The sequence below is a fragment of the Streptococcus sanguinis genome (genome assembly GCF_008329445.1).
Classification (GTDB): domain Bacteria; phylum Bacillota; class Bacilli; order Lactobacillales; family Streptococcaceae; genus Streptococcus; species Streptococcus sanguinis_O.
This window is the reverse complement of sequence record NZ_VIBR01000001.1, coordinates 748499-863841: the sequence shown is the minus strand read 5'-3', so window position 1 is coordinate 863841 and position 115343 is coordinate 748499. Positions and strand designations below refer to the sequence as shown.

The following is a 115343-nucleotide window of genomic DNA, read 5'->3' as shown; positions in this document are numbered from 1 at the left end:
TTGATATTTATAGTAAATATATTTTTAATAGGTATGCTTATAATACTACTTTTGCCATATTCATTATATGGCTATTATCGCCGTAAGTATTCGGAAGAATATCGTCAATTTGAGGAAAAAACACTAGAAGAATGGTATGGAAAAAAATATTTAAAGAAATATGGAGGGAATTTATATGTTTGATAAAAATATGTTGCCGCTGGGAAGTGTTGTAATTTTGGAGGAAGGGATGCAAAAATTAATTATTATAGGTCGAGGTGTCATTTATGATGATCCCGAATTAGGTGAAGAAAGATTTGCAGCTATATATCAATTCCGATGGTCTGCTTGCTGTTCTATATAGTAAAAAGTTATCAGGAGATACTTATCTCAATATTGACTATGTATGTGAGGGCAGCTTCGTTAGACAAAATGTTTCCATTGCTTTCTCTAAAGTTTCGGATTTTGTTGTTCAAGCTTTTATTAATCGGTCTAAAAAAATAGGATATGATGAAACTGCTAGTGAAATATATCGCTCTATTGGAGGGGGAGAGCCCCCGCGTAAGAGTTTAGTGTAAAAAGAGGAGATTTTGGACTATCTGAAGAATTACGATATTGATCAGGCTTGGTTGGCAGAAAAATCTGACCAAATTCTCTACACTTATTTTCTAGATATCTGGTTTAAAGAGGGAAGTCAGCGCTTTTCTAAAGAAAATATGGGGAATTTGAAAGTAAAGTACTCTGAAACCATAGAGAGAGTGTGAATAGGCTATTCTAAACCAGACAGAATTTAATAAGTATTTTACACTAAAAGAACGTTATACGCCTTTTTGATTCAAATTTGAATTATCAGAGGCGATGTAAGCTAAGCCTTGTAGGATTTTAATGAGCAAAATGGTATTTGTAGAAGTATTAGAGAGGGAGCAGAATTGACAAAGAAAACATCGATTGCGATATATACACTAAAAGGAATTGGTCTGATTAGTATTTTCAGCTTAATGATTGTCGTAAGTCTTTTTAACCTCTTTTTAGATGGGAATTTGTTGGCAAATTTTTTATATTTCTTAGGGTCAGTTGTTTTATTAATTACAGTAGGATGGATGGCTTTTGTTTTTATGGGGAGAATAGAGCTTGATGACCAAGACTTGCTTGTTTTCCGAAATTTCAAATGCTATCGCTTTCCTCTTTCTTTGGTTACATTTTACTTCGGTAAGAACAGACACCTTTATCGCGGTAGTTATGAATGGCCCTTATTTATTGTAGGGGAAGCATTGACCCCAAATGGCAGCGGTCAAAAAGTAACACTGAAGTTGATTGGAAGTAAGTGGAAGAACCGTCAATTCCAGCATTTTATTCAAGAACATCTTGAAGGGAAAATACCCCCTTTGCCTAAGGAAGATTCTTGGAAGCTGAATACTTTTGGTCAGTTAGAGATCATTGAAGATGAGGTGCATGAAGAACCAAAGTCAGCATTGGCAGTTACTAGGAAGCTGACTGATTTTATCGAATTTGGAGCAGATCAAGGAAATGTCAAGAGGACTGTGTTTTATGATATTAAGCGAAATGAGCTTTTTGTAGGGAAAAGTGTGCCTTTTCCAATGATTTTTCTACCAAGTGCTGGTTTTTCTTATGGCCTGTATGTATTAACGGAGAATTTGACTGTACAAGGTTTGTTCCCTTTACTTTTTTCCTTCATTTTCATGCTTTTACTGGCTCTTTACCAGTTTAAAAATAGAAGGGAAAAATCAGTAGTTGAAGTAGTGCCTTATGAGATGCCCAGAGACTATTTTGCCACCCAAAAATCCAACGGTCTTAAAACCTATGCTCTCATTTTACTCTTTGCCTTGATTTCTGCTATTTTTTCTTGGCTTTATCTTCTATTTGGCAGTTTCCTACTTTTATTTTTGACGATTGTCATATGGTATTGTTTCTTGCTCTTGCTCCTGTCTGGGCAATTTAAAAAAACTAAATATTTGAAAGTATTAGAAAAAAGCAAAGTTATATAGTAAGTAATGATTAGTGTGTTTATAGGGAATATTTTATGATGATTCTTTTGCTTTGGAGTTTAATAATAAGTATGAGAGTGAGGCTGTAAACCTATCCATACTATAATAATGTCAGGAGTTGAAAGGATGATTTGAGATGAAAACTATCAAAAGTACGTTACTTGTAGCATCGCTGATACTTGTATTTCTAGGTGCAATTATAATAGTTCAAAATAAAAATCTGTTTACAGATGGAACCAAGCAGGAGAAAAAGAAAGAGCAAGATCCGCATGAAAAACAGCTAGCTTATCTTAAGAAACATGAAGAAGAGTTGGCCGACTTTGTTAAATCTTTAAACTCTAAAGTTGAAAGCGTTCAATTTGATTGGGAGAGTATGAAAGTCGAAGATATAGGGAATGGCACGCCACAAGGCGGTGGATATATTTTAACCTTGGACGGTAGAATAAATAATAACAAAGACACTGAATTTACATTGGGAATTCCTTTAAACCACAATTCAAATGAAGTTCCTGAGAAGCTGGTTATTTATGAAATGCAGCCGATAAGAATTTTACGAGATGGAGGCTGGTTCTTATATGAGTAATAGTAATTTAAAAAACTTTGATAATTTTTAGTCAGATTTGCCGCGTATAGTTCTATTTTAATGGGGAGGAATAACTGGTTAGCAAAATTTTAACTTTGTAATTAATAAAATATTAGAAGAAGCAGGAGCTACCTTACTTCTATTTTCTCGTATTTACAATTTTAAATCCTCAAAAATAATCCAGCATATTAAAAATTTTCAGAAAATATCGACTTTTTCTTGACAGGTTTATGATACTGTGTTAAAATACTAAACAATAAGAAACCATCTCAAAAAGGAGTTAGTCAAACATGAAGTCAACCCAATCTTCAAACTTTGCTTTGTTGTTGCGTTACTCGGGCTAGTGCAAAAGCATTAGTCCTGTTTGGCTTACCAAGCGGGAGTAAATCAACATCTCGCTTGTTCCTCAAGTGAGATGTTTTTTATTTCACCAATCTTACCTCAAATTCTGATGAGGAAGAAATGGATTCTAAAGGAGCGATGGGAGTGGGGCTACATCTTGATTTTTCTGAAATCAATTTGTCTTATACCGTCTCAGTCATTGAACACGACCTAGAAGTTGGGGAAGATTTTTTCCTAAATGGTCTATGTATCTTAGAAAAGGAGTTGTCTATGACACGCAAAGTTGAGTTTTTTGATACCAGCCTCCGGGATGGCGAGCAGACACCAGGAGTGAATTTCTCTATCAAGGAGAAGGTGGCTATTGCCAAGCAGTTAGAGAAGTGGGGTATTTCAGTCATTGAAGCTGGTTTTCCTGCTGCGAGTCCAGATTCTTTTGCGGCGGTGCAGGAGATTGCTAAAGTCATCACAAAAGCTTCTGTTACTGGGCTGGCGCGTTCGGTCAAGTCCGATATTGACGCCTGCTATGAAGCGCTCAAGGATGCCAAGCATCCACAGATTCATGTCTTCATTGCGACCAGTCCTATTCACAGAGAGTTCAAGCTGAAAAAGTCCAAGGAAGAGATTTTAGAAGCTGTGAAAGAGCATGTCTCCTACGCGCGCTCCAAGTTCGATATAGTCGAGTTTTCACCAGAGGATGCGACAAGAACAGAGCTGGATTTCCTCTTTCAGGTGGTACAAACAGCAGTGGATGCAGGTGCGACTTATATCAATATTCCAGATACAGTCGGCTTTACTACTCCTGAAGAATTTGCAAACATTTTCGACTACCTAGTGGCAAATGTGACTTCTGATCATAAGGTTGTATTTGGTGTTCATTGCCATGATGACCTTGGCATGGCAACGGCCAATACTTTGACGGCTATCAAGCACGGTGCTGGTCGTGTTCAGGGAACTATCAATGGTATTGGTGAGCGGGCTGGAAATGTAGCATTGGAAGAAGTAGCAGTTGCATTGGAGATTCGTCAAGACTATTATCAGGTTGAGTCGGATATCGTCCTTAATGAAACCATCAACACTTCTGAGCTGGTATCCCGCTTCTCAGGTATTCCAGTGCCTAAGAACAAGGCGGTCGTTGGTGGCAATGCCTTCTCTCATGAGTCCGGTATCCATCAGGATGGCGTCCTTAAGAATCCACTGACCTATGAAATCATCACACCTGAGCTGGTTGGAGTCAAGAGCAATTCACTGCCTCTTGGCAAGCTGTCTGGCCGCCATGCCTTTGTCGAAAAACTCAAAGAACTGGCTCTGGACTTTGCGGAATCTGAAATTAATGATCTCTTTGCTAAGTTTAAGGTCTTGGCTGATAAGAAAAATGAAGTCACGGATGCTGATATTCGGGCTCTGATTGCCGGAACGACCGTCGAAAATCCTGAAGGCTTCCACTTTGATGATCTGCAGCTGACGACCAACGACGACCATACTATCACAGCGGATGTGCAGCTGGTTAATGGCGACGGCGAGACGGTCAGCTGTGTGGCAGAAGGTAAAGGAAGCGTTGAAGCCATCTTTAATGCCATCGATCAATTCTTTAACCAGTCTGTTCAGCTTTTGTCTTATAATATCGAAGCGGTAACGGATGGTATTGATTCTCAGGCTCGTGTCTTGGTAGCTGTTGAAAATACGGATACAGATACGATTTTCAACTCCTCTGGTATTGACTTTGATGTTCTTAAGGCCAGCGCCATTGCCTATATCCATGCCAACACCTTTGTGCAAAAGGAAAATGCTGGTGAAATCGGCCATCAGGTATCTTATCGCGATCTGCCTGCAAATAATTAGAAGGAAGCGACTATGACAAAAGAAATTGTAGCTCTGGCGGGTGATGGTATTGGCCCAGAAATCATGGAAGCCGGCCTCCAAGTACTGGCTGCTGTTGCGGGCAAGTTCGGTTTTACTTATCATATCACGGAGAAAGCTTTTGGGGGTGCTGGTATTGATGCGGAAGGTCATCCTCTCCCTCAGTCAACTCTAGAAGCAGCCAAGGAGGCGGATGCTATTCTCCTAGCAGCTATCGGCAGTCCCCAGTATGATAATGCTCTGATTCGGCCAGAGCAAGGCTTGCTCGCTCTGCGCAAGGAGCTTGAACTCTATGCCAATATCCGCCCAGTTAAGATTTTCGATTCTTTGAAGCATTTGTCACCTTTGAAGGCTGAAAGAATTGCTGGTGTGGATTTCGTGGTCGTGCGTGAGCTGACTGGTGGGATTTACTTTGGTGAGCATATTTTGGAGGACAGATCTGCGCGGGATATCAACGACTACAGCTATGAAGAGGTGGAGCGGATTGTTCGTAAGGCCTTTGACATTGCGCGTGGTCGCAGAAAGCGCGTGACCAGTATTGACAAGCAAAATGTGCTAGCGACATCTAAACTCTGGCGCAGAGTAGCAGATGAGGTGGCCAAGGATTATCCAGATGTGACCTTGGAGCACCAGCTGGTGGATAGCGCTGCTATGCTCATGATTACCAATCCTGCTAAGTTTGATGTTGTTGTAACGGAAAATCTCTTCGGGGATATTCTCTCAGACGAGTCCAGCGTCTTGTCAGGAACGCTGGGAGTTATGCCATCAGCCAGTCATTCGGCTGCTGGGCCAAGTCTTTACGAGCCTATTCATGGCTCGGCTCCTGATATTGCAGGGCAAGGTATTGCCAACCCTATCAGTATGATCCTTTCTGTAGCCATGATGCTGCGGGATAGTTTTGCAGAGTTTGAAGCTGCAGAAGCGATTGAAGCAGCAGTGGAGAAGACTTTGGCTCAAGGGATTTTAACCCGAGATCTGGGCGGTCAGGCGACAACAACTCAAATGACGGAGTCAATTATTAATAATTTATGAAATGGATATTAACAGGTATTTGCCTGCTTTGGAACCTTATCGTTTTCCTGCTTTATGGCTGGGATAAGCGTAAGGCTAAGAAAAATCACTACCGCATTCCAGAGAAGACTTTGCTGATGTCAGCTTTGGCAGCCGCAGGTTTGGGCGCTTTATTAGGCGGTCGCCTCTTTCATCACAAGACCAGAAAATGGTATTTCTGGCTGGCTTGGATTTGCGAAATAATAGTGGAAATTGGAATTTTATATTACATATGGAGAAGCTAGTATGGCTGGAAAATCGATTTTTGATAAGCTGTGGGAAAGGCATCTGATAACGGGTGAAGAAGGCCAGCCCCAGCTTATGTATGTGGATCAGCATTATATTCATGAAGTAACCAGCCCTCAGGCTTTTCAAGGCCTTCGAGATGCAGGGCGCAAAGTTAGACGGCCGGATTTGACCTTTGGAACCTTTGACCATAATGTTCCTACGGTCAATATCTATGATATTCGGGATGTGATTTCCAAGGCTCAGATTGATAAACTTTCTGAGAATGTCAAGGATTTTGGTATCGAGCATGCGGCTCATGGATCGGAATTGCAGGGGATTGTCCATATGGTTGGACCGGAAACGGGCAAGACTCAGCCGGGCAAATTCATCGTCTGCGGTGACAGTCACACGGCCACTCATGGAGCTTTTGGAGCTATTGCTTTTGGAATTGGGACTTCAGAGGTGGAGCACGTTTTTGCCACGCAGACCATTTGGCAGGTTAAGCCTAAGAAAATGCTGGTCAAATTTACTGGGGTGCCACCTAAAGGTGTCTATTCCAAGGACTTTATCCTCGCTCTGATTGCCCGATATGGTGTGGCTGCAGGTGTTGGTCATGTGGTCGAGTATGCTGGGGATGCCATTGACCATCTGACCATGGAAGAGCGCATGACTATCTGCAATATGTCCATAGAATTTGGCTCTAAGATGGGCATTATGAACCCCGATCAGAAGACCTATGATTACGTTAAAGGACGGCCGGGCGCTCCAAAGGACTTTGAGGCGGCGGTAGCCGATTGGAAGACTCTGGTCAGTGATCCTGATGCTGTCTATGATAAGGTCATTGAGATTGATGTTTCCCAGTTGGCACCTATGGTGACTTGGGGAACCAATCCTTCTATGGGGGTAGAGTTTGGCGCGGCTTTCCCAGAAATCCGTGATATGAACGATGAGCGGGCCTACAATTACATGGACCTCTCACCGGGTAAGAAAGCAGAAGATATTGACCTAGGTTATATCTTTATAGGCTCCTGCACCAATGCCAGGCTCAGTGACTTGCAGCTGGCTGCTAAGTTTGTCGCTGGTAAGCACATTGCTCCCAATCTGACAGCTATCGTCGTACCAGGCTCTCGTCCGGTCAAGAGGGCTGCTGAAAAAATGGGACTGGATAAGATTTTCATGGATGCAGGCTTTGAGTGGCGCGATCCCGGCTGCTCTATGTGCCTGGGAATGAATCCAGATAAGGTGCCAGACGGAGTTCACTGTGCCTCGACCAGCAATCGGAACTTTGAGGATCGGCAGGGATTTGGAGCTAAGACACATCTTTGCAGTCCAGCCATGGCAGCAGCGGCAGCCATTGCCGGTCGCTTTGTAGACGTCCGCCAGCTACCGGAGGTCCAGTAAGGCAGTTTTATGGAAAAATTTACAATCTACACGGGGACAACAGTTCCCCTCATGAACGATAATATCGATACAGACCAAATTTTACCCAAGCAATTTCTCAAGTTGATTGATAAAAAAGGCTTTGGCAAGTACCTCATGTATGCGTGGCGCTATCTGGACAATCAGTACACGGAAGATCCTGATTTCGTCTTTAATAGACCGGAGTACCGCAAGGCGACTATTCTGATTACAGGGGACAATTTCGGAGCCGGTTCCTCTCGCGAGCACGCTGCTTGGGCCTTGGCTGACTATGGTTTTAAGGTAGTTATTGCCGGATCTTTCGGGGATATTCACTACAATAACGAACTAAACAACGGTATGCTGCCTATCGTCCAGCCGCTCGAAGTACGGCAAGCCTTAGCTAATCTGAAGCCAACGGATGAAGTGACGGTGGATTTGGAGCAGCAGAAGATTTTTTCACCAGTGGGAGAATTCTCCTTTGACATTGATGGAGAATGGAAACATAAGCTCCTCAACGGTCTGGATGATATCGGTATTACACTCCAGTATGAGGATTTGATTGCAGAATATGAAAAAAATCGTCCATCTTATTGGCAGTAACCTCATTTTTGCTATATTGAGAAAATTCTGAAAAAACCTTGTCTCCGATAAAAATATATGGTAAAATAAATCTTAATTTAATAGAAAAGGAAGAAACTTATGACAAAACACATTCAATGGAACGGACAGCTTTCACAAGAAGGTTATGACATCTTGAAAGGCGACGGCGGCTGTATCGTTTGCCCGACTAAGGTGGGTTACATCATCATGACTAGCGATAAAGCTGGCTTGGAGCGTAAGTTCGAAGCTAAGGCTCGTAACCGTAATAAGCCAGGTGTTGTCCTCTGTGGCAGTATGGATGAGCTCCGTGCTTTGGCTCAGCTAAATCCGGAAATTGAAGCTTTTTATCAAAAGCATTGGGATGAAGACATCCTCTTGGGCTGTATCCTTCCATGGAAGCCAGAAGCATTTGAAAAGCTTAAAGCCTATGGTGACGGTCGGGAAGAGCTGATGACAGATGTTCGTGGAACTAGCTGTTTTGTTATTAAGTTTGGTAAGGCGGGCGAGCAGCTGTCAGCTAAGCTTTGGGAAGAAGGCAAGATGGTCTATGCTTCCTCAGCCAACCCATCCGGTAAAGGAAACCGCGGCAAGGTCGAAGGAATTGGCGAACGCATCGAAAATGCTGTTGATTTGGTTATTGAAGCAGATGATTATGTAGCCTCTATCCAGCCAGATAAGACTATCGAAACTCGCTATGAGCAAGGTGTTATGGTCTCTATGGTTGACAAGGATGGAAAACTGATTCCAGAACAAGGTGGCCAACGTTCCATCTCACCAGCACCAGTGGTCATCCGCAAAGGCTTGGACATTGACAAAATCATGATGCACCTGTCCGATACTTTCAACTCATGGGATTACCGTCAGGGTGAATATTACTAAGATAAAAAAAGAAGCTCAGTGTAGGAGTCGCCTCTTTACACTGGGCTTTTTAGCTTGGAACTTTGAGTTTAAAATCTTTACCCAGTTTAAAATTATTTCCAAATAAAACAAAATTCTTGACAGATGTAATATTTGGTGTTACAATTTATAAAAACGATTCGATATAGAAATAAATTGGGGAGGAAGTATGAAAGACAGTCATTTAGTAGCCTATCATATTCGTTTGTTGAATGGGCGGATTTTTCAAAAGTTACTGAGTCAAGATCCAGAAGCTCTTTATCGCAGTGAACAGGGCAAGATTCTCACAGTTTTATGGAATAGTGAAACGGGCTGTGCGACGGCGACAGATATTGCGCTGGCGACAGGATTGGCCAATAATACGCTGACTACTATGTTGAAAAAGTTGGAAGAGCAGGGCTTGGTGACCTTTAGTCAGTGTGGTTCAGATAAGCGAAAAAAATATGTTAAATTGACGGATCAAGGTTGGTCTCAGAAAGAAGTTGGCCATCGTGTCAGTCAAAAACTGGATGCTATTTTTTATAAAGGTTTCTCAGAGGAAGAAATTCGCCAGTTTGAAAATTATCAGGAACGTATTTTAGAAAATTTGAAAGAAAAAGAGGATTAGATCATGTCAAAACAAGTTGAAAATGCACACAATCTGTACATTCACGCCATTCAAGACGGGCGAGTCGCCGAGGCTCAAGCTCAGTCTGTAGGGGATACCTACATTCAACACTCGACAGGTGTGCCAGATGGGAAAGAAGGTTTTGCGGCTTTCTTTGCAAATTTCTTTGAGCTCCATCCCGAGCGTGAGATGAAGATCGTTCGCACCATTGAGGATGGCAATCTGGTTTTTGTTCATGTCCATCAATATCTCAATGGTGGAGAAGCTCAATGGGTGACGACAGATACTTTCCGTGCGGATGAGGATGGTCGTATCGTGGAGCATTGGGATGTCATTGACTACTATCGTGCTCCAGAAAATGGGCAGTTAGATCAGATCTTTGGAGATTTTGAAATCACGGATTTGGACAAGACGGTAGCAAATAAAAAAACCGTTCGTCGTTTCTTGACAGAAATTTTCCAAAATGGGGAGCTAGAGCAGTGGAGTGATTATGTGGCAGAAGATTTGATTCAGCATAATCATGAGATTGGCCAAGGAAGTCAGGCCTATAAAAACTATGTTGCAGAGCACGGGCTTACTTTTGACTTTGTTTTCCAGCTTTTGGGACAAGGAAACTATGTGGTTAGCTATGGACAGACTCAGATAGATGGGGTGGCTTATGCCCAGTATGACATCTTCCGTTTAGAGAATGGATTGATTGTAGAGCATTGGGACAACAAAAAAGTCATGCCTAAGGTAGAAGACTTGACGAATCGAGGGAAGTTTTAAATTGAGGACAAAGAATGATTGAATATAAAAATGTAGCGCTACGCTATACAGAAAAGGATGTCTTGAGAGATGTCAACTTACAGATTGAGGATGGTGAATTTATGGTTTTAGTAGGTCCTTCTGGGTCCGGTAAGACAACCATGCTCAAGATGATCAACCGTCTTTTAGAGCCAACAGATGGAAACATCTATATGGATGATAAGCGGATCAAGGACTATAATGAGCGTGAGCTGCGCCTTTCTACAGGCTATGTCTTACAAGCGATTGCCCTCTTTCCAAATCTAACGGTGGCTGAAAATATTGCTCTCATTCCTGAAATGAAAGGATGGAGCAAAGCAGATATTCAGCAGAAGACAGATGAATTGTTGGAGCTAGTGGGCTTGCCTGCAGCAGACTATGCTCAGCGTATGCCAAGTGAGCTGTCTGGCGGTGAGCAGCAGCGGGTGGGCATTGTTCGTGCCATTATCGCCCAACCCAAAATCCTGTTGATGGACGAGCCTTTTTCTGCTCTTGATGCCATCTCGCGTAAGCAATTGCAGAGCTTGACCAAGAGTATCCATGACCAGTTTGGGATGACAACAATCTTTGTGACTCATGATATGGATGAGGCCTTGAAATTGGGGAATCGGATTGCTGTTCTGCAGGACGGAGAGATTCGTCAAGTGGCGACACCTGAGGAAATCTTATCTTCACCTGCGACTAATTTCGTAGCAGATTTATTTGGAGGTGTTCAACATGGCTAATTTGTTTTCTACCTTTCAGGAGCGTTTTGGCGAATGGTTGGCAGCCTTAGGGCAACATCTCCAGCTGTCTCTTCTGACCTTACTAGTGGCCATCTTCCTGACCATTCCGCTCGCTATCTATCTTCATAGTCACAAAAAGGCAGCCAATTGGGTACTGCAAATTGCAGGAATCTTTCAAACCATTCCTTCAATGGCCTTGCTGGGACTCTTTATCCCCCTCATGGGGATTGGTACACTTCCGGCACTGACTGCTCTGGTGATTTACGCTATTTTCCCGATTTTAGAAAATACTGTCACGGCTTTGAATGGGATTGATCCTAGTTTAGAAGAAGCTGGAATCGCCTTTGGGATGACCAAGTGGGAGCGACTCAAAAAGTTTGAACTGCCTCTAGCTATGCCCGTCATCGTGTCAGGAGTTCGGACGGCAACGGTAATGGTTATCGGAACAGCAACTCTAGCAGCCCTTGTCGGAGCTGGTGGACTAGGTTCCTTTATCCTTCTAGGAATTGATCGTCGCAATGCCAGTCTGATCCTGATTGGAGCAATTTCATCTGCAGTTTTGGCTATTCTTTTCAACAGTCTCCTTAAATGGATGGAAAAGGCTAAGCTTCGGACTGTATTTACAGCTTTTGCTGTCTTAATACTCGGGCTCGGCGCTTCTTATACGCCAAGTTTGCTACCGAAACAGGAGAAGGATCATCTGGTTATTGCTGGGAAATTGGGTCCAGAGCCAGAAATTCTCATGAATATGTATAAACTCCTCATCGAGGAAAATACGGATATGACTGTGACAGTCAAACCTAATTTTGGGAAGACAGACTTCCTTTATCAAGCACTGAAAAAAGGTGATATTGATATCTATCCTGAGTTTACCGGTACGATTACTGGAACACTCTTGCAGCCTGCTCCAAAGGTCAGCAATGATGCTGAAGAAGTTTTTGAAGCAGCGCGTGATGGAATCAAAAAACAAGACAATCTAGTTTTGCTCAATCACATGGCTTATCAAAATACATATGCAATTGCAGTACCTAAGAGTGTTGCTAAAGAATACAATCTTAAAACCATCTCTGACCTTAAGGCGGTTCAAGACAAGCTCAAGGCAGGGTTCACCTTGGAATTTAACGACCGTGAAGATGGGAACAAGGGACTTCAATCTGTCTATGGACTGAATCTCAATGTGTCAACCATGGAACCAGCCCTTCGCTACCAAGCTATCCAGTCGGGTGATATTCAAATCACGGATGCCTATTCGACTGACGCAGAACTTGCGCGTTATGATTTACAAGTTTTAGAAGACGATAAACATCTTTTCCCTCCTTATCAAGGAGCGCCTCTCCTGAAGGCTGAACTGCTAGAAAAACACCCTGAATTGGAAGGTGTTCTCAATAAGCTGGCTGGTAAAATTACGGAAAGCCAGATGAGCCAGATGAATTATCAAGTTGGCATTGAAGGCAAAAAAGCGGAAGCTGTTGCGCGTGACTATCTGGTCAAGGAAGGACTTCTAAAAAAATAAGAAGTAAAAAAGTTAGACTTGTAAGGTCTAGCTTTTTTGCTTACTTGAGGATAGACAGACTACGGATTGAAGGAGATGAGTTTATCTCTTAGTCAGGAAATCTTCATCCATTTTTGGTATAATAAAGTATCAATTCATGGAGGTATTCCGATGGCATCTAGTCAAGAATATTTGGATTTTATTCTGAAGCAGCTGCAGGGCTTAGGCCAAGAAATTAGCTTTCGCAAGATGATGGGAGAGTATTTGCTCTATTATCGGGGGCGCTTATTTGGCGGGATTTATGACAATCGCTTGTTGCTTAAGTCAGTCTAGCCAGCCCTGGATTTTTTTGAAAATCCGGTTTATGAGTTTCCTTATCCAGACGCAAAGCCAATGCTTCGTATAGAAGTAGAAGATGCTGCCTTTCTCTGTAATTTGATTGAAGCTGCCTATCCTGCCTTACCAGCACCAAAAAAGAAAAAATAGTCTTTCCTTTACAATGGATATTCTAAAAAGTTGCCGTTTAAATGGACATTTTTTAAATTTTTCTTTATAATGGACTTAAAGGAGGTTTGGTATGCTTTATATTGCTCTTATTGGAGATTTAATAGAATCCAAACAGCTGAAAAATCGTAAGCAGGCACAGAAGGACCTGCAGGACATGATGGCGGTGCTAAATCAGGATTATCGGGATTATCTGGTGTCACCTTTCACGGTGACGACTGGAGATGAGTTTCAGGCTTTGCTGCGGCCTAATCCAGAGATCATGCAGCTCCTTGATCAGATTGCCTTGGGCTTTCCTCATCCGATTCGCTTTGGACTTGGTCTGGGGGAGATTGTGACGGATATCAATCGGGAGCAGAGTATTGGTGCGGACGGTCCGGCCTACTGGAGGGCACGCGCGGCCATTGATGTTATTCATGAGAAGAACGACTACGGCAGCAGCCGTATAGCTGTATCCTTGGGAGATGAAGAGCTGAGTCAGGCGGTCAATACGGTGCTGGCAGCTACTTCATTTATTCAGAGTAAGTGGAATAGCAGTCAGAGAGAAGTTCTGGAGCGAATGCTAATGGAATATATCTATGACGAGAATTTTTCTCATGGAGAAATAGCAGAGCTGTTACAGATTAGTCCCAGTGCGCTTAGTAAGCGGCTGAAGTCGTCTGGACTGAAGATCTATCTGAGAAATCGCCGTTTAGCTATGAGAATGATTCTACAGGCAACAAAGGAGGCTGAAGAATGACAAATTTTATGGGATTTTCAGAATTTTTCATGCAGAATCCGATTCTTGTACTAACTTTGCTGGCTCATGTACTAGCTGATTTTCAGCTTCAAAGTCAGAAAATGGCCGACCTTAAAAGCCGGAGGATGAATTTCTTAATTCTCCATTTGGGAATTGTTCTGCTGCCCTTGTTGCTCTTGGGGCTCATCTTACCTAATTATCTGCTATATTTCGCCTTGGTCTGGTTCAGTCATGCGCTTATTGACTTCTTGAAGAATAGGCTGAATTCATCGATTGTCCGGCATCATGCTCAAAAGCTTGCCTTTATACTGGATCAGGTCTTGCATCTGATTAGCATTTTTGCTCTTTATTTTCTCTTAGGTCAACAGCAAATTCCAGCTCCTAATTGGCTGTCTGAGCGTTATCTCATGCTGCAGGCTCTCTTTTTCTTCGCACTTACTGGTAAGCCGGTCAATATCCTCTTTAAACTCTTCTTCAGCAAGTATCAGGCAGGAGAAGACAGTGGGGAGACTATTGCAGGGGCTGGCGCCATGATTGGGATTTTGGAACGCTTGATTATGGGACTTTCTCTTATTTTCGGGCAGTTTACTGCCATTGGGTTAGTCTTTACGGCTAAGTCTATCGCCCGCTATAATAAGATTTCAGAAAGTCAGTCCTTTGCTGAATACTACCTGATTGGCTCGCTTTTCAGTATGATTGCAGTCTTGTTGGTTTACGGCTGTCTGTATTGGTAAAAATAAATAAAAAACAGATCATCACAGCAAGGATGGTCTGTTTTTATGTTCTTATCTGTAACTCTACTCAATCATAGTATTGACAGCAGTGCCTGTTTGGTAGTCAATCTCTGCATTTGGAGAGACATTGTCCAAGAGGACATGAGACATTCCGTCCTCGTCTATTGTTTCCTTGCCCCCTAGCTGGATGCTGACAACATTGCCTTCTGCGTCGAGCCCGACATACTGGAGCTCAATCTTGCGAGGAAGAAGCTCATTGTCCGTGTAAATCGGAGTAACCTTGTAATCCAGCCAATAATCTGGATTTTCCTCTAGCCAGCGCTCCAAGCGATGTTCATAATAGAGCATGCTATCTGGGTTATTGTCGTCCAGTCCTTGGAAACTGCCAGAGTTGAGCCAAGCTGTCATCGGAACGAGGTTTTTCCCTTCGTTATTGAGGCCGCTGAAAGTGAAGCCAATCAGGTGAGCGCGATTCATGAGCCAAGCCCGATCATCTCCATTACCGTAGTAAAATTTGTAATTGTGCCAACCGATGGGGTTGTAAGTGACCTTGGTCTCCTTTTTCTTTTTGGCTTTGTGTTGCTCCTGCATTTGTACATGAGCAGCAGTAGCCCGACCGTATTTGTCCTTTTTCCCAAGCTTTAGCTGATACTCTCCATTCAACTCCAGAGTCCCGATAGCTGTTTCATCGCTATGGTTAAGCAGCTGGACCTTAATCTGGTTCTTCTGATTGGCAGCAACATTTTCTGCAGGAAGAGCCTGTGAAAGTAACAACAAAGAGCCGGCTGACAGGACAAGCCAAGTGCCAAACCTAAACTTTTTCATAAAGAACTCCTTTTAAATAATATATCTCCGACATCATTCTACTAAAAAATAGATTGTTTGACAACTAAAACTTTTCAAAAATATTACAAAAATAAATATCTGTTCAATAAGTGCAGGGTTTGACTAGGATGTGTATTTTTCCTATAATCATAACTAGAGAAAACGCTTGTATAAATTACCTAAGGAGGTGCTTATGAGTCCATCTTTAGAGGAAATGTCGCTGGAGGAGCTGTGGCAGCTTTTTCCGATTTTTTTAAGAGAGCATCAGGATGAGTGGAAAGATTGGTATGAGGAGGAACGGCTTCAGCTCTTGAGTTTTTTGCCAGAACATCAGATCGTTCGTCTTAGCCATATTGGCTCAACATCGGTAAAGACCATCTGGGCTAAGCCTATAGTGGATATTTTACTGGAAATTCCTAAAGAAACAGATATGACGGTAATGAAAGACTTGCTGCTGCAAAATGGTTATCTGCTCATGTCGGAAAGCCAAGGGCGGATGTCATTCAATAAAGGTTACACACTGAGTGGTTTTGCCGAGCGGGTTTTCCATCTGCATCTGCGCTATGAGGGTGATCATGATGAACTTTACTTTAGAGACTATTTACAGGAGCATCCTACTGTAGCCAAAGACTATGAAAAGCTCAAGCTGTCTTTGTGGAAACAATATGAGCACAACCGTGATGCCCATACAGAGGCGAAAACGGATTTTATCAAGAACTATACAGAGGAAGCTAAAAAGCTTTATGGCAGAAGGTATGAGAGGGAAAACAGATGATTTATCTAGCAATAGTTGGCCTGCTGATTATTCTGGCATTTCTTTACTTGATTTACCAATCAAAGAATTTGATTTGATTACAGCATTTCAGATCCATTTTCATTGGTCAAACCTAACTCAAGCGTTCCTAGAACTTAAGCGGATACTTAAGCCAGATGGAATCATCTTACTGGCATGTGAATGGAGCAAATTAGCTTATTACCAACCAGACTTTAGAAAGCAAGAAAAATTGGAAAACTATTTGACGGATTTGGACTTACATCTTATCGATAGTCAAAGAAAGGATCAATGGATTCTTTATAAGATCGTTAAAAAATAAGGAGGTATCCTATGAAACAATTATTTTTATGTTCATATTTTGCGGGAGTCAAGAACTTGTTCAGACAATATGCATCTGAAAAGCAATTGGGCAAACATGTGCTTTTTATTCCGACGGCTGGAAATGTAGAAGAGTACAGAGGTTATATTGACGAAGCCCTGCAGACATTTGCAGATTTGGGATTTCAAGTAGAAATTTTAGATATTTCAGCTTGTGATAGAGAGACAGCTCAGGCCAAAATTTTCCAAAGCAAACTCCTCTATGTCTCTGGTGGCAATACTTTTTATCTTCTGCAAGAACTTAAGAAAAAGCAGCTTCTATCCTTGATAACAGAGCAGATTGCGGATGGCATGGTTTATGTGGGCGAATCCGCTGGTGCTATCATCACAGCCCAAGACATTGACTACAATAAGCTTATGGACGATAAGGCGGTCGCTAAGGAACTGAATGATACAGAGGCACTAAACGAGGTGGATTTTTATGTTCTTCCTCATGTTGGCGAAGAACCCTTTGTCGAAAGCGCTCAGGCAACTCTGGATACTTACAGCGACCAGCTGAATCTGCTTCCCCTCAATAATCACCAAGCTGTGCTTGTGAAGGGTAAAGAAGTGAGGGTTTTGGAGGAGGATAAGTAAGCAGAATATATGTTCTAGTTGACCTACTTGAGAAACTCTAATAAGAGGACTGAGTGCAATTGAGATAAACTAGATTAAACAAATTAGAATGCGAGTGTTGAACTTTGATTGAAAAAATATATGAAACACCAAGTGGAATAATTCATTATTGGACAAATGATGCTGTTGAATCATCCCAAAGTGCTCTTATCTTTTTACCTGGGCTAACTGCTGACCATAGGTTATTTGAAAAACAAATAGAATATTTTAAAGATACATATAGAGTCTTGGTTTGGGACGCACCTGGACATGCTTCATCTTATCCATTTCGTCTCGATTTTACTTTATTTGATTTAGCAAGTTGGCTGGATGAAATATTTATCAAAGAGAGAATAGAAAATCCAATAGTAATTGGTCAGTCAATGGGAGGATATGTAGGACAGGTTTATGCTCAACTTTTTCCTGAGAAATTAAAAGGTCTTGTTACGATTGATTCACCATCCCTTCAAAGGAAGTATTATACAGCTATGGAATTGTGGCTCTTAAAAAATATGGAGGCAATTTATAGAATCTATCCATGGAAATCTCTTTTGAAATCAGGCCCTAAAAGCGTATCAACAAAAGACTATGGAAGAAAACTGATGTATGATATGATGATGATTTATGATGGCGATCAAGAAAGGTATGCTCGTCTTGCGGGATACGGATATAAGATATTTTCAGAAGCAGTGGAGAAGAAACTTTCCTATGAAGTAAAATGTCCACAATTGGCTATATGTGGAAAAGAAGATCGTGCAGGGTCTTGTATACGATATTTGAAGGCCTATGAAAGAAATACTGGGAAGTCTGTTCAATGGATTGATGAGGCGGGGCACAATTCTAATGCTGACCAACCCGATATTGTAAATAGACTGATTAATGAATTTTTGGATAACAAAATTAAAGAAAAGCTTGGTTGAAAGACTGGCTTTTTGATATAATAGACTCTATGAACACAAAAGAAAAAATTTCAAATTATCAACTTTTACTGGCTCAGTTGGAAGCCTTGTTGGAGGGTGAGACCAATGCTTTGGCCAATCTTTCCAATGCTAGCGCTCTACTCAATCAAGCCCTGCCTAATTCTGTTTTTACTGGTTTCTATCTTTTTGATGGGAGTGAGCTGATTCTGGGGCCCTTTCAGGGTGGTGTTTCCTGTGTCCATATTACGCTAGGCAAGGGTGTCTGTGGGGAATCCGCGGAGAAAGAGCAGACGATTATCGTAGATGATGTGACCCAGCATGCCAATTATATCTCTTGTGATAGCCGGGCTAAGAGCGAAATTGTGGTTCCCATGGTAAAAGACGGTCGACTTCTGGGAGTACTGGATTTGGACTCAGCCTTGACGGGTGATTATGATAAGGTAGATCAGGAATATCTGGAAAAGTTTGTCCAGATTTTGCTTGAAAAAACGACTTGGAATTTTGAAATGTTTGGAGAAAAAGCCTAATGTATCAAGCTTTATATCGGAAGTACCGCAGTCAGACCTTTGGTCAGCTGGTGGGTCAGCAGGTAGTGGCTACTACTCTGCGGCAGGCTGTTGAGCAAGGGAAAATCAGCCATGCTTATCTCTTTTCTGGCCCTCGTGGAACAGGGAAGACCAGTGTTGCTAAGATTTTTGCCAAGGCTATGAACTGTCCGAATCAAAAGGATGGCGAGCCTTGTAATGACTGCTATATCTGTCAGGCTATCACGGAGGGAAGCCTTGAAGATGTTATTGAAATTGACGCGGCTTCTAATAATGGCGTAGATGAGATTCGTGACATTCGGGACAAGTCCACCTATGCGCCTAGTCTCGCTAAGCACAAGGTCTATATCATTGACGAGGTGCACATGCTCTCAACTGGGGCATTTAACGCCTTGCTCAAGACCTTGGAAGAGCCGACAGAAAATGTGGTCTTTATTCTAGCGACGACAGAGCTACATAAGATTCCGGCGACCATTCTTTCCCGCGTCCAGCGTTTTGAGTTTAAGTCTATCAAGACGCAAGATATTATTGGTCATATCGAGTGGATTTTGGAGCAGGAAGGTATTGATTTTGAGCAAGAAGGTGTGCAGATTATTGCCCGTCGAGCTGAGGGCGGTATGCGAGATGCCTTGTCTATACTTGACCAGGCTCTTAGCTTAACTCAGGAAAATCGTTTGACAACAGATATTACCGAAGAAATCACTGGCTCTATCAGCTTAGGAGCCTTGGATGCCTACGTAGCAGCCTTGATTGCTCATGATGCAGTAGCAGCCTTGGATAATCTCAATCTGATTTTTGACAGCGGTAAAAATATGGCCCGTTTTGTGACGGACCTCCTGCAATATCTGCGTGACTTGATTATTGTCAAAACTGGCGGGGAAAATCATCATGCCAGCGAGCTCTTTCTGGAAAATCTCAAGACACCGCAGGACACTCTCTTTGCCATGATAGATATGGCGACCAAGAGTTTGGCAGACATCAAGAACAGCCTGCAGCCCAAGATTTATACAGAAATGATGACCATTCGACTGGCAGAGACCAGCAGCCATCCTGTAGCGGCAGTGATTCCGGATAATCTAGCTGATGAGATCAAGGGTCTGAGACAAGAGATAGATAGTCTTAAACAGCAGCTGGCTAATGGCAATGGGAAACCTGCATCAGCTGTCAAAACTTCAGATATTCGACCGCAGAAGTCTAAGGGCTATCGAGCAGACCGCAATAAGGTCAATGCCATCCTAGAAGAGGCTGTTGAGAATCCTAGTCTGGCTCGCAGCAACCTGACCAAGCTGCAGAATGCTTGGGGCGAGATTATCGAAAGTCTGGCTGGAGCTGATAGGGCCTTGCTGGCAGGATCGCAGCCGGTGGCGGCCAACGAAAGCCACGCTATCTTAGCTTTTGAGTCTAATTTCAACGCTGAGCAGACAATGAAGCGGGACAATCTCAATACCATGTTTGGCAATATCCTCAGTAATGCAGCTGGATTTTCACCAGAGATTTTGGCCATTTCCTTAGAAGAGTGGACCAAAATTCGGGCGGATTTTTCGGCTCGCAGCCGCAATGGCAAGGCCGAGGTTGAAGAGAAGGAAGAGGAAAGCCTGATTCCAGAGGGATTTGACTTTTTAGCAGAAAAAATTACCATTCAAGAGGATTAAAAAAAGATTTTTCTAGGCTTTCGTGTTATAATAAAACTATGAATAGACGACAATTTATTGTAATGGCTGTTTTTACGGCCTTAGAAACCTATTTTTTCAATGAATCCATCATGGCGGGGCGCTATTTTATGGCTGCTTTCTGGGCAGTTTTGGTGCTGCGCAATCTGCAGATTTCCTATGTCATGGGGCGGATTGTGGATGAAATCGATAAACATTTAGGACCGAAATAATGAAAACAGGACTGAGTCTCATGACTCAGTCCTTTTGAAATTGAATTTTTTGATTACCAACTGGTTAGCGAGACTTCGCCGCTGTTGAGCCAGATTTCCTGACCATCTGTCAGCTGGACTAAGAGTTGCCCGCTGTCTGAGATGTCCTTGGCTAAACCTTGGAAGTCCATGCCTTTTTGGCTAAAGGTCACTTGTCGTCCCAGCACCAAGGAACGCTGCTTGTAGAGATAGATTAGCTCTTCTGGGTCACTTTCGTAGAAGCATTTCCAAATCTCGGCAATGAGCTCATTGCGACTAATGGCTGGTTTCTCTTCAAAGAGGGAGCCAGCTTTTTCTTTAATCTCAGCTGGAAAGTCTCTAATGAAAAAATTAAAGCCAACACCGATGATGACATCGGTGACGAGTCCTGTCTCGATAGAAGTTGTAGCCTCAGTCAGGATGCCAGAAATTTTCTTGTTTCGATAGTAAATGTCATTAACCCACTTGATATCAACTTCCATGAGGGTTAGATTTTTTACTGCCTTGTAGATAGCTCCTGCGGTCAAGATTGTATAGGAGGGGAGCTGGTCGAAGGGGAGGTTGGGTTTGAGGTGGAGAGACATGTAAAAGCCGCCCTGGTTGGGGCAGAAGAAGGCACGACCGAAGCGGCCTCGGCCAGCAGATTGGGCAGCGGCCAGATAGAGAGTATCGGCGGGATATCCGGCCTCCATACCAGCCTTAGCATCCATCTGAGTGGACTGGCAGTCAGGATTGAAGGAGACCTGAACAGGTGAGTGTTCCTCAATCCAATTAGGAATCAGCAAGTCACCCGCTGTCAATCGATAGCCCCGGTTCTTGACGGATTCGATTTGGATGCCTTCTTTCTCCAGTTTTTGAATGGCTTTCCAAATGGAAGTTCGTGAAATGCCCAATTCTTGGGCTATTTTTTCGCCGTTGACATAGTCGTCAGTCTGACTGAGGATATCAAAGATTTTTTCGTAGGTTTTCATAGGCGGTCTTTCTAGCTTAAAGGCTGCTTTCTCTTAGTGTCAGCTTGGTAGAGAGTTTGATCATGTAAGGGATGAGGCTTTCGTCAGTTTTAATCATCTGGTCTAGCATTTGCAGAGCTTGCTTGCCCATTTCCTCTGTAAAGACTGTCACAGTGCTGAGAGGCGGATAGACGTATTTGGCAATGGATGTATCATTAAAGGAAATAATCTGGACATCTTGGGGAACAGCTATTCCCGCTTCCTGAAGAGCACGGAGAGCACCGACAGTCAGAGCATCGCTGGCTATGAAGAATGCTTTGGGCATCTGTTCTTTTTGGTGGTCAATCAATTCTTTCATCAGCTGGTAGCCAGACTCTGAGGAGAACTTGCCGACCTTGACATAGGCCGGCTGATAAAGACCTTTTTCACTAAGGTAACGGCAGAAGCAGGCCAAGCGCGGATCGTCAAGACTTGTCGTTCCGTCTGCGGTCTCTTCACGTCCAGCAATCATACCGATTTCTCGAAAGCCCTGCTGAAGAAAATGGTCGAGAACATGAGTAACGGCATGCTCAAAGTCCGTTGTCACACAGCTATGGTCTTGGTCGAGCGTATCGCTGTCCACGAAAACCAGGGCAGGACTGTATTGCTCTAGCTCCTTGACTTGCTTGCTGCTAAATTTTCCGATGGCAATGATGCCGTCAATCTGCTCTAGCTGGCTCAGAGAGTCGTTGTTGAAAATCCGCACGATATCATAGCCCAGTTCCTGGGCTTTCTTTTCAATGCCTAAGCGGATGGAGTAGTAGTAAAGATCATCCAGCTCTTCCAGCTCAGTGTACCATTCAACGATGGCAATGCGGTGGGTCTGAGGTGAAGTCTTTTTCTGCCTTTTGCTTTTTTGGTAATTGAGCTGTTCAGCGATATCGAAAATCTTCTTACGCGTCTCATCGCTGACAGACATGGACTTGTCATAGTTCAAAACCCTCGAAACAGTTGCGGGAGAAACACCAGCAGTCTGGGCGATATCTTTGATAGTAGCCATTTGATTTGATCCTTTTTAATTTACTGTCTACATAAATTATAACTCAAAAATTAGTAAATAACAAAGAAGAATTTAGTAAATATTTTGTTAAGTAAAATTTTACTAAATTTATTGAAGTTTTACTCGGAAACAGTTATAATAAAGATAAAAAAACGATTACAATATCGATTATTCGTTTTAAAGGAGTTTAGCTTATGTCAAACCTAATTTCAGAGGAGCAAGTCCGAGCAGATTTTGCCAAGGTCTTTGGAGTAGAAGCGGACCACACTTTCTTTTCACCCGGTCGGATCAATCTGATCGGTGAGCATACGGACTATAACGGCGGCCATGTTTTTCCTGCTGCGATTTCTCTAGGAACTTATGGAGCGGCTCGCAAGCGGGACGATCAGCTCTTGAGATTCTTCTCAGGGAATTTTGAAGAAAAAGGGATTATTGAAGTGTCGCTGGAAAACCTGCACTTTGAGCCTGAGCATAACTGGACCAACTATCCGAAAGGAGTTCTGCATTTTCTGCAGGAGGCAGGTCATACAATTGACCGAGGCATGGATGTCTATGTTTATGGAAATATTCCAAATGGTTCTGGCTTGTCTTCTTCTGCATCACTAGAGCTTTTGACGGGTGTCATTGCTGAGAAACTCTTTGACTTGCAGTTGGAACGTCTGGACCTAGTGAAAATCGGTAAATTAACTGAAAATGAGTTTATCGGGGTTAATTCTGGCATCATGGACCAGTTTGCTATCGGAATGGGAGCTGACCAGCGGGCTATTTACCTAGACACCAATACTCTCGAGTATGATTTGGTACCGCTTGATCTCCAGGACAATGTTGTAGTGATTATGAATACCAACAAGCGACGTGAGTTGGCTGACTCTAAGTACAATGAGCGCCGTGCTGAGTGTGAAAAAGCTGTTGAAGAACTGAACCGTAAGCTATCTATCGCAACCTTGGGTGAGTTGGATGAATGGTCCTTTGATGAGTATAGCTATCTGATAGAGGACGAAAATTGTCTCAAACGGGCTCGCCATGCTGTTTTAGAAAATCAACGGACTTTGCAAGCACGGGCAGCTTTGCAGGCAGGCGATCTTGACAAGTTTGGCCGTCTCATGAATGCGTCCCATGTTTCTTTGGAGCATGACTATGAAGTGACTGGTCTAGAGCTGGACACCTTGGTTCACACAGCCTGGGAGCAAGAAGGTGTTTTGGGGGCTCGTATGACCGGAGCAGGCTTCGGTGGCTGCGCCATTGCTTTAGTTGGTAAGGATGCGGTGGAATCTTTCAAAGAAGCAGTTGGCAAACGCTATGAGGAAGTAGTTGGATACGCTCCAAGCTTCTATATCGCTGAAGTTGCATCGGGGACACGAGTTTTAGACTAGGAGAGAAGTAAATGGACGCTGTAATATTTGATTTAGATGGCTTATTAGCTGATACTGAGATCATTTCTCTAAAAGTTTATCAAGAATTGCTTAAAGATTTTGGAATTCCTTTTACAGAAGAAACATATTCTAGAGAATACAGTGGACATAGGGAAGAGGAGAATGTTCAACGATTTTTAGATACCTATGATTTACCTTGGAACTTTGACCAAACCTTGGAAAAAGTTTATGAACTGGAAGCTCGAATATTAGCCAAAGGTGTAAATTTAAAAAAGGTGCTAAAAATTTGCTTGCTTTTTTGAAAAGAGAAGGTATTCCAATCGCTCTAGCAACTTCAAGTGTTGAATCTAGAGCTAGAATAATTTTGGATAGTAATGGTATACTGTCCCTATTTGACCATCTAGTTTTTGCAAAAGATTTAAAGCGAAGCAAACCTTACCCTGATATATTTTTAAAGGCCTGTAGTGATTTGAATGTTTTACCAGAGAATTGCTTAGTATTAGAGGATAGTGAAGCAGGGATTGAAGCAGCGTATAGAGCTGGGATACCAGTTGTTTGTATTCCAGACTTAAAAATGCCAGCACAGTCTTTCTTAAATAAAACAGAACAAGTTTTTCAAGATTTAGATGCTGTCAGAGACTATTTAGAAAGTAAGAAGGAGAATCAATGAGTCAGGGAGTTCTAGATGCATTTATCACGGAAGTCATTGCTGGAAGTTCATTTGAGGAAATGGATCGAATCTACCTAACCAATCGTGTCTTAGCACGAGTGGGCGAAGGTGTTTTGGAAGTTGAGACTGATCTGGATGAATTGATTGACCTCAAGGACCAGCTGGTCGAGGAGGCGGTTCGATTAGATACGATTGAGGATAGTCAGACTGCGCGCGAAATCCTCGGAGCTGAGCTCATGAACTTGATTACACCTGCCCCTAGCCAGCTCAATCGGGACTTCTGGACGACTTATGCCTCCAATCCTGAGCAAGCTGTAGCTGATTTTTACCAGCTTAGTCAAAAGAATGACTATATCAAGGTCAAGGCCATTGCTAAAAACATTGCTTTCAAAGCACCGACTGAATATGGAGATTTGGAAATCACCATCAATCTCTCTAAGCCAGAAAAGGATCCCAAGGAAATTGCGGCAGCTAAAAAGGCAAAGACCAGCCATTATCCAGCCTGCCAGCTTTGCATGGAAAATGAAGGTTACCAAGGGCGCTTGGACCACCCAGCTCGCGCCAATCATCGGATTATTCGCTTTGACTTGGCTGGACAGGAGTGGGGCTTCCAGTATTCGCCCTATGCCTACTTTAATGAGCATTGCATCTTTCTGCACAGCCAGCACCTTCCTATGTCCATCAGCCGGCTGACCTTTGAACGCCTGCTGGACATCGTTGAGACCTTTCTAGGCTATTTCGCAGGATCCAACGCCGACCTGCCTATTGTTGGTGGCTCCATCCTGACCCACGACCACTATCAGGGCGGACGTCATACCTTCCCTATGGAAATGGCAGAGCTGGATTGTAGCTTTACTTTTAGCGAATTTGATGAGGTTGAGGCAGGTATTGTCAAATGGCCTATGTCAGTCATTCGGCTGAGATCTGAGAATAAGGAGCAGTTGATTGAGTTGGCTGACAAGATCTTGCAAGTTTGGCGGACTTATTCTGACCCGAGTGTGCAGGTCTTGGCAGAGTCTGAGGGTGAGTCGCACCATACCATCACACCGATTGCTCGCAGGAAAGATGGATCTTTTGAGCTAGACTTGGTCTTGCGGGACAATCAAACTTCCCCAGAACATCCGGACGGCATTTACCACCCTCATGCAGATGTGCAGCATATTAAGAAAGAAAATATCGGCCTGATTGAGGTTATGGGACTGGCTATTCTGCCGCCTCGGCTCAAGGAAGAACTCAAGCAGGTGGAACTTTTCTTGTTGGGAGAAGACTGTCAGGTTGCTGCCTATCATCAGGAGTGGGCCAATGAACTCAAAGAGCAGAATCCAGATGTTACCGCTGAGACGGTGGCAGAAGTGGTTCAAGCCTCAGTAGGTCAAATTTTCAGCCGAGTACTGGAAGATGCGGGTGTTTACAAGCGAACAGAGGAAGGGCAGGAGGCTTTCATGCGCTTCGTCCAATCCGTCGGCATCCAGCCCTAGGAAATGTGTTATAATGAATCTAGCGTAACAGGGAAAGGAAGTTTTATGGCAATTTTAGTATTAGGTGGAGCCGGCTATATCGGCTCGCACATGGTAGACCGTCTGGTAGCGGCAGGCAAGGAAGAGGTAGTCGTCGTTGATAATTTGGTGACTGGTCATCGGGCAGCCGTCCATCCGAAAGCAGTCTTTTATGAGGGGGATTTGGCGGATAAGGACTTTATGCGTGATGTCTTTGCCAAACATCCATCTATCGATGCAGTCATTCACTTTGCTGCTTTTTCACTGGTGGCAGAGTCTATGGTGGATCCGCTCAAGTATTTTGACAATAACACAGCTGGCATGGTTTCTCTCTTGGAGGTCATGCAGGAATGCGACGTTAAAAATATTGTCTTTTCTTCAACAGCGGCGACTTATGGCATTCCTGAGGAAGTTCCGATTCTGGAAACGACTCCTCAAAAGCCTATCAATCCTTATGGTGAGAGCAAACTCATGATGGAGACCATTATGCGCTGGGCAGACCAGGCCTATGGCATTAAGTTTGTAGCCCTGCGTTATTTCAATGTGGCCGGTGCTAAACCTGACGGCTCAATCGGGGAGGACCATGGACCAGAGACTCATCTGCTGCCCATTGTGCTGCAAGTGGCTCAGGGCAAACGTGAGAAGATTGCCGTCTTTGGCGATGATTACGATACTCCAGACGGCACTAATGTACGCGATTATGTCCATCCTTTCGACTTGGCTGAGGCCCATATTTTGGCTGTTGAGCATCTACGTGCCGGCCATCCTTCAGATGCCTTTAACCTTGGCTCTTCGACTGGTTTCTCCAACCTGCAGATTGTAGAAGCAGCTCGAAAGGTGACCGGCCATCCTATTCCTTTGGAAATAGCAGAGCGGCGCCCAGGTGATCCGGATACGCTGATTGCTTCCTCTGAGAAGGCCAGAAAAGTTCTGGGCTGGCAGCCGAAATTTGACAATATCGAAACCATTATCGAAACTGCTTGGAAATGGCATTCCAGTCATCCAAATGGCTATGATGACAGAGAATAAACTGACAAACCAGCTTGAAAAGCTGGTTTTTTAATTTGAATCATAAAGCTCTTCTTTACAAAGTTTTAAAAGCATTTTATAATAAAAGGAAGAGTGATTGATATATTATCTATAATCTTGTTTAGTTGCTACTAACTCTTAGTATATCTTGAAAAATCATGGTAGCTACAGATACAAAAAGAAATAAGAATGTAGAATAGCGAATTTTTTGCACGACTATCAGATGAGACAGATGTTGACAGTTTGTTGTGTAAGGGCTTTAGAGACTTATGATATAATGAATTCATAAAAGTTTGAGAAGTCTCTTAATCTTTTCAAGCTGATTTTCATAAAAAGAATAGGAAATAAGTATGCATTCGATTCTTGCCTTATATATCACCCTGATGCCGGTCATTCTGGCTGGAGTTCTGAATATGATCTTTTGCAAGTCTTCACTGCTGCAGGCGGCTTATCGACCAATGGATGCTGGGTTGATTTTAAAGGATGGGAAGAGGCTTTTTGGAGCTAACAAGACCTGGAAAGGTTTCTTTGGCATGATTATCTGGGGAGCTTTGGCTCAGATCCTTTGGGGATTGCTCTTGAAGAGTATTCCTACCTTAGAGAAGCTGCACTTGGTTTATGCCTTCTACGAAAATACCGTGTTGTTTAATCTGGTGCTCGGGGCTCTTTTGGGGCTGGCTTATGTTTTGTTTGAGCTGCCCAATAGCTTCATCAAGCGCCGTTTGGAAATCAGAGAGGGCAAGACGGCGGAGAATGGCTGGAAATGGACTTTTATCTTGATAGACCAGATTGATTCCTTGATTGGCTGTATTATTTTCTTGCTTTTCTATATCCCTCTGTCCTGGCAGCAGATGTTGGGCATTCTAATCCTAGGGGCGGGTACGCATCTAGGAGTCAATCGTCTGCTCTACTGGGCTAAGCTTAGAAAAAATCGTATGTGAAATGGGAGTTTTTGATGAAAGAACTATGGCTGGAAAAAGAGCCTTCGGCCGTCTATGGCGGTAAAATCAATCAGTTAATCAGTCTCTGTCAGCTGGGGCTTTCGGTCCCTAGGGCTCTAATATTGCCGGCGGACCAAGTCATGACTTGGCTAAGCGCAGCTCTGCCAGAATACTCAAAAGAGGGACTTAAAGAGTTAATCAAACTGGGCAAGGAGGAAATTGCGGAGCATTTGCAGCAATATCCCTTGGATTCAGCTTGGCTACAGGAGTTAGCAGCCTTTTGTCAGGAAAATCAAGTTTATATCGTTCGTAGCAGTGCCCTTTTAGAAGACGGACAGGCCATGTCATTTGCCGGCCAATATGACTCGATTGGCGACTGCCGGACACTGTCAGAAATTGAGCAGGGCATTCGTTCTTGTCTGCTTTCTCTTTTCAACCCAGAGGCGCTAGCTTATTGGCATCGTCAGGGTCTGGCTGAGCAGGATTTTGCCATGGCCGTGCTGATTCAGGAGCAGATAGAGCCTGACTTAAGCGGTGTCTGTTTTTCCCTAGACGTTGCGACCAATCAGGACCAGACCATGCTATTAGAGTATGTGAAAGGCTCGGCTGAGAGCTTGGTTAGCGGCCAAGTCAATCCTGAGCAGATGACTCTTGCTTGGTACAAGCCGGACTGGAGCCAGTTTGAAAAAGTTGGAATCCCTCTGGCAGTCTTGCAGAAACTGCACGCGCAGGTTTTGGAGATTGTGGCGTATTTTGGTCGGCCGATGGATATTGAGTGGTGTGCTGTACAAGAGCAAGTCTATCTGCTGCAGGCTCGGCCTATCACGACAGTACCAACTAAAATCGACAGTGGCCGCTGGACAACAGCTAATTTTCGGGATGGAGGAGTGGCGGCCCAGCCCTGTCCCAACCTGATGTGGAGCCTTTACTGCCATTCTTGGCAAGAGGCACTCTCTAGCTTTTTGCTGGCAATTGGCCTAGAGCCTGAAGGTGTGATGCCTCCGCTAATGCGTCTTCATTATGCTCGGCCTTTCTGGAACTTAGGCGTAGTCAAGCAAGGCATGGAGCAGATTCCGGGTTATATTGAGCGAGACTTTGATGATGAGCTGGGAGTTAATAAAGACTACCAAGGTCAAGGTTTTACCAGCAAATTAAGTCCAGCCTTGCTTTTGAATTTCCTGCGAGTAGCGTTAAAAACGCAAAAAGTAACTAAGACTTTTCTGCATCAGGCGCCAGACAAGCTGCAAGAGCTTCGTCAGGAATTTACCCGCCTGAATCAAGAAATAGGAGAACTAGACAACCAAAACCCACTGCGGCAGGTCGAGAGTCTTTGGCAGTTAGTGGTAAATCAGGCTTATTTGGACAGTGAGGGAACTTATTTTTGGCAGGCCTACATCAATACGGTCCAGCTGTCTATGAAAAAGACTAGTCTGCTCAAATGGCTGACGGTTGATGAATTTTTCCAACTAATAGCTAAGTTAGGAAATGTTTCGCATACCAAGCCTTTGGCTAGGATGCTGGAAGCTGCGGATCTTATTTTGGCAGATAAAAAACTGACAGCCGATTGGCTGAAGCTATCGGTGGAAGAGTTACATCAGCTGGCTGCAAAATATCCTGAGCGAGCAGATTTCATCAAGATTCAGGATTTCCAAAAGGATTTTGGGTATCACTCGGCACGGGAGTTGGACTTGCGAGTAGCTAGTTATGAAGAAGATTCTCATCAGGTTATGGCAGCAGTTCAGCAGTTGATTGCTGATCCTGCTTACTACCAAGCGGCCAAAGCTTCGCTCAGTCCTGTCTCAGGGTTTGAGCTGGATCTTGCTCATCTATCTCGAACCAAGCAGAAAAAGATAGAAAAAATCAGCGAAGACTTGAGGAACTTGCTCTGGTGGCGGGAGGAGTTCAAAGATATTTCCACGCGCTATTACCACCTCATTCGTCAGCTTAGTCTCAAACTCGGCCGAGCCTATAAAAAGCGAGGTTTTCTAAAAGATTCTCAAGATATTTTTTACATTAAGAAAGAAAGTCTGATTGCCTTTATGGAAGGGCAAAAGACTGCTGATCAGCTGCATGAAGAAGCGGCTGATAATCGGCATTATTGCCAGGCATATCGGAATTTTGAGCCAGCGGGGGATTTGACCGACAAAGAGATGAGACTGGAAGAGGTAGCCCATGATAGTCAGGCTCTGCTGACGGGAATGCCAGCCAGCAGCGGTCAGGTGACCGGTCGGGTTCGAGTCCTCTTGGATTTGGCTGATATTGAGACGATTGAACCGGGAGAAATTCTTGTCACTCGCTATACAGATACGGGCTGGAGCTATGTTTTCGGTATTCTAGGTGGTCTTGTGACAGAGTATGGCGGGGTTCTTTGTCATGCCTCCATTGTCGCTCGGGAATGCGGGATTCCAGCTCTGGTCTGCGCTAAGAATGCAACTCAGTTGCTAGAAACTGGCATGCTGGTTACTTTAGATGGAAGAAGAGGAGAAATAAGAATTCATGAAGAAGAATGAACCTTTGTTTATCGGTGAATACGACAAATCTGTTATCCTGACCTATATGGGCGCTGCTTTTGCACTTTTGGCAGTCTATGCCATCATTCAGTCCCAGCTGCGGCTAGCTATGATGGCCTTTATCGTTAGCGGTATCTGTGACCTTTTTGATGGTGTGGTGGCGAGACAGATGAAGCGGACTGAAAGTCAGAAGCGCTTCGGCATTGAGATTGATTCCCTCTGCGACATGATTAGCTTTGCGGCTCTCCCGGCTGTGCTCCTCATGACTCAGCTGCCCTTGGGAGTGGCCAATATCATCTTGGCTGTCCTCTATGTCTTAGCTGCGGTTACGCGCTTGGCTCATTTTAATCGCTTGGCCAAGCATGATGAAGGATCTGGCTCTTATTTTATCGGCTTGCCCGTGACTTACAGTGCCCTCTTTTTCCCTCTGACCTATCTGGTATGTCAATGGCTGGCGCCTGGTTTCTTTGCTTGGGTGTGGCTGGGCTTGTCTCTTTTGCTGACCTTCCTATTTGTCTACAACTGCCGTATTCACAAACCCAATAAGTTGGCCTATCTGGTCTTTGCGATTCTAGCTGTTGCAAGTCTGATTGGTCTGGGGGTTCTGCCCCATGGTTAAGGTCTATCAAAGAAAGACTGGCCAAGTAGTTGAATCGACAGAATACAAGGCGGGTCTGTTAGACAAGCTTTATGGTACTGCTTGGGGTCGCTTCTTATTGCCTATCTTGACCCGACCTAGTCTGTCTTATCTTCTGACTTTGAAAGACTACACTCCTTTTTCTCGCAAGAAAATAGCAGCTTTTGTGGAAAATTATCAGCTGAATCTGGCTGACTATGAAGATGGCTCCTATTCTAGCTTCGCGGCTTTTTTCAAGCGAAAAATTAAGCCTGGTCTGCGTCCGGTCTGTCCTGACAGTCAAGTACTGGCAGTTGCGGATGCTAAGTTAGAGGTTTTTACCATCAGTCAGGACTTGCGGCTGATGATTAAGGGGCAGACATACAGGCTAGCAGACTTACTGCTGAGCGATGACTTAGCTCAACTGTTTAGTGGCGGAACAGCGCTGGTTTATCGACTGGGAGTGGAAGACCTGCACCGCTATCTGGTAGCTGAATCCGGCAGAATTACCCAAAGACGAAAAATCAAGGGACGCTTGCATACGGTCAGACATGTAGCCCAGAAGCGGCGCCTTATTTACAAAGAAAATAAAAGAGAATACTGTCTTTTAGATACCGAGCTAGGGCCAGTCTTGCAGATGGAAGTAGGGGCGCTCTTGGTCGGCAGAATATACAATCACAGTCAGGACCATATGGTCCGAGGACAGGAGAAGGGTTGCTTTGGTCTGGGCGGCTCAACCATTCTTGTCCTCTATCCGGCTGACACGATTTGCTTAGATCAGGATATCCTGACTTACTCAGACCTCGGAATAGAAACCCAGATTCAAATGGGTGAAAAGATTGGAGAAAAGCTATGTTTAAACGATTAGCTGTTTATTATAAGGAAATGTTTCCTTTGCTGCCGCGCTTTTTTGTGGCTGCCATCATGTTTTTTGAGATTTATTTTGTCCTCTTGCTCAATGACGGAGTGACCACCTTTCACTTTGACCATCAGGAGTTGATCGGAATTTTTACCATTTTTGTCTTTCTGATGATTCTGCGGATTGCAGATGATTTCAAGGACTATGAGACCGACAGGCGGCTCTTTCCTCATCGGGCTCTGCCATCTGGACGAGTGAAAAAGAAGGACTTGGCTATTGCCCTCAGCTTTATCGTAGCGGTGTCTGTACTTCTCAATGTTCTCTTTATGAACAATATTGGCTGGTTCCTCTTTCTCTACATCTACGGAACTCTCATGTCCTTCTGGTTCTTCAAGCGTGATAAGATTCAAAATTCTCTGCCACTGGCTCTAGTAACCCATAATCCGGTCATGATGATTTTGAATCTCTATACCATCTCTTTTGTCTGCTACAAGTACAATCTGCCTCTCTTGTCCCTGCCGACCGTCTTGCTAGCCTTTACCATGTATTTCCCAAGTCTGATCTGGGAAGTCTGCCGCAAGATTCGGGCGCCAAAAGACGAGACAGAGTATGTGACCTATTCTAAGCTTTTTGGTTACAAAAAAGCTACTCGCTTTATCGAGGTGGTGACTCTGCTGGATATCTTGACCAATTTCGCCCTTCTCTGGAATATTTCCCATGTCGGAGTAGTGGTCTTAGTGCTGAATGTCATCTGGATGACCGTCCAGTTTGAGCAGTTTATCAAGGATCCGACTCGCTTTAATATCCGGGAGCGGGTGGAGCGCTATACTTATATCACGGAGACGACAATGGTTCTGTCCGTTGCTGTTTATCTCTTGATGGGGGTACTTTGATGAAAAGAATCAAGCAGACAGGGCTTGACCAGGTCGGAGGCAAGGCCTATCATTTGCTGAAAATGCAGGCTGCTGGATTGCCGGTTCCTGACTTTGCAGTGTTTGCTTTTGACTTTTTTCAAGAATCTGCCAGCTCTGCTGACTTGGAGCGGATGGAAGAAGCTTATCGTTCTGGAGAGTTGGACTTGTCCCAACTCAGTCAGCAACTGCAGGACTGGGCTAAAGAGCAGTTTGCGCGTGAAGATCTGACGGCAGCAGAAAACTGGATTCATCAGGAGTTTTCTCAGAAAGACTGTCGCTTCGCAGTCCGCTCATCTGCTACCATTGAGGATGGGAAGACCTCATCCTTTGCCGGTCAGTTTGAGAGCCAGCTCAATGTGAAGCCAGATGAGCTTAAAGAAGCTATCCAAGCGACCTTGCTCTCTCTTTATCAGGAGTCAGCTCTTAGTTATCTATTTGAGCAAGGACTATCGTTGAAGCAGGCACAGATGATTTGCCTTGTTCAGGTTATGCAGGAGGGAGACTTGTCTGGGATTTACTTCACAGCTAATCCCAAGGGCATTCTGAACGAGCATATTATTGTCATCGGTCGGGGCTTGGGCAATAAGATTGTCGAGGATAAGATTCCTACGACAATGGTGACCATTCATCCCAAGGACCAGCTCTTTTATACAGAGCAGACGGAGGACTCACCAGACGTATCACAGGAACAACTCGAGGACTTACAAGCCTTGGCTAGTCAGGTAAGTCAGCTTTTTGGACCTTATATGGATATGGAGTTTACCTTCGCCAATGGCCAGCTATATCTCTTGCAGGCACGACCTATTACCACCTTGCCTGAGGGACAGCGGATTATTCTGGATAACAGCAACATTGTCGAGAGCTATCCGGGCGTTTCCAGTCCTCTGACCATTAGCTTTATCCAGGAGGCCTATGCTAGCATTTTCCGCAGTCTGGCCCAGCGCTTGGTTGGTAAGGATGCCCCTGAATTGGCTGCCTATGAAGCCACCTTTCAAAATATGCTGCAGCCGGTTAATAGCCGGGTTTATTACCAGATTCAAAGCTGGTATCAGCTCTTGCAGCTTTTGCCTTTTTCGAAGAAAATCATTCCTATCTGGCAGGATATGCTGGGAGTTCGAGAGACAGAGGTGCCTCAGATGCCGGTACACCTGTCTGCTTTCAAACGCCTGCAAATCATGCTCCGAATCATCCGAGAGTTTTGGACAGCACCCAAGCAAATGCGGCAATTGGAAGAGCAGTTCGCCCCGATTCAGCGCGAATATGAAGCTAGCTTTTCTCCCGACGCAGATGCGGAGACCTTGATTACCTTGGTCAGCAAGCTGAAAGAGGATATTTTGTCTCACTGGGACATTACGCTGGTCAACGACCTCTATGCTTTTGTCTATACTGGACTCCTGAAGAAGTCGCGTCGCGGCGGGGCTGTTCAGTCTGAGATTGCGGGAATTGAGCAGATTGAAAGTATGCGGCCGGCTTTGGCTCTGCAGGCTTTAACAGCTCAGCTCAAAGCAGAAGAAAAAGCAGAGATTAGACAGGCTATGGCAAGTGAAAGTCCAGCAGTCTTTCTAAGTCGCCAGCATCCTTTGGTCCAAGAAATAGTCCATTTTATTCATGAATTTGGTGATCGGGCTCCGGAAGAGCTGAAGTTAGAAACTCCGACCTTCCGAACGCATCCAGAGCGTCTGCTCAAGCTCCTGCTGCAAATGTGCCAGCAAGAGGAGAAGAAGTTGGCTCCTCAGAAACTTGAAGAAGAGGAGCAAAAATCAGGCTGGTGGACGAATTATCTTCGCAAGCGAGCCATGACTGGTGTTAAATATCGGGAAAGCTCCCGCTTAAACCGCACACGAATCTACGGCATGATGCGGCAGATTTTCCGAACACTTGGGCAGCAATTAGCTGAGCAAGGCCACTTAGCTACAGTAGATGATGTTTTTTACCTGACAAAGGAAGAATTGTTTGAGCTTACCAGAACGCCCAGAGATGTTAGCGGCTTGATAGCCGAGCGTCGAGAGAAGTTGGAGGCTGATAAAGAACTGCCAACCTTTAGTCGCTATGTTTTTGCTGGAAAGGTCTTTGAGAAATACCTGAAACCGCAAAACCGTACCAGCAGTCATAATTCGGGCAATCACGCCTTACAAGGGATTGGCTGCTCACCTGGCTGCGTTAAGGCTCAGGTTTTGGTCGTGGCAGATGTGCAGGAGATTGAGTCTGCTCAGGACCGGATTATCGTAACCAGGATGACAGATCCAGGCTGGGTTTATCTTCTGACCCAAGCCAAGGGTGTCATTGCCGAGCAGGGGTCTTTGCTCTCGCACACGGCCATTATTTCCCGCGAGTTAGGTATTCCTTCTATTGTCAATGTCAGAGGCGCCTGCAGCCAGCTGCAAAATGGTGACTGGATTGAGATGGATGGCCTTACTGGCAAGATTCGACTGATCAAGGAGGAAGATCATGCTGGAAATTAAACCAGTCAAAGCAAATACTGTAGAGCTGGACGATTTTCTAGCCCTGCCCAAGCAGATTTACCAACCGGACCACCTCATACAGTCGGAAGAGGAAGAACTGGCTTTGATTGAAGGCAGTCACCCGCTGAGTTCTGACTTAGAAACCTATGCCTTTATTGGCTATGAGGAGGGCCAGCCTTGTATTCGAGGCCTCCTGACCTTCTATCCAGGGGATGAGGCTGCTTACTTGGGATTTTTCGAGTCAATCAATGACCAGCAGATTGCATCTGCTTTTATCGAGCATTTAGCAGGTTTTGCTCGCAGTCTCGGAGCGATTAAGATAATCGGCCCCGTACAAGCAAGTTTTTGGCTGGGCTATCGAATGCAGCTGACTGGAACAGAGGAGTTACCTTTTACAGGGGAACCTCATAATCCAGCCTATTATCCCCAGCTATGGCAGGCTGCTGGTTTTGAGCTCAAGGAGCGCTATCTATCCAATTTTTATCCCAAGGTCAGCAATCAAATTCATCAGGATAAGCTGGCTCATCGTTTTGAGTCTTTTGAAGAAGCGGGTTTCACCATTTGCTCTCCAAAGAAGAAGGACTGGGAAGAAGCTTCGCTGCAGGTTTTTGAGCTTCTCAATCGCCTCTATCAAGATTTTCCGATTTATCGGTCAATTTCTAGTCAGCAGTTCAGTCAGATTTTTCAAAAATACCAGTATATTCTTGATTTTTCAATGGTTAAACTGGCCTATAAGGAGGGCAAGCTAGCTGGTTTTCTGATTGCCATGCCGGACTACGGTTCTCTGGTTTATCAAAAACTGACTCCTCTTAACCTAGCCAAGCTTTTTTGGACCAAGCGTTTTCCAAAACGTTATACGATTATGTATCTAGGAGTAGATGAGCAATTCTTGGGGTTGGGCTCTGCCTTGGCCTATCCGATTTTTAAAGAAGCACAGAAGCGACAGGCTTCAGCTATTGGAGCTTTGATTCATCAAAAAACCGTCACGCGCCACTATGCGGCAGAACTGCAAGGGGATAAGCATGAGTATGGTCTCTTTGAGTTGGATTTGAACTCCTGACCAACAAAATAAATCACACTTTAAAAAACAGATTTTCTATCCGAAGATTTGTTTTTTTATTTTTTTAGTTAAAAATGAACACTATTTTCAGGTTGTTCAGAAATCAAAAGATTTCAGTCTTCAAAGATATATTTTTAAGCAAAAGCATTGAATTTTTGTAGGAAATTCTGTAAAATTTTAAGAGATTATTATATGGAGAAAAGGGAATTATTATGGAAAAAAGAATCACTGGCGATACGCTCCAGCGCTATTCTTTTAGAAAGTTATCAGTAGGATTGGTTTCTGCCACTATCGGAAGCTTCTTTTTGAGTACCGCAATAGGGGGAAATATAAGCACGGTTGAGGCTGCAGAAGTCTCAGCCGGAAAAACCGTTCCAGTCCAGTATCACTACGTAGTAGAGTCTGAACTGACTGAAGCTGAGAAGAATGCAGTTGTTAAGGAGCTTCCAAAATTTGTGGAAGAAAACTCTGATGCTTATTATCTAGTTTACCGTCCTAAGACCCAGGGACTTTCGGCAAAAAGTTTGCCAAAGACGGGCTACTCAAGTCTGTGGGAAGCAACTTTTGCAGCTGCTGGACTGACTTTAGCAGTCTTAGTAATTGCACGAGGCCGAAATGGCAAGCGATACCTGTCTTCTATTTTGCTGGTGACGGGTCTAGGCTCTATTCTCTTAGCTCCTTCTGTATTTGCAGTGACCAATATTGAATTAGCCGCCTACAATCAAAGGCTAAATTTGACAGTGGGAGATAAGCTGCCGGAGCCTTTAGAGATTGCTGGTTTTGAGTATGTAGGCTATCTTAAAAGCGCTGAACAAGGCAAGGAAAACGCAGCAGGAAGTCATCAGCTTCCTACGGCACAAAAGGACTTGTCAGCTGTTGAAGTTGATCAGCAGGCAGGCAAATCTGCTAGTCTTTCTGGGAATCTGAGTACTTCCAATAAGCCTGTATCTAGTGAAACAGAGAGACTGACCGAGCAAGAAAAAGAGATTATTGCTGCCAAAGAACGTGAATTTGCTCGGCTTTCTCCTGTCAATGAAGTACCAGAACTGGAATTCAAGAGCCAAGAAAGCAGCCAAACCCAAGTCCTGCCTTATCAAACAGAATATCGATATTCAAATGAACTCGCAGAGGGGCAATCTCAGGTTATTCGCGCAGGTGTCGCTGGTACACGTACTGTCGTCACTCGCAATTATATTGCAGGTAAAGAAATTGTAAAAAGCGAAGTGGTTTCAGACCAGGTAACTGCAGAGCCAGTTTCGGAAATTGTGTTGGTTGGAACTGCTGCAGTCAAATCTGTACCAAAAGAAGCACCAGTGCAAGAAGTCCCAGAGCTTACCAGCTATGGAACTACACCAGATACCGCACCCGTAAATGAAGTTCCCGAATTGACGACCTATGGAACGACGCCCGATACAGCGTCAGTCCAAGAAGTCCCAGAATTGACAACGTATGGCACTGCACCAGATACCGCACCAGTACAAGAAGCTCCAGAACTAACAACCTATGGCACTGCACCCGATACTGCTCCCGTACAAGAAGCTCCAGAACTAACTACTTATGGTACCGTACCAGATGACTCACCAGTGCAAAAAGTTCCAGAATTGAAGACTTATGGCACTGCACCGGATACTGCACCGGTTCAAGAAGTCCCAGACTTGACAACGTATGGCACTGCACCAGACACCGCTCCAGTACAAGAAGTTCCGGAACTAACAACTTATGGTACCGCACCAGATGAAGCACCCGTGCATCAAGCCCAAGAATTAGAACTGACTGCGACAGATGAAACAAGAAGAGAAAAGATAGATTTTTCTGTCGAAGAACAGTATACAGATGAGATTCCAGAAGGCAGCCGTCAAATCGTCACACCAGGTGTACAAGGCGAGCGGGCTATTACCACTCGTATCTATATCTCGAATGGACAAGAGGTTGACCGCCAAGTTTTATCGGATGAAGAAATTCTTGCAGCAGTCACTCAGATTATTAAGGTCGGAACAAGTAAGTCAAGTCTGATTCCAGCTGACGCACCAAAGGTAGAAGAGCTATCAGAATACCCGCTAACTTACACGGACGAAACTCGAGTAGAGAAAATTAACTATACTATTCGTGAAGAAGAGACTGACGAGCTAGTCCAAGGTACTCGTCAAATTGCAACTCCAGGTGTTGAGGGTGAGCGAACTATTAAGACTCGTGTCTACAGTTCCAATGGTCAAGAAGTTGACCGTCAGGAGTTATCGAATGAGGAAACTCTAGCCCCAGTGACGCAAGTTGTCAAAGTTGGTACGGCTAAACCAAATATGGTACCGAACGATGCACCAAAAGCCGATGCTCTTCCAGAGTACCCATTAACTTACACGGACGAAACGCGTGTTGAAAAAGTAGCCTTCAATATTTTGGAACAATACACTGATGAGTTGCCACAGGATGCCCGTCAAATTGCGACTCCAGGTGTTGAGGGTGAGCGAACAATCAAGACTCGTGTCTACAGCTCCAATGGTCAGGAAATCGACCGCCAAGAACTTTCAAATGAGGAAACTCTCGCTCCAGTAATGCAAGTCGTCAAAGTCGGAACAGCTAAGCCAACCATGGTACCAAGTGAAGCTCCGAAAGCAGACGCCTTGCCAGAGTATCCACTGACTTACACCGACGAAACTAGAGTTGAAAAAATCAACTTCACTATTCGTGAGGAAGAGACAGACGAGCTTGTTCGTGATGCCCGTCAAATCGCAACACCGGGTGTTCAGGGTGAGCGAACAATCAAGACTCTCGTCTATAGTTCCAACGGCCAAGAAATCGATCGACAAGAGCTTTCTAACGAGGAAACTCTGGCTCCAGTAACACAAGTTGTCAAAGTCGGCACAGCTAAGCCAACAATGGTACCAGGTGATGCACCAAAAGCAGACGCTTTGCCAGAGTATCCGCTAACTTACACAGATGAAACGCGTGTTGAGAAGATTAACTTCACCATTCGTGAAGAAGAAACGGACGAATTGGTTCGTGATGCCCGTCAAATCGCCATTCTAGGTGTTCAAGGTGAGCGTACGATTAAGATTCGTTTCTACAGTTCCAATGGTCAAGAGATTGATCGCCAAGAGCTATCTAATGAAGAAACCTTGGCACCGGTAACGCAAGTTGTTAAGGTTGGCACAGCTAAGCCGCACATGGTACCGAACGAAGCACCGAAAGCAGAGGCTTTGCCAGAGTATCCACTGACTTACACGGACGAAACTCGAGTAGAGAAAGTAGCTTTCAACATCGAGGAGCAATATACGGATGAATTGCCACAGGACGCCCGTCAAATCGCAACTCCGGGAGTTCAAGGTGAGCGAACCATTAAGGCTCGTGTCTACAGTTCCAACGGCCAAGAAGTTGACCGTCAAGAACTATCTAATGAAGAAACCTTGGCTCCAGTAACGCAAGTTGTTAAAGTCGGTACTGTTAAGCCGCATTTGGTTCCAAACGATGCACCAAAAACAGACGCTTTGCCAGAGTATCCACTGACTTACACGGATGAAACGCGAGTTGAGAAGATCAACTTCACCATTCGTGAAGAAGAAACGGACGAACTTGTTCGAGATGCCCGTCAAATCGCGACTCCAGGAGTGCAAGGTGAGCGAACAATTAAGACCCGTGTTTACAGCTCCAATGGTCAAGAAATTGATCGACAAGAACTATCTAATGAAGAAACCTTAGCTCCAGTAACGCAAGTTGTCAAAGTCGGAACAGCTAAGCCTCATATGGTACCGAACGATGCACCAAAAGCAGAGGTTTTGCCAGAATATCCACTGACTTACACGGACGAAACGCGTGTAGAGAAAATCAACTTCACAATTCGTGAAGAAGAGACTGACGAATTGGTTCGCGATGCCCGTCAAATCGCGACTCCGGGTGTCCAAGGCGAGCGGACGATTAAGACCCGTGTCTACAGCTCCAATGGTCAAGAAATTGACCGCCAAGAGTTGTCCAATGAGGAAACTCTCGCTCCAGTAACGCAAGTCGTCAAAGTTGGCACGGCTAAGCCGAACATGGTACCGAACGATGCACCGAAAGCAGAGGCTTTGCTAGAGTATCCACTGACATACACAGACGAAACCCGAGTAGAAAAAATCAACTTCACCATTCGTGAAGAAGAGACGGACGAACTTGTTCGCGATGCCCGCCAAATCACGACTCCAGGTGTTCAGGGCGAGCGTACGATTAAGACTCGCGTCTATAGTTCCAACGGTCAAGAAATCGATCGCCAAGAACTTTCTAATGAGGAAACTCTCGCTCCAGTGACGCAAGTTGTTAAAGTTGGTACAGCTAAGCCGAACATGGTACCAAGTGAAGCTCCGAAAGCAGACGCTTTAGAAGAGTTCGATTTAATTCATCTGCACAATCTATTAGCAGAAGCGGATCAGATTAAAGCTCAGGCACGTTATTTCAACGATAGTCTGAGTCATCAATCTAGCTATGATACTGCTTTGACGGCGGGGCAAGCGCTTCTAAGTCAATCACAGGCTAGCCAAGCAGAAGTTAACCAACTGGTGGAACAAATCAATCAAGCCAAGGTTCAATTAAGCGGTCTTGAGGTTGTCAAAACAGCTCTTCAAAATGAATACGATTTAAATCCAACTGTTAAATCAAGTGCTAAATATAAAAATGCGGATTCAGATAAGCAGACATCTTATACTGACGAATTGACTAAGGCAGAAGGGGTTCTAAACAATCAAACTGCTACACAAGTGCAAGTTAACCAAACTTTTGCTAGTCTGACAGCAGCCAAAGAAGCTCTTAATGGAGTTCCTAAAGTCAAGCCGACAGTTTCTATTCTAAGTTTGACAGAAAATGCAGATGACAAGTCGGTTACGGTTCAATATAGATTAGAAGACCAGACCCAATCCTTCCGCTCAGCGACTGCTGAATTGTACCAGGGAGATCAGCTTGTTCGCACTCTTCCGATTACCAATTTCGCAGGAAGTCTGAAGATTGGCGACTTAGACTACTACACAGGCTATACCCTGAAAACCAAGCTGACTTATGAACTGGATAATGGCAGCTTCACAGACCTTGAAACGGACAGCCGCAATTTTGAATTGGAATACAAGAAGATTGCCTTCCGAGATATTGATTCGACAGAGTTTTACAGAAAAGAAAACGACCAGTTTAAGCGCGTCGTATCCATGAGCTCAATGCCTACGGATCTGTCAAACTACTTTGTCAAAGTCAAATCAAGGGAATCTAAGGAAATGCTCCTGCCGGTTCACAGCATAGCGGAAAGTCATAAGGATGGCAGGGATGTCTATAAGGTGACAGTCTCTCTGCCTGAGCTGGTACAAGAAGGTGAGACAGGCTATAAGTCTGGCTATGATTTCTATATCAGTAAGGCAGTCCCTAGCCAGAAAAATGTCTACACTAGCTTTGCTGGTTTGGTAGATGCTATGAAGCAAAATATGGCCGGCAACTATGTTCTGGGAGCAGATTTGGATGCTAGCGAGGTCAGTCTGGCTCCTGCAGATTATGTCTACCTCAAAGGTAACTTCACAGGCAGTCTGACTGGTAGTCATAATGGCAAGCAGTATGCGATTTATAATCTAGCCAAGCCTTTATTTGAAAACCTCAAGAGTGGTTCTTCTATTTCCAATCTTGACCTGAAAGAAGTCAATATTGTCGGTACTTACGACTCAGCTGCCCTAGCTCGCAATGCAGAAAATGCTCGAATCACAGATGTTTCAGTCCAAGGTAGAGTAGAAGTAAAAGAAAATGCTTCACAGGTAGCAGGTTTGGTAGTTATTGCTAACAATACCCAAATCACCAATAGCTCCTTTACTGGAACTATCGTGTCAAATGATAAACAGGGCAAGGAATACAATGTCGGTGGTTTGGTTGCCAATCTTAAGGGAGGAAACTCCTTGATTAGCCAAAGCAGGGCAGATGTGACCATTCTGGCAGGCGCTAGAGCAAATAATCAACGCTTCGGCGGTCTGGTTGGCCGTTTAGAAAACAATGCCCGCATCAGTCGTTCTTATGTAGCTGGCAAAATCAAAAACTCTACTAAGAACGGTCAGATTGGTGGTGTGGTTGGTTCCAATTACTTCAATGGCTTGATTGATAATGTCATCAGCAATGTCAGCGGTACAAATGTTTACAGTATTTCTGGCGATCAGGGATATGAGAACAACCGTATCACAGAAGCTTATGCCGTTGAAGGAAATAAAACGCTGGAAAATGACAAGTTTGTCACTTTGACACTGACTCTGAACCAGGCAGAAGAGAAGCTAACTAGCTTAGACATTACGACCACGCTGGAAGACACAAATCTCAACCTTTATTCTGTCAACTATGCCCAGGAAAAGAATGCCCGAGAAGATCGTCTGATAGCTTATGCTAACATGGAAAAACTCCTTCCATTCTACAATAAGGAGACCATCGTTGCTTATGGAAATAAACTTCCAGATCATCACAAGCTCAATACAGAGTACTTGCTGGATGTTGTTCCGATGAAGGGCGACCAGATTATCGCTGATATCAATAGCAATAAGACCGGAATTAACCGTCTGATGCTGCACTTTGAGGATAATACGGTTGACTACCTGGATTTGACCTATAAAGGAGATTTCAAATATAAGGCAATTGCAGAGTACAATGTAAATGGCTTAGATCTCCTTTATACTCCAGAGGCTTTCCTATCAGACTATAGCAGGGTTCTCAATCAAGTGCTGCCGGAGTTGAACAAGGTTGTCCTGGACTCACCGGCTATGCGAACTGTTTTAGGCGTGAATGCTGACACTTCTCTGGATGATCTCTATCTGGATACGGCTTTTGACCAAGTCAAGACCAAGCTGTCAGAAGAGTTACGCAAGGTACTGGCTATGGACAAGTCTATCAATACGGAAGGCAATGTTGTAGCAGACTATATAGCTCAGCAAATTAAAGACAATAAAGAAGCCTTCTTACTTGGTCTAACCTATCTCAACCGTTGGTATAATATCAACTATGACAATATCAATGTCAAGGATTTGTCAGCCTATAAATTTGACTTCTTTGGAAATCATAATGCTTCAACCTTAGATACCATCATTTCACTTGGTAAGTCAGGCATGAACAATCTTAAAGCTAAGAACAACTATATGGCTTATGATGCCTCGCTTTCTGAAGCGACTGGTAAGCGTGGACTCTTTAACTATCTAGAAGGTTATCGTCAGCTCTTCCTTCCGGACAAGAGCAACAATGAATGGCTCAAGACCAATACAAAAGCCTATATCGTTGAGGCTAAGTCGGATGTGCCAGAAGCTAGACAGCTTCAGGATGGAGCCGAGGACAAGAGCAAGTATTCTGTCGGCGTTTATGACAAGATTACTGAAGATAACTGGGAACACAAGGGCATGCTTCTGCCGCTCTTGACCATGACTGAGAAGGGCGTCTATGCTATCTCCAATATGTCTACCATCTCCATGGGGGCTTATGACCGTTATCGCCTTGATGCCAATGGCAGGGTTCGGACAGATGCAGAGCTAGCTGAATTTGTCGAAGACCGAGTGAGAAAAACAGCTGAATACCAGCGCGATCACTATGACTTCTGGTATAAGATTCTAAGCGATGAAAGCAAGGACAAGCTCTTCCGTTCTGTTCTGGTTTACGATGGATTCTCATTGGTTGACAAGAATGGTCAAAAATATTGGGCTCCAGCTAATGACAAAAAATCACTGGCTATGCAGGAATTCTTTGGACCAGCCGGCAAGTGGTATCCTAGCAAGGGCTATAATGCCTATGCTACAGGAAGTGTAACCCACTTTGATGCAGCTAAATTGTTAGAAGACTATGGTAACTCTGTCTACACGCATGAAATGACCCATAATTCTGACGGTGGCATTTACTTTGAGGGCAATGGCCGCCGCGAAGGTCTGGGAGCTGAGCTTTATGCTCGCGGACTCCTGCAGTCCACTCCAAGTGCAGATGAGGCAACCATTACACTCAATACCCTCTTCAAGGTGGACAAGGATTCTAAGACGCGTCTACACACATATAACTTCAAGGAACGCGTTCAAAATGCAGAAGACCTGCAACACTATGTTCATGGTATGTTTGACATGATCTACACCCTAGATTACCTAGAAGGTACCTCTATGCTGAAGCAGAGTGATGATGCCAAGCTTCAGTGGTTCAGAAAGATGGAGAATTACTATGTTACAGATAAGTATGGTAAGGAGACTCATGCTGGTAACCAGACGCGAAGCTTTACTGCTGAAGAAATCAAGCAGCTGAAGACCTTTAACTCCCTGATTGAAAATGATGTTATCACTCGTCGGGAGAACAAGGATAGTGGGAAATATGGCCGAAATGGCTACCTCAGTCTCAGCCTTTTCTCACCAATCTACTCAGCCTTGAGCAATCCAAATGGAGCGCCGGGTGATGTCATGTTCCGCCGTACAGCCTATGAGTTACTGGCAGCCAAGGGTTACCATGAAGGATTTATCCCTTATGTTTCTGGTAAGTACTCTAAGGAAGCCTTTGATGAAGGTAAGAAAACGTGGGATGGATGGTCCGGAAGAGATGTTGGTCTCGTGACTGACCAGAAAGTCTTGGAAAATGTATTCAAGGGTGAATATGACTCTTGGATAGCCTTCAAGAAGGCCATGTACCAAGAGCGGATTGATCAGTTGACCAAGCTTAAACCAATCACCATTGAGTACGAGCTCAGAAACCCAAGCAGTACCAAGAAAGTAACCATTCGCTCTTATGCAGAGATGCAGAAGCTGATGGACGAAGCAGTAGCAGAGGATGTACGCAACATTACCAATGCAACTAGCCGTGTAGATGCTAGCTGGGTCAATCTGCTTAAGAAGAAGATTTACAATGCTTATATTCGTGAGACAGACGACTTCAGACAGTCAATCTTTAATAAGTAAGCGACAAAATGTTTTTCAGAAATACCTTTAAAAATATCTAGACTATAAAAAGTCTAGGTATTTTTTCTGCCATTTATTTCTAATATATCAATAATAATCCATCCGAGTCTGAATAAAACAATTTTTTGTGACTTTTTTGTAACGATAGTAGACAAAGAATAGAAAAATGATAATAAAAATAATAGTTTACAGAGCGTAAATTATAATTTTTATGTTATAATTGATATGTATATGTCATATTTGCTTATCATATACGAGTACTATCATTTTTAGTTTGGTAATAAATCTTGATTTAGAACCGGCTGAAAATGAGGGGGTAGACAGGTGATGGTGTGCCTGCCAGCATTTGTCTAAAATAAAATATAAAAAGAAGGAGGACCGCATTCAAGGTGAAACAAACTTATCATAAAGTGTCTCATGCTCTGATGACTTTGCTGCTTTTGGTATCAACCTTTCTTCCCTTGTTAAGCTCAAGTCCTAGGGTTTCTGCTGCAGAGTTAGGTGAAAGTGATTATCAGCTAACTACAGATGTCACTATTAATACTAATCCTTTAAAGGATACAGGCTACGGTGAAGGTAAATTTTACATTGCTCCGACCTATACATTTGCAGATAGCAAAGTATTAAATAATGGCGATACCATGGTTTATCGTGTTCCATCACAGTTCAAGATTGAGCGAACTTTGGAGGAAAACATAAGTGCACCGGATGGTACCGTTGTTGCCAAGTTGGTGACAGATCCTGTTACCAATACAGCGACCATTACTGTCACAAATGCTGAGTATTTTGCGAAAATGCCTGATACCAAGCGTATTCAATCTTCTTTCACAGTGGTTTGGGCTGATAATATGCCTTATGACCAAGAGCAAGAAGTTAATTTCCCAGGTGCTAGAACCTATAGGCTGAAGCGTATCAAGGTTGATGAAGAACCTCAGGGGTATTCCAAGTGGGGTGTTCAGGATTCTAAGGATCCTAACTACGTCAACTGGCGTATCCGTGTCAATCGTGATGTCCAAAATCTTGGTCAAGTTGTCATTGAGGACGCTATTCCAGAAGGTCAAGAGCTGGATGAAGATTCAGGGATTACAGGTTACTACTTTACTGAGTGGGAAGGTGCTTCCGGCACACGTAAATCCTTTAACCCAAGCGATGTCGTTTCAATAACAGACTCCAATCATTTCACAGTTAATGCTGGGGATTTGAGTGGAAGAGGTATTTATGTTATCTACCGGACACGTTTGACAGAGCCAGTTGATAAGGTGACCAAAAAAGCCTTTAACGATATAACCGTTACGGCTAATGGACAAAAGATGCCAGATTTAGTATCACGTCCATTTGCACCTTTGACAACTCTTGATGGTGTCGGGGAAGGTACCCGTTCGGATGAAGTTATCTTCAAAGTCAAAAAGGAATTGACTGGCCGTAATTTGGCAGATGGTGAATTTACTTTTGATTTGATCAATAAGGATGACAACGACAAAGTTGTTCAAACGGTAACAAACAAAGACGGTGCCGTAACCTTTAAGAAACTTCGTTTCAAAAATGAGGGAACCTTTAACTATGTCATTCGTGAACGAGCAAGTAACCTGCCAGGTGTGACAAACGATGCCAATTCAGACATTAATGTCACTGTTACTGTAACAGACAACAATGGCGTTAAGACAGCAGCGGTTACCTATGACCGTGAGGCTTTCACAAATACATACAAGTTAGAGCCAGCGACTGCAGCTATTACCGCTAAAAAAGTTCTGGATGGTAAAGCACTTGAAGCTGGTAAGTACACTTTCAAGCTGACTGAGGTTGGCGGAAATAACGTGGAACATCAAGCAACAAATGACGCCAATGGTAATATCAAGTTTCCTGAAATCACCTATGATAAAGAAGGGACTTATACCTACAAGCTGACAGAAGTAGCTGGAAATGAAGCGGGAGTGACTTATGACAGAGCAGAACATACTGTGACTGTCACAGTGACTGAAAACAATGCCAAGTTGGAAGCTGCTGTTACAGGTAACAATCCAACATTCACCAACAGTTATAAAGACTATGGTGTCAGCTATGAGTTTCTCAGCTCTAACCCAGCCTATCCAAACCTGCCAAAAGAAGTAACGGATTTGCTTCCAGCAGATACTAATCGCTACACTAGTGGTACTAATGTAGACGCTAAGCAGCCTGCTAAAACAAGTGTTACAGTTTCTGAAGGCACATGGACTTTCGAAGGCTATGCAGAGTCAAATGCACAGACTGTTGCGGATAAGGACCTTAAATTTACCGGTAAATGGAATTTCACTCCAGCACCGAAATATAAGGTAACGTATGAATTTGTAAGCGAAGATCCGAATCGCACCTTACCAACAGAGGTAACAGAATTGTTGCCGACCGATGCCAATGAATACACAGATGGTACTGCAGTTCAAGCGGTTCAGCCAGCTAAGGATTCTATTGAAGTAACTGGAGGTACTTGGAAATTCCTTAAATATGACGCGGATAGTAAAACTATTGCAGGCTCAGATGTCAAATTTACAGGCACATGGACATTTGAAGCTAGACGTCCACAAGGACCAACACCACCACCATCTTCTTCAGATTCGACACCACCGTCATCATCTGGTGACAAACCAAGCGGTTCGACGGATGGAACCCCAGGTAATTCGTCAGATAAAGATGGAAAAGATGTTCGTGGATCAGCAACTGGCAAAAAAGTTTTGCCGAAAACTGGCAGTGAAACATCTATCTTTGCGATAGTAGCAGGATTTGCTCTGATTCTTTTATCAGCTCTTGTCTATCGTTTCAAAAAAGCTAATTAATATTAGCCAAACGAATCATCTCAGCTAGCTGAGATGATTTTTTCTTGTGTTTGACATCATCTATTCGTGATAATGTACTGACGTTTAAACATATAAACTCTAAAGAAAGCAGTCATTTAACTGGCTGTTTTTACAGTGGCTGAAATTTGCTAAGCTTGATTTCACAGTCAATGAATACTTTAAAATAAAAGAGAATTCTTGTTTTATAAAGAAGGTTTGTTATAATAAAATAAGAAAAAGTTTCTTTATTTAAAGGGAGATGTGGATGAAAAATAAGAAGTTTAGGGTGATTCCTTTTTTGCCCCTATTTTTGTATCTACTGGTTTTTCAGTACGGTTATTGGGGAATTGAGCCAGAGCCGGGGGTTGTTTATGGTTATCTTTACCTTTTTCTATTTTTAGTTCCTGTTGTCATTGTTTATTTTGTAATTGCTGTTATGAATTTTGCAACACTGATGGGGGAAGTTACTTATTTATTCAAAGGACAGCTGCTAGGGCATCTCTATCGGCTTTATTTTTCTATCTTTTTCTTTTCGATTTTGTTTTGCGGTCTTAATTATTATCAGTTGATAGCTCCATATGGCTCTCAGATGAAAATTAGTGCTGGAGAAGCTTATAATCCCCTAGCAGCTTATGCCATTCCTATCTTGCTTTTTCTCTTAGGATTGTTAGGCAATCTCTTCTTCTGGGAGTTGGGAAAGAATGAAGTCCAAGAGGAGAAAGAGCAGCAGTACAGCGATAGTAATTGAGGAGTTTTTATTGCATTTAATCCTTAAAAGCCTGCTGAAAATCTATTTGTTCAGGCTTTCTTTATGCTATAATAAAGAAAAACGATGAGGAGACATTCATGAATCAAACTGTTCAATATTTACAAGAATTAACGGCTATTCCTTCGCCAACAGGCTTTACGGCTGAGGTGGCAGACTATCTGGTGAAAACGCTGGGGGAAATGGGCTATGAGCCTGTCCGGACCAATAAAGGCGGCGTTCATGTTGTGGTTAAGGGTGAAAATGATGCCCAGCATCGGGTAGTGACTGCCCATGTGGATACACTGGGGGCTATTGTTCGGGCGGTTAAGCCAGATGGTCGTCTCAAGCTGGATCGGATTGGCGGTTTCCCTTGGAACATGATTGAAGGAGAAAACTGCCTAGTCCACGTGGCTAGCAGTGGTAAGACTATCAGTGGGACTATCTTAGTTCACCAGACTTCCTGCCATGTCTATAAGGATGCTGGGACGGTTGAACGTACTCAGGACAATATGGAAGTTCGTTTGGATGAAAAGGTGAGAAATGAGAAAGAAACGCGGGATTTAGGAATCGAAGTCGGTGATTTTATTTCCTTTGATCCTCGTACCACAGTTACCGAGTCAGGCTTTATCAAGTCTCGCTTTTTGGATGACAAGGTCAGCGCAGCTATTTTGCTCAATCTTTTGCGAGTTTATAAAGAGGAAAATATTCAGCTACCGGTGACGACTCATTTTGCTTTCAGTGTCTTTGAAGAGGTTGGGCACGGGGCTAATTCCAGCCTGCCGGAGCAAGCAGTGGAGTATCTGGCGGTTGATATGGGGGCTATGGGTGACGACCAGCAGACAGATGAGTATACGGTTTCCATCTGTGTCAAGGATGCTTCAGGACCTTATCACTATGGCTTCCGCCAGCATTTGGTATATTTGGCTAAGGAGCAGGACATTCCTTACAAACTGGACATCTATCCATTTTACGGATCAGACGCCTCTGCAGCTATGATCGCAGGAGCAGAAGTCAAGCATGCTCTGCTAGGCGCTGGCATCGAATCCAGCCACTCTTATGAGCGTACCCATATTGATTCAGTTGTTGCGACAGAGCGCATGGTGGATGCATACTTGAGAAGTGACTTGGTGGAGTGAGCAATTAAATTTTAGAAAAAATCATCTGAAACGCTTGCATAAAATTGTAAGTTGTGAGATATTATTATATAGAATTACTTTAGGTTAAAAGGGAGAAAATGAAAGTAGTTTGTGTGGATTCTTGTATCCGTGCTAGGACATTTGGGATTGACATTGCCCTCCGCAATCGATTTGAGCTTTTTGAAGAAATGAAAGTGCCTTATGAGTTGTGGGTTTCTGAAGCGGATACAGATATATATGCTAATGCATCTTCTAGGCAGCTTGTGCTGGATAGTTATGAAGCCTTGGGAATTGATAGGACTAAAGTCCGTTTTCTGGGCTTAGAATTAGCTGGTAGGAGTCTTCAGGAGTTTGCTGAGGAGGAGCTTGAGCCAGAAGACTGGCTGATGATGGAGCGTCTGGATATTCCTGAAAATATTCTCTTGAGACGTGAGCAAGATTTTCATGTAGGTCGCGTCCTTCATCAGGATCATATGATTGCCCTCGGACAAGAGTTAAATAAAAAGGTGATGGGCTTGCTGGATCAGGATGTATTAGACTCTTTGATTTTGGTTGGGGAAGGCCAAGAGGCTTATCTGCCTCAAAAGATGAGGGATCAGGCCCTCTTTATTCCAACAACCTATGCAAATCAAGTGGTCCAATATCCAAGAGAGAGAGTATTTGATCCTAAGGAGATTCGCTTGGTGACAGTCAGTCGTTTGTCTGAGGAAAAAAATGTTCTGTTATTGCTGAAAATCATGGCTTTATTAAAATTTAAAGGTCAAATGCGGTTTACTCTTGACATCTATGGAGATGGTCCTGACATGGACATGCTTCAAGATGTAGTTCAGCTCAATGATTTGGAAGACATAGTTCATTTTAAGGGTTATCAGTCTCAGGTACCTTATCAAGCTTATGATGCCTATATCAGCACCTCTTTATCGGAAGCCTTTGCGACATCGCTCTATGAGGCTTTGGTCAATGGCCTGCCTCTGATAGGTCTGGATGTCCGTTATGCCAATCAGGCTTATATTAAGCATGGAGAGAATGGCTGGCTGATACCGCAAAATGATGCTAATCAATATATTGCTCATCTGGAGCAGTTTAGCCAATTTGGAGAAAAAGAATGGAGGGGATTTTCGGTAAGATCCAAAGAACTTGCCAATCGCTATCACAAAGAATTACTAGTCAATCTATGGGAAAAAGTTTTTAAATTATCTAAAATAGGAGATTAAAAGGAGAAGAAGATGAAAAAGACTTTAGGGAAAAAAGTAGAAATGGGAATGAAATTAGTCCCGATTCCTCTGTCCTTGCTGCTTGCTGGGACAATGGCAGTGACTGTACAAGCAGAGGAGGTAAGTAGTGAAACAGAGGGGAATCAAGTCCAGAATAATCAAGCCACACCTCCTGTCAATCAAGAATTGCCAAATGATGGGACAATCAAAAATACACCAGCAGAGGGACCTTCTGGTCTGACTATCTCAGAAGAAGGAGAGAAGGGAGCAGCCCAAGTCACGCCTGAAATCAAACAGTTAGCTCAAGAATTTTATGACTATCATACTCAGGAAGAGAGTTATGAAATAACTAAGGCTGCAACCATGACATCTGTCATGCCAGAGATACAGTCGGTGGAGCAAATAGAAGAAGCAGCTAAAAAGTATGATCATGCTTATGCGATCCGTAAGATGGATGGTGTCTTTAAATACATTAACTTAAAGGAAGTTGAAAATTTAAATCTAGTCAAAGATGAGGATTTTAGACAAGTTCCATCAAAAAGAGTATCTAGTTGGGATTCATTTATTCAAAATAATACAGCACTCTTCTTTTTGAATAAGTGGGAGTCTATATTGAATGTAAATCCGACTCCAGAAGAAGTAGCCAAGATACCAAAAGCTATTATTCCACGCTCCGAATTGGATTTGACAGTTGATGAATCTATGCCCAAAAGAGTGTTTTTGAGGACAGCGTATACTCCATCAAAATGGGATGGGATAACCTATGAAGAAGCTTTTTCTAGAAAATATCTGCCTGAGTCAGATCGTAGGATTTTATCTATGAAAGAGATAAGGCAAATATATTCTGAAAATCCAGATATGTTCCGAGTTGATGCGTATCCTAGTGAAAGGAGATTGGCTGAACGAGTACCTATTAATCCGTACTTTCAGAAAATTGTTATTAATCAAAAGGAAATTGATTTTGATGTCCCTAATTACAATACGAATCTAAAGATTGGATTGCTTGATACACGAGATACGGATCCATTAGCCTTTGGTTATAGAGAACCCAATGCACCATGGAGACAACTCAATTATCGTTTCACTGAGTCTCAAATTGGTAGAATTTTTCGACTAGATCGTATGGGATTAGAAAAATATAACGACCTAGTGTATATCGACTGGCTGGGCAATAATCCGACTGTAATGCCACCTTGGTTTGGTGAAAACAATATTAAAACCTTCCACTACAAACTGTATCTGATGAAACCTCATGACAGGACTCGCTATTATATCGATAGAGACTATACGATCCAAATTGAGGGTGTACATAATTTAATTGAGACGCCTGATGGTGGACTTAAATCTGTTGAACCAACTTTTCACAGGGGAGGTAAGACATTACTTGGCTTAGAAATTAACCAAAAGGGCATAGATGCAGCATTTAGAACGGTCAAAGCTGAAGGCTTCGTCTTTAAAGTTTCAGGTGTTAAGAAGGTTAATGAGAGAGATACGGAACCTGGCAAGGTTCTTGTCCGTTATCAAGACGAACAGGGTCATGCTATTGCTAACCCTATTACGGATGAGCAACCAGGTAAGGCTAGATACACAGTCAGCCCTAAACCTCTTATTTCCCATAAGAATCAGCTCTATACTTATAAATCTCGACTAACTGCCTATGATGCTGAATCGGGAGAGTACGAAGCAAGAAGAACCAAAGAGATCATCTATAAATATGAACTCAATCAGTTCCAACTTCCAAATGATGCTCCAAGCGAAGAGCGTCCAGTCATGGAAATGACTCGCTTTGTCGATGAATCAGGTCAAGAATTATCAGATCCAGAGCGCGGTTTGGTGGCGTCTAAGACAATCTCTGGCTATGACTATCAGTCCAGCAGTGACGAGGACAGTATTCGCACCCATGTCTATCGCGCAAGTGTGCATGAAGTACCGTCAGACTCTCCAAGTGAAGACAAGCCAGTCATGGAAATGACCCGCTTTGTAGATGAAACAGGTCAAGAATTATCATCTCCTGAGCAAGGTTTGGTGGCATCTAAGCGTATTTCTGGCTATGACTTTCAGTCTACTACTGATGAGGACGGCATCCGTACTCATCTCTATCGCGCCATTGTACATGAAGTACCGACAGACGCTCCACGAGAAGAGAAACCAGTTTTAGAAATGACCCGCTTTGTCGATGAATCAGGTCAAGAATTATCAGCTCCTGAGCAAGGTTTAGTTACTTCTAAGAGTATTTCAGGATATGATTTCCAGTCTAGTACTGAGGAGGATGGCATTCGCACGCATGTCTATCGCGCCAGCGTGCATGAAGTACCGTCAGATGCTCCAAGCGAAGAGCGTCCAGTCATGGAAATGACTCGTTTTGTCGATGAATCAGGTCAAGAATTATCAGATCCTGAACGTGGTTTGGTGGCGTCTAAGACTATCGCTAGTTATGACTACCAATCCAGCAGTGACGAGGACGGCATTCGTACGCATGTCTATCGTGCCAGTGTGCATGAAGTACCGAAAGATGCTCCGGTTGAGGACAAGCCTTCTATCGAAATCACTCGCTTTGTAGATGTAGAAGGAAGACCTTTAGCAGCTGAGGAATTTGGTTTGCTAGATGCTAAGACTATTGAGGAGTATGGATTCGTTTCTGTATCAGATGCCAATGGCGTTCGCACTTATGTTTACAAGCCAAAAATGCATACTCAAACACCTTTGGGAACAGAAACTTCTGAGCAGAAGAGTCCTGCAATAATTGAAAACTCCAAGACTACTCCTGTTCTGTCTCAAGTGTCCAAACATCAATTACCAAATACTGGAAACACAAATTCATCATTCTTGGGAGCAGCAATTATCAGCCTTTTGGCTTCCTTTAGCTTACTATATTCAAAGAAAGAACGAAAAAAATAAGGCCAATTTGGTCTTATTTTTCTTTTTCATATTTTTCTGTGACTTATCTAACACTCCAGACACTTACTGATTTTTCCTCCACAGGAAATTCTCCCCAGCCTTGGTCGTCAATGGTTACGATTTGGGAGCTGTTGCCCAGATAGTCGCTGAATTCTCTGCCAGCCCATTCTGAACCGACAAGCATTGATTTGCTGGCTGCTTGGTCATTACTGATAAGGACAGCGATTGGCTGACCATCGTCCTTACCTTGGCGGGTCCAGCCGATACAGTTGGCATCGTCGAAGTAGTCGGTCTGCTCACCATAAGCAAGATTGAGACGGATGTCTAGGAGTTTATCCAGTACCTCTTGAAAGCTCTCTTGGGCAAATTCTCCGCTAATGCCATAGTAGTCTCCGTAAAAGACGCAGGGCAATCCAGCTTCTCGCAAAAGTATAAGGGCATAGGCCGCTGGCTTGAACCATTCTTCGACGGTAGACTCCAAAGCCTGACCTCTCTGAGTATCATGATTATCTACAAAGGTCACAGCTGATTCGGGGTGATTTTTTGCAAGTGTTTGGTCAAAAATAGTTCGCAGGTCATAGTCTGCTCCAGATTTGCTGGCATCAAATAAATTCTGATGGAGCTTGACATCGACTAGGTCAAAGCGGTAGTCAATATTTTCTAGATAATCATTATTGGCTGTCTCGTCACTATTCCAAAATTCCCCAAAGACATAGAAATCGTCACCGTATTTTTCAGTAATATCACGGATGAAATTCTTCATAAAGAATGAATCAATGTGCTTAACAGCATCTAAGCGAAAGCCATGTACACCAGTGCTTTCAATAAACCAATGAGCCCAGTCGTAGAGATTTTGGATGACTTCGGGGTGCTTGAAATCAATATCCGCATACATCAGATAGTCGTAGTTGCCATTCTCGTTGTCCACTAGCTCATCATCTGCCCAACCTTTATTATCGCCTTGAATGAGGAAAATTCCTGACCTGTTGTTTTTAGCATCATAGTCAGTGCCAGTGAAGTGGTACCAGTGCCATTCGAAGTCATTGTAGGTTTTATTGCGGCCTGGAAAAGCAAAATGCATCCACGCTTCTATTTCAAATGGTTCTGAGATTTCTACATTTCGGTCATTTGGATCAACTTCAACGACAGTAAAACGCTCTTTGTAGTCAGCTGCGGCCTTGTGATTGAGAACAACATCAGCAATAGCTTCGATACCGTTCTGGCTAAGTGCTTCAATCGCTCGGAGATATTCTTCTTTCAATCCATACTTTGTGCGGACGGTCCCTTTTTGGTCGAATTCTCCCAAATCAAAAAGGTCGTAAACGCCATAGCCGACGTCATTAGAGCCTGTTCCTTTGAAAGCGGGCGGCATCCAGACCTTGCGAATCCCTTTCGCTGCTAAGTTTGGTGCATCTTCCGCCAAACGATTCCAATGCTGACCGTCATCTGGCAGATACCATTCAAAATACTGCATTAAGGTTTGGTTTTCCATATAAATTTTCCTCTTCATTCTCACTGATTGGCTTTATTGTACCAAAAGAAGCAGAAAGGCGCAATCGTTTGCGTTTTTCACTATCATAAACACTTAGCTCTTTTATAATTTGAAAATCTTTTTAAAATTGAACATGAAACATTTTTAGATGAGACAAAAAGCCGCAAAAAGAGTATACTAATTTGTATAGAAATCGGTAAAGGAGCTCTCTTATGATTGAATTTAAAGATGTCACTAAAGTTTATGAAGGAACGGTAGCTCTCAATCAGCTGAATCTGACCTTGCAGAGCGGAGAAATCGTCGGTCTGATTGGTCACAATGGCGCCGGAAAATCTACTACCATTAAGTCATTGGTCAGCGTCATCAATCCTAGCAGTGGTCAGATTTTTGTGGATGGGAAAGAATTATCCGCCAATCGCTTGGAAATCAAGAAAAAAATTGGCTATGTAGCTGACTCACCAGATCTATTTTTGCGCCTAACTGCCAATGAGTTCTGGGAACTGGTAGCGACTTCTTACGATATGACAAATGCAGAAGTAGAAGAGCGGTTGGGAAATCTGCTCCATATTTTCGACTTTGGCTCTCATCGGTATGAGGTCATTGATTCATTCTCTCATGGGATGAGGCAAAAAGTTTTCGTTATTGCAGCTCTTTTGTCTGATCCAGATATTTGGGTGCTGGATGAGCCGCTGACAGGTCTTGATCCGCAGGCAGCTTTTGACCTCAAGCAGATGATGCGCCAGCATGCAGATAAAGGAAATACAGTTCTCTTTTCAACCCACGTCTTGGAAGTGGCAGAGCAGCTCTGTGATAAGGTGGCCATTCTCAAAAAAGGGAAATTGATTTTCTACGGAACGATTGAAGAACTAAAAGGCCAACATCCAGAACAGTCTCTTGAAACAATTTATCTTGGCCTAGCGGGCCGCAGAGAAGAGGTGAGTCCTGATGCGCATTAAAGCTATAAAAAAACTCGTTGATATCAACATCCTCTACGCCATTCAGCCGTCTCAGCTGCTGCAGTACCGCAAGATGCAAGCTAAGAATCCTGAGCGCAAGGTCAATGTATCGCTGAAGGCTATCCGCATGTATCTGATCTTAGGACTGGTCTATCTCTTTCTTTTCGGCTTGATGGGCTCCCTGAACCAACTAGTTGGCAATCCGGGGCTCTTTGCCAATTTGGTTTCCGCTTTTGCTCTCTTTTCTATGTCTCAAGGCTTTCTGGTTTTTTACAATGTCTTTTATGAAAGCAAGGACTTGCAGTCTTATCGCCCCTACGCTTTTAGCGAAGCAGAAATCATCGTCGGCAAAAGCATTTCAGTTATCCTGACCTTGCTGATTGCCATTCTGCCTATGTTCAGTTATTTCTTGGTTCTGGCTTTTCAAGGTGGCAATCCTTTCTTGGGCCTGCCCTTGGCTCTGCTTGCTATTCTGATTTTAAGTTCAGTTATCACCTTTCTGATTTTGATTGCCGTCCACTTTATTACCAAGACAGCATTTTTCAGAAAGTACAAGACCATCCTGTCCAATGTCATTTTGGCTCTTGTTTCCGTCGGCTCCTTTTTCCTCTATTTTATGATTAATCAAATGAACAGCAGAAGCGTTGTAAATCGTACAGAGGTTAAAGCTTTCTTCCCTCCAGTTCAGGCATTTTATGATTTTATTCTTCATCCTTTTCGTGCAGCTTCCTTGCTGGGATTTTTGGGATGGGTGGCAGTTGCGGCTCTTCTATTTTTCATCGTAAAGACCAAGGTGATTCCAGAATTCTATGAGGCAGCTCTCATGACGGGTTCCACAGTAGGAAAGCGGGAGCGCGTGCATGACATCAATATTGCGGAAGCAAAAAATCTCAAAAAGTTTGTCTGGCATTACAATATCAGGCTCTTGAGCGAGGGTTCTGTCATTATGCAAGCTATCTTTATGTCGGCCTTTCTCCCTTACATTGTCATTTTCAGTATGGGAATGGGCATGATACAAGGTGGCCTGTCTTTGACTTCTTATCTGGGACCACGTTTCCTCTTGCCAATGATGGCTCTGGCTGTTTTGATTGCAACGCTAAACTCAGGCGGCAGCAACCTTACGGCTATTGGGATTTCTCTGGAAAGGGAAAATTTTGATTATCTCAAGGTTCTCCCCTTTGATTTGAAGCAATATATTCGTCTGAAGTTTTGGCAGATCTTTGCCGTCCAGTCTATCCTGCCTCTGACCTTGCTTTTGATAACTAGCCTTATTTCCGGTATGCATCCAGTGACTTTCTTGGGCATGGTGATTGTTTGGGCCTTAATTAGCCTAATGTGGAGTTCTTGGGGGTACTACCGAGACTACAAGCATCTCGTGACCAATTGGTCCAATGTCACAGAATTGATGAGCCGAGATAACAGTATGGTGAAAACTCTTCTAGCTATCGCCCTGATTTTAGGAATGTTGATTGTCATTACTCTTCTCTTCTTTATATCCAATGTTCTTGCGCCTCTGGTAATTTATATGATAGTCGCTCTAGTTTTAGCAGGCTTAGCTGTGCTGTCTTACATAGTCCACAAACACTACATGAAGAAGCTGAATGAAGAATTAGCAGTATTTTATTAAACAAGCATCAGGAAGTCGAAAGACTTTCTGATTTTTTGACTGAAAATCATCAAAATAACAGCTCTGTACATTTGCAGAACTGTTATTTGTTTTTCTTTATTTTTTCTACATCCAGTGGCATGAAAGTCGCCATAACTCGACCGATTAGTTTAGGTTCTTCCTCATGCGGGATAAACTTATCACTGTATTTTTTATTAAGGGAAATTAGACGGATACCAGATGGATCGTTGAAGACCCTTTTTATAATGGTTTGGCCGTCATAGTCGATAGCATAGATAGCGCCAGCAAGTTCGAAATGAGTCTGCTTGATTAGCGCTACGGAATCTCTCGGATACTTGGGCTCTAACGAGTCAGTTCGTACCCAAAGGGCAATATCGTAGTCGATTTCTCTGTCCAGCCAGACTAAATCAGCTTGTTCTGGCTTATGCTGAGAGAGATAGTAATTTTCATAGACCAAGTAGGGGAAGTAGTCGTCCTTTAAGCTAGCTTGTGTTTCTTGCTCAGTCAGGCTAGCTTCTAGTAGCTTTAATCCTTTCTCCTGTCTGTCTTGGTCAAGTTGTTGATATATACGATTTAAATCGGGAAATTGTTGAGGGATGTCTGCAATTAGTCGGTAACGAGGGTCAATTTCTTCAACCTCTACCTCAAAAAATCTTGCAATTTTTTCTAGATTGGCTGCGATAGGCAGAGATGTTCCTTTGATATAGCCAGTCAGTGTACTAGCAGGAATACCTGTTTCACGAGATAGCTCAACTTGTTTTTTACCTGTTTCCTTGAGAAGTTCTTTGATTTTTTTAGAAATGAGAAGACTTGCTTCCTTGTCTTGGGGGCTTGCTGCGCCTCTTCCTCTGGCCATAATATCAACTCCTTTACTTGATTTAATTATAGCGAATTAAATCGAAAAAGTAAAGGATTAGGTCAATTATTTGAGCTTAATCCTTTACTTTTTTAGATACTGTATTAAATTTCGTAGCCCATTAAGATTCCGCCTTCCTCAGCATAGAAGCTGCAGAGACCTGAAGTTGGTACCGTTTCGATTTGAGCTTGGGGATACTTTTCTTGTACCAGTTGGCTAAATTGCTGGCAGAATTTTTCGTTATTGCGGTGAGCGATGATGAGTCGGCCACCCTTGTAACCGGCTTTGAGTAGCTCTTCGATTGCAGAAGCAAGGGCCTTTTTTGGACCGCGTGCCTTTTGCAGAAGCTCTAGAGTACCAGTCTGGCTAGCTTCACCGACCATACGTATATTGAGCAAGCCGACAACGGTTCCTAGAAGTTTACTCAGTCTACCGTTTTTGACCAAGTTATCTACCTTTGCCAGAACGAAGAGAAGCTTGGTTTTCTCCTGATAGCGACTAATGACTTCAACAACTTCATCAAAGCTGAGATTTTGCTGGATGAGTTCATTGAGTTTAGTCACAAGCAAGTCCACCTCTCCGCCAGCAGAAAGACTATCAATGACATTAATCTGGGCATCAGGATGTTCTTCTAAAAAGATTTTCTTAGCAACCTGTGCACTATTATTGCTGCCAGATAGAGTTCCAGTGATAGTCACCACAAAGATCTTGTCAGCCCCCTCAAAGCTTTTGAGATAGTCATCTGGACTAGGGCAGGCAGACTTTGAAGCAGCAGAAGAAGCATACATCTTCTCCATCATTAGGTCGATATCAAGCTGCTTATCATCTATAAAAATCTCATTTTCCACTTGAATGGTCAAGGGAACACTTTCAAATTGAGTGTCTTTGGCCAAGTTTGCCATTTCACGAAAGTCACAGCCAGAGTCAGCTATAATTTTCCAAGTCATATTTTTCTCCTTTTTTGTCAAGTATGTACAATAAAAAAATTGACAAAAAACCTGTCTTTTTTTAAAATTATAACATGAAGAATGCTTACTAGAAAGCGGAAACTGTCAGCTGAGACAAGAGGGAAGAAATTGTTATGTCGGAAAAGAAAATATCGGAAAAATCACTCGCGAATTTAAAGAAATACAATCAGGAATCCAATCAAATCACGAGAGAGTCTCTGGAAATTTCTCTCATGCAGCTGCTGGAGAAGAAAGAACTCAAAAAAATTACGATTTCAGAGCTGGTTGAGCGAGCAGGGGTTTCCCGCGCTGCATTTTACCGCAATTATAGCTCTAAAGAGCAGATTCTGGAAGAGATTTTTAAAAATACTGTTCAAGGCATTACGGATAAATTAGAAGAATTTAACTTTAAAACTGAGATGTACCAGATTTGGCTTTTTCTTTTTAAGGAAGCCAAGAAAGAAGCTCGGGTTATCAGTCTAGCCATTGACTATAATTTTGAAAAGCTGCTTACTCAGGCCGTATTCGACTTTTTGGAAAAGCGCAATCGCAATGCTAAGAAATCGACTAACTCTTACATGAATTCCTTCTGGAGTTCGGCAGTTGTTTCCGTTCTTTCCAAGTGGATTAAGGACGGTATGAAGGTTCCAGCTGAAAAAATAGCTTCTTTAGGCCTACCTCTTTTCCCACAGAAAAAGAAATCAAATAAAAACAAGTGAGTCATTAGGGCTCGCTTGTTTTTAGGTTCTGTAAGAAGCTGGTCAGTTCTTTTTGATTTCTAAATTCGTAGAATTTCTGAGGAAAAGTCTGTCGGATTCTCTTATATCTTGCCAGTGCTGTCCGACGTCGTCCTTTCCAAAGAACCCAGCAGATAAACTCACAGTCAAACTTTTCAGGGCAGCCTGGAGCCATGCTTTCTCTGGTCCGATTGCGGTATTTTAGATAGCGTTTGAAAGCTCGATAAAGGCAGTTCCAGCGAGAGAAGTTCAGAAAGATGATTTGGTCAGCTTCTGCCATCCGCCGTTCATAAAAACACCAAGAGTAGTTGCCATCAATAATCCAGTCGGTATTTTTTGACAAAAAATCATCCATCTGTTCACTCATCCAATCACGGTCGCTATCCTTCCAGCCAGGTTGGAACTGCAATCTATCCATGTGAAGTTTGGGAATGGAGTAGTGGTTGGACAGTTGTGCTGCTAGAGTGGATTTGCCAGAACCGGAATAACCAATAATTGCTATTTTCATCCTTTTCTCCTTTGTGTGAGAAACAAAAAAAGCTCCTGAGAGCTCCCTTTGTATGCATTATTTAGCAAGTTTAGCTGAAAGGCGTGCTTTATCGCGGCTTGCTTTGTTTTTGTGGATCAAACCTTTTGTTTCTGCTTTATCGATAGCTGAGCTAGCAGCACGGAAAAGTTCTTCAGATGGGTTTGCTTCAAATGCTTTGATTGCAGTACGCATAGCTGACTTTTGAGCTGAGTTTTTTTCGTTATGTTTCACGTTCAATTCAGCGCGTTTGATAGCTGATTTAATGTTTGCCAAGTTGTTTCACCTCCATTGAAAATACTAACTATCTAATTATATATGAAAAATTAGGATTTGACAAGCTTTTTTATTTTTTTAAGTAAATTTCATCAATTTCGTGATTTCCAGCTTTGTGCAGGATAATTTCTGCCCGATTGCGGGTTGGCTCAATGTAGTCTAGCAGGTTGACAAGGTTAATGCTTTTCCATACATTATGGGCGAAGGTTACTACTTCCTCTTCTGATTGCGTGGTGAAGCGATGGTAGTAGTTTTTTGGGTCGTTTTCAGCCAACGTCAGCATTTTTTTAAAGCGATCCAGATACCAGTTTTCAATATTTTCGACTTCTGCATCGACATAGATAGAAAAGTCAAAAAAGTCTGTCATATATAGGCGCTCGTTCTGTGGACTCTGGAAAACATTGATGCCTTCGACGATAACAAAGTCAGCTGCCTTTACCTTTTGCATTTCCTGAGGGACGATATCGTAAGTCTCATGCGAGTAGACAGGGATTTGGAAATCCTGACCGTTTTTTATGCTATCCAGAAAGGAAAGAAGTAACTCCATATTATAGCTTTCAGGAAATCCCTTGCGGTTTAAAATGCCGTTAGCTTCTAAAATTTGATTAGGAAACAAGAAGCCATCTGTGGTAACCAGTTCGACTGTCGCATTTGAAAAGGTTCGAGAAAGCAGAATCTGCAGCAAACGGCTGGTGGTGGATTTCCCAACGGCCACACTGCCAGAAACTCCGATGATAAAGGGCTGTTTTCGGCTCTCTTTTTGTAGAAAAATCCCCTTGGAAAAAGCCAAGTCTTCCTTAGAACGTTTATAAATCTGAATGAGATTGGTCAAGGGGAGGTAAATGTCCGTCACGTCCTGCAGGCTGATCTTATCATTGAAACTCTTGATAGAGTTAAGTTCGGCCTGGGTCAGAGGCGGAGTTGTTTTGCGGTGCAGGTTTTGCCATGTATGGCGGCTGATTTTTTCAAAATGAAGAAATTCGTTAGTCATAAGTTACTCCTGTATGATGGACTTTAGTATAACATACTTTTAGGAGAAATGAAAACGATTTACAAATCTAGGAAAATTATGATAAAATGGTTGTATGACTAAAATGTATTTTGCGGAAAATCCTGATGCCAAACATGATATTCATGAATTAAGTGTAGAACTGTTAGGACAGCAGCTGACTTTTTTGACAGATGCTGGTGTCTTCAGTAAAAAGATGATTGATTATGGCAGTCGGGTTCTTTTGTCTGTCTTGGACTTTGAAGCTGGAGAACGGGTGCTGGATGTTGGCTGTGGCTATGGCCCATTAGGTTTGACCTTAGCCAAAGCGTACGGAGTGGCTGCGACCATGGTAGATATCAACCAGAGGGCCTTGGACTTGGCTCAGAAGAATGCTGAGAGGAATCAGGTATCTGCTCATATCTTCCAGTCGAATGTTTATGAAAAGGTCAGTGGCTTTTTCGACCATATTATCAGTAATCCGCCTATTCGTGCTGGTAAGCAAGTCGTGCACGAAGTCATCAGCGGAAGCTATGAGCATTTGACAGAAGGCGGTGATTTGACCCTTGTGATTCAGAAGAAGCAAGGAGCGCCCAGTGCCAAGTCGAAGATGGAAGCTGTCTTCGGTAATTGTGAGATTGTCAAGAAGGACAAAGGCTACTATATACTAAGGAGCGAAAAATAGGATGCGTGCTGTAGATATTATCCAAAAGAAAAGAGATGGTCTTGAGCTGACCAGTCAGGAAATTCAGTGGCTGATTGAGGGCTATGTGGACGGAACGGTGCCTGACTATCAGATGGCAGCCTTTGCGATGGCTGTCTATTTTAAAGGCATGACGACTCGGGAAATTTCGGATTTAACCATGACCATGGTTGGAACCGGTGAACAGTTTGACTTGTCAGAAATCGCGGGAATAAAAGTAGATAAACATTCTACTGGCGGTGTTGGTGATAAAGTAACTCTGGTCTTGGTACCTTTGGTGGCTAGCTTTGGTGTGCCAGTTGCTAAAATGAGCGGCCGCGGGCTGGGCCATACTGGAGGAACCATTGATAAATTGGAATCCATTAAAGGATTTCAGGTAGAGCGCAGTCAGGAAGACTTTATCAAGCAGGTGCAGGAAATCGGCTTGTCCGTTATCGGTCAGTCTGATCAGTTGGTGCTAGCGGATAAGTTACTCTATGCCTTGCGAGATGTAACAGCAACTGTTGATACCATTCCGCTGATAGCGAGCTCTGTCATGAGTAAGAAAATTGCTGCTGGTGCAGACAGTATCCTTCTGGATGTGACGGTCGGTGAAGGCGCCTTTATGAAAAATATTGATGACGCTCGTGTACTAGCACGTACTATGGTAGATTTGGGCAAGGCTGTCGGCAGAAAAACAGTAGCTGTTCTGACAGATATGAGTCAGCCTTTGGGAACCAGCATTGGCAATCGTCTGGAAATCTTAGAAGCTTTGGATATCTTGCAGGGCAGGGGTCGTGAAGACATCACAACTTTCATTTGTGAGTTGGCTCAGATTATGCTCGGACTGGCAGATGTTGAGAAAACAGCAGAAGAAGTGAGAGAACAGTTGACTAATGGAGCTGCTTTGAAGAAATTTGAAGCTATGATTGCTGCTCAAGGCGGTGACTTGGAAGACCTCTATCGTCCATCAAGTGCAGCTCATATTATAGAAGTGAAAGCAGAACAGGCAGGTTATATCACTGAACTGCCTGCCATGGAATTCGGACTCTTTGCTATGAGACTTGGAGCAGGACGTGCAGTTAAATCTGACGACTTGGATTATGAAACTGGAATTGTTTTCGAAAAGAAAGTCGGAGACAAGGTCGAAATTGGAGAAGTTTTCGCAAAAATTTATTCAAATGAAAAAATTTCTCAAGAACTAGTTACAGATTTTCAAAAAAATGTTAAAATAGGTGATGAAAGCGTTGCAGTAAGCGAGATTATCGAGGTTATTGCTTGATTCTAGGAGAAACCAACATGAAATTAAACAAATACATAGACCATACGCTTTTAAAACCAGAAGCGTCAGAAGAGCAGATTCTGAAGTTAATTGAAGAAGCAAAAGTTTATGATTTTGCCAGTATCTGTGTCAATCCAACCTGGATAGAGTTTGCTGCGGAGCAGCTGAAAGGCTCAGATGTCAAGGTTTGTGTGCCAATTGGTTTTCCTTTAGGAGCCAACACTTCCGATGTAAAGGCCTTTGAAACGAAGGACGCCATCCAAAAGGGTGCTGGCGAAGTGGATATGGTCATCAATGTCGGTGCTCTGAAGTCTAAAGATTATGATTTGGTAGAGCGAGACATCCGTGCGGTTGTAGAAGCTGCTAACGGTACCTTGGTCAAGGTGATTCTGGAAACTTGCCTGCTGACAGATGAGGAAAAGGTTAAGGCTTGCCAACTGGCTCAGAAAGCTGAAGCTGATTTTGTTAAGACCTCTACAGGATTTTCAACTGGTGGTGCAACAGTCGAAGATGTTGCCCTCATGAGAAAAACAGTTGGTCCTGACATGGGCGTCAAGGCTTCTGGCGGTGCTCGTTCTTATGAAGATGCGCTGGCCTTTATTGAAGCAGGTGCGACTCGTATCGGAACTTCAGCCGGTGTGGCGATTATGAAGGGAGAAGAAGCTAGTGGCGACTACTGAGTTAATTGACTTGGCTGTCCAAGCAAGCAAAAATGCTTATGTTCCCTATTCTCATTTCCCTATCGGAGCAGTTTTAGTCGCTAAAGACGGACGGGTATTTACCGGCGTTAATGTTGAAAATGCTAGTTTTGGCTTGACCAACTGCGGAGAGCGGACAGCTATATTTAAGGCGGTTTCAGAAGGAGCTTTAGACTTCGAGGAGCTGATTGTCTATGGTGAGACGGAAAAACCCATATCGCCCTGTGGTGCCTGCCGCCAAGTAATGGCAGAATTTTTTGCTGAGGATCTAAAAGTGACCTTGGTCGCTAAAGATAAATCGACGGTCGTGATGACGGTCAAGGAATTACTTCCATATTCTTTTACAGATTTAACATAAGTCTGTTATCGGTCATCTGACCAAACTCAAACTTGCAACTGTGTTGCACATCTTATTTAGGAGGTTCAGAAATGAACAAAAAACAATGGCTAGGTCTTGGTCTAGTAACTGTCGCAGCATTCGGACTTGCTGCATGTGGAAACCGTGCTTCTCGCTCAGATTCTTCAAACGCGAAAACTGATTTGAAGGCTGCTATCGTAACTGATACTGGCGGTGTTGATGATAAGTCATTTAACCAGTCTGCATGGGAAGGTTTGCAAGCTTGGGGTAAAGAAAACGGTCTTTCTAAAGATAACGGCTTTACTTACTACCAGTCTACAAGTGAAGCGGATTTTGCGAATAACTTCAGTCAAGCAGCTACAAATGGCTATAAATTAGTTTATGGCGTTGGTTATAAATTAGCACCTGCTGTTACAGCTGCTGCTGATGAAAATGCTGATATTAATTATGTTATTATTGATTCTGTTATCAAAGACAAGAAGAATGTAGCATCTGCTGTTTTTGCTGATAATGAAGCTGCTTATCTTGCAGGCGTTGCTGCTGCAAAAACTACGAAGACTAACAAAGTTGGTTTTATTGGAGGGGCACGTGGCGAAGTTATCACTCGTTTTGAAAAAGGCTTTGAAGCAGGAGTGAAGTCTGTTAACAAAGATATTTCAGTTGATATTCAATATGCCGAAGACTTTAATAATCCTGAAAAAGGAAGAACTATTGCTGCAACCCAATATGCCGCAGGAGCTGATGTAGTTTATCAAGCTGCAGGTGGTACTGGAGCAGGTGTCTTTAAAGAAGCAAAAGACTTGAATGAGAAGAAAAATGAAGACGAAAAAGTTTGGGTAATCGGTGTCGATCGTGATCAAGCTGAAGAAGGTAAATATAAGTCTAAAGATGGTAAGGAATCTAACTTTGTACTTGCTTCTAGCTTAAAACAAGTTGGCAAAACTGTTCAAGAGATTGCTACTCAAACAGCTGATGGTAAATTCCCGGGTGGGAAAGTAATTACATTTGGTTTGAAAGATGGTGGAGTTGAATTGACAACTTCTAACCTATCTGAAGATGCTAAAAAAGCTGTAGAAGATGCTAAGAAACAGATTATTGATGGTAGTGTAAAAGCACCTGAAAAATAATAAAGATCCAGAAGCGACCCAACCTTCTTGGGTTGCTTTTTTAGGGTATTGAGACATTTTGTCTCAATAGAACCTACTAACTTGATTAGTAGGCTCTACTGAAATAAAATATAATTTTCTAGAAAGGAATACTCTAATGGCACATGAAAATGTCATTGAGATGCGTGAAATAACCAAAGTTTTTGGTGAATTTGTCGCAAATGACAAAATCAACCTACAACTGCGTAAAGGTGAGATTCATGCACTTCTTGGTGAAAATGGAGCTGGGAAATCTACCTTGATGAATATGTTGGCTGGTCTTTTAGAGCCAACTAGTGGAGAAATTTTTGTCAACGGAAAATCGGAAAAATTGGATTCTCCTTCTAGGGCTGCAGCTCTCGGAATAGGAATGGTTCATCAGCACTTTATGTTGGTTGAAGCATTTACTGTTGCTGAAAACATTATTCTTGGTAGCGAAATAACAAATAAAGGTGTATTAGATTTGAAAAAAGCTAATGCAGATATCCTTGAATTATCAGAACGCTATGGCTTAGCTGTTGACCCAACAGCTAAGGTTGAAGATATTTCTGTTGGTGCCCAACAACGTGTAGAAATCCTGAAGACCCTCTATCGTGGTGCCGAAATTTTGATCTTTGATGAGCCAACGGCAGTATTGACCCCTGCTGAAATTTTGGAATTAATGGATATTATGAAAACTCTTGTTAAAGAAGGGAAATCTATTATCCTGATTACTCATAAACTAGATGAAATTCGAGCAGTAGCGGATCGTGTCACAGTTATTCGCCGTGGAAAATCAATTGAAACTGTTAGCATTGAGGGCGTTTCAAATAAAGATTTGGCTGAAATGATGGTTGGACGTTCAGTTTCTTTTGTTACTGAAAAGGAAGAAGCTAAACCGAAAGACGTTGTACTTCAAATTTCTGATTTGATAGTGAATGAGAATCGTGGTGTACCAGCTGTTAAAGAGCTTTCTCTTGATGTTCATGCAGGTGAAATCGTAGGAGTTGCAGGGATTGACGGTAACGGTCAGAGTGAGTTGATTCAGGCTATTACAGGACTTCGAAAAGTAAAATCAGGAAGTATTAAAATCAAAGGAAGGGAAGTTGTAGGACTTTCTCCACGAAAGATTACAGAAATGCAAGTAAGTCATGTACCTGAGGATCGTCATCGTGATGGTTTGGTACTTGAAATGATGCTTTCTGAAAATATTGCTCTCCAGACTTACTATAAAGAACCGCTCAGTAACAAAGGTGTTTTGAATTATAATCAAATTAATTCATATGCCCGTAAATTGATGGAAGAATTTGACGTTAGAGCAGCTAGTGAACTTGTTCCAGCAGGTGCTTTGTCAGGGGGAAATCAACAAAAAGCTATTATTGCTCGAGAAGTTGATCGTAATCCAGATCTATTAATTGTCAGTCAACCTACTCGCGGATTGGATGTTGGTGCGATTGAGTATATTCATAAGCGCTTAATTTCTGAACGTGATAAAGGGAAAGCCGTTCTTGTTGTCAGCTTTGAATTAGATGAAATTCTTAATTTATCAGACCGTATTGCTGTTATTCACGATGGAAAGATTCAAGGAATTGTAAAGCCATCTGAAACTAATAAGCAAGAACTTGGTATTCTCATGGCTGGTGGAAAAATCAAGGAGGGTTCTAATGGATAAAAAAACACAGCAAATTGCTATTCCTTTTATTTCAGTTCTTTTAGGAATCTTACTTGGCGCCATCATCATGTGGATTTTTGGTTATGATGCCTTGTGGGGTTATGAAGAGTTGTTCAAAACAGCTTTTGGTTCCATTAAAAATATTGGAGAAATTTTCCGAACCATGGGGCCTCTAATTTTGATTGCTCTTGGGTTTGCAGTGGCTAGTCGTGCTGGTTTTTTCAATGTTGGTTTACCTGGTCAAGCTTTGGCAGGATGGATTGCAGCTGTTTGGTTTGCTTTATCTTTTCCAACCATTCCTCGTTTTGCAATGTTACCGCTGACTGTCCTTGTAGCAGCAGTTGCTGGTGGTTTAATCGGTTTAATTCCCGGCTTGTTAAGAGCATTTTTAGGTACAAGCGAAGTTATTGTTACCATTATGATGAACTATATTGTTCTTTTTGCTGGAAATGAAATCATTCGGAATTTCCCTAAAAAACTAATGGTTGATTCCGAATCAAGTATTCCTGTTTCGGCAAACGCTAGCTATCGTCTAGACTTTCTTACAGAGCTTACTAAGTCACGTATGAATATTGGAATTTTCATTGCTTTGATTGCTGTTGCTGTAATTTGGTTTATCATAAAGAAAACCACACTTGGATTCGAAATTCGCTCAGTAGGCCTTAATCCAAATGCTTCAGATTATGCAGGGATGTCGGCGAAACGTACTATTATTCTTTCAATGGTGATTTCTGGAGCTCTTTGTGGTATTGGAGGAGCAGTTGAGGGTATAGGTACTTTCCAGAACGTTTATGTTCAAGCAGGATCTCTGGCTGTTGGATTTAATGGTATGGCAGTTGCTCTTCTTGCTAGCAACTCTCCTATCGGAATCATTTTTGCTGCGTTTCTACTTGGAACATTGCAAACTGGTGCGCCTGGTATGACAACAGCTACTATTCCTCCAGAACTTGTCAATATTGTAACAGCTTCCATTATCTTCTTTGTAAGTGCTCACTACATTATTGAAAAATATATCAAACCTAAAAAACGAATGAAAGGAGTAGAGTAAAGATGAATATTGTTGCTATTCTAACAATACTTGTATCAAATATGCTGGTCTATGCCGCTCCTCTCATTTTCACCAGTATTGGAGGTGCTTACTCTGAGCATGCTGGTGTTGTTAATGTTGGCTTGGAAGGCATCATGGTCATGGGAGCTTTTACAGGAGTTGTTTTTAACCTGACTTTCGCTGAAAGCTTAGGAGGAATGACTATTTGGCTTTCTCTTCTCGCAGGTGGTTTAGTTGGTCTCATTTTTTCTGCGATTCATGCAGTAGCAACCATTAATTTTCGTGCTGATCATGTTGTCAGCGGTACTGTACTGAACTTGCTGGCGCCAGCTTTAGCTGTCTTTCTTGTCAAGGCTATTTATGGAAAAGGACAAACTAATAATATTGATTTGTCCTTTGGTAAATTTGATTTTCCAATTTTGTCTAATATTCCTGTTATTGGAGATATTTTTTTTAAGAATACTAGCTTGATGGGTTACATAGCTGTTGGATTCTCATTTTTAGCTTGGTTCATCATGTTTAAGACGAAATTTGGGCTTCGCTTACGTTCAGTAGGTGAACATCCTCAAGCTGCTGATACATTAGGGATTAACGTTTATCTCATGCGTTACTATGGAGTGTTGATTTCAGGATTTTTGGGAGGAGTAGGTGGAGCTTTGTATGCTCAATCTGCTTCGGTTAATTTCTCTGCTACGACGATTGTCGGCCCTGGATTTATCGCTTTAGCTGCCATGATTTTTGGTAAATGGAATCCGATAGGTGCTATGCTTTCAAGTCTTTTCTTTGGACTTTCCCAAGCACTGGCTGTTGTTTCTACTCAGATTCCTTTCCTTGCTCATATACCTGCGGTTTATCTTCGTATCGCGCCTTATGCGTTGACAATCATTGTTTTAGCCGCTTTCTTTGGTAAATCAGTTGCTCCAAAAGCCGATGGTATCAACTATATCAAGTCTAAATAAACCTTTACACCAGTTCTTTGGAGCTGGTGTTTTTTTGTGATGAGAAGAAACTATAATCAAAAGTGTTAGGAATAGAAAAAGCCTGCTTCGTCTGAAGTGGGCTTTTTAAGATTAGTTTGTTGCGATTTCATTTAGCAGGTCTTCTGCAGTGGTAGTTGGATTAACTCGTACTCGGTTAAGTGTGAGCAAGCCATTAGATAAGGAAGCTAGTCCGTTATTGGTCGTCAATCCCATCTTGTAGCCAAGGCTTTCAGCAATCTGCAAGGTTGCATCACTGTATCGTCCAGATGGATAAGCAACGGTTTTAGTTGTTTGAGACAGTTCTTTGTCCAAGTAAGACTTGGAGTCTTTTAACTCAATTTTTTGTTGGTCTTCTGCAGTCGCTGAGAGGTCAGGATGGTTGACAGTATGGTCTTCAAAAGACATGCCTTTGTCCTTCATTTCCTTTATCTCATCCAGTGTCAGCATATCTTCACGACCCGCTTGAACAAATCCAGTAATGACATTATTGGTTGCTTTCATGTCATATTTCTGGAGAAGTGGAAAGGCATTAGTATAGAAATCCCTTAAACTATCATCAAAGGTCAGCCAGACGACTTTTTTATTTTCTGGCAAGACATTCTCCGTCAGTACCTTGTATGCTTCTGCCGGCGTTAGTGGATAGTAGCCTGCGTCTTTCAAGGCTTTCAGATGGCTTTCAAATGTAGCTGGATCAACAATCAAACCAGCATTAGCTGCTTCTGATGGGTCCATGACGTGAATGGCATGATACATCAAGATAGGAACTTGAACCGGCTGGTCTTGCTTGACCCATTTGACCTTGTCTTTACTGCTGTCATCCGAAGCCGTCTTTTTTTCCTGAGTCGGTGCTGACGAAGTTTTAGATGAAGTATCGACCTGGTTCGTTGACACATTGTTAACTTCTTTTTGGTTGTGCGAGTTTTGCAGCTTGGCTAGTAAAGAAAAGCCACCTACAATCAGGACGAGAAAAAGTAATAAACTCGTTAAAGAAAGCAAAATAGCTCTTTTTCTAGCTTTGCGTTGCTGCATGCGATTTCCTCTGTGTTTTCCTGTCATAATATCTCCTTTTAAAAAAAAATTACAATTCCTTGCGGAAATTTACATCTATTATAACAAATAAAGAAGTAGTTTTGTAGGCATTTTTATATAATTTTGTTATAATATTTTTTATACAAGAAATTTTCAAGGAGTGCTTCATGTCTATTAAAATAGCTTTACTTGGTTTTGGAACAGTGGCAAGCGGTGTGCCTTTTTTACTGAAAGAAAACGAAGAAAAAATCGTTCAAGCGGCTCATTCAGAGATTGAGGTTGCTAAAGTCTTGGTCAAAGATGATGCTGAAAAAGATCGTCTTTTAGCAGCTGGAAATGACTTTAACTTTGTCACAAATGTTGAAGAAATTCTGAAGGATCCTGAGATTACTATCGTTGTAGAATTAATGGGACGAATCGAGCCAGCGAAAACGTTCATCACTCGTGCTCTTGAAGCTGGCAAACATGTGGTAACGGCCAATAAGGACTTGCTGGCTGTTCACGGAGCAGAGTTGCTGGAAATTGCTCAAAAGCAAAATGTAGCTCTCTATTATGAAGCAGCTGTTGCCGGTGGGATTCCGATCCTGCGTACCTTGGTTAATTCATTAGCTTCTGACAAAATTACCCGTATCTTGGGTGTGGTCAATGGAACCTCTAACTTTATGATGACCAAGATGGTGGAAGAGGGTTGGTCTTATGAAGACGCTCTTGCTGAAGCACAACACCTTGGCTTTGCTGAAAGCGACCCAACCAATGACGTAGATGGCATTGATGCGGCTTACAAGATGGTGATTCTTAGCCAGTTCGCCTTTGGTATGAATGTTAAATTTGAAGATGTGGGCCATCAGGGAATTCGAAATATCACACCAGAGGATGTGGCTGTTGCTCAAGATCTGGGCTATGTAGTCAAGCTGGTTGGTTCTATCGAAGAAACGGCATCAGGTATTGCAGCAGAAGTAGCTCCAACATTTCTGCCTAAAGCGCATCCGCTTGCTAGTGTCAATGGGGTAATGAATGCTGTCTTTGTCGAATCCATCGGTATCGGAGAATCCATGTACTACGGACCGGGAGCTGGGCAAAAACCAACTGCAACTAGTGTTGTGGCAGATATTGTTCGTATCAGCCGCCGTTTGAATGAAGGAACTGTTGGCAAGGCCTTTAATGAATTTAGTCGTGAGCTTGTGCTAGCTAAGCCAGAAGATGTGAAGAGTAGCTATTATTTCTCTATCTTGGCACCTGACTCTAAAGGCCAAGTTCTGCATTTGGCTGAGATTTTCAATGCTGAGGATATTTCCTTTAAGCAGATTCTGCAGGAAGGTACAGATGGTGAGAAGGCTCGCGTGGTGATTATTACCCATGCTGTCAGCAAGACACAGCTGGAAAATGTCACTGTTAAGCTCAAAGAAGTTGCTGAGTTTGACTTGCTCAATACCTTCAAAGTATTAGGAGATTAAGATGAAAATTATTGTACCAGCGACCAGTGCCAATATCGGTCCTGGCTTTGACTCCGTTGGGGTAGCCCTCTCAAAATATCTGGAAATTGAAGTCTTGGAAGAAAGTCAGGAGTGGGTGATTGAGCATGACCTCAATCCGAGAATTCCTAAGGACCGACGCAATTTACTGGTTAAGATTGCCCTGCAGTTGGCTCCAGATATTCAGCCACGCCGTTTGAAAATGACCAGTGATATTCCATTAGCTCGTGGACTTGGGTCTTCTAGTTCGGTCATTGTGGCTGGGATTGAATTGGCCAACCAGCTGGCTCATCTTAATTTGTCGGATTATCAGAAACTGAAAATCGCTACCAAGATTGAAGGACATCCTGACAATGTTGCGCCAGCGATTTATGGTAATTTGGTCGTATCTAGCTCGTCCAGGAATCAGGTATCTGCTGTTGTAGCGGACTTTCCGGACGCAGACTTCATCGCCTATATCCCAGACTATGAGCTTCGGACGGTTGAGAGCCGCCAAGTCTTACCAAATCGGCTTTCTTATAAGGAAGCTGTTGCGGCTAGCTCCATTGCCAATGTTGCGATTGCTGCTCTTTTAAAAGGTGATATGAAAATCGCTGGTCGGGCTATCGAGTCAGATTTGTTCCATGAAAAATACCGTCAGCCTTTGATCAAGGAATTTTCAGATATTAAGTTCTTGGCCAGAAAAAATGGCTCTTATGCAACCTATATCTCAGGAGCGGGACCGACTGTTATGGTCTTATCGCCCAAGCACAAGACGGAGACGATTTATCAGCTTCTGCAAAAACAGAATTTCAAAGGGCAAATCTTCCGGCTTCAGGTAGACACAGAGGGCGTCCGGGTAGAAAAATAAATCATCAAGAGGTTTTCCATGAACCTCTTTTTTCTTTTCTAGGAACGCGTACACAATAGAAGGAGTTGATATCCCTATCTTTTTATACCTAACTGTGCTATAATGGGTCTAGCTTAAAGGAGGATAATTCACTTTATGGATCATTTAGAATTACAGGCTCTAGCGAGTGAGTTAGCTTTCGGTGCTATCAGAAATGCTCTTTCTAGTCAAATACAGCGTTTTACTACTAGACAATTATAAGCGTTAAAAAGCTGACCTTTCTCAGCTTTTTCTTTGTAATCTATCGTAAATGCTATAGATTTTTGATATAATAGAGTGTATTTTGTTTACATAAAAGAGAGAAAATCATGCAAAAACTAGAGAAATTAAAATCTGAATTAGAGGGAATCGACATTCGCTTCAATGAGCCTTTGAGTCAATACACCTACACAAAGGTCGGGGGTGCAGCCGATTTCTTAGTTTTTCCCCGCAATTGTTATGAGCTGGCTCGCATTGTCAATTTTGCTAACCAAGAGGACATTCCTTGGATGGTGCTGGGAAATGCCAGTAATATCATTGTGCGAGATGGCGGTATTCGAGGTTTCGTGATTATGTTTGACAAGCTCAACAATGTAGCGGTGGATGGCTATATGATTGAGGCAGAGGCTGGTGCTAATCTGATCCAGACTACTCATATCGCCCTGCAGAACAGTCTGACAGGCTTTGAGTTTGCTTGTGGTATTCCAGGCAGCGTCGGCGGAGCTGTCTTTATGAACGCTGGAGCTTATGGCGGTGAGATTGCTCATGTTTTGGTATCTTGTAAGGTACTGACTCCTCAGGGGCAAGTCAAAACGCTGGACGTTCGGGATATGAAGTTTGGCTATCGTCATTCACTGGTTCAGGAAACGGGCGATATCGTTATTTCTGCTAAGTTTGCTCTTTCACCTGGTGTTCACAGAACGATTCGTCAGGAAATGGAGCGCTTAACCCATCTGCGGGAGCTCAAGCAGCCTTTGGAATATCCATCTTGTGGATCTGTTTTCAAGCGTCCTTTGGGTCACTTTGCTGGTCAGCTCATTAGTGAGGCAGGCCTTAAGGGGCATCGTATCGGTGGTGTAGAGGTATCTGAGAAACATGCCGGCTTTATGATTAACGTTGATAAAGGAACGGCTCAAGATTATGAAAATCTTATCGCTCATGTGATTGAAAGGGTGCGGGAAAATTCAGGTATTACTCTGGAGCGCGAAGTCCGCATCATTGGTGAATCTCTGTAAGACAGATTGATTTCCAGTAGAAGTATGCTGGATAAGGAACTGCAGCTGGCTGCAACTTAGTAAGGGGGTGAAAGCCTATCGACACGGAATTTATAAAGGGCCTTTACAGCCCTCACGAGGTAGCAGCGGTCTGACAGAACCCTTAATCTGTTAATACGAGAAAGAAGGAATTTATGACAATTGAAAAAACCAATCATCGAGTTTAAAAACGTTTCAAAAGTTTTTGAAGATAATAACACTGTCGTTCTGAAAGATATTAATTTCGAGCTGGAAGAAGGAAAGTTCTATACTTTGCTGGGGTCTTCTGGTTCTGGAAAATCAACGATTCTGAACATCATTGCTGGACTTTTGGATGCGACGGACGGGGATATTTTTCTTGATGGCGTCCGCATCAATGATATTCCGACTAATAAAAGAGACGTTCACACGGTTTTTCAGTCCTATGCACTGTTTCCGCATATGAATGTTTTTGAAAATGTTGCCTTTCCGCTGCGTCTGCGCAAGGTTGATAAAAAAGAAATTCAAGAGCGGGTTGCTGAAGTACTGAAAATGGTTCAGCTGGAAGGCTTTGAGCGCCGTTCTATTCGCAAACTGTCGGGCGGTCAGCGCCAGCGTGTAGCCATTGCGCGGGCAATCATTAATCAGCCGCGGGTTGTTTTGCTGGATGAGCCTCTGTCTGCTCTGGATTTGAAGCTGCGTACAGATATGCAGTATGAGCTGCGGGAATTGCAGCAACGTCTGGGCATTACTTTTGTCTTTGTCACGCACGACCAAGAGGAAGCCCTGGCTATGAGCGACTGGATTTTCGTTATGAATGACGGTGAAATTGTTCAGTCGGGGACGCCTGTCGATATTTATGACGAGCCTATTAATCATTTTGTTGCAACCTTCATTGGCGAGTCCAATATTCTGCCAGGTAAGATGATTGAGGACTATCTGGTTGAGTTTAACGGCAAGCGCTTTGAAGCAGTTGATGGTGGGATGCGCCCAAATGAATCTGTTGAAGTGGTGATTCGGCCGGAGGACTTGCGGATTACTCTGCCAGAAGAAGGCAAGCTGCAGGTTAAAGTTGATACCCAGCTTTTCCGTGGTGTCCACTATGAGATTATCGCTTACGATGAACTGGGCAATGAATGGATGATTCACTCAACTCGCAAGGCCATTGTTGGTGAAGAAATTGGCCTGCATTTCGAGCCTGAAGATATCCATATCATGCGTCTCAATGAAACTGAAGAAGAATTCGATGCCCGTATCGAAGAATATGTAGAAGTAGAAGAGCAGGAAGCGGGTCTGATCAATGCCATTGAGGAGGAACGCGATGAAGAAAACAACCTCTAATCTTTTTCTCTTGCCCTATCTACTCTGGATTTTCCTCTTTGTATTGGCACCTGTTGTCATGATTATCTGGAAGTCCTTCTTTAACATTGAGGGGCAGTTTACGCTGGAAAATTACCAGACCTACTTCACATCTCAGAACTGGACCTATCTCAAGATGAGTCTGAATTCGGTCCTTTATGCAGGGATTATTACTGTTGTAACCCTGCTGATTTCCTATCCGACCGCATTCTTTTTGACTCAGCTCAAGCTCAAGCAGCTCTGGCTGATGCTGATTGTCCTGCCGACCTGGATCAATCTCCTGCTCAAAGCTTATGCTTTCATTGGTATTTTCGGTCAGAATGGCTCAATCAATCAATTTTTGACTTTTATCGGAGTAGGACCGCAGCAGATTCTCTTTACGGACTTTTCATTTATCTTTGTAGCTAGCTACATTGAGCTACCCTTTATGATTCTGCCCATTTTCAACGTTCTGGATGATTTGGATCCTAATCTTATCAATGCCAGCTACGACTTGGGAGCTAATCGCTGGGAGACTTTCCGTCGGGTTGTTTTCCCTTTGTCCTTGAATGGTGTCAGAAGTGGGGTGCAGTCAGTCTTTATCCCTAGTCTCAGCCTCTTCATGCTGACCCGCTTAATCGGGGGTAATCGGGTAATTACTCTGGGAACTGCCATTGAGCAGCACTTCCTGACCACTCAGAACTGGGGCATGGGCTCTACTATCGGAGTGGTACTGATTGTTGCTATGCTCTTTACCATGTGGGCAACCAAGGAAAGGAGAGGGCGATGAAAAAAATTGCAAATCTCTATTTGGCCTTTGTCTTTTTGGTGCTCTATATCCCCATCTTTTACCTGATTGCTTATGCTTTTAATGCTGGGGAAGATATGAATCGCTTTACAGGATTCAGTCTCAGCCATTTCCAGAATCTCTTTGAGGATTCACGTCTGATTTTGATTTTGGTTCAGACTTTCTTTCTGGCTTTCCTGTCTTCGTTGATTGCGACGCTGATTGGGACTTTTGGAGCCATCTATATCTATCAAGCCCGCAAGAAGTATCAGGATGCCTTTCTGTCTATCAACAATATCCTCATGGTAGCGCCGGATGTCATGATTGGGGCTAGTTTCCTGATACTCTTTACTACTGCAAAATTCCAGCTGGGCTTCCTGTCTGTGCTGGCTAGCCATGTGGCCTTTTCCATTCCGATTGTGGTGCTGATGATTCTTCCGCGTCTGAAGGAAATGAATGATGATATGATTAAGGCTGCCTATGACTTAGGTGCCAGCCAATTGCAAATGCTGAAAGAAATCATGCTTCCTTATCTGACTCCAGCTATCATCGCTGGCTACTTCATGGCCTTTACCTACTCACTAGATGACTTTGCTGTGACCTTTTTCGTTACAGGCAATGGCTTCTCGACTCTGTCTGTTGAGATATACTCCCGCGCTCGTCAGGGAATTTCTCTGGAAATCAATGCCCTGTCAGCCTTGGTCTTTCTCTTCAGCATTGCTTTGGTAATTGGGTATTACTTTATCACCCGTGAGAAGGAGGAGACTGTATGAGAAAGCTCTATTCATTTTTAGCGGGGATTCTGCTGATTATCTTAGTCTTGTGGGGTGTCAGCTACCAGATCGAAAGTCGGACGCAGAGTAAAGAAAGCGATAAGTTAGTTATTTACAACTGGGGTGACTATATTGATCCTGAGCTGCTGACTGAGTTTACTAAGGAAACTGGTGTCCAAATCCAGTACGATACATTTGACTCCAATGAAGCTATGTATACAAAAGTGAAGCAGGGCGGCACAACCTACGACATTGCTATTCCCAGTGAATATATGATTGCCAAGATGATGAAGGAAGGCTTGGTAGAAAAGCTAGATCATAGCCAGATTAAAGGTTTGGAAAATATCGGATCTGACTTTTTAGACCAGCCTTTCGATCCTGGGAATCAGTATTCGATTCCTTATTTTTGGGGAACGCTGGGTATTGTCTACAATGAAAAAATGGTTGATAAAGCTCCAGAGCATTGGAATGACCTTTGGCGTCCTGAATACAAAAACTCCATCATGATGATTGATGGAGCTCGTGAAGTCATGGGAATTGGTCTGAACTCAGACGGTCATAGTCTCAACTCCAAAGATGCTAATCAGCTGCAGGAGGCTGTCGATAAGCTCTATACTCTGACGCCAAACATCAAGGCCATTGTGGCTGATGAGATGAAGGGATACATGATTCAGAACAATGCAGCTATCGGTGTGACCTTTTCTGGTGAGGCTCGTCAGATGCTAGAGGCCAATGAAGACCTGCGCTATGTCGTGCCTACAGAAGCCAGCAATCTTTGGTTTGATAATATTGTCATTCCCAAAACAGTCAAAAATAAAAAAGCAGCCTATCAGTTTATTAACTTTATGCTGAGACCGGAAAATGCTTATAAGAACGCCCTTTATGTTGGTTATTCGACACCAAATCTTCCTGCCAAGGCCATGTTGCCTAAGGAGATTCAGGAAGATGAGGCCTTTTATCCGACTGAGGAAACGATGAAACATCTGGAAGTTTATGAGCAGTTGGGCCCTAAATGGTTGGGAACCTACAATGACCTCTATCTTCAAGTCAAGATGTATCGTAAGTGATAGTCAAATAAGGTTACTTGATGAATACAAGAAAAACGCCTGGCTCAATGAGCTAGGCGTTTTCTGCTTGCTTAGTTTGAAGCTTCTGTCTGAGTGTTGGTTGCTGTATCTGCAGCAGAGCTAGAGGCACTAGTGTCGCCTGCTGCTGTATCTGCAGCAGAGCTAGACGAACTAGTCTCAACAGCTGCTGTATCACTGCTGGAAGCTGCTGTATCAGTTGCAGTTGTTGAAGCAGGGTTGCTAGTTTCTTTTTCGATTTCCTTGATGATGGTAGTCGTTGCAGTAGAGCTGCTGGTATCAGTTTTTGATTTTTCATCTTTTTGGCCAGTCAGATTCATGATCGTGATGCTGGCAATGATGATAGACAAGATACTGGCAACCGTTGCAATAGTCTTTTGGAAGGCTGAAAGGCCGGTTTTAATATGCTGTTTAGTAGGTTTTTTAGATGATTTTGTCTTATTTTTATTACTACGAGAATAGTTTTCCATGCTTGCAAGAATCTCCTTTTAAAATTTCAATGATTTCTTATCTCTCATTATACGTTTTTTATCTGAAAATGTCTTTAAAAAATCAAATTTTTATTTATGAAAACGCACACAGAAGATTGCTGTCAAGAAAAGAAACTGCTCAAATTTGGATTGAGCAGTTTCTTGAGCTAGAATAGCAAAGTAATCATGCCTTCTCATCTTGGAGTGCAGCTTGAGCGACAGCCAGCCTAGCTGCTGGAACTCGATAAGGAGAGCAGGAAACGTAGGTGACACCAATTTCTTGGAAGAAAGGAATGGAAGCCGGATCACCACCGACCTCGCCACAAATGCCGATAGGAAGTTCAGGCTTAACTTGACGCCCTTTGCTGATAGCTATCCGCATCAATTCACCAACGCCGTCCTGGTCAATACTTTGGAAAGGATCAAAAGGAAGAATTTCTTTCTCCTTATAATGGCCGATGAATTTTCCAATATCGTCTCGTGAGAAACCGTAGGTCATCTGGGTCAGATCGTTAGTACCAAAGCTAAAGAAGTCCGCTTCTTGAGCCAGCTGGTCTGCAACCAGACAGGCACGCGGAAGTTCAATCATGGTGCCAATTTCATAAGGGAAAGGCTCCAGACCTTGATGCCTAAAGAGTTTGGTGATATGTTGGGTAAGAAAGGCTTTGACAGAGTCCAGCTCAGCCTTGTCTGCAATCAGCGGAATCATGATTTCTGGTTTGACGGTCAATCCTTCCTGACTCAGCTTGATAGCACTCTTGAAGACGGCTTCGACTTGTATCTTGTAAATCTCTGGTTGCGTAATCCCCAGACGGCAGCCACGGTGGCCTAGCATTGGATTGCTTTCTTGCAGCTGTTCAATGCGGCGAGTCAGTTTTTCTGGTGACTTGTGCAGCTTGTCAGCCAAAGCCTTGATTTCCTGTGAATCTTTAGGTAGAAATTCATGCATCGGCGGATCCAAAAGACGGATAATCATAGGTTTGTCCTGAACTGCTTGGAACATTTGATAGAAGTCTTCTTCTTGGAACTCCAGCAGTTTTTTGAGGGCGGATCTGGTTTCCAATTCGTTGTCGGCTAGAATCAGGCGCCGCATTTCTAGAATTCGTTCCTGATCAAAGAACATGTGTTCAGTACGAGCAAGACCGATACCTTTTGCCCCAAACTTAATAGCTGTTTTCAAATCCTGAACGGTCTCTGCGTTGGCACGGACTTTGAGTTGTGCGAACTTATCTGCCCATGAAAGCAAGCGGTGAAGTTCTTGGTCATTTTCGATTAGGACGGTCGGAATTTCTCCGCTATAAATGCGTCCAGAGCTACCATCAACTGAAATGACATCACCCTCAGTCAAGACAAGGCTTCCGCAGGAAACAGTTTTGCTGTCCTCGCTGATGGTCAGCTCACCGCAGCCAGCCACACAACAGGTTCCCATTCCCCGAGCTACGACAGCCGCATGAGAGGTCATACCGCCCTGACTGGTTACGATGGCCTGGCTGACAACCATACCTTCAATGTCTTCAGGTGAAGTTTCCTGGCGGACTAAAATGACCTTTTTACCCAAGGAGTGGTAGTCTTTGGCGCGCTCAGCTGTAAAGACAATCTCGCCAGTTGCAGCACCTGGGCTGGCTGGCAGTCCTTGAGCCAAGAAAGGAGCATCTTGCAGAGCTTTTTCTTCAAATACAGGATGGATGAGTTGGCTAATCGTAGCAGGAGATACGCGCTGGAGAGCTTCTTTTTTGCTGATAATGCCCTCGTCTACCAAATCTAAGGCGATTTTCAAAGATGCTTTGGCGGTTCGTTTACCGTTTCTAGTTTGGAGAATATAGAGTTTACCCTTTTCGATGGTAAATTCGATATCTTGCATGTCTTTATAGTGGTTTTCGAGAATCTTAGCATAGTCTTGGAAGGCTGCATAGGCCTGAGGGAGAGCTGTCTCAAGTGCAGCGATAGGCTCAGGTGTTCGAATGCCGGCTACGACATCCTCTCCTTGTGCATTGAGCAAAAATTCGCCAAATAACTGATGCTCACCGCTGGCAGGGTTTCTCGTGAAGACAACACCTGTACCACTGGCCTGGTCGCTATTTCCGAAAACCATGGCTTGGACATTTACCGCTGTTCCCAGGTCGTGAGGAATATCATTCAAGTTGCGGTAAACCTTTGCTCGAGGGTTATTCCAAGACTTGAAGACCGCCTTGATAGCAGCATAGAGCTGTTCTTTAGAGCTTTGGGGGAAGGTTTGATGATGCTCGCGATAAAGCTGCTTATACTGCTCAATCAAAGCTTGGTGCTCTTCCAGTGTGAAATCCTTGGCCTGTTTGCCAGCATTCTTTTCAAAATAGCCCAAGAGGTCATCGAACTCGTCCTTGGAAATACCATAAACGACATCAGCAAACATTTGAAGCAGACGGCGGTAGCAGTTGTAGGCAAAGTCAGCATTGGTCTGCTCAGCCAGAGTCTGGGTTCTTAAATCGTTTAGACCTAGATTGAGAATAGTGTCCATCATGCCCGGCATAGAAAACTTGGCTCCGCTTCGAACAGACACTAAGAGCAAGGCTGAGTCGTTGCCGCTGAAATATTTACCGGTTTTTTCTTCTAATTCAGTAACCGCTTCCAAAATATCTTCTTTTAAAGAAGATTCAAAGAAATAAGGACTTTCTAAATATTCGATACAGCTTTCTGTGGTAATAGTAAAACCTGGAGGGACAGGCAGTCCCAAATTGGTCATTTCAGCTAGGTTGGCTCCTTTTCCGCCAAGCAGGGCTTTGTCATCTGCACATCCTTCCTCGAAGGAGTAAATCCATTTCGCCATATTTACCTCCAAAATTATGAAATATGTGTCATATTGTAGGACAACTACATTGTAATATACATCACATATATTTGTCAACCGAAAAAAGCATCCTGTTTTATTGACAATTTTTCTTTTTTTGTTATAATGTGTTACAAAATGATGATTATTTAAACGTTTAAAAATAAAATATGAGTAATAATTCCTAAATTTTAAGCGAAATCAGGCTAATCATCTATTATAAAGAACGAAGGAGTCAGACCTATTTGAAATTAAGTGAACGGCAAAAGAAAATTGTAGAAATTGTAAAAGAACACCAGCCACTCAGCGGTGAGAAAATCTCTGAATTACTCGATATTTCTCGGGCGACCTTGCGCTCGGACCTGTCTTTTCTGACCTTGGTTGGGATTTTGAAGGCTACGCCAAAAGTTGGTTACACGTACTCGGGCTCGGATTTAGAGACGCTTTTCTTTTTCGATACCTTTCGAAAGGAAGTGGCGGAAATTATGACATCTCCTGTTTTGGTATCTCATGATTCCTTTATTCAAGATGCCATTATCACCTTATTTATGTATGATGCGGATGTTCTCTATGTCATTGATGAGCATAAGCTGCTCTTGGGGATTTTGTCGCGTAAGGACTTGCTGCGGGCTTCGCTCAATACTAACATTGACAGCACGCCTGTAGCGGTCTGCATGACCCGAATGCCCCATATTAAAACTTGCTACAAGGATATGAATATTTTGGAAGCGGCAGCAGTTTTGCAGGATTTTGCGATTGATTCACTGCCGGTAGTGGATAAGGATAATGAACGTAAGCTTTTAGGAACTGTGACCAAGTCAGCTCTGCTGGATTATATTATTCAAGAGGCCAGAAGCGCTGAGGTTAATAGATAAGAGGAATGAACATGAAGAAAGAAATTATTGTTTACAGCATTTCAGATTCTTTGGGGGGGACTTCGCAGAAGCTGTTGTCTGCAGTGACAGCCCAGTACCCAGATATTATTTTTAATAACAGCTATCGTTTTCCATTTATCAACAAGGAAGAAGAATTGCTGGATATTCTGCGCGATGCCATCAAGGACGATGCCCTTGTCATCAGTACACTGGTCGATGGTAGGCTAGCTGCTGCAGCTAGGGAGTTCAGTAAGTCCAATGGCCTTGCTTATTTGGATTTGATGCACCCATTTTTTGAGATTATTAGAGAAAAGACGGGCACCAATCCTATAGAAGTTCCGGGTACACTGCACCGGCTGGACACTGAGTATTTTAATAAAATCTCCGCTATTGAGTTTGCAGTTAAATACGACGATGGCAAGGCACCGCAAGGTTTTTTAGATTCAGACTTGGTCCTCTTGGGGGTCTCCCGTACATCTAAAACACCACTCAGTATTTATCTGGCTAATAAAGGCTACAAGGTTTCTAACCTGCCTTTGATTCCAGAAGTCCCTCTGCCTCAGGTCTTGGATAAGGTTGATCCGGAGCGGATTATCGGCCTCTTATGTGAGCCAGAAAAACTGTCTAAGATACGAAGTAATCGTTTGAATTCTCTGGGATTGACCCAGTCAACCAGCTATACAGATCTGGAAAAAATATACGAAGAACTGGACTACTCAAAAGAAGTCTTTAAAAAGTATCGGGCACATGTCATCAATATCACTGATAAATCAATCGAGGAGACGGCTTTCTTGATTGAAGATCATTTAAAGAAATTGAGATAAGAAAGAAGATTGAGTGAGCGGTTATATAGTGAGGACTGAAGATGGAGCAATATAAGCGTATTTTACTGAAAGAATTTGATACCCGGCAGAAGGTCATTACAGAGCTGACTAACCTAGAGGCAATTTTGAACTTGCCCAAAGGAACGGAGCTGTATATAAGTGACATTCACGGGGAGTTTGCTGCTTTTGACTATATTTTGAGAAGCTGTGCAGGTATTCTCAATGAGAAGATTAAGGACTGTTTTGGAGACAGCTTGTCAGAAGAACACAAAGACCGCCTGTCAGCGTTGGTTTCCTATCCTGAGCTTGTGTTGGGGGAAGAAACTAAAGGCCAAGACTGGTATCAGGAAACCATTCCTCAGCTCTTGAACTTGCTGGCTTTTGCGGGTGCCAAATACAGTCGCTCCAAGGTTAGAAAGGCCTTGCCGCCACAATATGCCTATATTATAGAGGAGTTGCTCTATAGTGACAGGGCTTTAGCTGATAAAAAATCCTATTTTGAGAATATCCTGACTTATGTGATTGAATTGCGGGAAGCGGTGCCTTTTATTCTAGGCTTGGCCCGAAGTATTCGGCAGTTGTTGATTGACCATCTGCATGTGGTTGGAGATATTTTTGACAGAGGAGCCGGCAGTGCTCAGGTCATGGATGAACTGCAGCGTTTTCACTCGCTCGATATTCAGTGGGGCAATCACGACATTATCTGGATGGGAGCCTTTTTTGGCTCTAAGGCTTGCTTACTCAATGTGCTGCGCATCGCAGCTCGCTATGGCTATCTCTGGGATATAGAGAAAGATTATGGTTTAAACCTGCGCTCCTTGACTCTTTTTGCGGACAAGACTTACCAGTCTAATCCTAAGTTTAGGCCTATTCTTGGTGGCAGAGAGCAGGAGTTTTCTGAAGAGGAAATTCTGCAACTGGAAAAAGTTCACCAAGCCTTGTCGATTATCCAGTTCAAGCTGGAAAATCAACTCATCAAACGACGGCCTGAATTCCAGATGCAGGACCATGTTATGCTGGACAAGATTGATTATTGGGAAGAAAGCATTACCATTGACGATACTAAGCATGCCCTAGTCAACACCTGCTTCCAAACGGTTAATCCGGAAAATCCGTCAGTTTTGACACCAGAAGAAAATCAAGCTGTAGACAGTATGCTGGCCTCATTCCAAAGTTCTCTAAAGATGGCTGAGCATATGAGTCTTCTGATGAACAAGGGCTCTATGTATAAGATTTACAACCAGCACTTGCTTTTTCACGGCTGCATTCCTCTGGAGCCGTCAGGAGAATTCCAGCCTTTCATTCTCAATCAAGCCCATTATGCAGGCAAGGAATTGCTTGATTTCTTCGAGTATCATATTCGGCAGTCGGCCAAGGATAAGGAAGTGAGCGACGATTTGTCGACTGATTTGATTTGGTATTGCTGGAAAGGTAAGCTGTCGCCCTTGTTTGGTAAAGAAAAGATGACCACATTGGAGCGCTATTTCATTGAAGATAAGGTCACCCACAAGGAAGTGGAAAATTCTTATTTTTCTTATCGTAATTCTGAGAAAGTCTGCCAGCTGATTTTGGAAGAATTTGGCCTCTTTTCTCAAGAGTCTAGGATGGTCAACGGTCATACTCCGGTTAAGACGGGCAAGGGAGAGTCGCCTATCCGTGGTGGAGGTCTGCTCTTTGTCATTGATGGTGGCCTCTGCAAGGCCTATCAGAAGAAGACTGGAACGGCTGGCTATTCACTGCTCAATAATTCCTATGGCTTCCAGCTGGTGACCCATCAGCCTTTCCAAAACGCTCAAAAAGTTGTAGAATCGCCCTTTGCTCAAACCTCCCTGAAAAAGGTGATTGAAAATGTAGAGGAACGAACCCTCATCAAATCTACTACCATTGGTCAGAGTTTGTTCGCTCAACAACAGGAACTCTTTGGCTTATTGCATGAGTTTTATGACCGTTGAAGTTTAGCCCTAAGTTCTAAGAATTTAGGGCTTTTTCTTTCTTGTTCCAGTTTCTCTTTCGTGTTACAATAGGAGTATTGAAATTTAGAGGAAAGAACATGATTTATTTAGATAATTCAGCGACAACCAAACCTTATCCCGAGGCTTTGGCCGCTTACACAGAAGTAGCTTCTAAAATCTGGGGAAATCCATCCAGTCTGCACAGTTTAGGCAGTCAGGCAACCCGTCTTTTAGAAGCTTCTCGTCGGCAAATAGCAGAGCTTTTAGGCAAGTCTTCGTCAGAGATTTTTTTTACGTCTGGAGGGACAGAAGGGGACAACTGGGTACTTAAGGGAGTTGCTTTTGAAAAAGTTCCTTTTGGCAAACACATCATCGTATCCAACATTGAGCATCCAGCGGTTAAAGAATCAGCTCTCTGGCTGCAGAGTCAAGGGTTTGAAGTGGATTTTGCCCCAGTTGATAAGGCAGGTTTTGTTGATGTAGATAAGCTAGCAGAGCTGATTCGACCAGACACCACTCTGATCTCCATCATGGCAGTCAATAATGAAATCGGCAGTATTCAGCCCATTCAGAAAATATCCGAACTGCTAGCAGACAAGCCGACTATTTCCTTTCATGTGGACGCTGTGCAGGCCGTTACGAAGATTCCGACAGCTGCTTATCTGACGGATCGCGTGGATTTTGCGACATTTTCCAGTCATAAATTTCACGGTGTCCGGGGCGTAGGATTTGTCTATATCAAGTCTGGCAAGAAAATCAGTCCCCTCTTGACTGGTGGCGGTCAGGAGTCGGACAAGCGCTCGACGACGGAAAATCTAGCTGGCATTGCAGCAACAGCTAAGGCTCTGCGTTTGTCCATGGAAAAGCAAGAAGTATTTGCCCAGCGGACGGCTCATATGAAGAAGATTCTCTTTGAAGAGCTGCAGAAGTATCCAGATGTGGTGATTTTCTCAGACATGGAAAATTTTGCGCCTCATATACTAACCTTTGGTATCAAGGGAGTGCGGGGTGAAGTCGTCGTTCATGCATTTGAAGACTACGAGATTTATATCTCGACTACCAGCGCTTGTTCTTCCAAGGCTGGAAAGCCAGCAGGTACCCTAATCGCTATGGGCGTCGAGAAATCTCTCGCTCAGACTGCTGTCCGTATCAGTTTGGATCTTGACAATGATATGAGCCGGATGGAGCAGTTTTTGACAACTTTTAAAATTATTTACGAAAAAACCAGAAAAGTAAGGTAAACAATGCATTATTCAGAAATTATGGTGCGCTACGGTGAGCTCTCAACCAAGGGCAAGAACCGCATGCGCTTTATCAACAAGCTCAAACGCAATATCCAGGCTGTTTTGTCAGTCTATCCGCAGGTCCATGTCAAGGCTGACCGTGACCGGACCCATGTCTATCTGCATGGAACAGACTATCAGCCGGTCGCTGAGTCGCTCAAGCAGATTTTTGGGATTCAGAATTTCTCGCCGTCTTACAAAATTGAAAAATCTGTACCAGCCCTAATCGAAGCTGTCCAATCCATTATGAAGGACGTCTATCAAGAGGGCATGACCTTTAAAATTACCAGCAAGCGAAGTGATCACAGTTTTGAATTGGATAGCCGCGAGCTTAACCATACACTTGGTGATGCTGTTTTTGAGGCTATTCCCAATGTTCAGGTCAAGATGAAAGCGCCGGATATTGAGCTACGTGTCGAAATTCGTGAAGAAGCGGCCTATATTTCTTATGAGACGATTCGTGGTGCTGGAGGCCTGCCAGTTGGTACTTCAGGAAAGGGTATGCTCATGCTGTCGGGAGGAATTGACTCACCGGTGGCGGGCTATTTGGCTCTCAAGCGGGGGGTAGATATCGAGGCGGTTCACTTTGCAAGTCCGCCTTACACCAGTCCAGGTGCGTTGAAAAAAGCTCAGGATCTGACTCGGAAATTAACCAAGTTTGGCGGCAACATCCAGTTTATCGAAGTGCCTTTTACAGAGATTCAGGAGGAAATCAAGGCCAAGGCTCCAGAAGCCTATCTCATGACACTGACCCGTCGCTTTATGATGCGTATTACGGACCGGATTCGAGAGGAGCGGAGCGCTCAAGTCATTATCAACGGAGAAAGTCTTGGTCAGGTGGCAAGTCAAACGATTGAGAGTATGCAGGCTATCAACGCTGTAACCAATACACCGATTATACGTCCTGTCGTGACCATGGACAAGCTGGAAATCATTGACATTGCTGAAAAAATCGATACTTTCCAAATCTCTATCCAGCCATTTGAAGACTGCTGTACCATTTTTGCTCCAGACCGGCCTAAAACCAATCCAAAAATCAAGAATGCAGAGCAGTACGAAACTTACCTAGATGTTGAAGGTTTGGTAGAACGCGCTGTTGCAGGCATCATGATTACAGAAATCAGACCACAAGCAGAGACTGATGAAGTTGACGAGCTGATTGAGGGGCTGTTGTAATAGCAAGAATGAAGTAGTCTTTGTGCATTAGCAGACAAAATCTAAAAACAATTCTTAAAAATCCGTTTTCATGAGATGAAAAAGCTTGCTAAAGAGCTGCAGAAGTGCTATACTTATAGAGTTGACTATGCACATTCCTGTGCAACCGCACGAACATCGTTGCTCGTCGTATAACAAATTTAAACTTCGTCATTGTCGCTTTGCCTAACACAAGTTATGCCTTCGGCTCAATTCCTAGTTTATTCTTTGTTATACTTAGAGCTCTTCTCTTAAGTGGTTCGTCCCACGATGCTAGGCGAGTCTTCACAAAATTCGGGGAAACCCCAAAAAATCATAGGAGGTGCATAATGAGCACATACGCAATCATTAAAACTGGCGGAAAACAAGTTAAAGTTGAAGTTGGTCAAGCAATCTACGTTGAAAAGTTGAACGCTGAAGCTGGTCAAGATGTTACTTTTGATGAAGTTGTTCTTGTTGGTGGTGAAAACACTGTTGTAGGAACTCCGCTTGTTGCTGGAGCTTCTGTTGTCGGAACTGTTGAAAAACAAGGCAAGCAAAAGAAGGTTGTTACTTACAAGTACAAACCTAAAAAAGGCAGCCATCGTAAACAAGGTCACCGTCAACCATATACAAAAGTTGTCATCAACGCTATCAACGCTTAATTTTAAGGAGATTAAATGATACAAGCAGTCTTTGAAAGAGCCGAAGATGGCGAACTGAGGCGTGCAGAAATCACAGGTCACGCCGCGAGTGGTGAATACGGCTTTGATGTCGTGTGTGCGTCCGTTTCGACGCTCGCCATTAATTTTGTCAATTCAGTTGAGAAATTCGCAGGCTACGAACCAAACTTAGAATTAAACGAAATAGAAGGCGGTTATCTGAAGGTTGAAATTCCTCAGGATATACCGTCACACCAAAGAGAAATGACTCAGCTTTTCTTTGAATCATTTTTCCTAGGAATGGCAAACTTATCGGAGGACTCATCTGAGTTCGTCCAAACCAGAGTTATCACAGAAAACTAACACGGAGGAAAAACATTATGTTAAAAATGAATCTTGCTAACTTGCAACTATTCGCCCACAAAAAAGGTGGAGGTTCCACATCTAACGGACGTGATTCACAAGCGAAACGTCTGGGAGCTAAAGCAGCTGACGGTCAAACCGTAACTGGCGGCTCTATCCTTTACCGTCAACGCGGCACTCACATCCATGCAGGTGTCAACGTTGGACGTGGCGGAGACGATACTTTGTTCGCAAAAGTTGAAGGTGTAGTACGCTTTGAACGCAAAGGACGCGATAAGAAACAAGTTTCTGTTTACCCAATCGCTAAATAATTAATAAGAAATCCCCATGCTCGGATATTGAGCATGGGGATTTCTTATTAGAGACGGCACGATAAAGTATTTATTTAATAATTCATGATGATGCTCATCAATTTTAGCATACAAACTCTGAGAATATTCTAAAATTTTAATTTTTAGACTAATAAATATCTGAAATCGCTTGCAGTTCCTATTTTTTTATGTTATTCTATATAAAATAGATGCAATCATGTTTCTAAATCTAAAAAGATAAGGAGAAATTATGGAAAAAGAATCATTTAAACTTCCAGGCTTTTCATTGTACAAATTGAAAGTTGGATTAGCATCAGCAACTCTTCTATTTGCCTTTTCACAAGCTTCGCATGTTTTTGCAGACCAGGTTGGCACACCACCTTCAAGCGGTATAGCAAAAACTGAAGCAGTAAGCTCTCCGATTGAAGCTGCAGGTGCTGAAATTGCTGCTGATACGACGAAACCTGTTGTTGAAGAATCTGCAGCGAAACCAGGAGATTTGATCGATGTCTCAAAAAATGTATCGCCTCTTGATGTCAAAGAAAGTCAAGAAGGCAATCAAACAGTCCGTGTTGAAACGGCGACTGTTGATGTTACAAAGACAGAAGTGGCTCCGGCAAAGGTTGATAAGGCGCCAGATCCAATAACTAGACGTACTGAAAATACTTTATCTGGCACAGATGAAAATGGGAATCCCTATACGCAGTACGAGCGAGTGGATAAGACTACAACCATTACCTACACCTCAACGCCACCAACTGTAACAAAAGCTGGTTCAGCTGATATTGTCTTTGTTGTCGACCGTTCAGGATCCATGGGCAGCACAATTGATATTGTTCGTGCAAATATTAATGAATTTGTACGAAATATTACTAAAGAGGGGATTACAGCACGTTTTGGCTTGGCGACATTTAGTGATGAAGTCTACGGCCGTAATTCTGGCAGCAAAGATGAAGATACGGTTCTAACACGGTTTGGGTCATCTTATTTTACAACTGATCCGGCTGAGCTCGAAAAGGCATTGGCTGCGATTCGTATAGCGAGTGGAGGAGATACTCCAGAAACACCAACTCCTGCCCTGAACCAGATTATTTCGACCTATGATTGGTCTAAGTCATCTAAAAATAAGAAATTCGTCGTTTTATTAACAGATGCTGAAATGAAAGAAGATCCTTCAATTCCAACGGTTGCTGATACACTTGCGGCTCTAAAAGCTGCTGGTATAGAAAGAACTGTAGCGACGGTAAAAGCGATTGAGGGAATTTACAAAAATTTTGCAACAGAAGGCAGAGTGCTTGATATCGAAAATAACTTGGCTGATGCTCTGACAAAGGGAACCACTTCATGGATTGTTGAAAGTGTCAATGAAGCACGTTATTATAAAATCATAAAAGATAGTTATCAATTCTATCTTGAGCGTCGTACTACAATGCCTACATCTACCGTCTACCATGTTCAGGCACCAACACTTTTGGCCAAATCAGAACAGTCTCTTCCTAAAACAGGAAGTAGCGAAAAGGCAGTCTATAGTGTTGTGGGGCTTGGTTTGCTTCTGGCTGGATTGGGACTAGGTATTAGTGTAAGAAAATCAAAAGAACAATAACCATCTGCTTATAAAAAATGAATTTTCTATTTGAGTGATTTTGAATAAAATAAATACCAGAAACGAAGACATACGTCCTCATTTCTGGTATTTTTCGTTATGGTGTAACTTCTTCGTCTTTTATATTGACAACGCCATGCCAATTAGTATAATAGGTCTTTCCTTTGTAGTCGAAAGAACCTTGCCTCAAAAGATCGCCATACTCGGTAAAGTAATAATAGTACTTGCCAATCTTATAAAGTCCGTTTTTATAAGGTGTCCCATCTTCTCCAAAGTAATAAGTATATTCAGAGTAATTAACAAATCTGTTTTTGACCATTTCTCCGTAAGAATCAAAGAAGTATTGCTTGCCGTCTACACTGTAAAGATTGATGACCCTTCGTCCTTTTTCGTCAAAATAATAGACTTTACCTGTTGGGCTAGTATAGAAGGAGTTTTTTAGATTCGTCGGAATTTGTTCTCCTGGATCATCCCGAACTTCGTATATAGATCTATAAGGATCAAGTGCATAGTATTTACCCTTGTAAAGAACGATTCTATTTCTAATCCTTTCACCAGTTTCTTCATCAATAGAGCTAGGAAGGTCACGCTTAGGAGCTTCCGGAACCTTGATAGGTCCTGGATCATCAAAGATAGTAGGGTCGTCCTCAATATCTGGTACACTAGGATCGTAAATACCAACTTCACGTCTAGAAACCCAGTCAGGGATTGACTTGTTCTCCGCTCGAACTGTTCCAGTGGAAATCAAAGCAGCGGCTAAAGTCGCAGCAGAAGCCAGGGAAAGCCCCAGCCAGTAGCGGCGGTTGAGCATTACTTTAGTCTTCTTTTCTTGTCTCATAGCAAATCCTTTCTATGCAACTGTTAGCACAAGATAAAAGAATCTTGTTTTTAACAGTTAGGTTATGTTATTTCTATAAAATTATACCTCTGTAACATTTCTATAATATTGTAATACTATTTCATTTTTATAGAGATTATATTACTAATTGGTGATAAAAACAAACAATAATTAGATAATATGTAAACGTTTACAAACATCGTTTTTTGTGCTATTATTATAGGGATGAAAGGAGAATGCCTATGATGAAAAGGTATAAATTGCTATTGGCACTTGCCTTGTCATTGCTTGTTTTTTGGCCATTGGGAGCCATAAAGGCGGATACAGCCAATCAGCCGCTGGAATCTGCTAACCAGTCTGAACAAGCAAGTGCTGCAGTTGTAACGGACTCTTCTGATAGTGGTGTAGGAGCTAGTGGTACGCCAAGTCAGGATAGTCAGATTGCCGAAAAAGCCTTGCCAGTCTCTGATGCTCCGTCAGTTGCAGCTACTGAAACTGCTGCTTCAACCAAAGAAGGCAATACTGGTAATTTAGTAGAAGATTCTGCCAAACCAGCGACTGCCCAGCCTGCAGAAGTTTCCTCAGCTGCCAATCAGACGCAGGATCAGGAAGCGAGTGATGCGCCGCCGGCTTCTAAGAGAGTGCAGCAGCTTGTGGCGGATATGACGCTTCGTCAGAAGATTACCCAGATGCTGATGCCAGACTTCAGAAAATGGCAGCAAGAGGGGCAGGCCTCTCAGTCTGATATGACAGAGCTTAATAAAGAAGTTGCAGAAGCGGTTGATAAATACGACTTTGGTGGTGTCATTCTTTTTGCTGAAAATGTGAAGGGAACTGCTCAAACCTTAGCCTTGACGCAAGCCCTGCAGCAAGCAGCTATAAGCAATCAAGCTAAAAATGGTAAGCTGCCGCTCTTGCTCGCGATTGACCAAGAAGGTGGTATCGTCTATCGTTTGGGCAGCGGGACAGCTCTTCCTGGCAACATGGCAGTTGGCGCGACGCGTGATCCGGAATTGGCTAATCAAGCAGGTCAGATCATCGGACGGGAACTATCTGCTCTAGGTTTAAATGTCAACTTTGCCCCAGTTTTTGACACAAATAACAATCCGCAGAATCCCGTTATTGGTTTGCGTTCCTTCTCTTCAGATCCTAAGGTGGTTGCCCGTTTGGGAACGGCTATGATGGAGGGGATTCAGAAATACAATGTTGCAGTAGCGGCTAAGCATTTCCCTGGGCATGGTGATACGGCGGTAGATTCTCATACTGGTCTGCCTCTGGTAGATAAGTCCTATGCAGAGTTAGAAGCACTGGAGTTGCTTCCTTTCAAGGCTGCCATTGACAAAAACGCTGATATGCTGATGACAGCCCATATTCAGTATCCTCAGATTGAAAAAGACACGGTTATATCTAAACAAACTGGGGAAACCATCTATATCCCTGCTACCTTGTCTGATGACATTATTACCGGCATTGTTCGCAAGAAATTTGGCTACAAGGGAGTGGTGGTATCTGATGCTATGGGCATGGATGCAATTGCCAAAAACTTCGGAGAATCTGAAGCGGCTATCATGGCTATCAAATCAGGTGTAGATGTGGTGCTGATGCCAACCGTCTTACGCAGCAAGAGTGATTTAGCTAAAATCGATAAGATTATCAACGATATTGAACAGGCAGTTCAGAGAGGCGATATTCCAGTCAGCAGATTGGATGAGTCAGTGACTCGCATCTTGAATCTAAAAGAAAAACGAGGTATTTTAGACTTTGACCCATCTGAACGTACCCAAGCTAAGGCTGAAGTAACTGTTGGCTCAGAGTTAAACAGAGATACTGAACGAAAAATCGCTGCTAGTGCAGTGACCGTAGTTAAAAACGATGATACTGTTCTGCCTTTTAAGGTCAAATCTGGTGACAGGATTTTGCTGTTAGCTGCTTATGACGATGAAGTGCCTGGACTAGAGCTGGGTGTCAAGCGTCTGATAGCGGACGGAGTGATTCCAGCAGGTGTCACATATGAAGCGCTAAACTACAGCAAAACAACCAAGTTAGAAGATTTGAAAGGGAAGATTGACCAAGCAACTCACCTAGTCTTGATTTCTGAAATTGGGCGTCAATCTCAACTAGCCAGCGATTTCTGGCTGACAAGAGTTCCGACAGAAGTTGTGGGCTATGCAAATGAAACTGGAAAACAAGCAGCTATCATGAGCATTTCTAAACCTTATGATGTAGCGAATTATCCTAATGCCAAGGCTATTGTAGCAGTTTATGGAAACAAGGGTATGGATCCAACTGAGTCTTTGAAGCCGGACAATGCCTTCGGCCCTAATATCCCAGCTGGTGTGGAAGTCATTTTCAATGGTCAAAATCATGTTGGGAAGTTACCAGTAAATGTGCCGAGTATCAAGGATGGTATCATGTCCGAGACAGAGGTAGCCTATCCTATCGGGCATGGTCTCTTTTATACAGATCCGGTTAAGGATATCAAAGTCAATATCCCTGCATCTGCTCAGCTAGATCAGCCTTTTACAGCTACGGTTACCCTGAGTGAATTAAACGGTCTAGAGAAAAATGACTACCGTCTTGCCCTTAAGATTGATAGTCAGCATTTCAACATCCTGCCAAGTCCTGACTATACCATCTCTGGCGATACTGTTCTGATTTCTAAAAAAGCCAATGATTCCAATCCGGTTGAGATCAGCTTGAAAGGTTTAGTAGAGGGTCAGTTCAGTCCGGTACTTTCTCTGACCTTGATTGACAGTCAAGATAGAGAATTCAGCATGGGAGAAGGTTATTACAAGGAGCTTGTTCAGATTGCTGCAGCTGGGCAGAACACGATTCCAGGCCAACAAACTCCTCCTCAGTTGAGTTTGCGTTCTGTTGAACCTGTAAGTTCTCGTCAGCAACTAAGTCAGCAGGCTGCACAGGTAAGCCAGCTTCCCAAAACAGGAGACAGCAGCAGTTTGTTCTTAGTCTTGCTGGGTGCTTTGTTCTTGTTTGGAGCTGTCTATCTATATGACTTGTCTTCTCGCAGACTATAATCAATAAAAGAATGAGCGAGCAGTGTTGAAGAGCTCACAGTTCTAATCATTCTTGATAAAATAACAAAAAGGAAGAATCCAAAGCAAGTTTGCAGTAAAAGCGGATTCTTCTTTTTTACTTGGAATTTTGTAGGAATGCTGCAGCAGAGAGCTTTGCGAGTTTTCTAAAAATACGTAGGCTTGAATATTTTACTCAACTGTCATCGGTTTACTATTTACTTTTTATACGCTTTTTGGTATAATAGTTCATGTTATAAAATGTAACATCAAAGGAGGTTCTATCCATGAAAGCATCAAAGTGGCTGATTGCGACTGGAGTTGCACTGAGTGCCGGGCTATTGCTAACGGCTTGTAGCCAGTCTTCATCTAGCACAAATAATTATACTTACGTTTATAGTTCAGACCCTGACAGCTTGAACTATCTTGCTACAAACCGTGCAACGACAAATGATGTCATTTCCAACCTGGTCGATGGACTTTTTGAAAATGACGAGTACGGAAATCTGGTTCCCTCTATCGCGAAGTCATGGACAGTTTCTAAGGACGGTCTGACCTATACTTATAAGCTGCGTGATGATGCTAAATGGTACACATCCGATGGTGAAGAATATGCAGAAGTAAAAGCTCAGGACTTTGTGACTGGCTTGAAGTATGCAGCGGATGAAAATTCTGAAGCTATTTATCTAGTTCAGGACTCTGTGAAGGGCTTGGATGCTTATATCAAGGGTGAAGATAAGAATTTTGACAATGTTGGTGTCAAAGCTATTGATGACCATACCCTGCAATACACTTTGGCCCGTCCGGAGCCTTACTGGAACTCTAAAACGACCAGTACGATTCTTTTCCCAGTCAATGAAGAGTTTCTGAAAGCAGAAGGAAGCAATTTTGGCTCTGTCAAGCCATCTAGCATCCTCTATAATGGTCCTTACTTGCTCAAGTCTCTGACTTCCAAGTCTGTGATGGAATTTGTCAAGAACCAAAACTACTATGACAAAGACAATGTGACTCTGGATAGCATCAAGCTGACTTATTACGATGGAAATGATCAGGAAGCGCTGATTCGTAACTTTAGCGATGGCGTCTACAGTACTGCTCGTCTCTATCCGAATAGCTCTGGCTTTGCTTCAGTCAAGAAGAAATATGCTGACAATATCGTGTACAGCCCGCAGGATTCTACTTCTTATTACTATAATTTCAACTATAACCGTCAGTCTTACAATCATACTTCTAAAACAACAGACGCTCAAAAATCTGCTACTAACGAAGCAATCATGAACAAAGACTTCCGTCAGGCTATCAACTTTGCCTTTGACCGTACATCTTATGGTGCGCAAGGAAATGGTGAAGACGGAGCGACTAAGGTCTTGAGAAATACCTTAGTGCCGCCTACTTTTGTCCAAATTGGCGACAAGGACTTTGGAACCGTTGTTGGGGAAAAATTAGTCAACTATGGCAGCCAATGGCAAGGAATTGACCTCTCTGACGCTCAAGATCCTTACTACAATCCTGAAAAAGCTAAGGCGAAATTTGCAGAAGCGAAGCAGGCCTTGCAGGCTAAGGGAGTTGAATTCCCAATTCACTTAGATATGCCTGTGGATCAGTCTAGCACTATTGGAGTTCAATGGGCTAGCTCAACCAAGCAGTCTATCGAATCGGCTCTTGGAGCAGAAAATGTCGTCATTGATCTGCAAAAGATGAGCACAGACGATCTTAATAACATCACCTATTTTGCTAACTCTGCTGCTCAAAAAGACTATGATATGTCTACTGGTGGTTGGACCGGTGACTACCAAGACCCATCTACCTACTTAGATACTCTCAATATCAAGAACGGCGGAAGCTTGCAAAACTTTGGTTTTGAACCAGGTCAAGACAATGATAAGATTAAAGAGCTTGGCTTGGATACATATACTAAGATGCTGGAAGAAGCCAATGCTGAAACCAACGATGTGCAGCTGCGTTATGAAAAGTATGCAGAAGCGGAAGCTTGGTTGCTAGATAGCGGCTTGATTATTCCGACTGTTTCACAAGGAGCAACACCGTCTGTTACTAAATCAGTGCCATTTACAAAGGCCTACTCACCAGTTGGTGTCAAAGGTTCAGCTTACAACTTCAAGCTGACTCAGCTTCAGAAGGATGTTGTAACGACCAAAGAATATGAAGCTGCTAAGAAAAAATGGAAAGAAGAAGCTACTGCGGCAAATAAAAAAGCCCAGGAAGAACTTGCTGACCACGTTGAAAAATAAAAAACGGTTAACTTAGCGACATTGGGGCTGGATTTTTCCAGCCTCTTTTTGAATGACTTGACTAAGGTTTTTGTAGTAAAATAGAAAGAAATACTGGAAGGAAGTGAAAGAGATGAAAGTAAGAATTTATAGTGCATTACCTGAGAAAGAAAAGCAGGTATTATTTGAATTAGTTCAAGAGTGTAATAAGGTAGATGGAGGCTATAGACTGCCCTATCTGGATAATAATTATAATGCAGATCCTGAAATGCCAGCCTTCTTTTTGGCTGAGATGGATGGCCGAACCGTCGGCTTTTTATCTGTCTACGCGGATGAACCTGGCCAAGCAGAGGTTTCTCTCTATGTTCTGCCGGCGTATCGCCGTCAGGGTGTGGCTAATCAACTCCTAGCTGATTTTGCCAAGGTAGCTGATCAGTATGATTTGACCGAGATTGAGTATGTAGCGGAGCTGGCTTTTTTGAACGATCAACCTGACTTTGCTAGGAGATTTGATTACCAAGAGGATGAAGCGGAAATCTGGCTGGCACAGCCTGCTCAAGCTTTTCCTCTAGAAGAAAGAGAAGGGATTGAGGTTTTGCAGGGGAGTTTGGACTTGGCTGAAGAGATTGCAGCCTTTCAGTCCCAAGTCTTTGAGACACCGCTAGATGTTGCCTTGAAATACGCCAGAGAAGCCGTTAGCAGTGGTTCCAGTCTGCTTTATATCTTGAAGAAAGATGGTAGAGTTGTAGCTTCTGTGTCGATTGATACGGATTTTGGGACTAATTATTTATTCGGTTTGGCGGTTAATCAAGATTTTCAAGGTCAGGGGCTAGGAAGCTATCTCTTGCTTGCAAGTATGCAGGATTTAAATGAGCGCAATGGACAGGAGTTTCAGATTGTAGTAGAAAAGCAGAACACCCGAGCTTCGAAACTCTATAAAAAGCTAGGCTTCAAAGAGATGACAGAGGTTGTTTATCTAAAAGAAAAATAGCAAATTTGTCTCAGATTGCTCATTAACTTAAAAAGAGAAACTGGCTTCTTACAGCTGGTTTCTTTTGTTCTGCCTTTGTTTATGGTATAATGAGACGATATGTAAAGAAGGAAAATGTTATGAATATTCAACAATTGCGTTATGTGGTCGCCATTGCTAATAGTGGGACTTTTCGAGAAGCTGCGGAAAAAATGTATGTCAGCCAGCCTAGTCTGTCTATCTCTGTCCGTGATCTGGAAAAAGAGCTGGGTTTCAAGATTTTTCGACGGACCAGCAGCGGGACTTTTCTGACTCGCCGAGGAATGGAGTTTTATGAAAAGGCTCAAGACTTGGTCAAGGGTTTTGATGTCTTTCAAAATCAATATGCCAATCCCGAGGAGGAGCGTGATGAGTTCTCAATTGCCAGTCAGCACTATGATTTTTTGCCGCCTTTGATTACTCAATTTTCTCAGACCTACCCTGAGTACAAGAACTTCCGGATTTTTGAGTCAACAACTGTGCAGATTCTGGATGAAGTAGCGCAAGGCCACAGTGAAATCGGCATTATCTACCTTAATAATCAGAATACCAAGGGCATTATGCAGCGGGTGGAAAAGCTAGGCTTGGAAGTAATTGAGCTGATTCCTTTTCAGACCCATATTTACCTGCGGGAAGATCATCCTCTGACTCAGAAGAAGGAGTTGGTCATGGAAGATTTGGCTGCCTTGCCGACTGTTCGCTTTACCCAGGAAAAGGACGAATATCTCTATTATTCAGAGAATTTTGTCGATACCAGTGCCAGCTCACAGATGTTCAATGTGACGGACCGTGCAACTTTGAATGGGATTTTGGAGCGTACCGATGCCTATGCGACTGGATCTGGCTTTTTAGACAGTAACAGTGTGAACGGTATTACTGTCATCAAGCTTCGCGACAACTTGGACAACCACATGGTCTATGTCAAGCGTGAAGATGTGGAGTTGACCCAGGTCGGAGAAGACTTTGTATCAGTTATGAAAGAGTATTTTGCACAGAAAAAATAAAGTATGAAAAGAAAAATTATTATTCCTTTTGCAGTCTTGGTTCTTATTGTTGTGGACCAGCTGGTTAAGTTATATATTGTCAGCGATTTTAAGCTGGGGCAGGTCAAGAGTTTCATTCCGCATCTGGTGAGTTTGACCTATCTTCAGAATACCGGTGCAGCCTTCTCCATGCTGGAAAACCAGCAATGGCTTTTTACTTTGGTGACATTTCTGGTTATCGGAGGAGCTGTTTACTACCTTATCAAGCACCTCAATGCCTCGAAGTGGATGCTGGCCGGGCTAACCTTGGTGATTGCTGGCGGTTTGGGGAACTTTATTGACCGGATACGTCAAGGTTTTGTCGTGGACATGTTTCAGTTAGATTTTATTAATTTTGCTATTTTCAATGTGGCGGATATGTATCTGACCTTTGGTGTAGCTGTTTTACTGCTGATGATTTTGAAGGAAGAAAAAGATGGAAGTAAGAATTGAGTCTTCAGTAGCTGGTCAGCGATTGGACAAGGCGGTTGCCGAGCTGACAGACTTATCGAGGAGTTTGGCTAATGAGCAGATTAAGGACGGCCAGATTTTGGTCAATGGCCAAGCCAAAAAAGCTAAATATGCTGTTAAAGAAGGCGATGTCGTTTCCTATGAACTGCCTGAACCAGAAGGCGTCGAATATGTGCCTGAGGATATTCCGCTAGAAATCGTCTACCAAGATGAGGATGTGGCAGTTGTCAATAAACCGCAGGGAATGGTCGTCCATCCTTCTGCAGGCCATACAAGCGGTACGCTAGTCAACGCCCTTATGTACCATATTAAGGATCTGTCTGGCATCAACGGTGTCCTCCGCCCGGGCATTGTTCATCGAATTGACAAGGACACTTCAGGGCTTCTGATGATTGCTAAAAATGACCAAGCCCATGTGGCTCTGGCTGATGAACTTAAGGATAAGAAATCCCTACGCAAGTATTGGGCTATTGTTCATGGAAATCTGCCTAACGACCGTGGAGTGATTGAAGCACCGATTGGCCGCAGTGAAAAAGACCGCAAGAAGCAGGCCGTAACGGCTAAAGGTAAGCCAGCCCTGACGCGTTTCCAAGTCTTGGAACGTTTTGGTGACTATACTCTGGTTGAGCTTCAGCTGGAAACGGGACGGACTCATCAAATCCGCGTTCACATGTCCTACATCGGACATCCTGTAGCTGGTGATGAGGTCTATGGACCGCGCAAGACCTTAAAAGGACATGGCCAATTTCTGCACGCGCGAACGCTGGGCTTCACCCATCCTCGAACTGGTGAAGTGCTGGAATTTACAGCTGAAGTGCCAGTTATTTTCCAAGAAACCTTGGAAAAATTGCGACAAGGATAGCAAGTCCATTCATTATTAAAATACAAATTTTCCTCTGACCGCTTTAACCGCGGTCGTTTTTATTTTCCGTAAATCGTGGTATAATAAGACAATCTAGCAGTGAAGGAAAAGGAAATGAAAGCAAAGCGAATCGTATTTAAGGTGGGGACTTCGTCATTGACCAACGCAGATGGCAGTCTGTCACGCGCTAAAGTAAAGGAAATCACTCGGCAGTTAGCACTTCTCCATGAGGCGGGACATGAGTTGATCTTGGTCTCATCAGGAGCTATTGCGGCAGGCTTTTCTTCTCTGGGCTTTAAAAAACGACCGACCAAGGTGGCGGATAAACAGGCTTCTGCTGCGGTTGGACAGGGTTTGCTTTTGGAGGAATATACAACTAATCTTCTTTTGAAGCAAATCATTTCTGCTCAGATTCTTTTGACCCAGGATGATTTTGCAGATAAGCGGCGTTACAAAAATGCCCATCAGGCCTTGTCTGTCTTGTTGAATCGTGGCGCTATTCCTATCATCAATGAAAATGACTCAGTGGCTATCGAGGAGCTCAAGGTCGGCGATAATGATACACTGAGTGCTCAGGTAGCGGCTATGGTTCAGGCGGACCTCCTGGTGCTCTTGACAGATGTCGATGGACTCTACACGGCCAATCCCTCTATCAATCCAGATGCTCGTCGACTGGAAAAGATTGAGAAGATTAGCTCTGAGTTGATTGATATGGCAGGCGGTGCAGGAACGAGCAATGGAACTGGCGGCATGCTGACAAAGATTAAGGCTGCAACTCTGGCGACCATGTCTGGTGTTCCGGTCTATATCTGTTCCTCTCTCAAGACTGATGCTCTGCTGGAAGCTGTGGAGGAGACCAAGGACGGCAGCCTCTTTTTGGCTCAGCAAAAAGGTCTAAAAACGCAGAAGCAATGGCTGGCTTTCTACGCTAAAAGTCAAGGGGAAATCTATGTAGACCAAGGAGCAGCCGACGCTCTCAGAAATAAGGGAAAAAGTTTGTTGGTATCCGGTCTTGTATCTGTATTGGGTAGCTTTGCCTATCAGGATACGGTAACAGTTTATGAAGATGGCAGCGGAGCTATTCTTGGTAAAGGGCGCGTACGTTTTGGCAAGTCAGCTCTTAAAGATATGCTCAAGTCCAATAAGCCTAAGGGTGTTGTCATTCATCGAGATGACTGGATTTCTCTGACACCGGAGTTGAATGATTTATTTGCAGAATTTTAGAAGACGAGGAAAGGAGAAGCGATGACCTCAACACAAGCGATTTTTGAAAAGGTTCAGAAAGTCAAGAAGACAATCAATACGGCCACAACGGCTGAGAAAAACTATGCTTTGGAAGAAATGGCAAGTCAGCTCTGGCTTTCTCGTGCGGATATTTTAGCAGCCAATGAATTGGATATGACCACGGCTAAAGGTAAGATTTCAGATGTGATGCTGGACCGCCTCTATCTGGACGAGGATCGCATTGCGGCCATGGCTGAGGGCATTCGCCAGCTGATTGACTTGGAGGATCCTGTAGGGCAAGTCTTGGAAAAAACCGAGCTTGAGAACGGTCTTGTCATCAGTAAAAAGCGGGGGGCTATGGGTGTGATTGGTATTATTTACGAGAGCCGGCCTAACGTCACCTCTGACGCTGCAGCTCTTGCCCTAAAGAGTGGCAGTGCAGTCGTCCTCAGAAGCGGCAAGGATGCTTATCAGACAGCGCTAGCTATTGTTACAGCTTTGAAAGAAGGCTTGGCTCAGACGAAGATTTCGCCGGATTGTATCCAGTTGGTTTCTGATACCAGCCGGGCTTCAGCCCAGGCTATGATGAAGGCCAAGGGATATCTGGATTTGCTCATTCCTCGTGGAGGTGCCGGACTGATTCAGGCGGTCGTGGAAAATGCGACAGTGCCGGTTATTGAGACAGGTACTGGAATTGTCCATATCTATGTAGATAAGGATGCTGATCAGGACAAGGCTTTGGCGATTATTGAGAATGCCAAGACCAGTCGCCCCTCTGTCTGCAATGCCATGGAGGTACTGCTGGTCCATGAAGAGATTGCTGCAGCATTTTTACCACGTTTGCAGAAGACTTTGGTGACAGATCGTGATGCTGCGCAAGAAAACCCTGTTGAATTACGCTTGGATGAGAAAGCAGGTCAGTATATCTCGGGCTCGCAAGCTAGACCAGAAGATTTTGACACCGAGTTCTTGGACTATATCTTGGCGGTCAAGTTGGTTTCCTCGCTGGAAGAAGCGGTGGAGCATATTGAAGCTCACAGCACCCATCACTCGGATGCCATTGTGACGGAGAACGATTCAGCGGCAGCTTACTTCACAGAGCAGGTGGATAGTGCTGCAGTTTATGTCAATGCTTCAACCCGTTTTACAGATGGTGGTCAATTTGGCCTTGGCTGCGAAATGGGGATTTCTACTCAAAAACTGCATGCCAGAGGCCCTATGGGGCTGAAAGAGCTGACCAGCTATAAATACGTCATCCAAGGGACTGGTCAAGTGAGGAAATAATGATGAAAATTGGATTTATCGGTCTGGGAAATATGGGCGGCAGTTTGGCTCGCCTAGTTGCCCGAGATGAAAGATACAGAAGCGAATTACTCCTGGCTAATCGCAGTCGTGAAAAGGCTGAAAAGATTGCTGAGGAAGTTGGTGGGCAGCCGGTCAGTAATGAAGAGGTTTTTGCTCAGGCAGAGGTGATTTTTCTGGGTATCAAACCAGCTCAATTTGCTGACTTATTGGCTGAATATCGGGAGATTCTAGAAAAACGGGATTCTCTTCTGCTGGTTTCGATGGCTGCGGGTCTGCCTTTGGAGCTATTAGAAAAATTGACACCTAGTCACCATCGTTGGATTCGGATCATGCCTAATACTCCGGTAGCTGTAGGTGAGGGTGTTATTACCTATAGCTTATCTCACCAGGCGAATCAAGCGGACGAAGACTTGTTGCGTGAGCTTCTGTCTTCGGCTGGACTTTTGATCAAACTAGAGGAAAAGCAGTTGGATGCAGCGACAGCTCTTGCCGGCTGCGGACCAGCTTTCGTTTATCTCTTTATAGAGGCCTTAGCGGATGCTGGTGTGCAAGCAGGACTCAGTCGCGATATGTCGCTTGAACTGGCAAATCAGACTCTCTTGGGAGCTGCGAAACTAAGTCAGATCAGTGGGCAACATCCGGCTCAACTCAAAGACCAGGTCTGCAGTCCTGCTGGTTCGACCATCGCTGGTGTAGCTAGTCTGGAAGAAAATGCCTTTCGAGGAACGGTCATGGATGCCGTTCAAGCTGCTTACAAGAGGACGCAGGAGTTGGGGAAGAATTGATTTAGATCTTCAATTTTTTAGATTATAGGAAAAGGTGTGATATGCGAGGACAATTTTGTCTTTGCAGGTTCACTCTTTTTTTCTTTGTTTGATAATCAAATAAGTCCTCTCTTTAAAACTGTGGTATAATAAGTACTATGCAAACCAAACCGACTTCTGCTTATGTGCACATTCCTTTTTGTACTCAGATTTGTTATTACTGCGATTTTTCCAAGGTTTTTATCAAAAATCAGCCGGTAGATAGTTATCTGGAGCATTTGATTGAGGAGTATCATTCTTACGATATCAAAAAGCTCCGTACCCTCTATATCGGTGGCGGAACTCCGACCGCTCTATCGGCGCATCAGTTGGCTTTTTTGCTGGAAAAGCTGACAGACAAGCTGGACTTGTCTTGTCTAGAAGAGTTGACCATCGAAGCCAATCCCGGGGATTTGGACCAGGAGAAGATTGCTGTACTTAAAGACTCGCCTGTCAATCGGGTTTCTCTGGGCGTACAGACTTTCAATGACCGCATGCTTAAGCAAATTGGCCGCAGTCACTTGGAAAAGGATATTTATGAGAATATTGCCAATCTCAAAAAAACGGGTTTTGATAATATTTCAATCGATCTAATTTATGCCCTGCCCAAGCAGACCATGGAAGATGTGAAAACCAATGTAGCCAAGGCTATTGTCCTAGACATTCCCCACATGAGTTTGTACAGCTTGATTTTGGAAAATCATACGGTCTTCATGAATCGGATGCGTCGAGGGAAACTGCCTCTGCCCAAGGAAGATTTGGAAGCGGAGATGTTCGAATACATTATAGCTGAGCTGGAAAAGGCCGGCTTTGAGCATTATGAGATTTCAAACTTTTCCAAGCCAGGCTTTGAGAGCCGTCACAACCTCATGTACTGGGACAATGCGGAATATTATGGTATTGGAGCGGGAGCGTCTGGCTATGTCGATGGTGTTCGCTATAAAAACCACGGGCCTATTCGTCATTATCTGCAGGCGGTGGAAGCGGGCAATGCCCGTGTGCAGGAAGAAGTGCTGACGCTGAAAGAAAAGATGGAAGAAGAGATGTTTCTAGGACTGCGCAAGAAATCTGGCGTTTCCAAAAAACGTTTTGAGGAAAAATTCGGTATTTCCTTTGAAGGCCAGTATGGAGCTGTTGTGTCTGATCTGACCGAGCAGGGCTTGCTAGTGCCAGATAGAGATATCGTGCGCATGACCAAACAGGGTCTCTTTTTGGGCGATACGGTTGCTGAGAAATTTATATTGGAGTAAATCATGGGCTTAACTTATCAAATGAAAATGAAAATTCCTTTTGATATGGCAGATATGAATGGCCATATCAAGCTGCCGGATGTCATCTTGCTGTCCTTGCAGGTATCGGGGATGCAGTCAATCGAGCTTGGCGTCAGTGACAAGGATATGCTGGAGCGGTATAACCTAGTCTGGATTATCACGGACTATGATATTGATGTGACACGTCTGCCACGATTTGCAGAGGAGATTACTATCGAAACAGAAGCCTTAACTTATAATCGGCTCTTTTGCTACCGTCGCTTTACGATTTTTGATGAAGCGGGTGAAGTCATTATACAGATGATGGCAACCTTTGTTCTTATGGATTGGGATAGCCGCAAGGTTCGTGCCGTTGATCCGGAGATTGTGGCGCCATATCAATCTGACTTTTCCAAGAAATTACTGCGCGGTCCTAAGTATCCAGACTTGGAAAATCCTGTCAGCAAGGACTACCATGTGCGCTTTTACGACTTGGATATGAATGGCCATGTCAATAATAGCAAGTATCTGGACTGGATCTTTGAGGTCATGGGTGCAGACTTCCTCACGAAACATATTCCTAAGAAGGTCCATCTCAAGTATGTCAAGGAAGTTCGACCAGGCGGCATGATTGCTTCTAGCTATGACCTAGAAGGTCTGCAGAGCAATCACCAAATTTCCAGTGACGGTGAAGTGAATGCTCAGGCTTTGGTGACCTGGCAAGAGTTTAAACAAGAAAATTAGGAAGAGTAGAAATGACTTATAAAGGATATTTGATTGATTTAGACGGGACGATTTATAAGGGCAAGAGCCGGATTCCGGCTGGTGAAGCTTTTGTGCATGACTTGCAGAAGCGTAAGATTCCCTACCTTTTCGTGACCAATAATACCACACGCACGCCAGAAGCAGTGCAGACCATGCTGGCTGAAAATTTCAATATTGAGACGCCGCTTGAGACAATTTACACAGCTACTTTAGCTACCATTGACTATATGCAGGAGAAAAATCTGGGCAAGAAAGTCTATGTTATCGGTGATGTCGGACTGAAACATGCCATTGAAGAAGCTGGTTATATAGAAGACACTGAAAATCCTGACTATGTAGTAGTGGGTCTTGACTGGGAAGTGGACTATGAGAAGCTGACAATAGCGACTCTGGCTATTCAAAAGGGTGCTCACTTTATCGGGACCAATCCTGATCTCAATATTCCGACTGAGCGAGGTCTGCAGCCAGGAGCGGGTGCTATCAATGCCCTCTTGGAAGCAGCCACTCGGGTTGAGCCGACCTTTATCGGCAAGCCAAATGCCATCATCATGGAAAAAGCCATAGAGCATCTAGGACTGGCGCGTGAAGAAGTGGTCATGGTGGGTGATAACTATCTGACAGATATTCGAGCGGGAATTGACAATGGCATTCCGACCCTCTTGGTTACGACAGGTTTTACCCTGCCAGAAGAGGTGCCCAATCTGCCTATCCAACCGACGCATGTCTTGTCCAGTTTAGCGGAGTGGGACTTCGATGCGTGATAAGTTGAGATTTTTAGCCAGCGTCTTGTGCTTGTTGGCAGCAGCTATCTTGCTAACCATCTATCTAGCTTGGCTCTTATACCCGATGGAGATTTCTTATTTCAACTTGACGGATAAGGTGTATTTGAAAGCAGAGACCATCCAGTATAATTTTAATATTCTGATGAATTACCTGACCAATCCTTTTAGTCAGAAACTGGCGATGCCAGATTTTCGCTCGTCAGCTGCAGGGCTACATCATTTTCAGGCGGTCAAGTATCTTTTTCACTTGGCGCAAGCTATTTTTCTAGTCACTCTGCCTGCTTTGATTTTCTTTATCAAAAAAGTAGTCAAAAAGGGATTTTTAGGTCTCTACAGACGGGCTTTTCTGGTGATTAGTCTCTTGCCGTTTGTCTTTGCTGGACTGGCCTTTCTGATTGGTTTTAACAATTTTTTTACACTCTTTCATCAAGTTCTTTTTGCCGGAGACAATACTTGGATGTTTGATCCAGCCAAGGATCCAGTCATTTGGATTCTGCCAGAAGAATTTTTCATGCACGCCTTTATTCTTTTTGCTTTGCTTTATGAGGGAATCTTTTTGACCTTATATTCCCTAAGCCGAAAGGGTAAGGAGAAAATTTAATATAGGAGATTTTATGTATTATATACCTGAACCTTTAAATCCTAAAAAAGATCTAGGACGATTTTCAGCGACTTGCTTTACTTATTTATGGGTCATGATTGCTGCTGTCTTCATTTATGTATTTGTTGCCTTTTTCGTCATCATGCCAGGACAAGGTATGGACATTCAAAAGACGCAAGACATTGTTACCAAATTCATGGAAAAGGACGGCGGAGCCTATATTCTAGCTTCCTGTCTTGGTGTTCTTACTTTCACGGTGTCTAGGGGTAAGCAGCTCTTTAAATACGACCTTCGTCGCAAGGGGCGGAAGATGACTTCTAAAGTTTTCTTTTATATGATTTGCTTCCTTTTATTCGCCCAAATGTTTACAGCTGTTGTCAATCAGATGATGCAGGCTATCATGCAACTCTTCAATCTAGATCTTTCTAGTATGGAATCAGGAGGTGGCGGTTCTGAAACACTGACCATGCTGATTTATTCATCCTTGATGGCTCCAGTTACGGAGGAAATCATTTTTAGAGGTGCTGGATTGCGAGCGTTAGAGAAGCATGGCAAGATTTTTGCCATTCTTCTGACTGCGATTTTGTTTGGTCTCTTTCATGAAAATCTTTATCAGTTTTATTTTGCTAGTTTGATTGGTTTAGGTTTTGGCTATATCGCTTTTGAGTATTCGATTATCTGGTCTATCATTTTTCATGCTCTCAATAACTTTGTCATAGCAGAAGGGATAGCTTTTCTTTCAAAAAAAGCTCCAGAGCCTATTGTTAACATCGTTTTTTACGGCCTATTAATCGCTGGCAGCACAGTATTTCTTTTGCTTTTAATCTTGAAGTGGCCAAAATTTAAGGAATACATTGACACAAATCGTTCGCTCCCAGGGACCTACCGACAGGCTTTTAAGTCAGTCTGGTTCTGGGTTCTGGTTGTGTTTACTTTTCTTGGAACTTTTCTGCCTGTCATGGCAGCCTATCTTGTATCATTGATTAATAATAGCTAATTGCCTTTTATTTGGCAGTTATGCAAAGATATGTAAGGAGTTGGATATAGTCCAGCTCTTTTTTTGTTCGGTAAAAAGATAGAAATTGAAGGTTTTTGATAGAAAATGCTTGACATTGAAAAATAAAGAGGTATAATAATAATCGTAAACGATTCCAAAGGAGGTGCTTTATGCTGAAGTCGGAAAGAAAGCAGGTTATTCTAGAGACAGTCATAAGAGAAAAATTTGTTTCTTTAGACTATCTAGTACATGCTTTAAACACTTCAGAATCAACAATCAGAAGAGATTTGGATGAACTGGAGAGCGAGCATAAACTGCGACGAGTTCATGGTGGAGCCGAGAGCCTTCATTTTCTACAGGAAGAAGAGAGCAATCAGGAAAAATCTATCAAAAGCATTCAAGAAAAGACAGCTATTGCCAAGATGGCAGCAAGCTTGATTCAAGAGCATGATGTGATTTTTATTGATGCGGGGACAACCAATGAGCTTTTAGTTAATGAGCTGCATGACCCTAGAGTGACAGTCGTTACCAACTCCATTCACCATGCGACCAAGTTGGTAGAGCGCAATATACCGACAGTCATTATCGGCGGAAAGGTCAAGCGCTCAACGGATGCCAGCATTGGAGGTGTTGCCCTAAATCAAATCGGTCAGTTGAATTTCGATAAAGCCTTTATTGGAATGAATGGCATTGACGATGGCTTCTTTACCACTCCAGATATGGAAGAAGGAGCTGTCAAAAGAGCGATTTTGGAGAATGCTAAGAAGACTTATGTCTTGGCTGATCTTTCTAAACTAGGACAGACGTCCTTTGTCAAGGTTGCTCCTCTTGCCAAAGCAAGCATTATTACTAATCAAACGGAATCAGAAGTGATTCAAGCGCTGAAAGAAAAAACGGAGGTGATTGAAGTATGATTTATACTGTCACACTAAACCCTTCCATCGACTATATTGTCCGTCTGGACAAGGTCCTTATAGGAAGCGTCAATCGGATGGACAGTGACGACAAATTCGCTGGCGGGAAGGGAATCAACGTTAGCCGAGTTCTCAAACGTCTAGGTATTGAGAATACAGCGACTGGTTTTATCGGTGGTTTTACTGGTAAGTTCATCACAGATACTCTGGAAGAGGAAGGGATTTCCAGCCATTTCGTAGAGGTTGAGCAGGATACTCGTATCAATGTCAAGATTAAAGCGGATGCTGAGACAGAAATTAACGGACCAGGTCCAGAAATTTCCAGTCAGAAACTAGAAGAACTTGAGAAGTTCCTTTCTTCTTTGACTTCAAAAGATACAGTAGTCTTCGCAGGCAGCAGTCCTAAAAATCTAGGAAATGTTGTCTACAAGGAGCTGATTGGCTTAACCAGAAAGACAGGAGCGCAAATCGTCTGTGACTTTGAAGGACAGACACTGCTGGATTCTTTAGAGTTTGAGCCGCTCTTGGTCAAACCTAACAATCACGAACTAGGTGATATTTTTGGAGTCAAGCTCGAACGCTTGGATCAGATTGAGAGTTATGCCCGTCAAATCTTAGACAAGGGTGCCCAACATGTCATCATTTCCATGGCTGGTGACGGTGCTTTACTGGTAACTCGAGAGGGTGCCTATTTCGCTAAACCTATCAAGGGCAATGTGAAAAATTCTGTTGGTGCTGGCGACTCTATGGTGGCTGGATTTACCGGAGAGTTTGTCCGCTCTGGTGATGTTATTCAAGCCTTCAAATGGGGAGTGGCCTGCGGAACAGCGACCACCTTCTCAGATGATTTGGCGACAGCTGATTATATAAAAGAAATCTATGAAAAAGTAGAGGTAGAAAAAATATGAAAATTCAAGACTTACTAAGAAAAGATGTAATGTTGCTGGACTTGCAGGCAACAGAGAAAAAAGCTGTTATTGAAGAAATGATTCAGAGCCTAGTGGATCATGGCTATGTGACAGACTTTGAGACTTTCAAAGAAGGGATTTTGGCTCGTGAAGCCTTGACTTCTACAGGTCTGGGTGACGGAATCGCTATGCCTCACAGCAAAAATGCTGCAGTGAAAGAAGCGACTGTCCTTTTTGCCAAGTCAAATAAAGGCGTAGATTATGAAAGTTTGGATGGCCAGCCAACTGATCTTTTCTTCATGATTGCAGCTCCAGAAGGTGCTAACGATACTCACTTGGCTGCCTTGGCTGAATTGTCTCAATACTTGATGAAGGATGGTTTTGCGGATAAATTGCGCCGAGTGACTTCGCCTGATCAGGTGATTGAGCTCTTTGACCAAGCTTCAGAAAAAGCAGAAGAACCTGCTGTCGTCGAACCTGCCAATGAAGGCGGAGACTTCCTTGTAGCCGTAACAGCTTGTACAACAGGGATTGCGCATACCTACATGGCTCAAGAGGCTTTGCAGAAGGTCGCAGCTGAAATGGGTGTCGGCATCAAGGTTGAAACCAATGGTGCTAGCGGTGTTGGAAATAAGCTGACAGCTGAAGATATAAAAAAAGCAAAAGCTGTTATCATCGCGGCAGATAAAGCGGTAGAAATGAATCGTTTTGACGGCAAGCCGTTAATTAAACGACCTGTTGCGGATGGTATTCGTAAGACAGAAGAACTGATCAATCAGGCTCTTTCAGGAAATGCTGAAGTTTACAAGGCAGCCAATGGTGGCGGTGCTGCAGAATCAAGCAATGAAAAACTTAGTCTGGGAGCTGCTTTCTACAAGCACTTGATGAGCGGTGTTTCCCAAATGTTGCCATTCGTTATCGGTGGTGGGATTATGATTGCTATCTCATTCTTGCTTGACCAAGGGGTTCCTAAAGACCAGTTGAGTCACTTGGGGAATTATAATGGTTTGTCAGCTCTCTTCAATCAGATTGGTGGAGCAGCCTTTGGCTTCATGGTTCCTGTATTAGCTGCTTATATTGCATATTCCATTGCTGAAAAACCTGGATTGGTGGCTGGTTTTGTGGCAGGTGCAATTGCTAAAGCAGGTATTGCTTATGGAAATATTCCTGTATATAAGGATCTTGCAGATAAAACTCCAGAACAAGTTCAAGAGATTTTGAAATCCCTAGCTGAATCCCAAGTTTCATCAGGGTTCCTAGGAGCTCTGGTAGGCGGTTTCTTAGCTGGCGGTATTGTACTTTTGCTTAGAAAATACATTAAAGTTCCTCGTTCACTTGAAGGCGTGAAATCTATTCTTCTTCTCCCTTTGTTAGGTGTTGCTCTTACCGGATTTGCTATGTTGGCAGTAAATATTCCAATGTCAGCGATTAATACAGCACTCAATGACTTCCTTATGAGCTTGAGTGGAACATCAGCAGTCATTCTTGGACTTTTGGTAGGAGGAATGATGGCTGTCGATATGGGTGGGCCGGTTAATAAGGCCGCTTATACTGTGGGTACTCTTTCTTTGGCTGAATCATTGACAAGTGGTGGTTCAACTGTTATGGCGGCTGTTATGGCAGCTGGTATGGTTCCGCCTTTAGCAGTGTTTGTAGCAACAATTCTTTTCAAAAATAAATTTACAGAAGAAGAGCGTGACTCTGGAATTACCAACATCGTCATGGGACTATCTTTCATCACAGAAGGAGCGATTCCTTTTGGAGCTGCTGACCCAGCCCGTGCTATTCCAAGCTTTATCGTAGGTTCAGCTCTAACAGGTGCTCTTGTAGGATTGTCAGGTATCAAGCTCATGGCTCCTCACGGAGGAATCTTCGTTATCGGTTTGACAAACAATCCAATTCTTTACTTGGTATATGTATTGATTGGTGCAGTAGTCAGCGGTATTATCTTTGGTTACCTGCGCAAACCACTTAAGAAATAATATTTAAAAGAATCTCGCTTGTCAGTGAGATTCTTTTTTGTGTTTTCCGGCCTGCAAATTTTAGCATGGAAACTTCGCTCGATATATGGTATAATGGGCCTATCGCATATTTTTAGGAGAATAAAAATGAACATACAGCGCGAAAAAGAATTTGTTAGTCAGTACCATTTTGACGCTCGAAATTTTGAGTGGGAAAAAGAAAATGGAACACCTGAAACCAAGGTTGATGTGAATTTCCAATTGGTCAAAAGAGATGTCGAAGCCCATACAACTTCATTGATTGTGATTTTGACTTTTATGATTGTTTTTGAGAATTTTGTTATCAGCGGAACTATTTCGCAAGCTAACCACATTCACGGTCGTCTTATTGAGGAACCGAGTGAATTTGACCACGATGAAGTAGAAGAGCTGGCTCGGCCTTGCTTAACCATGCTCAATCGCTTGACTTATGAAGTGACAGAAATTGCTCTAGATTTGCCAGGCATTAATTTGGAGTTTTAATCATGAAGTTAGCGGTTATCACAGATTCATCGGCCTATCTGCCGGCTTCGCTGCTAGAGAGCGAAAATCTTTTCGTCTTGGATATTCCGGTCGTGATTGACGGTGAGTCTTATGTCGAAGGAAGAAACTTAACAGCTAGTGAATTTTATGAAAAAATGGCTCAGTCAGATGAATTGCCTAAGACCAGTCAGCCTAGCATTGCGGACCTAGAAGAGATTCTTACCATTCTAGACGGCAAAGACTATACCCATGTTCTGGGACTCTTTCTATCTAGCGGAATTTCTGGTTTTTATCAAAACATTCAGTATCTGAAAGATGAATTTCATGGTTTGCAAATTGCCTTTCCAGATTCTAAGATTACCAGTGCACCGCTCGGTATTATGGTTCAATCTGCTCTAGAGTGGGCAGAAGAAGGACTAGATTTTGAAACAATTTTAGCTAATGTCCAGAAGCAGATTGATGGCACCAGCGCCTTTATCATGGTGGACGACTTGGACCACTTGGTCAAAGGAGGACGCCTGTCTAACGGCGCAGCTATTCTGGGAAATCTGCTCAGCATCAAGCCTATTCTGTATTTTAACAATCATGGTGTGATAGAAGTTTTTGAAAAGATTCGGACGGAGAAGAAGGCTACCAAGCGTATGCTGGAACTTGTCCAAGAAAGAACAGCGGGCGGTGTTTATCAGATTATGGTTATCCATGGCAATGCGCCAAAAAAAGCAGCCGAGCTTCAGAAAAATCTGCTAGACAGCGGTATTGCTAGTGAAGTTCCTATCGCAACCTTTGGCAGTGTCATTGGAACGCATCTAGGCAAGGGGAGCGTTGCACTTGCTTATATTCCTGTGATTTGATTGTCTGAATATCTGAGCTTGTCTCTGTAAGGAGGAAAACATGAGTATCAAAGTTATTATTGCTGGTTTTAAAGGGAAAATGGGCCAAGCAGCCTATAAAATGGTAACAGAAGATCCGGAACTAGAATTAGTTGGACTGCTGGATCCCTTTACGGATGAAAAAGAAGTGGCTGGTGTTCCCGTCTTCAATGCCAAGGAAGAATTGGCTGGACTGGAAGCCCATGTCTGGGTTGATTTTACAACCCCAAAAGTAGCTTATGACAATACTCGCTTCGCCCTAGAACAGGGATTTTGCCCAGTGGTCGGAACTACAGGTTTTACTCCTGAGCAGTTGGAAGAGTTAATCACACTGTCTAGGGAAAAGAAGCTGGGTGGATTGATTGCTCCAAACTTTGCTTTGGGGGCTGTTTTACTAATGCAGTTTGCAGCTCAGGCAGCTAAGTATTTTGCAAATGTAGAAATTATCGAGTTGCATCATGATCAGAAAAAGGATGCTCCGAGTGGGACGGCTATCAAGACAGCCGAGCTCATCAGTCAAGTCAGACCAAGCAAGCAGCAGGGAGCTGCTGATGAGGAAGAGTCTATAGTTGGCGCCCGCGGAGCTGATTTCGATGGCATGCGTATTCATTCGGTCCGCTTGCCAGGTTTGGTTGCCCATCAAGAAGTAATCTTCGGCAGCCAGGGAGAGGGATTGACCATGCGACATGATTCCTATGACCGTGCTTCCTTTATGACAGGGGTTAATCTTGCCATTAAAGAAGTTGTCAAACGCTCAGAATTAGTCTATGGATTGGAACATTTACTATGAGATTAGAAACTCTGCCTTCTGAATTTCAGGAGGCTTTGCCAGTATTAGAGAAGATAAAAGCGGCTGGCTTTGAAGCTTATTTTGTTGGGGGCTCTGTTCGAGATGCCCTTTTGCAGCGACCTATTCACGATGTGGATATCGCTAGCTCCAGCTATCCTGAGGAAACCAAGCGTATCTTTGACCGGACAGTTGATGTGGGGATTGAGCATGGAACTGTCTTGGTTCTGGAAAATAACCGTGAATATGAAGTGACAACTTTCCGGACCGAGGATGTCTATGTGGACTACCGCAGGCCCAGCAAGGTTTCTTTTGTGCGCTCGTTGGAAGAAGATCTCAAGCGGCGCGATTTCACCATCAATGCTCTAGCATTGGATGAAAACGGCCAAGTTATTGATCTTTTCCAAGGCTTGGATGACTTGGAAAATCGGATTTTGCGGGCAGTTGGAACTGCTGCAGAGCGTTTTAATGAAGATGCTCTCCGTATCATGCGGGGTTTTCGTTTTCAGGCTGCCTTAGATTTTGACCTGGAGCAAGATACTTTCGTAGCTATGAAGGATTGTGCTCCCTTGTTGGAAATAATTTCAGTTGAACGAATTTTTATCGAGTTTGACAAGCTCTTGCTGGCTCCGTTTTGGCGCAAGGGTTTAGAGGCACTCTTGACAAGCGGTGCCATAGAATTTTTGCCAGATTTGAAGGGAAGCAGAGCTAAGTTAGAACGGCTCTTTGACTTGGCTTCAGATTTTTGCTTTTCAGCATCCGAGCAAGCTTGGGCAGCCCTTTTGCTAGCCTTGAATGTGCAAGATGTTAAAGGCATTCTAAAAGACTGGAAGACTTCTCGTGAATTTGCCAAGAAAGTAGAAGACTTGGTTGAGATTGCGGCCATTCGCTCAGAACGAGACTTGACCAAGCGAGACTGCTATGACTATGATATTGACTTATTGCTACAAGCAGAGGAGCT

General features: G+C 43.3%; 99 protein-coding genes and 4 pseudogenes (2 of these 103 running past the window's edge). 90 read left to right on the top strand and 13 right to left on the bottom strand.

The genetic code is table 11. The features are described 5' to 3' along the window. From FKX92_RS04385 to FKX92_RS04305, 18 genes and pseudogenes are all read left to right on the top strand, one after another. Nucleotides 1–183, top strand: the 3' portion of a protein-coding gene (locus tag FKX92_RS04385) for a hypothetical protein (RefSeq protein ID WP_149565640.1). Its footprint begins 681 nt before the window's first position; 183 of the gene's 864 nt are visible here — the last part of the coding sequence; the start codon falls outside the window, past its left edge; it ends in the stop codon at nt 181–183. Then, nucleotides 176–301: pseudogene (locus tag FKX92_RS12030) on the top strand (DUF4176 domain-containing protein); the annotation flags it as partial. The gene FKX92_RS04385 and the pseudogene FKX92_RS12030, both read left to right, overlap by 8 nt. Nucleotides 302–569: 268 nt before the next feature. Next, nucleotides 570–743, top strand: coding sequence for a TipC family immunity protein (locus tag FKX92_RS12135; protein ID WP_227963328.1), 174 nt, complete (start codon nt 570–572; stop codon nt 741–743). Between the two features lie 165 nt (nt 744–908). After that, a complete protein-coding gene (locus tag FKX92_RS04375) occupies nt 909–1985 on the top strand; it encodes a hypothetical protein (RefSeq protein ID WP_227963329.1) in 1077 nt (358 codons plus the stop codon). 136 nt (nt 1986–2121) lie between these two features. After that, the gene (locus FKX92_RS04370; protein WP_149565639.1) at nt 2122–2568 is read left to right on the top strand and encodes a hypothetical protein; all 447 of its coding nucleotides are present in this window, start codon (nt 2122–2124) and stop codon (nt 2566–2568) included. A 612-nt stretch (nt 2569–3180) separates the two neighbouring features. Then, nucleotides 3181–4749: a 2-isopropylmalate synthase gene (locus tag FKX92_RS04365; RefSeq protein ID WP_176693558.1), complete on the top strand. Its 1569-nt coding sequence runs from the start codon at nt 3181–3183 to the stop codon at nt 4747–4749. A gap of 12 nt (nt 4750–4761) precedes the next feature. Next, a complete protein-coding gene (leuB, locus tag FKX92_RS04360) occupies nt 4762–5799 on the top strand; it encodes a 3-isopropylmalate dehydrogenase (RefSeq protein WP_149565637.1) in 1038 nt (345 codons plus the stop codon). After that, nucleotides 5796–6062 (top strand): DUF1294 domain-containing protein, encoded by a 267-nt coding sequence (locus tag FKX92_RS04355; RefSeq protein ID WP_149565636.1) that lies wholly within the window; start codon nt 5796–5798, stop codon nt 6060–6062. Before leuB ends, FKX92_RS04355 begins: the two co-directional genes overlap by 4 nt. A 1-nt stretch (nt 6063) precedes the next feature. After that, nucleotides 6064–7446 (top strand): 3-isopropylmalate dehydratase large subunit, encoded by a 1383-nt coding sequence (gene leuC / locus FKX92_RS04350; protein ID WP_149565635.1) that lies wholly within the window; start codon nt 6064–6066, stop codon nt 7444–7446. 9 nt (nt 7447–7455) lie between these two features. Then, nucleotides 7456–8046 carry a 3-isopropylmalate dehydratase small subunit gene (gene leuD / locus FKX92_RS04345; RefSeq protein ID WP_002895722.1) on the top strand — a complete coding sequence of 197 codons (591 nt, stop codon included), beginning with the start codon at nt 7456–7458 and terminating at the stop codon, nt 8044–8046. Nucleotides 8047–8145: 99 nt separating this feature from the next. Continuing rightward, the gene (locus FKX92_RS04340) at nt 8146–8925 is read left to right on the top strand and encodes an L-threonylcarbamoyladenylate synthase (protein ID WP_149565634.1); all 780 of its coding nucleotides are present in this window, start codon (nt 8146–8148) and stop codon (nt 8923–8925) included. A 187-nt stretch (nt 8926–9112) separates the two neighbouring features. Then, on the top strand, nt 9113–9550 hold the full coding sequence (locus FKX92_RS04335) for a MarR family winged helix-turn-helix transcriptional regulator (protein ID WP_149565633.1): 438 nt from the start codon (nt 9113–9115) through the stop codon (nt 9548–9550). A 3-nt stretch (nt 9551–9553) separates the two neighbouring features. Continuing rightward, nucleotides 9554–10318 carry a nuclear transport factor 2 family protein gene (locus tag FKX92_RS04330; RefSeq protein ID WP_149565632.1) on the top strand — a complete coding sequence of 255 codons (765 nt, stop codon included), beginning with the start codon at nt 9554–9556 and terminating at the stop codon, nt 10316–10318. Between the two features lie 14 nt (nt 10319–10332). Then, on the top strand, nt 10333–11061 hold the full coding sequence (locus tag FKX92_RS04325; RefSeq protein WP_149565631.1) for an ABC transporter ATP-binding protein: 729 nt from the start codon (nt 10333–10335) through the stop codon (nt 11059–11061). Continuing rightward, complete coding sequence (locus FKX92_RS04320; protein ID WP_149565630.1) at nt 11054–12574, top strand: ABC transporter permease/substrate-binding protein; 1521 nt, start codon at nt 11054–11056, stop codon at nt 12572–12574. The genes FKX92_RS04325 and FKX92_RS04320 overlap by 8 nt, the downstream gene beginning before the upstream one ends. 150 nt (nt 12575–12724) lie before the next feature. Further along, nucleotides 12725–13039, top strand: a pseudogene (locus tag FKX92_RS04315) (TfoX/Sxy family protein). Between the two features lie 91 nt (nt 13040–13130). Beyond that, entirely contained in the window at nt 13131–13796 is a 666-nt protein-coding gene (locus FKX92_RS04310; protein ID WP_149565629.1) for a SatD family protein, read from the top strand. After that, nucleotides 13793–14530 carry a DUF3307 domain-containing protein gene (locus FKX92_RS04305; protein WP_149565628.1) on the top strand — a complete coding sequence of 246 codons (738 nt, stop codon included), beginning with the start codon at nt 13793–13795 and terminating at the stop codon, nt 14528–14530. The genes FKX92_RS04310 and FKX92_RS04305 overlap by 4 nt, the downstream gene beginning before the upstream one ends. Before the next feature lie 63 nt (nt 14531–14593). On the opposite strand, the gene FKX92_RS04300 is transcribed toward FKX92_RS04305, so the two are convergent. Continuing rightward, nucleotides 14594–15355 (bottom strand): DNA/RNA non-specific endonuclease, encoded by a 762-nt coding sequence (locus FKX92_RS04300; RefSeq protein ID WP_002895710.1) that lies wholly within the window; start codon nt 15353–15355, stop codon nt 14594–14596. A gap of 193 nt (nt 15356–15548) precedes the next feature. Between FKX92_RS04300 and FKX92_RS04295 the strand changes: the two genes are divergently transcribed. The 7 genes and pseudogenes from FKX92_RS04295 (at nt 15549) to FKX92_RS04265 (ending at nt 20449) form a co-directional block, all read left to right on the top strand. Further along, nucleotides 15549–16130: a GrpB family protein gene (locus tag FKX92_RS04295; protein ID WP_149565627.1), complete on the top strand. Its 582-nt coding sequence runs from the start codon at nt 15549–15551 to the stop codon at nt 16128–16130. Between the two features lie 49 nt (nt 16131–16179). After that, a pseudogene (locus tag FKX92_RS12210) lies at nt 16180–16449 on the top strand (methyltransferase domain-containing protein); the annotation flags it as partial. Nucleotides 16450–16460: 11 nt separating this feature from the next. Further along, on the top strand, nt 16461–17084 hold the full coding sequence (locus tag FKX92_RS04285; protein ID WP_149565625.1) for a Type 1 glutamine amidotransferase-like domain-containing protein: 624 nt from the start codon (nt 16461–16463) through the stop codon (nt 17082–17084). Nucleotides 17085–17188: 104 nt separating this feature from the next. After that, on the top strand, nt 17189–18022 hold the full coding sequence (locus FKX92_RS04280; protein ID WP_149565624.1) for an alpha/beta fold hydrolase: 834 nt from the start codon (nt 17189–17191) through the stop codon (nt 18020–18022). A gap of 29 nt (nt 18023–18051) precedes the next feature. Continuing rightward, entirely contained in the window at nt 18052–18549 is a 498-nt protein-coding gene (locus FKX92_RS04275) for a GAF domain-containing protein (RefSeq protein WP_149565623.1), read from the top strand. Beyond that, the gene (dnaX, locus tag FKX92_RS04270) at nt 18549–20219 is read left to right on the top strand and encodes a DNA polymerase III subunit gamma/tau (protein ID WP_149565622.1); all 1671 of its coding nucleotides are present in this window, start codon (nt 18549–18551) and stop codon (nt 20217–20219) included. Before FKX92_RS04275 ends, dnaX begins: the two co-directional genes overlap by 1 nt. A gap of 38 nt (nt 20220–20257) precedes the next feature. Next, entirely contained in the window at nt 20258–20449 is a 192-nt protein-coding gene (locus FKX92_RS04265) for a DUF3272 domain-containing protein (RefSeq protein WP_002895701.1), read from the top strand. Between the two features lie 53 nt (nt 20450–20502). Here the strand turns inward: FKX92_RS04265 and birA are convergent, their stop codons facing one another. Together birA and FKX92_RS04255 are read right to left on the bottom strand one after the other, a co-directional pair. Next, on the bottom strand, nt 20503–21438 hold the full coding sequence (gene birA, locus FKX92_RS04260; RefSeq protein ID WP_011836853.1) for a bifunctional biotin--[acetyl-CoA-carboxylase] ligase/biotin operon repressor BirA: 936 nt from the start codon (nt 21436–21438) through the stop codon (nt 20503–20505). A 16-nt stretch (nt 21439–21454) separates the two neighbouring features. Further along, entirely contained in the window at nt 21455–22456 is a 1002-nt protein-coding gene (locus FKX92_RS04255) for a LacI family DNA-binding transcriptional regulator (protein WP_125338312.1), read from the bottom strand. A gap of 194 nt (nt 22457–22650) precedes the next feature. On the opposite strand from FKX92_RS04255, the gene FKX92_RS04250 reads away from it, so the two are divergent. From FKX92_RS04250 to FKX92_RS04170, 17 genes and pseudogenes are all read left to right on the top strand, one after another. Further along, nucleotides 22651–23829, top strand: coding sequence for a galactokinase (locus tag FKX92_RS04250; protein ID WP_125352702.1), 1179 nt, complete (start codon nt 22651–22653; stop codon nt 23827–23829). An 11-nt stretch (nt 23830–23840) separates the two neighbouring features. Further along, nucleotides 23841–24499 (top strand): annotated as a pseudogene (locus tag FKX92_RS04245) (HAD family hydrolase). Then, nucleotides 24496–25977, top strand: a complete 1482-nt coding sequence (gene galT, locus FKX92_RS04240) for a UDP-glucose--hexose-1-phosphate uridylyltransferase (RefSeq protein ID WP_149565621.1) — start codon at nt 24496–24498, stop codon at nt 25975–25977. The pseudogene FKX92_RS04245 and the gene galT overlap by 4 nt, the downstream one beginning before the upstream one ends. Nucleotides 25978–26022: 45 nt before the next feature. Further along, nucleotides 26023–27024, top strand: a complete 1002-nt coding sequence (galE, locus tag FKX92_RS04235; protein ID WP_187759376.1) for a UDP-glucose 4-epimerase GalE — start codon at nt 26023–26025, stop codon at nt 27022–27024. Nucleotides 27025–27374: 350 nt separating this feature from the next. Continuing rightward, nucleotides 27375–27965, top strand: coding sequence for a CDP-archaeol synthase (locus FKX92_RS04230; RefSeq protein ID WP_149565619.1), 591 nt, complete (start codon nt 27375–27377; stop codon nt 27963–27965). A gap of 14 nt (nt 27966–27979) precedes the next feature. Continuing rightward, nucleotides 27980–30475 carry a PEP/pyruvate-binding domain-containing protein gene (locus FKX92_RS04225; protein ID WP_149565618.1) on the top strand — a complete coding sequence of 832 codons (2496 nt, stop codon included), beginning with the start codon at nt 27980–27982 and terminating at the stop codon, nt 30473–30475. Further along, nucleotides 30462–31094: a CDP-alcohol phosphatidyltransferase family protein gene (locus tag FKX92_RS04220; protein WP_149565617.1), complete on the top strand. Its 633-nt coding sequence runs from the start codon at nt 30462–30464 to the stop codon at nt 31092–31094. Before FKX92_RS04225 ends, FKX92_RS04220 begins: the two co-directional genes overlap by 14 nt. Continuing rightward, the gene (locus tag FKX92_RS04215) at nt 31087–31959 is read left to right on the top strand and encodes a phosphatidylserine decarboxylase (protein ID WP_149565616.1); all 873 of its coding nucleotides are present in this window, start codon (nt 31087–31089) and stop codon (nt 31957–31959) included. The genes FKX92_RS04220 and FKX92_RS04215 overlap by 8 nt, the downstream gene beginning before the upstream one ends. Beyond that, nucleotides 31944–32843, top strand: a complete 900-nt coding sequence (locus tag FKX92_RS04210) for a UbiA family prenyltransferase (protein ID WP_002906717.1) — start codon at nt 31944–31946, stop codon at nt 32841–32843. Before FKX92_RS04215 ends, FKX92_RS04210 begins: the two co-directional genes overlap by 16 nt. Further along, the gene (locus FKX92_RS04205; protein WP_149565615.1) at nt 32843–35326 is read left to right on the top strand and encodes a phosphoenolpyruvate synthase; all 2484 of its coding nucleotides are present in this window, start codon (nt 32843–32845) and stop codon (nt 35324–35326) included. Before FKX92_RS04210 ends, FKX92_RS04205 begins: the two co-directional genes overlap by 1 nt. Continuing rightward, nucleotides 35313–36386 carry a hypothetical protein gene (locus FKX92_RS04200; RefSeq protein ID WP_125341286.1) on the top strand — a complete coding sequence of 358 codons (1074 nt, stop codon included), beginning with the start codon at nt 35313–35315 and terminating at the stop codon, nt 36384–36386. Before FKX92_RS04205 ends, FKX92_RS04200 begins: the two co-directional genes overlap by 14 nt. A gap of 212 nt (nt 36387–36598) precedes the next feature. Beyond that, on the top strand, nt 36599–45274 hold the full coding sequence (locus tag FKX92_RS04195) for a ZmpA/ZmpB/ZmpC family metallo-endopeptidase (RefSeq protein WP_149565614.1): 8676 nt from the start codon (nt 36599–36601) through the stop codon (nt 45272–45274). Nucleotides 45275–45663: 389 nt separating this feature from the next. After that, a complete protein-coding gene (locus tag FKX92_RS04190) occupies nt 45664–48081 on the top strand; it encodes an SHIRT domain-containing protein (protein ID WP_149565613.1) in 2418 nt (805 codons plus the stop codon). Between the two features lie 259 nt (nt 48082–48340). Continuing rightward, nucleotides 48341–48829 (top strand): ABC transporter permease, encoded by a 489-nt coding sequence (locus tag FKX92_RS04185; RefSeq protein ID WP_149565612.1) that lies wholly within the window; start codon nt 48341–48343, stop codon nt 48827–48829. Nucleotides 48830–48927: 98 nt separating this feature from the next. Beyond that, on the top strand, nt 48928–49965 hold the full coding sequence (locus FKX92_RS04180; protein WP_149565611.1) for a M42 family metallopeptidase: 1038 nt from the start codon (nt 48928–48930) through the stop codon (nt 49963–49965). Between the two features lie 98 nt (nt 49966–50063). Further along, complete coding sequence (locus FKX92_RS04175) at nt 50064–51179, top strand: glycosyltransferase (RefSeq protein ID WP_149565610.1); 1116 nt, start codon at nt 50064–50066, stop codon at nt 51177–51179. A 12-nt stretch (nt 51180–51191) separates the two neighbouring features. After that, complete coding sequence (locus tag FKX92_RS04170; protein ID WP_149565609.1) at nt 51192–54077, top strand: MucBP domain-containing protein; 2886 nt, start codon at nt 51192–51194, stop codon at nt 54075–54077. Between the two features lie 43 nt (nt 54078–54120). On the opposite strand, the gene FKX92_RS04165 is transcribed toward FKX92_RS04170, so the two are convergent. Next, nucleotides 54121–55587: an alpha-amylase gene (locus tag FKX92_RS04165; protein ID WP_149565608.1), complete on the bottom strand. Its 1467-nt coding sequence runs from the start codon at nt 55585–55587 to the stop codon at nt 54121–54123. A 194-nt stretch (nt 55588–55781) separates the two neighbouring features. Between FKX92_RS04165 and FKX92_RS04155 the strand changes: the two genes are divergently transcribed. Both FKX92_RS04155 and FKX92_RS04150 read left to right on the top strand, forming a co-directional pair. After that, nucleotides 55782–56525, top strand: coding sequence for an ABC transporter ATP-binding protein (locus tag FKX92_RS04155; RefSeq protein ID WP_002906701.1), 744 nt, complete (start codon nt 55782–55784; stop codon nt 56523–56525). Beyond that, nucleotides 56515–58152: a hypothetical protein gene (locus tag FKX92_RS04150; protein ID WP_149565607.1), complete on the top strand. Its 1638-nt coding sequence runs from the start codon at nt 56515–56517 to the stop codon at nt 58150–58152. Before FKX92_RS04155 ends, FKX92_RS04150 begins: the two co-directional genes overlap by 11 nt. A gap of 82 nt (nt 58153–58234) precedes the next feature. On the opposite strand, the gene FKX92_RS04145 is transcribed toward FKX92_RS04150, so the two are convergent. Further along, nucleotides 58235–59008 carry an XRE family transcriptional regulator gene (locus FKX92_RS04145; RefSeq protein WP_149565606.1) on the bottom strand — a complete coding sequence of 258 codons (774 nt, stop codon included), beginning with the start codon at nt 59006–59008 and terminating at the stop codon, nt 58235–58237. A 104-nt stretch (nt 59009–59112) separates the two neighbouring features. Beyond that, the gene (locus FKX92_RS04140) at nt 59113–59955 is read right to left on the bottom strand and encodes a DegV family protein (protein ID WP_149565605.1); all 843 of its coding nucleotides are present in this window, start codon (nt 59953–59955) and stop codon (nt 59113–59115) included. Nucleotides 59956–60089: 134 nt separating this feature from the next. Here FKX92_RS04140 and FKX92_RS04135 point away from each other — a divergent pair, with 134 nt between their 5' ends. Then, complete coding sequence (locus FKX92_RS04135; protein WP_149565604.1) at nt 60090–60674, top strand: TetR/AcrR family transcriptional regulator; 585 nt, start codon at nt 60090–60092, stop codon at nt 60672–60674. A 4-nt stretch (nt 60675–60678) separates the two neighbouring features. On the opposite strand, the gene FKX92_RS04130 is transcribed toward FKX92_RS04135, so the two are convergent. From FKX92_RS04130 to coaA, 3 genes are all read right to left on the bottom strand, one after another. Next, entirely contained in the window at nt 60679–61200 is a 522-nt protein-coding gene (locus FKX92_RS04130) for a DNA topology modulation protein (RefSeq protein WP_149565603.1), read from the bottom strand. A 57-nt stretch (nt 61201–61257) separates the two neighbouring features. Further along, on the bottom strand, nt 61258–61494 hold the full coding sequence (rpsT, locus tag FKX92_RS04125) for a 30S ribosomal protein S20 (RefSeq protein ID WP_002895661.1): 237 nt from the start codon (nt 61492–61494) through the stop codon (nt 61258–61260). A gap of 70 nt (nt 61495–61564) precedes the next feature. Then, nucleotides 61565–62485 (bottom strand): type I pantothenate kinase, encoded by a 921-nt coding sequence (gene coaA / locus FKX92_RS04120; protein ID WP_149565602.1) that lies wholly within the window; start codon nt 62483–62485, stop codon nt 61565–61567. Between the two features lie 94 nt (nt 62486–62579). Here coaA and FKX92_RS04115 point away from each other — a divergent pair, with 94 nt between their 5' ends. The 8 genes from FKX92_RS04115 (at nt 62580) to FKX92_RS04080 (ending at nt 70305) form a co-directional block, all read left to right on the top strand. Further along, nucleotides 62580–63167 (top strand): class I SAM-dependent methyltransferase, encoded by a 588-nt coding sequence (locus tag FKX92_RS04115; RefSeq protein ID WP_149565601.1) that lies wholly within the window; start codon nt 62580–62582, stop codon nt 63165–63167. Nucleotide 63168: 1 nt separating this feature from the next. After that, nucleotides 63169–64446: a pyrimidine-nucleoside phosphorylase gene (locus FKX92_RS04110; RefSeq protein WP_149565600.1), complete on the top strand. Its 1278-nt coding sequence runs from the start codon at nt 63169–63171 to the stop codon at nt 64444–64446. Between the two features lie 17 nt (nt 64447–64463). After that, nucleotides 64464–65126, top strand: a complete 663-nt coding sequence (deoC, locus tag FKX92_RS04105; RefSeq protein WP_149565599.1) for a deoxyribose-phosphate aldolase — start codon at nt 64464–64466, stop codon at nt 65124–65126. Continuing rightward, on the top strand, nt 65113–65502 hold the full coding sequence (locus tag FKX92_RS04100; RefSeq protein WP_002906685.1) for a cytidine deaminase: 390 nt from the start codon (nt 65113–65115) through the stop codon (nt 65500–65502). Before deoC ends, FKX92_RS04100 begins: the two co-directional genes overlap by 14 nt. Nucleotides 65503–65573: 71 nt before the next feature. Further along, nucleotides 65574–66629, top strand: coding sequence for a BMP family lipoprotein (locus FKX92_RS04095; protein WP_002906684.1), 1056 nt, complete (start codon nt 65574–65576; stop codon nt 66627–66629). 136 nt (nt 66630–66765) lie between these two features. Beyond that, a complete protein-coding gene (locus FKX92_RS04090; RefSeq protein ID WP_002900481.1) occupies nt 66766–68298 on the top strand; it encodes an ABC transporter ATP-binding protein in 1533 nt (510 codons plus the stop codon). After that, the gene (locus FKX92_RS04085; protein ID WP_002906683.1) at nt 68291–69346 is read left to right on the top strand and encodes an ABC transporter permease; all 1056 of its coding nucleotides are present in this window, start codon (nt 68291–68293) and stop codon (nt 69344–69346) included. Before FKX92_RS04090 ends, FKX92_RS04085 begins: the two co-directional genes overlap by 8 nt. A gap of 2 nt (nt 69347–69348) precedes the next feature. After that, on the top strand, nt 69349–70305 hold the full coding sequence (locus tag FKX92_RS04080) for an ABC transporter permease (protein WP_002900479.1): 957 nt from the start codon (nt 69349–69351) through the stop codon (nt 70303–70305). A 111-nt stretch (nt 70306–70416) separates the two neighbouring features. Here the strand turns inward: FKX92_RS04080 and FKX92_RS04075 are convergent, their stop codons facing one another. Continuing rightward, nucleotides 70417–71382, bottom strand: coding sequence for a polysaccharide deacetylase family protein (locus tag FKX92_RS04075; RefSeq protein WP_125353126.1), 966 nt, complete (start codon nt 71380–71382; stop codon nt 70417–70419). Nucleotides 71383–71522: 140 nt separating this feature from the next. On the opposite strand from FKX92_RS04075, the gene FKX92_RS04070 reads away from it, so the two are divergent. The 7 genes from FKX92_RS04070 to FKX92_RS04040 all read left to right on the top strand — a co-directional run bounded on the left by FKX92_RS04070 (nt 71523) and on the right by FKX92_RS04040 (nt 78892). Continuing rightward, entirely contained in the window at nt 71523–72809 is a 1287-nt protein-coding gene (locus FKX92_RS04070) for a homoserine dehydrogenase (protein ID WP_125341270.1), read from the top strand. Nucleotide 72810: 1 nt separating this feature from the next. Further along, the gene (gene thrB, locus FKX92_RS04065) at nt 72811–73677 is read left to right on the top strand and encodes a homoserine kinase (RefSeq protein WP_011836886.1); all 867 of its coding nucleotides are present in this window, start codon (nt 72811–72813) and stop codon (nt 73675–73677) included. A gap of 347 nt (nt 73678–74024) precedes the next feature. Beyond that, the gene (murB, locus tag FKX92_RS04060) at nt 74025–74930 is read left to right on the top strand and encodes a UDP-N-acetylmuramate dehydrogenase (protein WP_061591850.1); all 906 of its coding nucleotides are present in this window, start codon (nt 74025–74027) and stop codon (nt 74928–74930) included. A gap of 180 nt (nt 74931–75110) precedes the next feature. Next, nucleotides 75111–76268, top strand: coding sequence for an ABC transporter ATP-binding protein (locus FKX92_RS04055; RefSeq protein WP_002904388.1), 1158 nt, complete (start codon nt 75111–75113; stop codon nt 76266–76268). Continuing rightward, on the top strand, nt 76249–77055 hold the full coding sequence (locus tag FKX92_RS04050) for an ABC transporter permease (RefSeq protein ID WP_149565598.1): 807 nt from the start codon (nt 76249–76251) through the stop codon (nt 77053–77055). The genes FKX92_RS04055 and FKX92_RS04050 overlap by 20 nt, the downstream gene beginning before the upstream one ends. Further along, nucleotides 77052–77825: an ABC transporter permease gene (locus tag FKX92_RS04045; protein WP_002900472.1), complete on the top strand. Its 774-nt coding sequence runs from the start codon at nt 77052–77054 to the stop codon at nt 77823–77825. Before FKX92_RS04050 ends, FKX92_RS04045 begins: the two co-directional genes overlap by 4 nt. Then, on the top strand, nt 77822–78892 hold the full coding sequence (locus FKX92_RS04040; protein ID WP_061595209.1) for an ABC transporter substrate-binding protein: 1071 nt from the start codon (nt 77822–77824) through the stop codon (nt 78890–78892). Before FKX92_RS04045 ends, FKX92_RS04040 begins: the two co-directional genes overlap by 4 nt. Before the next feature lie 71 nt (nt 78893–78963). On the opposite strand, the gene FKX92_RS04035 is transcribed toward FKX92_RS04040, so the two are convergent. Further along, nucleotides 78964–79380 (bottom strand): DUF6556 family protein, encoded by a 417-nt coding sequence (locus FKX92_RS04035; protein WP_004187116.1) that lies wholly within the window; start codon nt 79378–79380, stop codon nt 78964–78966. A gap of 184 nt (nt 79381–79564) precedes the next feature. Further along, nucleotides 79565–82186: a pyruvate, phosphate dikinase gene (ppdK, locus tag FKX92_RS04030; RefSeq protein ID WP_149565597.1), complete on the bottom strand. Its 2622-nt coding sequence runs from the start codon at nt 82184–82186 to the stop codon at nt 79565–79567. 245 nt (nt 82187–82431) lie between these two features. Between ppdK and FKX92_RS04025 the strand changes: the two genes are divergently transcribed. The 9 genes from FKX92_RS04025 to FKX92_RS03985 all read left to right on the top strand — a co-directional run bounded on the left by FKX92_RS04025 (nt 82432) and on the right by FKX92_RS03985 (nt 91232). Beyond that, entirely contained in the window at nt 82432–83061 is a 630-nt protein-coding gene (locus FKX92_RS04025) for a CBS domain-containing protein (RefSeq protein ID WP_002921433.1), read from the top strand. Nucleotides 83062–83066: 5 nt separating this feature from the next. Next, nucleotides 83067–83885 (top strand): pyruvate, water dikinase regulatory protein, encoded by an 819-nt coding sequence (locus FKX92_RS04020; protein ID WP_002921431.1) that lies wholly within the window; start codon nt 83067–83069, stop codon nt 83883–83885. A 41-nt stretch (nt 83886–83926) separates the two neighbouring features. Then, on the top strand, nt 83927–85837 hold the full coding sequence (locus tag FKX92_RS04015; protein ID WP_149565596.1) for a fructose-1,6-bisphosphatase: 1911 nt from the start codon (nt 83927–83929) through the stop codon (nt 85835–85837). Between the two features lie 98 nt (nt 85838–85935). Then, nucleotides 85936–87078: a cysteine desulfurase family protein gene (locus FKX92_RS04010; protein WP_149565595.1), complete on the top strand. Its 1143-nt coding sequence runs from the start codon at nt 85936–85938 to the stop codon at nt 87076–87078. 3 nt (nt 87079–87081) lie between these two features. Continuing rightward, a complete protein-coding gene (gene thiI / locus FKX92_RS04005; protein ID WP_002921425.1) occupies nt 87082–88296 on the top strand; it encodes a tRNA uracil 4-sulfurtransferase ThiI in 1215 nt (404 codons plus the stop codon). A gap of 347 nt (nt 88297–88643) precedes the next feature. Further along, nucleotides 88644–88958: a 50S ribosomal protein L21 gene (rplU, locus tag FKX92_RS04000; protein ID WP_002904398.1), complete on the top strand. Its 315-nt coding sequence runs from the start codon at nt 88644–88646 to the stop codon at nt 88956–88958. A gap of 15 nt (nt 88959–88973) precedes the next feature. Continuing rightward, nucleotides 88974–89318, top strand: a complete 345-nt coding sequence (locus FKX92_RS03995; RefSeq protein ID WP_002900460.1) for a ribosomal-processing cysteine protease Prp — start codon at nt 88974–88976, stop codon at nt 89316–89318. A 17-nt stretch (nt 89319–89335) separates the two neighbouring features. Beyond that, complete coding sequence (rpmA, locus tag FKX92_RS03990) at nt 89336–89629, top strand: 50S ribosomal protein L27 (protein ID WP_002895619.1); 294 nt, start codon at nt 89336–89338, stop codon at nt 89627–89629. A 250-nt stretch (nt 89630–89879) separates the two neighbouring features. Further along, on the top strand, nt 89880–91232 hold the full coding sequence (locus tag FKX92_RS03985) for a vWA domain-containing protein (RefSeq protein ID WP_149565594.1): 1353 nt from the start codon (nt 89880–89882) through the stop codon (nt 91230–91232). 97 nt (nt 91233–91329) lie between these two features. Here the strand turns inward: FKX92_RS03985 and FKX92_RS03980 are convergent, their stop codons facing one another. After that, complete coding sequence (locus FKX92_RS03980; protein WP_149565593.1) at nt 91330–92070, bottom strand: hypothetical protein; 741 nt, start codon at nt 92068–92070, stop codon at nt 91330–91332. Nucleotides 92071–92306: 236 nt separating this feature from the next. Here FKX92_RS03980 and FKX92_RS03975 point away from each other — a divergent pair, with 236 nt between their 5' ends. The 21 genes from FKX92_RS03975 to FKX92_RS03870 form a co-directional block, all read left to right on the top strand. Further along, the gene (locus tag FKX92_RS03975; RefSeq protein WP_187759375.1) at nt 92307–95105 is read left to right on the top strand and encodes a glycoside hydrolase family 3 N-terminal domain-containing protein; all 2799 of its coding nucleotides are present in this window, start codon (nt 92307–92309) and stop codon (nt 95103–95105) included. A gap of 284 nt (nt 95106–95389) precedes the next feature. After that, nucleotides 95390–97351, top strand: a complete 1962-nt coding sequence (locus tag FKX92_RS03970; RefSeq protein WP_101771300.1) for a peptide ABC transporter substrate-binding protein — start codon at nt 95390–95392, stop codon at nt 97349–97351. 112 nt (nt 97352–97463) lie between these two features. Beyond that, entirely contained in the window at nt 97464–98321 is an 858-nt protein-coding gene (locus tag FKX92_RS03960; RefSeq protein WP_187759374.1) for a GNAT family N-acetyltransferase, read from the top strand. Between the two features lie 119 nt (nt 98322–98440). Beyond that, on the top strand, nt 98441–99343 hold the full coding sequence (locus FKX92_RS03955; protein WP_032908183.1) for a LysR family transcriptional regulator: 903 nt from the start codon (nt 98441–98443) through the stop codon (nt 99341–99343). Between the two features lie 3 nt (nt 99344–99346). After that, entirely contained in the window at nt 99347–99814 is a 468-nt protein-coding gene (lspA, locus tag FKX92_RS03950; protein ID WP_002921410.1) for a signal peptidase II, read from the top strand. Then, nucleotides 99798–100694 (top strand): RluA family pseudouridine synthase, encoded by an 897-nt coding sequence (locus tag FKX92_RS03945; protein WP_149565590.1) that lies wholly within the window; start codon nt 99798–99800, stop codon nt 100692–100694. Before lspA ends, FKX92_RS03945 begins: the two co-directional genes overlap by 17 nt. 114 nt (nt 100695–100808) lie before the next feature. Beyond that, a complete protein-coding gene (gene proB / locus FKX92_RS03940) occupies nt 100809–101918 on the top strand; it encodes a glutamate 5-kinase (protein WP_149565589.1) in 1110 nt (369 codons plus the stop codon). A 21-nt stretch (nt 101919–101939) separates the two neighbouring features. Further along, complete coding sequence (locus FKX92_RS03935; protein WP_149565588.1) at nt 101940–103202, top strand: glutamate-5-semialdehyde dehydrogenase; 1263 nt, start codon at nt 101940–101942, stop codon at nt 103200–103202. Between the two features lie 2 nt (nt 103203–103204). Beyond that, the gene (gene proC / locus FKX92_RS03930; protein ID WP_149565691.1) at nt 103205–104008 is read left to right on the top strand and encodes a pyrroline-5-carboxylate reductase; all 804 of its coding nucleotides are present in this window, start codon (nt 103205–103207) and stop codon (nt 104006–104008) included. 137 nt (nt 104009–104145) lie between these two features. Beyond that, complete coding sequence (gene hemW / locus FKX92_RS03925) at nt 104146–105276, top strand: radical SAM family heme chaperone HemW (protein WP_149565587.1); 1131 nt, start codon at nt 104146–104148, stop codon at nt 105274–105276. 3 nt (nt 105277–105279) lie between these two features. Then, nucleotides 105280–106020, top strand: coding sequence for an acyl-[acyl-carrier-protein] thioesterase (locus FKX92_RS03920; protein WP_149565586.1), 741 nt, complete (start codon nt 105280–105282; stop codon nt 106018–106020). 11 nt (nt 106021–106031) lie between these two features. Next, nucleotides 106032–106802 carry a TIGR01457 family HAD-type hydrolase gene (locus FKX92_RS03915; protein ID WP_149565585.1) on the top strand — a complete coding sequence of 257 codons (771 nt, stop codon included), beginning with the start codon at nt 106032–106034 and terminating at the stop codon, nt 106800–106802. Beyond that, nucleotides 106795–107424 carry a TIGR01906 family membrane protein gene (locus FKX92_RS03910; RefSeq protein ID WP_149565584.1) on the top strand — a complete coding sequence of 210 codons (630 nt, stop codon included), beginning with the start codon at nt 106795–106797 and terminating at the stop codon, nt 107422–107424. Before FKX92_RS03915 ends, FKX92_RS03910 begins: the two co-directional genes overlap by 8 nt. Nucleotides 107425–107437: 13 nt before the next feature. Next, nucleotides 107438–108421, top strand: coding sequence for a CPBP family intramembrane glutamic endopeptidase (locus FKX92_RS03905; RefSeq protein WP_149565583.1), 984 nt, complete (start codon nt 107438–107440; stop codon nt 108419–108421). A 170-nt stretch (nt 108422–108591) separates the two neighbouring features. Beyond that, nucleotides 108592–109335 (top strand): DeoR/GlpR family DNA-binding transcription regulator, encoded by a 744-nt coding sequence (locus FKX92_RS03900; protein WP_009660338.1) that lies wholly within the window; start codon nt 108592–108594, stop codon nt 109333–109335. Beyond that, nucleotides 109332–110243, top strand: a complete 912-nt coding sequence (pfkB, locus tag FKX92_RS03895) for a 1-phosphofructokinase (protein ID WP_149565582.1) — start codon at nt 109332–109334, stop codon at nt 110241–110243. Before FKX92_RS03900 ends, pfkB begins: the two co-directional genes overlap by 4 nt. Beyond that, nucleotides 110240–112225, top strand: coding sequence for a PTS fructose transporter subunit IIABC (locus tag FKX92_RS03890; RefSeq protein ID WP_149565581.1), 1986 nt, complete (start codon nt 110240–110242; stop codon nt 112223–112225). Before pfkB ends, FKX92_RS03890 begins: the two co-directional genes overlap by 4 nt. A 126-nt stretch (nt 112226–112351) precedes the next feature. After that, nucleotides 112352–112726 carry a DUF1149 family protein gene (locus FKX92_RS03885; RefSeq protein ID WP_002915309.1) on the top strand — a complete coding sequence of 125 codons (375 nt, stop codon included), beginning with the start codon at nt 112352–112354 and terminating at the stop codon, nt 112724–112726. A gap of 2 nt (nt 112727–112728) precedes the next feature. Continuing rightward, complete coding sequence (locus tag FKX92_RS03880; protein ID WP_002897645.1) at nt 112729–113577, top strand: DegV family protein; 849 nt, start codon at nt 112729–112731, stop codon at nt 113575–113577. 40 nt (nt 113578–113617) lie between these two features. Next, the gene (gene dapB / locus FKX92_RS03875) at nt 113618–114385 is read left to right on the top strand and encodes a 4-hydroxy-tetrahydrodipicolinate reductase (protein WP_149565580.1); all 768 of its coding nucleotides are present in this window, start codon (nt 113618–113620) and stop codon (nt 114383–114385) included. Then, a protein-coding gene (locus FKX92_RS03870; RefSeq protein ID WP_149565579.1) for a CCA tRNA nucleotidyltransferase crosses the window boundary here: on the top strand, nt 114382–115343 show its 5' portion. It continues 238 nt past the right edge of the window; 962 of the gene's 1200 nt are visible here — the first part of the coding sequence; its start codon is at nt 114382–114384; its stop codon lies off the right edge, out of view. The genes dapB and FKX92_RS03870 overlap by 4 nt, the downstream gene beginning before the upstream one ends.

What these genes read in the sequence shown, in the direction of transcription:
- thrB (WP_011836886.1), top strand. Translation starts at nt 72,811, where the DNA reads ATGAAAATTATTGTACCAGCGACCAGTGCCAATATCGGTCCTGGCTTT.
- FKX92_RS04080 (WP_002900479.1), top strand. Translation starts at nt 69,349, where the DNA reads ATGAATATTGTTGCTATTCTAACAATACTTGTATCAAATATGCTGGTC.
- FKX92_RS04330 (WP_149565632.1), top strand. Translation starts at nt 9,554, where the DNA reads ATGTCAAAACAAGTTGAAAATGCACACAATCTGTACATTCACGCCATT.
- FKX92_RS04305 (WP_149565628.1), top strand. Translation starts at nt 13,793, where the DNA reads ATGACAAATTTTATGGGATTTTCAGAATTTTTCATGCAGAATCCGATT.
- dnaX (WP_149565622.1), top strand. Translation starts at nt 18,549, where the DNA reads ATGTATCAAGCTTTATATCGGAAGTACCGCAGTCAGACCTTTGGTCAG.
- FKX92_RS04165 (WP_149565608.1), bottom strand. Translation starts at nt 55,587, where the DNA reads ATGAAGAGGAAAATTTATATGGAAAACCAAACCTTAATGCAGTATTTT.
- FKX92_RS04195 (WP_149565614.1), top strand. Translation starts at nt 36,599, where the DNA reads ATGGAAAAAAGAATCACTGGCGATACGCTCCAGCGCTATTCTTTTAGA.
- FKX92_RS03955 (WP_032908183.1), top strand. Translation starts at nt 98,441, where the DNA reads ATGAATATTCAACAATTGCGTTATGTGGTCGCCATTGCTAATAGTGGG.
- FKX92_RS04010 (WP_149565595.1), top strand. Translation starts at nt 85,936, where the DNA reads ATGATTTATTTAGATAATTCAGCGACAACCAAACCTTATCCCGAGGCT.
- FKX92_RS04110 (WP_149565600.1), top strand. Translation starts at nt 63,169, where the DNA reads ATGCGTGCTGTAGATATTATCCAAAAGAAAAGAGATGGTCTTGAGCTG.
- FKX92_RS04275 (WP_149565623.1), top strand. Translation starts at nt 18,052, where the DNA reads ATGAACACAAAAGAAAAAATTTCAAATTATCAACTTTTACTGGCTCAG.
- FKX92_RS04145 (WP_149565606.1), bottom strand. Translation starts at nt 59,008, where the DNA reads ATGGCCAGAGGAAGAGGCGCAGCAAGCCCCCAAGACAAGGAAGCAAGT.
- FKX92_RS04035 (WP_004187116.1), bottom strand. Translation starts at nt 79,380, where the DNA reads ATGGAAAACTATTCTCGTAGTAATAAAAATAAGACAAAATCATCTAAA.
- FKX92_RS04170 (WP_149565609.1), top strand. Translation starts at nt 51,192, where the DNA reads ATGAAAAAGACTTTAGGGAAAAAAGTAGAAATGGGAATGAAATTAGTC.
- FKX92_RS04150 (WP_149565607.1), top strand. Translation starts at nt 56,515, where the DNA reads ATGCGCATTAAAGCTATAAAAAAACTCGTTGATATCAACATCCTCTAC.
- rpmA (WP_002895619.1), top strand. Translation starts at nt 89,336, where the DNA reads ATGTTAAAAATGAATCTTGCTAACTTGCAACTATTCGCCCACAAAAAA.
- leuD (WP_002895722.1), top strand. Translation starts at nt 7,456, where the DNA reads ATGGAAAAATTTACAATCTACACGGGGACAACAGTTCCCCTCATGAAC.
- FKX92_RS04180 (WP_149565611.1), top strand. Translation starts at nt 48,928, where the DNA reads ATGAATCAAACTGTTCAATATTTACAAGAATTAACGGCTATTCCTTCG.
- FKX92_RS03960 (WP_187759374.1), top strand. Translation starts at nt 97,464, where the DNA reads ATGAAAGTAAGAATTTATAGTGCATTACCTGAGAAAGAAAAGCAGGTA.
- FKX92_RS04310 (WP_149565629.1), top strand. Translation starts at nt 13,131, where the DNA reads ATGCTTTATATTGCTCTTATTGGAGATTTAATAGAATCCAAACAGCTG.
- FKX92_RS04225 (WP_149565618.1), top strand. Translation starts at nt 27,980, where the DNA reads ATGAAAGAACTATGGCTGGAAAAAGAGCCTTCGGCCGTCTATGGCGGT.
- FKX92_RS04335 (WP_149565633.1), top strand. Translation starts at nt 9,113, where the DNA reads ATGAAAGACAGTCATTTAGTAGCCTATCATATTCGTTTGTTGAATGGG.
- FKX92_RS03975 (WP_187759375.1), top strand. Translation starts at nt 92,307, where the DNA reads ATGCCTATGATGAAAAGGTATAAATTGCTATTGGCACTTGCCTTGTCA.
- FKX92_RS04185 (WP_149565612.1), top strand. Translation starts at nt 48,341, where the DNA reads ATGTGGATGAAAAATAAGAAGTTTAGGGTGATTCCTTTTTTGCCCCTA.
- FKX92_RS04325 (WP_149565631.1), top strand. Translation starts at nt 10,333, where the DNA reads ATGATTGAATATAAAAATGTAGCGCTACGCTATACAGAAAAGGATGTC.
- pfkB (WP_149565582.1), top strand. Translation starts at nt 109,332, where the DNA reads ATGATTTATACTGTCACACTAAACCCTTCCATCGACTATATTGTCCGT.
- FKX92_RS04130 (WP_149565603.1), bottom strand. Translation starts at nt 61,200, where the DNA reads ATGAAAATAGCAATTATTGGTTATTCCGGTTCTGGCAAATCCACTCTA.
- FKX92_RS04095 (WP_002906684.1), top strand. Translation starts at nt 65,574, where the DNA reads ATGAACAAAAAACAATGGCTAGGTCTTGGTCTAGTAACTGTCGCAGCA.
- proB (WP_149565589.1), top strand. Translation starts at nt 100,809, where the DNA reads ATGAAAGCAAAGCGAATCGTATTTAAGGTGGGGACTTCGTCATTGACC.
- FKX92_RS04215 (WP_149565616.1), top strand. Translation starts at nt 31,087, where the DNA reads ATGGTTAAGGTCTATCAAAGAAAGACTGGCCAAGTAGTTGAATCGACA.
- FKX92_RS03945 (WP_149565590.1), top strand. Translation starts at nt 99,798, where the DNA reads ATGGAAGTAAGAATTGAGTCTTCAGTAGCTGGTCAGCGATTGGACAAG.
- FKX92_RS04340 (WP_149565634.1), top strand. Translation starts at nt 8,146, where the DNA reads ATGACAAAACACATTCAATGGAACGGACAGCTTTCACAAGAAGGTTAT.
- FKX92_RS04155 (WP_002906701.1), top strand. Translation starts at nt 55,782, where the DNA reads ATGATTGAATTTAAAGATGTCACTAAAGTTTATGAAGGAACGGTAGCT.
- FKX92_RS04075 (WP_125353126.1), bottom strand. Translation starts at nt 71,382, where the DNA reads ATGACAGGAAAACACAGAGGAAATCGCATGCAGCAACGCAAAGCTAGA.
- FKX92_RS03935 (WP_149565588.1), top strand. Translation starts at nt 101,940, where the DNA reads ATGACCTCAACACAAGCGATTTTTGAAAAGGTTCAGAAAGTCAAGAAG.
- FKX92_RS04050 (WP_149565598.1), top strand. Translation starts at nt 76,249, where the DNA reads ATGAAGAAAACAACCTCTAATCTTTTTCTCTTGCCCTATCTACTCTGG.
- FKX92_RS04205 (WP_149565615.1), top strand. Translation starts at nt 32,843, where the DNA reads ATGAAAAGAATCAAGCAGACAGGGCTTGACCAGGTCGGAGGCAAGGCC.
- FKX92_RS04250 (WP_125352702.1), top strand. Translation starts at nt 22,651, where the DNA reads ATGTCAAACCTAATTTCAGAGGAGCAAGTCCGAGCAGATTTTGCCAAG.
- FKX92_RS03885 (WP_002915309.1), top strand. Translation starts at nt 112,352, where the DNA reads ATGAACATACAGCGCGAAAAAGAATTTGTTAGTCAGTACCATTTTGAC.
- rplU (WP_002904398.1), top strand. Translation starts at nt 88,644, where the DNA reads ATGAGCACATACGCAATCATTAAAACTGGCGGAAAACAAGTTAAAGTT.
- FKX92_RS04040 (WP_061595209.1), top strand. Translation starts at nt 77,822, where the DNA reads ATGAGAAAGCTCTATTCATTTTTAGCGGGGATTCTGCTGATTATCTTA.
- leuB (WP_149565637.1), top strand. Translation starts at nt 4,762, where the DNA reads ATGACAAAAGAAATTGTAGCTCTGGCGGGTGATGGTATTGGCCCAGAA.
- FKX92_RS04135 (WP_149565604.1), top strand. Translation starts at nt 60,090, where the DNA reads ATGTCGGAAAAGAAAATATCGGAAAAATCACTCGCGAATTTAAAGAAA.
- FKX92_RS04295 (WP_149565627.1), top strand. Translation starts at nt 15,549, where the DNA reads ATGAGTCCATCTTTAGAGGAAATGTCGCTGGAGGAGCTGTGGCAGCTT.
- leuC (WP_149565635.1), top strand. Translation starts at nt 6,064, where the DNA reads ATGGCTGGAAAATCGATTTTTGATAAGCTGTGGGAAAGGCATCTGATA.
- FKX92_RS03905 (WP_149565583.1), top strand. Translation starts at nt 107,438, where the DNA reads ATGTATTATATACCTGAACCTTTAAATCCTAAAAAAGATCTAGGACGA.
- FKX92_RS04175 (WP_149565610.1), top strand. Translation starts at nt 50,064, where the DNA reads ATGAAAGTAGTTTGTGTGGATTCTTGTATCCGTGCTAGGACATTTGGG.
- FKX92_RS03970 (WP_101771300.1), top strand. Translation starts at nt 95,390, where the DNA reads ATGAAAGCATCAAAGTGGCTGATTGCGACTGGAGTTGCACTGAGTGCC.
- galT (WP_149565621.1), top strand. Translation starts at nt 24,496, where the DNA reads ATGAGTCAGGGAGTTCTAGATGCATTTATCACGGAAGTCATTGCTGGA.
- FKX92_RS04015 (WP_149565596.1), top strand. Translation starts at nt 83,927, where the DNA reads ATGGAGCAATATAAGCGTATTTTACTGAAAGAATTTGATACCCGGCAG.
- hemW (WP_149565587.1), top strand. Translation starts at nt 104,146, where the DNA reads ATGCAAACCAAACCGACTTCTGCTTATGTGCACATTCCTTTTTGTACT.
- FKX92_RS04020 (WP_002921431.1), top strand. Translation starts at nt 83,067, where the DNA reads ATGAACATGAAGAAAGAAATTATTGTTTACAGCATTTCAGATTCTTTG.
- birA (WP_011836853.1), bottom strand. Translation starts at nt 21,438, where the DNA reads ATGAAAACCTACGAAAAAATCTTTGATATCCTCAGTCAGACTGACGAC.
- FKX92_RS04320 (WP_149565630.1), top strand. Translation starts at nt 11,054, where the DNA reads ATGGCTAATTTGTTTTCTACCTTTCAGGAGCGTTTTGGCGAATGGTTG.
- galE (WP_187759376.1), top strand. Translation starts at nt 26,023, where the DNA reads ATGGCAATTTTAGTATTAGGTGGAGCCGGCTATATCGGCTCGCACATG.
- FKX92_RS04115 (WP_149565601.1), top strand. Translation starts at nt 62,580, where the DNA reads ATGACTAAAATGTATTTTGCGGAAAATCCTGATGCCAAACATGATATT.
- FKX92_RS04355 (WP_149565636.1), top strand. Translation starts at nt 5,796, where the DNA reads ATGAAATGGATATTAACAGGTATTTGCCTGCTTTGGAACCTTATCGTT.
- deoC (WP_149565599.1), top strand. Translation starts at nt 64,464, where the DNA reads ATGAAATTAAACAAATACATAGACCATACGCTTTTAAAACCAGAAGCG.
- FKX92_RS03985 (WP_149565594.1), top strand. Translation starts at nt 89,880, where the DNA reads ATGGAAAAAGAATCATTTAAACTTCCAGGCTTTTCATTGTACAAATTG.
- FKX92_RS04090 (WP_002900481.1), top strand. Translation starts at nt 66,766, where the DNA reads ATGGCACATGAAAATGTCATTGAGATGCGTGAAATAACCAAAGTTTTT.
- FKX92_RS04285 (WP_149565625.1), top strand. Translation starts at nt 16,461, where the DNA reads ATGAAACAATTATTTTTATGTTCATATTTTGCGGGAGTCAAGAACTTG.
- FKX92_RS04220 (WP_149565617.1), top strand. Translation starts at nt 30,462, where the DNA reads ATGAAGAAGAATGAACCTTTGTTTATCGGTGAATACGACAAATCTGTT.
- ppdK (WP_149565597.1), bottom strand. Translation starts at nt 82,186, where the DNA reads ATGGCGAAATGGATTTACTCCTTCGAGGAAGGATGTGCAGATGACAAA.
- FKX92_RS04085 (WP_002906683.1), top strand. Translation starts at nt 68,291, where the DNA reads ATGGATAAAAAAACACAGCAAATTGCTATTCCTTTTATTTCAGTTCTT.
- FKX92_RS04045 (WP_002900472.1), top strand. Translation starts at nt 77,052, where the DNA reads ATGAAAAAAATTGCAAATCTCTATTTGGCCTTTGTCTTTTTGGTGCTC.
- FKX92_RS04200 (WP_125341286.1), top strand. Translation starts at nt 35,313, where the DNA reads ATGCTGGAAATTAAACCAGTCAAAGCAAATACTGTAGAGCTGGACGAT.
- FKX92_RS04255 (WP_125338312.1), bottom strand. Translation starts at nt 22,456, where the DNA reads ATGGCTACTATCAAAGATATCGCCCAGACTGCTGGTGTTTCTCCCGCA.
- coaA (WP_149565602.1), bottom strand. Translation starts at nt 62,485, where the DNA reads ATGACTAACGAATTTCTTCATTTTGAAAAAATCAGCCGCCATACATGG.
- FKX92_RS04140 (WP_149565605.1), bottom strand. Translation starts at nt 59,955, where the DNA reads ATGACTTGGAAAATTATAGCTGACTCTGGCTGTGACTTTCGTGAAATG.
- FKX92_RS03880 (WP_002897645.1), top strand. Translation starts at nt 112,729, where the DNA reads ATGAAGTTAGCGGTTATCACAGATTCATCGGCCTATCTGCCGGCTTCG.
- dapB (WP_149565580.1), top strand. Translation starts at nt 113,618, where the DNA reads ATGAGTATCAAAGTTATTATTGCTGGTTTTAAAGGGAAAATGGGCCAA.
- FKX92_RS04210 (WP_002906717.1), top strand. Translation starts at nt 31,944, where the DNA reads ATGTTTAAACGATTAGCTGTTTATTATAAGGAAATGTTTCCTTTGCTG.
- FKX92_RS04365 (WP_176693558.1), top strand. Translation starts at nt 3,181, where the DNA reads ATGACACGCAAAGTTGAGTTTTTTGATACCAGCCTCCGGGATGGCGAG.
- FKX92_RS04300 (WP_002895710.1), bottom strand. Translation starts at nt 15,355, where the DNA reads ATGAAAAAGTTTAGGTTTGGCACTTGGCTTGTCCTGTCAGCCGGCTCT.
- FKX92_RS03910 (WP_149565584.1), top strand. Translation starts at nt 106,795, where the DNA reads ATGCGTGATAAGTTGAGATTTTTAGCCAGCGTCTTGTGCTTGTTGGCA.
- thiI (WP_002921425.1), top strand. Translation starts at nt 87,082, where the DNA reads ATGCATTATTCAGAAATTATGGTGCGCTACGGTGAGCTCTCAACCAAG.
- murB (WP_061591850.1), top strand. Translation starts at nt 74,025, where the DNA reads ATGCAAAAACTAGAGAAATTAAAATCTGAATTAGAGGGAATCGACATT.
- FKX92_RS03995 (WP_002900460.1), top strand. Translation starts at nt 88,974, where the DNA reads ATGATACAAGCAGTCTTTGAAAGAGCCGAAGATGGCGAACTGAGGCGT.
- FKX92_RS04070 (WP_125341270.1), top strand. Translation starts at nt 71,523, where the DNA reads ATGTCTATTAAAATAGCTTTACTTGGTTTTGGAACAGTGGCAAGCGGT.
- FKX92_RS03890 (WP_149565581.1), top strand. Translation starts at nt 110,240, where the DNA reads ATGAAAATTCAAGACTTACTAAGAAAAGATGTAATGTTGCTGGACTTG.
- FKX92_RS03915 (WP_149565585.1), top strand. Translation starts at nt 106,032, where the DNA reads ATGACTTATAAAGGATATTTGATTGATTTAGACGGGACGATTTATAAG.
- FKX92_RS04370 (WP_149565639.1), top strand. Translation starts at nt 2,122, where the DNA reads ATGAAAACTATCAAAAGTACGTTACTTGTAGCATCGCTGATACTTGTA.
- FKX92_RS03920 (WP_149565586.1), top strand. Translation starts at nt 105,280, where the DNA reads ATGGGCTTAACTTATCAAATGAAAATGAAAATTCCTTTTGATATGGCA.
- FKX92_RS04230 (WP_149565619.1), top strand. Translation starts at nt 27,375, where the DNA reads ATGCATTCGATTCTTGCCTTATATATCACCCTGATGCCGGTCATTCTG.
- lspA (WP_002921410.1), top strand. Translation starts at nt 99,347, where the DNA reads ATGAAAAGAAAAATTATTATTCCTTTTGCAGTCTTGGTTCTTATTGTT.
- FKX92_RS03900 (WP_009660338.1), top strand. Translation starts at nt 108,592, where the DNA reads ATGCTGAAGTCGGAAAGAAAGCAGGTTATTCTAGAGACAGTCATAAGA.
- FKX92_RS03980 (WP_149565593.1), bottom strand. Translation starts at nt 92,070, where the DNA reads ATGAGACAAGAAAAGAAGACTAAAGTAATGCTCAACCGCCGCTACTGG.
- FKX92_RS04265 (WP_002895701.1), top strand. Translation starts at nt 20,258, where the DNA reads ATGAATAGACGACAATTTATTGTAATGGCTGTTTTTACGGCCTTAGAA.
- proC (WP_149565691.1), top strand. Translation starts at nt 103,205, where the DNA reads ATGAAAATTGGATTTATCGGTCTGGGAAATATGGGCGGCAGTTTGGCT.